Below are 115343 nucleotides of genomic sequence, written 5' to 3' on the forward strand. Positions count from 1 at the left end.
TGCGCGCGAAAAGGCCACCGTCGCCGTGCCGCTGCGCTGGGAAGAACTCGGCAAGATCAGCGGCCCGGACGCTTTCCCGATGGACAAGGCCCTGCAACGGGCCAAGCGTCAGCGTGCAGATCCGTGGGAATCGGTGCTGGCGTTGCAGCAATACTTGCCCACCGGCGACGACAACCACTAAGAGCAGCCAACAAGACGACTGCGCCGCCACCAAGCGGGCGCGGTCGATGCTCGGCGCCGGCATGTAACGCGTACATCGCGGGTCCTGCGCGCAGCCCGCACCGACCCGACGACTGCTCGCTTATGCGATCAGATACGCATCACGCACACAGCCTGACCAAGCACACCGACCATCTCGACAGGTCCTTGCCCGCGCACCGTCGCGGGACCTTACGCGGCATGGATGCCGCGTAAGAGCCTACAAGGACGTACTTGCGGCGTGTCCCGCGAGGGTGGGCGGGCAAGGGCCCTGCAGCCAAGTCGCAGACCACCCGCTCTCAGCCACCAACGCATCCCAAATCCCAAATCCCGAATCCCATCAAGGCGAGACCGCGTTCTCCCGCGTCACCCGGCTCAACGCATCGCTGCTGATCTCGGCAATTGAATGGGTGCCGGTCAGGGTCATCGCCACGCGCATCTCGCGCTCGATCAGGGTCAGCAGATTCTCCACGCCGGCCTGGCCGCCGGCCGCCAGCGCATAGACGAACGCGCGCCCCAGCAGCACCGCGTCGGCGCCCAGCGCCAGCATGCGCACCACGTCCAGGCCGCTGCGGATGCCCGAGTCGGCCAGGATCTTCAGCTGCCCCTTCACCGCATCGGCAATGGCCGGCAATGCGCGCGCGCTGGACAGCACGCCGTCGAGCTGGCGGCCGCCATGGTTGGACACCACGATGCCGTCGGCGCCGAAGCGCACCGCATCGCGCGCATCGTCCGGGTCCAGGATGCCCTTGATCACCATCGGCCCGGTCCAGAACTCGCGGATCCATTCCAGGTCTTTCCAGGCGATGGACGGGTCGAAGTTGGCGCCCAGCCAGCCGATATAGTCCTGCAGGCCGGTCGGGCTGCCGCGGTAGGTCGAGATATTGCCCAGATCGTGCGGGCGACCCAGCAGGCCCACGTCCCAGGCCCAGCGCGGATGCGTCACCGCCTGCAGCATGCGCCGCAGCGACGCGTTGGGCCCGCTCATGCCCGAGTGCGCATCGCGGTAGCGCGCGCCCGGCGTGGGCATGTCCACGGTGAACACCAGCGTGGTCACCCCGGCCGCCTTGGCGCGCTCCAGCGCGTTGCGCATGAAGCCGCGGTCCTTGAGCACGTACAGCTGGAACCACATCGGCCGCGTGATCGCCGGCGCCACTTCCTCGATCGGGCACACCGACACCGTGGACAACGTAAACGGGATCCCGCGCGCGGCCGCCGCGCGCGCGGCCTGCACTTCGCCTCGCCGCGCATACATGCCGGTCAGCCCGACCGGCGCCAACGCCACCGGCATCGCCAGCGTCTCGCCGAACAGCTCGGTGCCCAGGCTCAGGTCCGACATGTTGCGCAGCACCCGCTGGCGCAGCGCGATATCGGCCAGATCCGCGACATTGCGCCGCAAGGTGTGCTCGGCGTACGCCCCGCCATCGATGTAGTGGAACAGGAACGGCGGCAGGCGCGCCTGCGCGGCGGCACGGTAGTCGGAAGCGGCGGAAATGATCATCGAAGACGAACGGCAGCGGCGGGGTAGCCGCTGAGTGTAAGACCATCGGTGTGGCCGGTGGACCGCTGCGCAATCTGCAGGACGCAAGCCCGGCAAGGCCCAGCGCAGTGGTGCTGCGCCGCTGCCTTATCAACTCTTACCACACCAGCGGCAGCAGGCGCCGGCTCTGCGCGGCATAGGCCGGGTAGGCAACCGGAAACGCACGCTGCAACGCGGCCTCTTCGATACGGATGCGGTGCAGGAAGACCCAGGTCACCGGCACCACGATCGCCGCCACCGACAACCCATTGCCCATGCCCAGCGCCAGCCCGTAGAACGCCATCAGCGCGCCGGTATAGGACGGGTGACGCAGCCAGCGGTATGGGCCGCTGCGCACCAGCTGGTGATCGGGCTGGATGGTCACATCCACCGTGAACCAGCGCGCCAGCACCTGGATGGCCCACACGCGCAGCGCCAGCCCGCTGCCGATCAAGGCGCAGCCGGCCCATTGCAGCGGCGCGCCCCAACCCTGCGGCCAGTGCGCCAGGCCGCTGTAGGCCAGTGCCACCGCAACGGCCACCGCTGCAGACAACACGAGCCACAGGTGTTGCAGGGTGCCTTGATCGTGCGCGCCACCGTCGCCGGCACGGCGGCGGCGACTGAGCAGCAGTTCGTAGCCGCCCCATAACAGATTGAGCGCAAGAAACAGACTGGAAGCGGACATGGCGTGACTCCGTAGCGATGGGTGGGCTGGTGATGCCAGTGTGTGCACGCGCCGCATGGATCGCAGGGGCCGCAGGTCATCGATCGCACCTGCCGGAAGTCACTTTCTGCACGCGCACCATTGCCGAGTGGCCGCGCGGCCGTCAGCATCGCCGCATGCATTCTTCCCTGAGTCATCTCTCGCATCCGCTGCGGCTGGCCGGTGCGTTCACCATTGCGGCGGTGGCGTTGTCGTTCATGCCCGATGCGTCACCGCAGGGCGCCTGGCGCTGGGGCGTGCTGACCGGCTTCACCGCCTTGTTCCTGCTGCACACCGTGTTGCCGTCGCTGCATGCCTTGCGCACTGCCGCCACGCTGCTGCAGGCGGTCCTGGCCTTGCTGCTGGTGTGGATGGAGCCGCGTGCCGGCACCGCCCCGGTGCTGCTGGTCATGCTGGTCGCGCAGGCGGGCATGACCTGGCCGCCGGTGCGCGTGCTGTTGCTGGCGCTGGCATTGAACGCGGGCATGTATGCGCTGCTGGTGCAGGCCGGGTTCGAGCGCCCGTGGTTGATCGTCGGCATCTATGCCGGTTTCCAGGCCTTCGCCGCGCTGACCGCGCATTACGCGCGCAGCGCCGAGCGTGCACGCGATGCGCTGGCCTACGTCAATGCCGACCTGCTGGCCACCCGCGCGCTGCTGGCCGACAGCGCGCGCGATGCCGAGCGCCTGCGCCTGGCGCGCGAGCTGCACGACGTGGCCGGGCACAAGCTCACCGCCATGCGCATCAACCTGCGCCTGCTCGGTGCCGACCCGGTGCTGGCGCGGCGCGACGAGGTCGCGGTGGTGGAGCAGCTGTCGGCCGAGCTGCTGTCGGACATCCGCAACGTGGTGCAGTCGCTGCGCGACGATCAGGGCCTGGACCTGCAGACCGCCTTGCGCGCGCTGGCCGCACCGTTCCCGCGCCCGGCGCTGCGCCTGCAGATCGACCCGGCCGTGCGCATCACCGATGCCCGTGTGGCCGAGCTGCTGTTGCGGCTGGTGCAGGAGGCGCTGACCAACGCGGTGCGGCATGCCGACGCCAACGAGGTCGCGGTGCACCTGCAGTGCGCGGGCGCGCAGCTGCAGGTGGACATCTGCGACGATGGCCGCCGCGCCGAGCGCATCCGCGAAGGCAACGGCATCACCGGCATGCGCGAACGCCTGGCCGCCCTGCACGGGCAGCTTGAGCTTGGCCGCACGCCCACTGGCGGCATGCACCTGATGGCGAGGCTACCGGCATGAGTGCCCATCGCATCGCGCTGGCCGACGACCAGATCCTGGTCCGCGCCGGCCTGCGCGCGCTGTTGCAGCAACAGGGCGTGGAGGTGGTCTGCGAGGCCGACGACGGCCAGGGCCTGCTGGACGCGCTGGTCAGCACCACCGTGGACGTGGTGCTCAGCGACATCCGCATGCCCGGCGTGGACGGCATCCAGGCGCTGCAGCAACTGCGCGCCCGCGGCGACCGCACCCCCGTACTGCTGCTGACCACCTTCGACGACAGCGACCTGCTGCTGCGCGCCACCGAGGCCGGCGCGCAGGGCTTCCTGCTCAAGGACGCCGCCCCGGAAGACCTGCGCGAGGCGATCGAGCGGGTGGCCCACGGCGAGACCCTGCTGCAGCCGGTCAGCACCGACCCGGTACGGGCGCGCTACCAGTTCCGCGACCAGCAGCCCCCGCGCGAGACCTTCAGCGAGCGCGAGGTGGCGATCCTGCGCCTGCTGGCCGGCGGCTATTCCAACAAGGAGATCGCCCGGACCCTGTTCCTGGCCGAAGGCACGGTGAAGAACTACGTCTCCACCATCCTGGAAAAGCTCGGCACCCGCGACCGCACAAGGGCGGTGTTGAAGGCGATCACGTTGCGGGTGATTTGAGGGCGGGGATTGGGGAGTCGGGAGTGGGGATTGGTTAGAGCGGACTCAAGAAGCGGGAATCGGGAGTCGGGAGTCGGGAATCGCAGGAGCGGGGGTTGGGGTGAGGGTACGGGGGGCGAAGCCGCTCCTGGAATGAGATGGCACGAGGCTTCGCCCGTACCCTCATCCGCCCCTGCGGGGGACCTTCTCCCGCAGGGAGAAGGAAGAGCGGGCGGTCAGCCCGAATTGCTTGGCGCTTGCCCCTCGCTGGCCGAGTTTCGCTGCTGTCGGTGCTGTCGGTGCTGGCGTTGGCCCATTCCTCCCAGTCGAAGGGCGGTGGCTCTAGAGCGCTGCCACCGCCGCACGCGGGAACTGGCGCAACGCTTGGACACATCGCCACCATGGTGGATGACACGATCTCGCCAGGTTACATGGCATTGTTTCATAAGGGATTTCCCGGCTTCGGCAGGATTGGGTAGCAACCGTAAGGTTGCCGTCAGGTCGTGCGGGCGGCCAGGCGGGAAGGTCGTCCGGCGGCCACCGAGGTCGCTCGGGGACGCGCCGCGCTCCGGTCCGCTGCGGAGTCCGTCATGCCCCTGGTCCGGTATCTGTTCGTGTTGATCGTGGTGCTGTCCACCAGCGCCTGGGCGGCACCCACCCAGGCCGACTTGCCGATCGCCTGGGTCCAGGCCGCACTGCATACCCAGTCGCCAACCGAGCGCGACCTGCGCGTCGGCGTGGCGCCCTGCGACCTGACCGCGCAGGGCGCAGTGGCCCGGACTTGCGACAGCTTGTCCGCCCAAACCGATCAGGGGGATTGCGGCCCGGCCTGTCGGTCATGGGCAGGGCGCGGCGTTGGCAGCACCCATCGCATCGGCACCGGCACGCCCGGCGCGTGGTCTAGCCGCGGCCAGTTCAAGGTGGCTTTCAGCAACGGCTCCGAGCGCGATGACCGTCGCCACCCGGTGGCACCGCATTGCATTGCCGGCCTGGCGAACGCGCCGGCCGGCATCCAGCCGCGCGTGCGGGACTGCGTGGGGTAAGTAAGAACGTCGTCAGGCGACGCGGGCGACACCGCGGCGGGCCTGCCTGCCGCGATCTACGGTTGGCCGGAGCGCCCGGCAACGCGTACGCCAGCCAGCTCGCAGCGAGATATATCGCGACCGCCAGGAGTCTCCTCCGTGGCAACTGGTCCAGTGTGCAGGTCGACCTTAGGTATCTGCGGCAGTGGCTCGGCCATCGCTGGCCCAAGCCCCGCGCATGCGCACGCTGTGCCGCAGCAACACACCGCCTGGCGGCGAGCCGCCAGACGGTGGTCGACGCAGGGCTTACGGCCGGGGCGGGGTTTCCTGCGGGTTGATCTGCGGATCGTTGCCCACCTGGGGGTCACAGCTGAACCAGGTCTTCTTGTCCTTCCGGCTTTCGTCCTCGACGATGATGGTCAGGAAGATCAGGGTCGGGACGCTATTGGCATTGGTGACCTGCACGCTGCGGCCGTCGGGGCTGATCGTGGGTTGCCCGATCTGTTTCAAGGCATCGGAACTCAGCAGGCTCCTGATCTTGAAATGCCGGGGGACGACGTCTTCATCGAAGTAATAGTGCAGCGTCGATGCCTTGTCGTGCTTGTCCACAATCAGCAGGTCCGGGGCGAAGCTGTAGAAATACTCGCCGGCACCGGTGTTGCCGCCGAATCCCACCCGCGCCACCGTGAGCTTGATCTTGAAGTCCGTCATGAGCTGTCCTGTTCCTTGAAAAGCGGGGCATAGAGGGAGACGAATCCCGGGTGGCGGTAGCCCGCGTGATACAGCCATCCGAGCTGTTGCGTAACGGCGCTGCGCTGGCCCAGATGCACCTGTGCGCGAATCCATGGGTCCAGCAGGTTCTTGTCGCGGCTGTTGCCGATGTCCTTGCCCAACACCGCCACCGCGCGCTGCCACGCCGCGCGTGCGCCGGCTGCGTCGCCGGCGGCGGCCTGTTGTTCGCCCTGCCAGACCAGCGCCTGGGCCAGCGCGGCCAGGCCGAGCAGATCGTCGGGCCTGGCGCGGTGCAGGGCATCCAGTTGCGCAACGATCGGCGCCAGGCCATTGGCGTGGTTGCCCGCGCGCGTGCGCTGCACGCGCTCAAGGCGCAGCGCGATGATGGCGTCCAGCCACTGCCACTCCGGCAGCGGTTGCGCCTGTGTCAGCAACCCGGCCATGGTCTGGCGGGCGCGCTCGAGGTGCCGCACCGCCAGTTCGGGCTGCCCGTCCAGCGCGGCCATCCAGCCGATCTGGGCGTCGGCATGCGCCAGATCGCGGCGCCAGGCGACATTGTCCGGCTGCAAGGCCACCAGCGCCTGCAGCATGCGCAGGCTGTCCTGCGCATCGGTCTGCGCCTGGTGCAGCTGGCCGCGCGCCAGCGCCAGGTTGGAGACGCGGATCAGTGAGCCGGCCAGACGCCTGCGCCAGGCATGCGCGTCGGGATCGTGGTCGACCAGCACACGCAGCATGGCGATCTGCTCGCGGTAACCCTGCTCGGCGGGGGCCAGCGAGCCCTGCATTTCCTGCGTCAGGCTCAGCCAGGACAGGCTGTCCACCAGCTCGTAGCGCAGCGCCGCGTTGTCCGGTGTGCGCGCCAGCAACTGGCGCTTGAGGGCGATCGAGCGTGCAAACAAGCCGATCGCCGCACCTGTCCGGCCTTGCTCCTTGGCCAGTGTGCCGAGGTTGTTGAGGGCGTAGGACAGTTCCAGTTGCCAGTACGGATCCTGCGGCGCGGCGCGCACCAGCTGTTCGCAGGCGGCCAGGTATTGCGACCAGTAGCGTTGTGCCACGGGCAACTGCTTGCTCCGGTAGGCAAGATCGCCCAGCCAATACGCGGTCTGCCCGGTTTCGGCGTGCGCCTCCAGGGACTCCGGCGCACGCGCACGCGCCTGCTCGGCAGTGGCGGCGGCACGCGTGAATGCCGCCTGCGCCTCGTCCAGCTTGCCCTGGTTCATCAGCACCTCGCCGGTGGTGCGCAACGCACGGGCGTGGTTGATCAGATCGCCTGTCTGCATGCTCGCGCTGGGCAGGTCTTCCAGATAGCGCAGCGCGCGGCTGCCTACGCTGTCGAGCAGCTTGAGGTTGCCCACCGTGCGCAACTGCTCGGCCAGGTCGCCCAGCATGTAGCTCACCAGTTGCTGGGCCTGGTCGCGCCGTTGTTCGGCCACCTGCTGCGCTTGCCGCGCCTGCCAGCCCAGCAGCATCGAGGCGCTCGCCAGCACCACCAGCAAGGTCGCCGCCGCTGCATACAGGCCGCGGCGGCGGCGTTGCGAGCGCTCGCAGGCATGCAGGAACGCGTGATCCAGCGCGTCCAGATCCTGCGGCATGCGCCGCGCCGCCTCGCGCGCTTCGCTCAACGGGCGCCCGCTGTTGAGCAGGTGATCGCTGCGCCGGCCTTCGGCAGCCCAGCGCTGTGCGGCCAGCTGCAACCGCTTGCGCGCCTGCAGCAGACGGCGGTTTTCGTGGATCCACTCGGCCGCGCGCGGCCATTGCCGCAGCAAGGCTTCGTGCGCGACCGCAAACCCCGGCTCGCCGGCCACCAGCTCGCTGACGAACAGGCGCGCCTGCACGAAGGCATCCACCAGCACGCGCGCTGCGCCATGCGCCGGCAGCGCCGACCACAGCGCACGCCGCGCGGTCACCGCATCGCTGTCGGGATGGATCACGCTCAGCAAGCTCAGCACCTCGCCCAATGCCGCCTGTGCGGCAGCCGGCAGGGCACGGAAGGTGTGTTCGGCATGGTGCGCCAATGCGCCTTCCAGCCCGCCCAATGCGCGGTAGGCGGCAAAGGTCAGCAGGCCATCGTCGCTGCGTTGCGCGTGCAAGGCATGCAGCAGATGCTGCAGCAACGGCAGGGCATCGGGCTGGCGCGCGGTGGCATCGCGCAGCACATCGTCCAGCCGGCTGGCGCTGTCGCGGTCCTCTTCGAAACGCAGCCCGGCCATGGCCGCCGGCACGCGGATGATCTGGCCGATCTCGCCATCGCGCGGCGCCAGCAGATCCACATGCCCGTCGCCGCGTTTGAGTTCGACGATCTGCGGCAAGGCGTCGATCAGGCGCGGGTAGAAATCGCTGCGGGTGAGCATCAGCACCGCCACCTGCGCGCTGCTGCACAGTGCCTGCAAGGCCGCGGCCAGTGCGGCGCGGTCGGCATCGGTGATCCCGGGCGTGGCCACCAGCGCTTCTGCGTGATCGATCACCAGCAGCAGATGGCGCTGGGTCTGTGCGCTGTCGCGCGCTGGTGGGCGTTGACGCATCGCCTCGCCAATGGCCGCATGCAGCGGGGCAGGGCGCTGCAGCCACTCGGGCAACGCCGCCATCTGCGCCGGCGAAAACACCGCCCGCCCGCCGGCCGCCCAGTCGCCGAGTGCGCGCGCCAGCGTATCGAGCACATCGCCGCCACGACATTGCGCCAGGTTGCAATACGCCACCGCAATGGCTTCCAGGCCATCCAGCCCGCCGGGCTGCGCCAGCAACGGCACCACGCCGGCGCGCAGCAACGAGGTCTTGCCGCAGCCGCTGGCACCGCTCACCAGCACCAGCCCGCGCTGGCTGTGCAATTGCGCGCGCATCGCGCCCAGCACCTGCGCAATCGCATGGCTGCGGCCGAAGAAGACCTCGGCGTGTGCGGGATCGAACGCCTGCAGCCCCACGTACGGGCTGCCGTGTCCCCACACCTGCGTGCCCATCACCGCACCGCGATAATCGTCGGGAAACACCACCTTGGGCAGCAGCCGGTACCCGCGCTTGCGGATGGTTTCGATGTAGCGTGGTTGGCGGCTGTCGTCGCCCAGCTTGCGGCGCAGTTGGGCGATGGTCTTGTGCACCGGGTTGTCGCCGTAGAAGCTGCCGTGCCACACCTCGATCAGCAACTGCTCGGCGCTGACCACCTCGCCGGCCCGTTCGGCCAGCGCGATCAGCACTTCCATCATGCGCGGTTCCAGCGCGATGGTCTGGCCGTCGTCGATCAGCGCAAGCCGTTCCGGCTCGACCAGCAAGGGCCCAAGCCGAAACCGCGGGACGGAGCCCAGCTGCGTGACGCGCTCGCTTCGAAGAGACATTCGCTCGGATACCGGTCGCACGGTGGGAGGAGCCTCGACGATCGCCATCAGGCGCGGCCAGGCACGGCACGGCAGGCGCAAAAGTAGCACAGGCGCTGACGCAGGAAATCGATGGTGATCGCCGTTCGTTCGCGTCCGTGCGCGGAAGATGCATGCCCGGTCGTGCGGCATGCCTGGCGCTGCAAGCGGGCTTCACGCAGCGCCATACAGCGGCGTGTGGTGCGCCTCAGGCTGTTTCGCCAGCAGGCCAGCGATTAAGATGCCGCCAGCATCTTGCTGACCAGGAGTCCACGTTGATCATCCATCCCAAAGTGCGCGGCTTCATCTGCACCACCACGCATCCGCTTGGCTGCGAGCGCAATGTGCTCGAGCAGATCGCGGCCACGCGCGCGCGCGGCGTCCGCAACGACGGCCCGAAGAAGGTGCTGGTGATCGGCGCATCCAGCGGCTACGGCCTGGCCTCGCGCATCACCGCCGCGTTCGGCTTCGGTGCCGACACGCTGGGCGTGTTCTTCGAAAAACCCGGCAGCCCCAGCAAGGCCGGCACCGCCGGCTGGTACAACTCCGCCGCGTTCGACAAGCACGCCAAGGCCGCGGGCCTGTACAGCAAGTCGATCAACGGCGATGCGTTTTCCGATGCCGCACGCGAGAAGGTCATCGAGCTGATCAAGACCGAGATGGGCGGGCAGGTCGACCTGGTGGTGTATTCGCTGGCCTCGCCGGTGCGCAAGCTGCCGGGCACGGGTGAAGTGAAGCGCTCGGCGCTCAAGCCGATCGGCAACACCTACACCGCCACCGCCATCGACACCAACAAGGACACCATCATCCAGGCCTCGATCGAGCCGGCCAGCGCGCAGGAGATCGAAGACACCGTCACCGTGATGGGCGGGCAGGACTGGGAGCTGTGGATCGACGCGCTGGAAGGCGCCGGTGTGCTCGCCGACGGCGCGCGCAGCGTGGCCTTCAGCTATATCGGCACCGAGATCACCTGGCCGATCTACTGGCACGGCGCGCTGGGCAAGGCCAAGGTCGATCTGGACCACACCGCGCAGCGGTTGAACGCGCGCCTGGCCAAGCGCGGCGGCAGCGCCAACGTGGCGGTGCTCAAGTCGGTGGTCACCCAGGCCAGCGCCGCAATCCCGGTGATGCCGCTGTATATCTCCATGGTCTACAAGATCATGAAGGAAAAGGGCCTGCACGAAGGCACCATCGAGCAGCTCGACCGCCTGTTCCGCGAGCGCCTGTACCGCGAAGACGGCCAGCCCGCCGAGGTGGACGCCGAAAACCGCCTGCGCCTGGACGACTGGGAACTGCGCGACGACGTGCAGGACGCCTGCAAGGCGCTGTGGCCGCAGGTCACCACCGAGAACCTGTTCCAGCTCACCGACTACGCCGGCTACAAGCACGAGTTCCTCAAGCTGTTCGGCTTCGAACGCGACGATGTGGATTACGACGCCGATGTGGAGACGGATGTGAAGTTCGACTGCATCGAGCTGGGCTGAGAGCAGGGATTCGGGAATCGGGATTTGGGATTTGGGATTTGCAAGCGCGGTGGGTGACTGCACCGCTGATCTTCGGCGGATCCAAATGCATTGCGAAGGACAATCGGCAATCGATGCCGGTTGCCCTCGCTGTTACGAATCCCCACTCGCCAATCCCAAATCCCCGCCCCCAATGGACAAACTGATCGCCTTTCTGGTGCTGGCCGTTGTAGTCAGCGTGGCCTGTGCCGTGTTGCTGCGCTTCGTCAGGTTGCACTGGTCATTGAAGGCGATCGCCAATCTGTTGATCACCACGGCCGTCGTCTGCGCCGTGGTGATGCGGGACGGCTCTGCACCGCCCTGGAACCACGCCTTGCTGATCACGCTGTTCTTCAGCGTCCCGGCGTCGCTGTGTGTGGTGCTGCTGAGCGCAGGCTTCAAATGGATCACCAACAAACGCCGCAGCCGTGCGCCCGCCTGAAACGCGTGAGCGCAGCGAACAACACCTAGCAAGCACCTGCCCGCTGCCCACGGGCGCATCAGCCCTCAGCGCACCGCGCTCCGTTAGCAACAAGCCTGGACAGAGCGCCGAAAACCAGCGCTCTTAAGCTCTTACGATTCCCCAATCCCGATTCCCAGCGCGTCAGCGCCGCACATCAAACCGCGCATCGCCCACGCAGGCCTGCACATCGGCCACCGACAGCGGATTGAAATCGCCGGGAATCGAGTGCTTCAGGCAGCCGGCCGCCAGGCCGAAGCGCACCGTGTCGTCCAGCGACCAGCCTTCGATCAGGCCGTGCAGTACGCCGGCGGCAAACGCGTCGCCGCCGCCGATGCGGTCGATGATCGGGCTCAGTTCCTCGCTGGGCGCGCGCGCCACCGCGCCACTGCGCGGCACCAGCAGTGCGCCCAGGCTGTGGTGGTCCACGTTATGCGCCACGCGCTGCGTGCAGGCCATTAGCTGCAGCTGCGGGAATGCGGCAAAGGCCTGCTGCGCGGCCGCTTCCACGCGTGCTTCCAGCGTGTCCTGCGGGAACTCGCCGCCCAGCACCACGCCGATGTCGCGGTAGTCGGCAAACACCACGTCCGCACAGGCGAACAGCTGGTGCAGGATGCCGCGCGCATCGCCCTGCCAGCGTTGCCATAGCTTGGGCCGGTAATTGCCGTCGAACGAGACCTTGACCCCGACCGCACGCGCCGCGCGTGCCGCCGCCAGCGTGGCCTGCGCCACGTCCGCACCCAGTGCCGGGCTGACCCCGGACAGATGCAGCCACTGCACCCCGTCCAGCAGGGCCGGCCAGTCGTAGGCGTCGGCCGGGGCCAGCGCAAACGCCGAGTCGGCGCGGTCGTAGACCACTTCGCTGGGGCGGTGGATCGCGCCGGTGGTCAGGAAGTACAGCCCCATGCGCCCATCCACCCGCCGCACATGCCGCGTGTCCACGTCGTGGCGGCGCAACTCGCCCAGCACCGCCGCACCCAGCGGGTTGTCCGCCACCGTGCTGACCATGGCCACGTCATGGCCGAAATGCGCCAGCGACACGCCGACATTGGCCTCGGCCCCACCGCAATGCACGTCCAGCCGCGGCTGCTGCAGCAGCAGCTCGTGACCAGGCGCCCCCAGGCGCAGCAACAACTCTCCAAAGCACAGGATACGGGCACGACTCATGCGGCAATTACCTCGGCTGTGTGGTGCGTCACGGTGTGGGGGAACCGTCGCGCGTCAGGATGACCATCGGTGTCATTCTAGCCGGCGCCAAACGCGCCGGGCGAGGCCCATGATGCGACGCGCAGTGACCGCTTGCACCCCTTTTGGGCAAATTTGGTGACGTTTTCTGCTGCGCTGCAAGATGTTACGGGAGGATTCAGCTGGTAACGTCGTTTTGACCAGCGGTGTCATTGCCGCTCACAACCAGACTTTCATGTTGTTCATGGACCCTTGGGAGGGGAGGACATGCAATTTCGGACCACCAGCCGGAAGACACCGGTTACCTTGCTGGCGTTGTCGATCGGCCTTGCGCTGAGCGGCCACCTGGCAGCACAAGAAACCACCCAAGCGCCCGCAGAACCGGCCGTCGACCTGGACACCGTCACGGTGACCGGCTATCGCGCCTCGGTGGAAAAGGCCCTGGACATCAAGCGCGGCGAAGCCGGCGTGGTCGATGCGATTGTCGCCGAGGACATCGGCAAGTTCCCCGACCTCAACCTGGCCGAGTCGCTGCAGCGCATCCCCGGCGTGGTGATCACCCGTGAGGCCGGCGAAGGCCGCGCCATCTCGGTGCGTGGCCTGGGCCCGGAGTTCACCCGGGTGCGCATCAACGGCATGGAAGCGCTCACCACCGTCGGTGCCGGCGACCAGAGCGGCGGCACCAACCGCGGCCGCGGCTTCGACTTCAACGTGTTCGCCTCGGACCTGTTCTCGCAGCTGATCGCGCGCAAGACCGCCTCGGCCGATGTGGAAGAAGGCTCGCTCGGCGCCACCGTCGACCTGCGCACCGCGCGCCCGTTCGACTACAACGGCTTCACCTTCGCCGCCAGCGGCCAGGCTGCCTACAACGCCATGGCCGAGAAGGCCAACCCGCGCGTGGCCGCGCTGATCGCCAACACCTGGGCCGACAACACCTTCGGTGCCCTGCTGTCGGTGGCCTACACCGAGCGCGAGGTGCTGGAAGAAGGCGCCAACACCGGCCGCTGGGCCAACGGCCCCAGCAACGGCAACTTCAGCGCCGCCTCGCCGTACGCCGCGGCGCGCTCGGCCGATGTCTACCACCCGCGCTTCCCGCGCTACACCCAGCAGATCCACGACCAGGAACGCCTGGGCGTCACCGGCTCGCTGCAGTGGAAGCCCACCGACCGCACCACGCTGTCGCTGGATGCGCTGTATTCCAAGATCGACGCCAAGCGCGACGAGCACTACATCGAAGCGATCTCCTTCAGCCGCAACCGCGACGGGCTCACCCCGCGCCGGCCGGAGCGCGACGGCAAGCCGGGCACCATCGTGCGCAACGGCGAGATCCGCAACAACGCGCTGGTCTATGGCGAGTTCGACAATGTCGATATCCGCTCGGAAAACCGCCACGACGAGTGGAACACCAAGTTCACCCAGGTCAGCCTGGACCTGGAGCACCGCTTCAACGACGACTTCAGCATCAATGCCCGGGTCGGCACCTCGCGCTCTGCGCACGAGAACCCGGTGCAGACCACCATCATCATGGACAAGTACGACGTCGACGGGTACAGCTACGACTACCGTGGCAACAGCCGCGCGCCGGTGCTGAACTACGGCATCGACCCGACCAACCCCGCCGGTTGGGAACTGGCCGAAATCCGCCTGCGTCCGCAGTCGGTGGACAACGACTTCGACACCGGCCAGATCGACTTCAACTGGAACATCAGCCCCGGCTTCCGCCTCAAGGGCGGCGTGCTGGCCAAGAACTACAGCTTCAGCACGGTCGAGCTGCGCCGCGCCAACGAGCTGTCCGTGCCCACCTTCGCCAACGGCAGCACCATCGTGCCGGCCGACCTGACCGAACAGGCCGGGCTCAAGGGCATCAGCGGCAGCCCGTCCAGCTGGGTGGTGCCCAACCTGGATGCGGTGGCCGACCTGTTCGGCATCTACAGCAACAGCGGCACCTTCGCCGTGGCGCCGCGCGTCAACAACAGCCGCAGCGTCGAGGAAAAGGACCGCGGCGTGTGGTTGATGGGCGAGTTCTCCACCGACCTGGGCTCCATCCCGCTGTCGGGTAACTTCGGCGTGCGCTATGTGCGCACCGAGCAGGAGTCCACCGGCTATGCGCTGATCAACAACGCACCGGCGCTGACCACCGTGGGCCGCAAGTACAACAACACGCTGCCCTCGTTCAACCTGGTCGCCGAGCTGGCTCCGGACCTGCTGCTGCGCCTGGGCGCGGCCAAGGTCATGAGCCGCCCCGGCCTGGGCAGCCTCACCCCCGGCGTGACCGTGGCGGTGGCCGGTGGTGCGCGCACCGTGGCCGGCGGCAACCCGGACCTGGACCCGATCGAAGCCACCAATGTCGACCTCGGCCTGGAGTGGTACTTCAACGAAGGCGCCATGCTCGGTGTCGGCCTGTTCTACAAGGACATCGAGAGCTTCATCCAGACCGCGCGCGAAGTGCGTCCGTACTCCAGCAGCGGCCTGCCGGCCTCGTTGCTGGAGGGCACCGGCGCCACCGTCAACGACGACTTCGCCTTCAGCATCCCGCTCAATACCCCGGGCGGCGAATTGAAGGGCGTGGAAGCCAACTACACCCAGCCCTTCACCTTCCTGCCGGGCAAGTGGGCCAACCTGGGCGTGCAGCTCAACTACACCTGGGTCGATTCGCAGATCCAGTACCTGGCCAGCAGCGGCGCACCGGTGATGAAGAACGACCTGCTCGGGCTGTCGCGCTCGTCGTGGAATGCCACGCTGTTCTACGAAGGCGACTCCTTCGCTGGGCGCGTGTCGGCCACCAACCGCGACGACTACCTCACCCAGGCACCGGGTGCGGAAACCGGCTTCAACGTCGACGGCGTGCACGGCATGACCGGCACCACCATCCTCGATGCCTCGCTGCGCTACAAGATCAGCAAGCAGCTGGAGCTGAGCCTGGAAGGCATCAACCTCACCAACGAAGCCTCCGACGAATGGGTGTCCTCGCCGCGGACCGGCCAGCTGCCGCTGCAGTACGCCGAAACCGGCCGCCAGTACCTGCTGGGCCTGCGCTACAAGTTCTGACCCGCTGTCTGCCCGCTGCGCACACGCGCAGCGGGCCCCGATTCGACGCCTGATCGCTGCGCATGCGTTGCCGTTGCTGCACGCATGCAACGCGGTGGGCGTGATGTTGGAAGCGTCAGGCACCACGCAGCGGACAGTCGCCTGACGACTGCGCAGCGGTGCTGTCGGTCGCTCATGTCGACGCCGGTGGCCCGTGGGGAGGCTGAGCGCGTCATTGCAGCCAGTGCCATTGGAGTGAGTGCATCATGCAAGCCCGTTTGCGTCGTCCCGCCGCCGAGGCAGGCGTCCGCCTGTCCGCCGCACGTCTGTCGGTGGCCATCGTCCTGGCCTTGCACGGTGTGAGCGCTGCCGCGCAAACCGTCGGCCCGCCGGCCACGCCCACCGATGCGGTCGACCTGGACCGCGTGCAGGTCAAGGCCACCTACCGCGAAAGCCTGCAGCAATCGCTGGATGCCAAGCGCTACAGCGTGGAGCAGGTGGATGCCATCTATGCCGAAGACATCGGCAAGTTTCCCGATCTGAACCTGGCCGAATCGATGCAGCGCATCGCCGGTGTCTCCATCGACCGCGAGGGCGGCGAGGGCAAGCAGATCTCCGTGCGCGGCCTGGGCTCTGACTTCACCCGCGTGCGCATCAACGGGCTGGAAGCGCTGGCCACCGCCGGCAGCGGCAGCGATGGCGTCAACCGCAGCCGCGGTTTCGACTTCAATACCTTTGCCTCCGAACTCTTCAGCCGCGTCACCATCAGCAAGACCCAGTCGGCGCAGATGGACGAAGGCTCATTGGGTGCCACGGTCGACCTGCGCGGCTCGCGCCCGTTCGACTTCGACGGCTTCGAAGCGGCCGCGTCCACGCAATACGGCTACAACGATCTCTCGCGCGAAAAGGACCCGCGCTTTTCCGGCCTGATCAGTAACATCTGGGCCGATGGCCGCGTCGGCGCGCTGATGTCGGTGTCCTACAGCGAGCGCCACCTGCGCGAGGAAGGCTACAACCCGGTGCGCTGGGAACACGGCAACTACCGCAACTCCAACCAGAGCACCGCCACCAACAACGGCACCTACGGGTTCTGTTCGCCGGTGGGCTACAACCCGCAGACCCCGCGCAACCCGCTGGCCAACGAAACCCCTGCCGGGGTCGGCTCGCAGGCCAACCAGGACCGCAACAACGGCTGGGGCAGCTACGGCATCAGCGCCACCAACTGCGGCACCGGCATCGCGCGCCCAGCCAACACGCCGGAGAACATCCAGGCCTACGAAACCGCCACCAACGCCTGGATTCCGCGCTACCCGCGCTATATCCGCACCGACCACGAGATCAAGCGCCTGGGCGTCACCGGCGCGCTGCAATTCAAGGTCAGCGACGACACCCTGCTGAACTTCGACATGCTGTATTCCAAGCTGGACAAGGACCAGCGCGAAGACTCGGTCGGCGCCAACCTGCACCGCACCGCCAACTTCGGTGGCAAGACCCAGATCGCCGTGCGCGAGGCGCAGGTGGACGACCAGAACCGCCTCACCTACGGCGTGTTCGACAACGTCGACTTCCGCACCGAATCCAGCAACATCGAAGAATCCACCGAGTTCAAGCAGTTCAGCCTGGACCTGCAGCACCGCTTCAACGACCAGGTGCGCGTGAATGCATTGGTCGGCCACTCGACCTCGGACTACGAACGCCCCGAGTTTTCGATGGTGAGTTTCGACAACACCAACCTGGACGGCTTCGTGCTGGACCGGCGCGGTGGCGGCGATTACCCCAGCATGAGTTTCCCGTTCGATGCGGGCAACCCGAATAACTGGCAGTGGTTGGGCTACGGCGCAGTACCGGTCAACAGCAACGGCACCGCGCGCGGCACCAACATCAGCGAGGTGCGGCTCAACCCGCAGTCGGTGGGCAATACCTTCGACACCGCCAAGGTGGATCTGGAATTCAACATCAGCCCCACCTTCACCTTCCGCACCGGGCTGGCCTACAAGAACTACGACATGGACACGTCGGAGTCGCGCAACATCTCCTACGGGCGACTGGCGCAGGCATTGCCGGCCGGTGTGGGCGTGGGTGACCTGAGCACCAACCTGGACGGCTTCGGCCGCAGCTTGAACGGCAGCTTCCCCACCACCTGGGTGATTCCGGATTTCCAGAAGGTCGCCGACCTGCTCAACATCAATTGCGACTGCGACACCGGCGTGCCCGGCGGCGACTACCGCCTGGCCGATGTCGGCCACTTCGGCTCGTCCAACAACAATTTCGCCGTCAACGAAAAGAGCCTGGGCACCTACCTGCAGCTGGATTTCAACACCGACCTGTGGGGCCGCGCGCTGCGCGGCAACCTGGGCGTGCGCTACGTGCAGACGCAGATCGCCGCCAGCGGTTATGCGCCGTGCACGGCCACCGCGGCCGGCGCGGTTTCGCCCAACTGCCAGTCGTTCTTCGGCGTGGCCAGCGCTACCGCCGCAGCCGGCGAGCGCCTGCTGGTGCCCACCACCGTCAACCACAACTACCGCGACATCCTGCCCTCGTTGAACCTGTCCTGGGATGTCAGCGACGAGGTGGTGCTGCGCTTCGGCGCGGCCAAGACCATGGCGCGCCCCACGCTGGCGTACCTGTCGCCCAGCGTCAGCGGCGGCCCCACCCAGTATTTCGACGACGGGCGCTTTTTCTCGATCAACCTGGGCAACCCCAAGCTCGACCCGTTCCGCTCCACCAACTACGACCTCAGCGCCGAGTGGTATTTCCGCGAAGGCTCGCTGCTATCGGCGGCGGTGTTCTACAAGGACATCGACAGCTACGTGCAGCGCACCCGCGTGCTCAGCACCTGGGAAGCGATGGGTTACTCGCTGGACCTGCTCCCCGCAGGCTTCACGCCGGACACCATCTTCAACGTGCAGAGCTACTTCAACACGCCCGGCGGCCCGCTCAAGGGCTTCGAGCTGACTTACCAGCAGGCGTTCGACTTCTTGCCCGGCTTCTGGCGCAACTTTGGCGTGCAGCTCAACTACACCCAGGTGGATTCCAAGATCAATTACCTGTTCAGTACCGCCGGCAGCAGCAATACCAGCATCACCACCACCGCCACCGAGCGCGACCTGCTCAACCTCTCGCCGCAGTCCTACAACGCCACCGTCTATTACGACGACGGCCGCTTCAGTGCGCGCGTGTCCACCAGTTATCGCGATGGCTACATCAACAACATCCTCGCCCAGGAAGACGTCTACGACCTGGATGGCAAGCGCCTGGCCACGGCCGACGTGACCGGCAAATACAGCGTGGAAAACGTGGATTTCAACATGTCCTACAAGCTCAACGACCAGCTGTCGCTGACCTTCGAGGCCATCAACCTGCTCGACACCCCCGACCGCCGCTACGTCGATTCCACGCTGGAACTGCCCGACAAGTACACCGTCACCGGGCGCCAGTACTACATCGGCGCGCGCTACAAGTTCTGACCAGGAGAGCGACATGCAAGTGCATCGCAGAACCGTCTTACGTCAGTTGGCCGCCACCGCGTTGGTGGCCGTGGCAGGCCTGTGCAGCAACGCCGCCATTGCCGCCGACCCGGTCTACACCGTGGCCAAGCAGGGCAGCGCCGGCTACCGCACCGTGCAGGCCGCCATCGATGCGGCCGTGCAGGGCGGCAAACGCGCGCACATCAACATCGGCGCCGGCACCTACCAGGAACTGATCGTGGTGCCGTCCAACGCACCGGCGCTCAAGCTCACCGGCGCCGGCGCCACCCAGACCATCATCACCTACGACAACTACGCCTCACGCATCAATCCGGCCACCGGCACCGAGTACGGCACCTCCGGCTCGTCCAGCGTCATCATCGCCGGCAACGACTTCACTGCCGAGCAACTGAGCTTCGGCAATCACGCCGGCCCGGTCGGGCAGGCGGTGGCGGTGCGTGTGGATGGCGATCGCGCCGCGTTCCGCAACGTGCGTTTCCTCGGCTACCAGGACACGCTGTACCTGCGCGGCGCCAAGCTGTCGTATTTCCTCGACTGCTATGTCGAAGGCACCGTGGACTTCGTGTTCGGTGCCGGCACCGCGCTGTTCGAGAACGTGCAGCTGCACTCGCTGGGCGATGGCTATCTCACGGCCGCCTCCACCCCGCAGGAAAGCGCGCGTGGCTTCGTGTTCCGCAATGCGCGCGTCACCGCTGCCAGCGGCGTGAGCCGCGTGTTCCTGGGCCGGCCGTGGCGGCCGTATGCCAGCGTCAGCTTCATCGGCAGCCAGCTCGGTGCGCACATCCTGCCCGAGGGCTGGAACAACTGGGGCAACGCCGCCAACGAGGCCACCGCCCGCTACAGCGAATACCAGAGCAGCGGCACCGGCGCCAACCCGTCGCGCCGCGTGAAGTGGTCGCGCCAGCTCACTGCTGCGCAAGCCGCCGCGCTGGACCGCAACACCATTCTCGGCACCTGGAGGCCGTTCTGATGCGCAAGCTCACCACCTTCGCCCTCGCCACTGCGCTGCTGCTGGCACCGCTGTCCGCACTGGCCGACAAGATCGCCGACAACATGCTGTTGCTGCAGACCGCCTCCGGCGGCTGGTCCAAGCAGTACAAGGGCGTCGCCGTCGACTACAACCGCACCTTCACCGCTGCGGAAATCGCCGAGCTGCAGCAACCCGGGCGCAAGGACGACGCCACCATCGACAACAAGGCCACCACCTACGAGATCGGCTACCTCTCCACGCTCTACAAGACCGACAAGAACGCCAAGTACGTGGCCGCCGCCAAGCGCGGCGTGGACTATCTGCTCACCGCGCAATACGCCAACGGCGGCTGGCCGCAGTTCTACCCGGACCTGTCGTCCTACCATCACCAGATCACCTATAACGACGATGCGATGGTGCGCGTGCTCAACCTGCTGCAGGACATCAGCGAGGGCAAGGGCGACACCGGCGCGCTGCTGCGTGCCAGCCATGGTGCACGCGCCCGCCAGGCGGTGACCAAGGGGCTGGAATGCGTGCTCGCCACCCAGGTCAAGATCGGCGGCACGCTCACCATCTGGGGCGCGCAGTACGACGAGGTCACGCTCAAGCCGGCCAAGGCGCGTGCGTATGAGCTGGCCTCGCTGGCCTCCAGCGAGTCGGTCAGCATCGTGCGCTTTCTGATGCGCCAACCCACCCCGTCCGCACAGATCAAGGCATCGGTCGAGGCCGCTGCACGCTGGTTCGACACCCACCGCATGCGCGATCTGGCCACCAAGAAGATCGACGACCCCACCCAGGAAACCGGCCAGGACGTGATCCTCGTCGCGCAACCGGGTGCGTCACTATGGGCACGCTTCTACGACCTGCAGAATCAACGCCCGCTCTACGCCAACCGCGACGGCAAGGCCTTGACCGAGTACATGCAGGTGCCCAACGAGCGCCGCGTCGGTTATGCCTGGCACGGCACCTGGCCGGACAAGCTGTTGAAGGACGACATTCCCAAGTGGCGTACCGCCAACGGTCTGTAAGTGCGTCGTCGCCACCGCGTGCAAGCGCGCGGTGGCTGTTTTACGTTTTGGAATTGACGAGGTGAGCGTGTCGAAGTTCTTGTTGGGAATGCTGTGCCTGATCGCGCTGCCGGTGAGCGCGGCCACCACCACCGCGCCGGAGCTGTTGTTCCGGGTGTCGGCCGACCGCGACCTGCAGGCCGATCTGGCCCGCGGCGACGGCGTGCCCAACTTCCGCGACAAGATTACGCTGGTGCCCACCGGCAAGCGCGGCAACGCCATCGAATGGGCCGACGACGGCGTGCTGTCGTGGAATGCGCCCGGCAACCTCTACACCCAGCGCGGCACGCTGAGCTTCTTCTGGCGCGCGCGCTATCCCGTGGGCGAAGCGCCGTTCGTGATCTTCCGCGTCGGCTATGCCGACCACACTAGCTGGGACATGGCCTGGCTGCGCATCGACTGGAACGGCCATGGCTTCGATGCCTTCGTCACCGACGCCAACCTCGCGCGCACCCGCGTCTCCTTCAAGCTCGACAACGCCCCGGCCGCCAGCGACTGGACCCACATCGCGTTTGCCTGGGACGAAACCCGCGGCGTGCGCCTGTACGTGGACGGTAAGGAAGCCGCACGCGTGGACTGCGGTGCGCCCTGCGCCAACGGCGGCGCACTCGACTTCGACGCCGCGCTGGACCAGTTCGGCCTGGCCGGCCGCGTGATGTCGCCGCACCAGGTGCAGAGCCGCTACAACTTTTTGCGCGGCAGCGACTTCGACGAGATCCGCATCTACGACCGCATGCTCGACGCCAGCGCTGCCGCCGCGCTCGCACGCCTGCAGGAGCCCGCCACCGCCGAAGCACCCACCGGCAACGCGCAACACGCCGCCTTCCTGCACCGCTACGGCTGGGACAACGGCCACGCACCGCCGCTGCTGGATGCGCCGGTCACCGGCATCCGCAAGGTGGAGTTCGCCGATGCGCGCGACCTCAAGCAATGGATGTGGAAGGCCACCGACGGCATCGCCGAAACCACATGGCCCGGCGTCTACAACCGCTCGCGCCTGCCCGGGCGCGACGACTACTTCCAGCTGCCGGACTGGAACACCTACGTCGAAGGCGGCAAGGCGCTGGACCTCACCCTGCCGGACGAGCCGGTCAACCGCATCGAGCTACGCGGTGCTGCCTACGGCCAGGCCACTTATGCCGCGCCCAACGCACAGGCGCAGCCACTGTTCGCACGCAGCCAGGGCGTCGTACGCAGCGTGGACCAGTTCCCCGAGCGCCGCGGCGGCACCCTGCGCTTTGCCAACACCGCGCAGGAAACCCCCATCCAGGAAATCTGGGCCTACAACGTGCAGCCGGGCGCCGTACCCAAAGGCAGCGCGCAACTCAGCTACACCGTGCGCAGCGACATCCAGCCCGACTACGACAACCTCGCCCCCTTGCGCGATGCCATCGCCGGCCGCTACCCGCCAGGCGAGCGGCAGACCGTGATCGCGCTGCCCACCAAGGCACCGGCGCGCAAGCGCCCCAGCGACAAGGCCGCAGCAAGCGCGCAGCAACCCATCGTGCACATCCTGGTGCCCTCCAGCCTGGGCAACCCGCCACCGGACCAGGCGCTGATGCGCAGCTGGTCCTACGGCTGGGAGAACATGCACGACGGCCTGGACGGCATCGCCATCACCCTGCCGGCGCTCAACCTGCCGGCCACCCACAACGGCAGCATCCCGCTCAACATCCGCATCAAGGATCCCATCTGGCCCGCGCGCGACATGATCGATGTCTCGGTCGCGGTCACCCCCGGCCAGGCCCGTACGCTGTGGCTTGACCTGCGCGACAGAATCCTGAGCAACGACAGCCTGATGCTCAGCATCGCCGCCGCCGCGCCCGGCTTCGATGCCAACGCACTCGACGGCACCCAGCTGCAGCTGGTGTTCAAGCCGCGTGCCGAGGCCATCACCGAGCACGTCGCCGACCGCTTCAACCAGGTCAAGGACAACTGGGGCTTTCTGGTGGAAGAGCACACCACCTCCAAGCGCCAGCTGCTCTACAAGCGCCTGGACGCCGACATCACCGACCTGCTGCGCGTCGACCCGGACCACGCCCTCGGCCGCCAGTACTGGAACGACATCAGCTACGCCAACCAGGGCACGCTGCCGGTGGACATGCCCACCGTACCCAAGGGCGTGCCCGCCTGGGCGTTCTGGCAGCTGCAGGATCTCAGCGCCACCCGCCGCTATATCCGCTGGTGGATCGAGCAGCGCCAGGTGGCCTACGGCGATTTCGGCGGCGGCATCTCCGACGACTCGGACCTGGTGCAGCAATGGCCCGGCGTCGCCCTGATGGGCGTGGACCCGGACATGCTCAACGCCTCCATGCTGGCGCTGTCCGATGCCAACTACCGCAACGGCATGTTCACCAACGGCCTGTCCACCATCGAAACCGACGAGCTGCATTCGTATGAAGAGGGCATCAACCTCAACAGCGCCCTGCTGTACCTCAACTGGGGCGACCCGCGCACTGTCGAGCGGCTGATGCAAACGGTCAAAGCCTTCGACACCATCATCCAGGTCAACCCGCAAGGCCACCTATTGTTTGCCAGCAACTGGTTCGGCGGCCGCAAGGTCTACCGCGAGCCCAACTGGCAATGGCAAAAGCCGTACTCTTTCCCCATCGTGCACCCGGCCATCCTGCTGGGCGGCTATAACGCCGACCCCAACAGCCGCCGCATCGTCACCGGGTTAGCGGATGGCTATCTCGCCCACGCCTACACCAACGCCAAGGGCAACTGGGCCCTACCCAACGAGATCAACTGGCAAACCGGTAAAACCCGCGGCGGCGAACTGTTCGAAGGCAGCGGCGGCGCCGACACCTTGCACACCTTCTGGGCCGCCTACCGCTTCACCGGCGAGCAGCGCTATCTCAAGCCGATCGACTACCGCGTCGCCAATAGCGGCCCCAATGGCCTCTCCCTGCTCAACGAGAACTTCCTCGACGTCATGGGCAAGCGCAGCGACTGGAGCGGCAAGCTCATCGATGCCGCAAACAAGGACGACGGCAGCGCCCCGGACTTCCCGCATCACGTGGCCTGGGAGCAAACCGGCAATATCGAGTATCTCGCCGCCATTTACCGCAGCGAGGCGCGGGAGAAACTGCAGAACTTTTACATGAACACCGAAGGCCACTGGTGGAGCGACCGCGTGGAATCCCCCACGGTCAACCTGCAACGCGCACGCCTTGGCGGCGTGGCGCTCAAGCGCAACCAGACCTACCCCGGCCACACCGTGAGCTGGCGCTTCGCCGATCCAGAAGCGGCGACACAGGTCGCCATCGCCATCCCCGCACCCCGGCAAGACCGCTTCACCGTCATCGCCTACAACACCTCCAGTAAAACCCAGCGCGCCAGCATGACCGGCTGGAACGTCGCCCCGGGCCAGTGGCGCATCACCCAGGGCGTGAGCAAAGGCAATGACGGCAAGCTCGACAGTGCAGCCAAAACGCAAGAGGTCGCTTTCGAAAAAAGCGCGGCCATCGACATCGACTTCCCCGCAGGCCGCACCACTGTCCTGCAGCTCGAACGCATCGCCGCCACCACCCCGGTCGAACTGCGCCCGGATCTGGGGATTGGCCATGGCGATGTGCGGGTGACTGCGGACGCTATCGAGGTCACCGTGCACAGCCTCGGGCATGCCGATGCACCGGCCGGGTTTGTGGTGTTGGAGGATGGGCGGGGGAAGGAGCTGGCGCGGGGGGCGTTTCCGGCGTTGGAAGCTCCGCAGGATTTGGTGCCGAGAACAGCGGTGGTGCGGTTGGCTGTGCAGAGTGGTAGCGTTGGGAAGGGCGTGCTGCTGCGTCTGGTGACGGAAGGTAATATTGCTGAGGTAACTCAGCGCAACAATGCACTAGGAAGCCTGCGCCCAGTGCGGGGATCGGTCTCGAACCTGACAGTACAGGACGAACCCTCAAAGATGATGCCTAACTAGCTCGCTTCGCGACTCACCATAAATTAGGTATTAGGACTCACATGATCGAACTTCCCGCGCAAGCTCTCGTTGCTTTGGCAACAATAACAGCCACCTTAATTACATCGCTCATTGGATTAGTGAGCCTGACGCTGAACAAGGAGCTGAAGGTTTCAGAAATGAGGCGAGACTGGATTGAATCACTGCGGACCGAGCTTTCTGAGTATTTTCAGGCAATGCGTCATCTGGCTAGAGCGTCAGATGAGCTTGCGACTAGCGAGCCGGGCAAAACCGGGTTCAAACGCACCAAGCTCGAGGAGGCAATTATCACGGGAAATCTGTCTTTTTATAAGATTCAATTGCGCCTAAACTCGACTAAGCCACTACATTCAAATTTGCTAAAATCGCTAGGCGACATTGAAAATTGCTATTCGAACTGGCCGGATTCAATTGATGGGTGTGGCGAGGAAATTATTAAGAAAATAACCGATTCAAACTCCTGCGCAAGAGACCTCATTGATCAAGAGTGGAAGCGAGTAAAAATAGGTGAGCCGGCTTACAACAGACTTCGCCGTTGGATAGTTCCTGGGTCTCTGCTCATCATCGCGATCTTCATCGTTGCCGCCTTGTTCGTAAGCTATAAGTGAGCTTTAACAATTTATTGAAGCCGAACTCGCTTCGCGGGGGCGAACTAACTAACGCGTTATGCGTCAGATGGAGAGATTGATGTCCGAAATTCAGATTGAGATCGATAAGCCAGTAGAAGAGATGGATGACTCCTATACGGATGAAGACTTGTTCAAGATCTCGTCGTGGGGTGCAGACCTCTCGTTTCGAGAGCTTATAGCCCGATACGACGACAATGAGCTTGTCAAGCCTGAGCTACAAAGACACTACGTTTGGGACCGAGTAGAAGCATCGCGATTCATCGATTCTGTACTTCTTGGACTGCCAGTTCCCAGCATCTTTCTTGCAAAAACAAAAGATGAAAAACTGTTAATTATTGACGGCTATCAACGACTAATGACTGTGCGCGACTTCGTTAAGGGTGTATTTTCTGACGACAACTCTCAGTTTAGCCTCTCGAATAGCAAGAAGATTCATGATCGCTGGAGGGGAAAATCGTTTGCGCAGCTAGACGAGCAAGACAAGCGCAAGATCAGGAATACCACAATTCATGCAATCATCTTCATGCAGCAGCATCCGAGCTCTGATGACACAAGCCTTTATCAGATATTCGAGAGAATAAACACAAGCGGGCGCTCGCTGTTGCCGCAAGAAATAAGGAACTGTGTTTATCAGGGTCCGCTCAATACGCTTCTGATTTCGCTAAACGAGGACAGGGCGTGGCGCGACCTGCTAGGTAATCCCAGGCGTGACAGTCGGATGAGAGATCTGGAGCTCATCCTCAGATTTTTTGCGCTTTCTGATGAATATATACTTGAGAGTCAAAGTGCTCCTTATAATATATCGCTCAAGAAGTATCTAAACGAGTACATGGGATCCCACAACACCGATGGTGACGTCATTACGCTGCGATCCAAGTTCGAGAAGACGATAGCCTTCGTGCATCGGATATTCGGTGTTACTGCATTCCACAATGTTTCTCCTAGCGATCCAACACGATTGTTGTCTAATCTGAGCTCGACGGTATTCGACTCAGTCATGGTCGGCTCTTGGTTGTTGATGACAGAGGGTGGCGACACAAGTAAGTCGGCCGAATACTATTCGGCTGCTAAGCTCAAGAAGCTTGCCGATCCAGGGTTTCAGGAAATTCTTTCCCATGAAACTATGCGTAGTGCAAATATTCGCCGTCGCGCATTTGAAATGCGCGACGCGCTTATGAGTGCTTGAGGATGAACAATCTGGAGGTGATGAGCCTACTGCAAGAGTGTCGCGATGAACTCCACGCGATTCAAGCATTGCTAACCGGCATCGGTGACGCGGCTCGTCCTGCCTCGTATGTCAAGAAGTACGCTGTTATTAGGGCAGCGGGAAGCATTGAGGCCGGCTTCAAGCAAATAATCGCTGATAGGGTCGACCGGGACAGTCACGCGCAATTGAAGAACTTTGTCGCCAGAAAAATTCGTAATTCAAGCTGCAATCCAAATCTAGACATGATCCAGGTAATGCTGTCCGAGTTCGACGAAGGTTGGCGGTTACGATTCGATGAAAAAATCGCGCTTGCGGACAAACCTGTTCTGAAGGGAGCGCTTACGGATCTAGTAAAGGCGCGCAATAGTTTTGCTCACGGTGGCGCTGCGGAGCTTCCCATCGCTAAGACGACAGAATGTTTTGAGCATGGATGTACTGTGCTTCTCCTGTTAGACCAAACCGTACATGAGGTCGCAGACGGTGGCGCATAAAAGGAAGGCTGGGTCGGGTTAAATTTTAAATTGATCCCGTTTCAAAAAGAAATAGAGTCAGGTTAACTTGATAAGTCAACCTAACCCCGTTCCCCGCTGCTGCAAAGCGGCACAGTTTAAAAATTAGGCGTTAGACCTATTCATGACAAAGACTAGCCGCTACTTGAATGACGCGAAAAGTCATATTAGCTTGGCTGCTCCAGCGATTGCCAAAGGAGCCACGAGCGATCAGCGCTTTCAAGCTGTCGTGCTGGTCGCGATCGGGATCGAGAAGCTGCTCAAGCACATCATTGCTGAGGTGAATCCCGCGCTCATCCTAAAGTCGCAGGACTTCGATAGCGTCGTACTTCACTGTCATCGGGAAGCAATCACTGCTACAGATAGGGTTGCTGACATAGAGAAGAAGGCATCTTCAGACGTCATAACACTTAAGGCGTCGATCCAGCGCGCTTCACTCTTCAGCAGAGGCGTCAAAGACAACGCACAGTTCATCCACACTCTGGCTGATTTTCGAGACATTGCTCTGCATCGTTCTTGCGAAGAGCTCGATGCGGTTAGGGTTGACCGTCTCCTTCTCCGTGATCTGTACAACGTGATTCGCGACATATCGGCCGATCTGTCTTTATCCGCAAAAGATTTCCTTGGAGAGCATTCCACTCGTCTCGAAGCTCTGAGCGAGGAGCTAATTGCGCATGACAACTTTCAGGCCGGTATGGAAGCGCTCTTGGCGCGCCACAGAAAGATCTGGGATGAGAAATCCAAAGATGCAAGAGCCGTGTCATACGCAGAGAAGGCGACCATCGCCTACCTAACCAAGCGGAGCGAGACCACAGACTGTCCATGCCCAGCCTGTGGAAACTTGGCAGTTGCCACGCTTGAACCCGACTATGATTATGACTATGACCCAGATGACGGCACTAACTTTGGGTACATCTCAGGCATCTACGTTACTGATCTCCAGTGTTTGTACTGCTCACTCAAAATCGACGAGTACGATCAACTTAAGTATGTTGACGCCGATGCGCTGTTAGAAGCAGGTCACGAATGAGTACGTATAAAAATTAGCTTAAGCCGAAGCCTCCACGTCGCAGAAAGGAACAGTGTTAAGCTCACTCAAGAAGTCAACACGACCCCGTTGCTACTCTAACAATCATGCAACCCGACGCCGCTTCGCGGCGCGGTTTAATTCAAGCCTTGTCCAAGGAGAAGATCATTTATGTCACAGCAGATCAAATTCACTCGCAGATAGAAGCTGCGGTTTCTGCCCTAGAGAAGCTTTCGGTAAAAGAACGCGAGCAAAAGCCTCATCAGCAATTCGGTGAGAACTACAATAACCTCCTGTCGTTAGCTAAGGAGGCAATGCCAAGCATTGATGCGCGTCGCTGGACACCCGAGGTAGTAATTCACAAGCCAGCAATGGGTGTTTCCACAACGAATGCTACATATGTCGAGATACATAGCTACTTCAAGCAATTGCTTGCAATATTATCCGATAGCATTGAGCCGATCGGTGCATTCACTATTGGCTAGCAACTCATCCAAGCCGATGCTGCCTTGCGGCGCGGCATAATTCAGGCGTTAGCACTCGAATGGACCCTCGCAGACACGCATTTCCCGATAGCTGGCCGGCTCCGACCGAGTACCTCACCGAGCTCGGTCGCATGACCGCACTTTGGAGTGGCCTCGAAGCTTCAACGACAGTCGCCTATAGTAAACTAGCAGGCTATGACGAATTGTTAGACATGCGAGCAGTGATTGTTACTGCACACATGACTTTCCAACAGAGAGTCGATGCAATCATTTCTCTCTGCGAACATCTGGCGCCCTCGTATCCACACCTTGCCGATTTTGATATTACCCAGAAGCTACTTAAAGCGGCTCAAAAATCCAGGAACAAGTTCTCGCACAATGGGATTACCTATGATGAGGCCACGGGAGCAGTTTCCGTTTCCTATGCGACTGCGAGAGGCAGTCTTAAGCTTCATACCGAGCAGATTCACTTGGCAGACATAAAAGAAGCGAGCGCAAAGATTCACGAGGCAATCGCCTCATTGCACTCTCTCGTGACAGGGGTTCGGCGCGCCCCAATTTGGGATCGCGCCTAACGGAGAAACGAGGTCAGGTTCACTTCTCGAGATAAGTCGGCTAGATAGTGGCTCAGGGATATCTTCCGCGGGCCGCATCGGGAGGGGAGGCACTCTCAGAAGCTTATCTGCGCTCTGCCACCCCAAGCAGTTGACATCCCAACAAACCCGCAGCAATCTCTACACCAAGGAGCGTAGAAACTCCTCACAGAGCGGTACCCACCTCCGTCAAACCGGTGGGTTTTTTGTGCCTGCAGCGTCTTGCGGGTGCAACCGACGCGATGCCTGCGTCGGGAGGGCGGCTAATACAACACCCTTCGGGGAAATACGCCCGCCGGCTCTGTGCGGTTTCTAACCTCCCGACATCCCGTCGCCACCCGGCGGCGGGGCCTGTTCGTCAAGGAGGGCTTTGCCATGCGTCGATCCACGTCCCGTCCCACATCAGCACGCAAGCGTGCCACGGAGCCACCACCCACCGAGATCGGCTGGCACTCGCTCGACCCCTCGATCCCGCCGCGGCCCTACCTCGAGCGCACCCCCATCCCCGAGCCCCGCCCCGATCCCACCAAGCCGCGCCGCCCAGGCCACCCGCGTGCCCCGCAACACTGCACCGTCGGCTATGGCTACTACCCCGACAGCCACCAACGCATCCCCACGCTGCGCCTGCGCGGCCGCTGGTTGGAACAACTCGGCTTCACCATCGGCAGCAAGCTCCACATCCGCATGCGCAACGGCGAGCTGGTCGTCAGCGTGGCACCTACGGACTAACCAGGTGCGCAGCGTACGCGCAGCACGCACCCGCACGCCCCGCGCCAATCGCCACACCGTGCGCGCGCCCCGCTCACCGCGCAGAGGAGGACACAGATGGAGCACCCCGCCGTCGTCTTGCATCTCATGTTGGACCAACGCGACCAGCTCGACCGCCTGCTACGCAGCCTCATCGCTCATGGCGACGTGATCGCCATGAGCAAACCAGAGTGCCTGGAGGCGCAGACGCTGCCCACGCTGGGTCAAGCCATCTTCGATGCCGCCAACGCCGTGCGCGCAATCCTTGATCGGCGAATGGAGCACCGCTATGGCGACCCATAAAAGCACCGTGCGATAACCTGCGAGCCTGGAATCGGAATTCGATAAGGCACGTGACCGTGCTGCGGGTCGGGCGGTGGTTACGCAGGCGTGGGGCGATTGACTGCGGTGAACGACTCGGCGAGGATCGCGCTATACCGCGCTTAAGCGGTCTGATAGCAGCTAGGCGCGTATGGCAACGATCTCAGTGGTTGGGTGGCGATTAGATGATGTTCAATGGCGAGCTGAAGGCGTGCATGCCGCTGCTGAGTTCTCACGCCGCCTTCGGCGAGGGATAAGTGCGTCGCCAGCGCAGCGCCGGAAAATCGAAAGGTCAGTACTCGCGCGCGAGCATGTTGAGATCCATGACATATCTGTAGATCACGTTCAACCGATGATGCATGTACTTGAGGCTTTGGGCGCAGAGATCTTGGTGGACATGGGCACAGGTGGTCAATGGCACCGGCAACGTCCCTAGCAGTTGACTTAATCCAAAGCCGCTTAGTGGAACGGCTCAGTTTAGAAAGCAGAAAGCGGGGGGCGGCATCGTTTCGCGTGGCGAGCACATAGGCTCAGATTGAAGGGGGGCAATTTAATTTTATAGAGAGTAAATGGAACGCGAGGCTAGCTGTTCCTGATGTCAGGTTTTAATTATAAATAATTACTTGGGGGGGGTATGTACTTTAGAAGTAGGTTCGTAAAAATTTCAATAATAACTTTTGGACTTGTCGGGTGCGCTCATCTTCAGCCTGACCAGATGTACAGTGGTGATCATCCTTTGAGCGACACGGCAGTTTTTTCCGCACTTGACGATTCATCAGGTGCTTCTGTGTGTCTGGTATCAACGATTCAAGCAGTAGACCAGAATAAGACATCGCGCATGACGTTTCCTGTCTGGGTTCGAGTAAGACCAGGGCCACACTCATTTTTAATACACTGCACCACAGGTTTTGCAGGAGGTTATCAGTCTATAATATCCTATCGCGTAGAACTATTAGTTAAGATGGCTGATATGAGGCCGCGTCACATCTACGTTGCTCGATATAAGCCAACTAAGGATGGCGTAAGGATAGTGGTCGATGATCTGGGTGAGCGCTCGAACTACTCATTGACTGTAGGCAGTAGTTTAAACAGAAAAACGGTAAAGCCAAGTTTTGAAAATAATTGATCGGCATCAGACGTGAAAAATTAAGAACGAGAGGCCGAGATCATTTAATCAACCTGACTAGGGTGTGTGCTGTTGTTCTGAAGCTGGAACGTCGAGATCACCAATGAAGTAAACTGGCCTTGTAGTGTTTCCTGGCCAATATTATCCGGGGAAATACGCCCGCCGACTCTTAGCGGTTTCTAACCTCCCGACATCCCGTCGCCAGCCGGCGGCGGGGCCTGTTCGTCAAGGAGGGCTTTGCCATGCGTCGACCCACGTCCAGTCCCAAGCCAGTGCGCAAGCGCGCCACGGTGCCGCCACCCACCGAGATCGGCTGGCACTCGCTCGATCCCTCGATCCCGCCGCGGCCCTACCTCGAGCGCACCCCCCCATCCCCGAGCCCCGCCCCGATCCCAACAAGCCGCGCCGCGCAGGCCACCCGCGTGCCCCGCAACACTGCACCGTCGGCTACGGCTACTACCCCGACAGCCACCAACTCATCCCCACACTGCGCCTACGCGGCCGCTGGCTGGAACAACTGGGCTTCACCATCGGCAGCAAACTCAACATAAGCATGCGCAACGGCGAGCTGGTCGTCACCGTGGCGGACGATGGCGAGAAAGCGCCAGACAAGGCAGCCAACAATTGACCGTAGGCACCGACTCGACGAGCATCATGCTGACGCCGGCCGCGCACCAGCACGCGTAGCGCTGTGCTGGTCGCTCACTGGCGATCCGAGCGTCTTGTGTTTTGCACGTGGGATTTCGCCGGCAAGGTAGATATCAAAGAGCTTTGCAATACGGCACATCCCGTTAGCCGTCAGTGCTAGCAGGACTGCTTTGCCGGTAAGTAGATCAGAAAACTTAGAAAATTTGATGGGAATGGAAACCATGAGCTCGGAAATTTACCAAAAGACAAACGCGGCGCGTGACGAGTTGTTTGGATCTCTGGGAAAGGTCGATCCTGATGTCATCGCGCATGTTGTAAACCCGGCCTTTATGGGCGGGCCCAGTTGGCCTGCACTGAGGCAGGCATTCAGCGTCATCCGCACAAGCGACAGCATTAGGGTGGCAAGCAACGGTCTTTCAGACCCGTTCGATGATGTTGAAGAACCGAACAACGGCTATAGGCTGGAAATCATCGCGGAGACAAAAGAGAAGTTGACTGGCGACATTGCAGGGTCATGGCTTTTCAAGTTGGTCTACGCACTCTCCCAGCAAGCCGCATACAGCGGGCAGATCGCCGATTTTATCGAAAGACACGGCGTCATCACGATGGAGCTTTTCGCTCAAGATTGCGGCTTGGAGGACTTCCAGAACGAACACGGCATGGTGGGCGTCATGATTGGGGTTGAGCACCCTGAGCTCCCGAAGAAGATCCAATTTCCCGCGGAGGACGTGTTCCTGGCAGCTGTGCAGATCTTGAAGCCTGACGAGCTGGCCTACGTCGCCGAGAAGCGTGCAGAAGGGCGCAACCATTTACACAGCCTGATGAAGTCGTCGGGCCAGTACCATTTCGTCAGCCCCGGCCGTGGGTCATTGCTGGAACATGGCGAAAAGCCGAGCAAGAAGGCTTGGTGGAATTACTTTGGGAAGGCTTAGTGGGCACGCGCCGAGCTAATCCATAATGTTTTCGGTCATGATCGCCTTATGTCGCGTGTGGGACTCCAAGCGCGAGCCTGACAGCATCACCAAGTTCCTGGCCGCGCATGCGTCAACTCAGAAGTAGGCCTGGTAGTTCGTCCAAGCCGACGCCGCTTCGCGGTACGGGTTAATTCAGACATTGGAGTCCAATGGGAGCACTAGAGTATTCCGTAGCAACACTCCGATTCTTTGGAGACGATCTGGTGCCTGACGAGATCAGCGCGTTGCTTTTGGGCAGCCCAACGGCCTCCAGGCATAAGGGGCAAGAACTTAAGTTGAAGAACGGCGCAGTGCGCATTGCCAAGACTGGCAGCTGGAGACTGACTTCAACGCAACGCGAGCCTGAGGATCTCGAGGCACAGATTTTCGAAATCCTGAACCAGCTCACCCAAGACTTGACCGTGTGGGAACACTTGAGCAATCGCTATCAGCCTGACCTGTTCTGCGGCATCTTCATGGCTGGGAGGAATGACGGTTTAGCGCTTTCCGCTAAAGCCCTGTTGGCGCTTGGACAAAGAGGTATTTCCTTAGAATTGGATATCTATGACCCAACCCGCTAAAGATCCAATGTCGCGTCAGAAAATTCATTCAAGGCAAACCTGCTTTGGCAGCGGCTGAACTCAAACGCCAGATGGCCTAATGTGCCGCCACCCACCCACGTGCCCTGCAACACCGCACCGTCGGCCAGGGCTATTACCTCACCAGCCACCAACGCATCCCCACCCTGCGCCTACGCGGCCGCTGGCTGGAACAACTTGGCTCCACCATCGGCAGTAAGCTCTCTACCTGCCTGTGCAACGCGATCTGGTCGTCAGCGTTGCTAATCTCAGCGACAAGGCGACAGACCCCAAGGGAGACCGCAATTGACGGCGGTCCATGCCTCGCACACCATCACGTGACACAAAAAGACGGTTGGGTCATGCTGAAAGCGCTCCTATTGTTTTTGATCTTTTGCTCCAGTGACGCCCTCGCGCACGGTAGTCAGACACCCATTCCCAAGGCTGCGGCTCAACTAGTCACTGCGGTACATGACGCCGCGGTCTCTGAAAGGCCCCAGTCCCTACGCAAGTTCATGGCGTCCGACTTTGTTTCAAGCTTTGGTGGTGATGGCGGGCCCGATGAGGCCATTGATCTCTGGGGTCAAGATCGGTCCTACCTCAAGCAACTGGAGCAGGTCACAGTGGGCAAGTGCGCGCTCACGTCGCCCGGTTATCTGGAATGCCCTGCACAAGCTGGCGCTAACCACCGCGCTGGCTTCAAGCTTACAAAGGGCGGCTGGCGCTTTTTCTCATTCGTCGCCGGTGACTGACGCGCAGCATAGGGCTTGGAAATCGACGAGTCGACCCGTAGAAAAGTTTGATAGGAAGGGGAGCCATGAGCTCAGCAATCTGCTAAGAATGGGGTCAGGCTCATAAACCTGATCAATTAATCCACTCGGCCTTCTCGACATGAAATTCGTCTACATTCTTTGCATGCTGATCGCCGGTTTCTTGCTCGGCGCCGGTGGATTGATACGCTGGGGCGCGTTTCTTGTCGCGCCCGAGAAGCGGCCGTTTCGTTCGACTTGGGACCGGAGGGGATTTTTCATGGTGGCAGCCGGCATCGCCGGGATGATCGTAAGTACAGCAATCTACGAGGCTTCTCGCTGATCTATGCAAGGGTGTTAGGCTGGCGCAGCCATCAAGGGCTTTGCCCATGACGTTGCAGAGCAAACACCGGAGTTATCTTGCGCGCAAGTAGTGATCTGGGTGAGTTACCTGCGGACTGGGCTCCAGAGCCACTTGGTCCAAGGGCAGATGTCCTGGCTGCAATCGGAAGTTGCGTGCCCGCTGAGGATGCCAGTTTGGGACTAAATTTCCGAGTCGAGGAACCTGAGGATAGCGAGGAGCCGCGGACCGTATCCGTATCAGCCGCCTGGGGTCAAAGAGAGTCTGCAATTTGCAGGCTGTGCAATTTGCTTGGCGCGCGGTTCTACGATGCCTCGGCTGGGGATTTCATAGATTTAGCGCAGAACGAGTGAGGTTCACTTAAAAATCAACTGGCCCTGTTTTCCATCCCATATCTTCGCTCTTCGCATCCAGAAGCGTTGTAGAGTGGAGTCTATCAATCCACTCAAGCTGTACCCGCTTCACGGGAAGGCTTGATCAAACGTTAGGCCTAAGCGGGGCACTCCGATGAAACTTGCAGCACTCCTGGCCATTGCTCTAGCGAGCACCTTGCTTGCGGCTCCGCTAGCGCATGGCGGGAAACTCAGGCTTAAGACAGATCAAGTCGTAGACCTGACACGATTCCTTGAGGAGAAGCCGCTTGACGAAAGCGCGCCGGCCATTCGCTCGCTCCTCATAGATTGGGAAAAGAAGAGCAAGGATGTAGTCGATTACGTTTGCCCAGGCGTACTTACACCAATTCTAGCGACCGATGTTCCCAACTCCGCAGAGCTATTGGTACAGTTCATTTTTGGAAGCGCCGCGCACCAAATTGGCAACCCAAGCGACAAGGGGAAGGTCGTGCCCGGACAAGTCGCTGGTATGCGCAGCATGCTCAAGGCTTATAGAGCGTTTCTTGTGGCGGATCCGGCGGCACGGATCCCGAGACTAGACGAGCTAACTCAGATGAATGCTGCAGGAACATTGCCCGAGTATCTTGAGCCAATCGTAGTGAAAGAATGCGGCCAAGGTTCTTGAGGCTTAGTCCAATCATTCAAGCCGAAGCCGCTCACGGCGCAGCTCAACTTAGGCGTTAGGCTCACCAGCATGTCTCGCATCGCTAGATACAGAACGGGTTATTTGCTCGTACTTGGCGCGCTAAGCGCGCTGACATATACCGTGGTCCACGCTGCAGGCGGCTCCAGTGCTGCATTACTTACGGTTGGCTTCCTCCTCCTTGTGCCTGGCAGACTTCAGGGCTTGCTGCTGCGGCCTCTGTTTCGAGGGCAGCGCGCACTTGCTGAAGGCAAGCCTGAGGAGGCGGCCGTCCAGTTCCATCACCAGCTCACTCAGCTCCAAGCACAGCCATGGCGGCGTCTCGCGCTCTGGCTAGGCTGGTCTACTTATACTCCAAGCCTCGCTGCCATGGTGACCAACAACCTCGGAGTAGCTTACGCGGCGCTGGGTGAGCTTGAGCAGGCGCAGGCTGCCTGGAAACATGCATTGGCACTAGATCATCTGTACCCGGTTCCGTATGCCAACTTGGCTGCCGCAGCTGCCGCCCGTGGCGCTTCCGATGAGGTGCACTCGCTATTGTGCCAAGCACGGAAGCTTGGCTACAGCGGCGGCCCTTTGGATCAGGCCACGCACCGAATGCAGCGATTACTAGCCGCCGTGGAGTCTCGCGGGCCTGCGTTGTGAGGCTCTACAGTTCATTTATGTCGACGCCGCCTTGCGGCGCGGCTCTTCTGTTATCGCTCCAGCGTGCTTTGCTTGGTGAGGCCCATCCACAGCTTAGACAAGCGTCGATTGAGGCTGATCCCGGGACAGGCGTTGTTCGTTTGCGATTTGAGTACGACGGAGAGCCTTCCAAGGCTGCGCTCGACAGCAGCGCATGCGCTGCGACGGAAGTGATTGCTGACTTCCCGGCGCCGTGGAATTTAGATGATCAGCATGTTTCCGTGGCATATCCACACAAGCTTTCGGCGTTGGCCCATATTGCCTACCGTCGTTGGGAGCCTGAGCATGCTGCCTAGCGGCTAGTCTGTGTCCCGCAATCCGGCGGCGTAAAGCAATTCATTCAAGTCGGCACCATTTCGGTGCACGGCGCACTTCGAATCATGGTGTGGTCAGAATGCATGCATGGTCCAGCATTGAAGAGTGGGCGCATGCATACATCCGCGTTCATGAGGCCGAGGCTTCACTGGATGATTCGCACCCGGACTATCTGGCTGCCTATGAGTTCATGGTGGAGCTGGTCGGTGAAAATGCAGAGCAATGTTGGGCCGGCATTCTTGAGGTAGTTCGGCGCCGGCCAACAGAGCGTGTGCTTGGTATGGTCGCCGCCGGGCTGGTCGAAGACTTGCTCGATGGCTCCGGTGCAGTATTCATTGAGCGCATCGAGGCGCAGGCAGGCACCGATCCCGTCTTTCGCAAGATGCTCCATGGCGCCTGGGAGAGCGGCACGCCAGAGGTCTGGTCGCGGCTCGTGGCAGCTCGTGGGGAGTTCGCAGATGCTGGCTGACACTTCATCGATGCCGGGCGACCAAGAACGGTGTCAGCTTCATTTATAAGGCTAAGCTGACCTTGTTTCGCAGTGGCGCTGAGTCCGTGTTGACCTGTACCCCCAGGTCGTTGCTTGCTGACAATACGTTCAAGCCAAACCCGCCGCCGCGGAGGTCCTCGCGCAGCTGCTGACGCAGCGGGCAAGTGGGATTGCCGAGTGCCACCGCACAGTCAGGGCTGCCTGTTACTGGCCTTGGCCTGATCTCAAGCTAGGCTGAAGACGCTCGCTTCTCCATCCCTCGTGTCGTACGCCACCAATGCCTCCTGAAACGCATCAGCGCTGCCAACGAGGTCACCGTCACTGCTCCAGATGGCAGACCGGCCCGCTCCTACGAAGGTATCGGCGGGGCCTACACAGTTCGCCATCAAGACAGTCATGGAATGCGTTTTTGCAATCGTCGGATAATGACTGTAGGCCGATGTCACGCCCCTTTCCGATTTGGCCACGCTTGCCAGATACACGCCAGCACCTGACGCTGCAGCTTGTTCTGCATGGCTTGCCTGCAGTGACTCGTAGCAAATGGCAGGCGCTAACACCTGACCTGCGTGTCTGAGCACAAGCTGCTCGGTACCTGCGGTGAAGAACGGTAACTCGTCGGGGTGTAACTGCTGTTTGGAGTAGCTTGTGCGCTCCAGCCCCGGTTGGAAGCAGAGCATGCTGATTTCGGTGCCTTTTGCTCTTTTCGTGGGCGCGCCAACGGCGATGAGCATGCCGTACCGGTCACTTGCCACCTGAAACGGATCAAAGCGCTGATCAGCCGGCTGCACCGCCAGCGCCTGCGCCAACCCGGGTTCGTAACCGGTGAGGGACAGCTCGGGAAAGACCAGCACATCCGCACCCCTGCTCGCCGCCAGGCGAATGACATCGAGGTGCTTACCGATGTTCTCTTCGATTTGGCCAGGCGTCGAAAGGATTTGCGCAGCTGTCAGCTTCATTGCCTGTCTCGTGTCCACGTGTTGAGGTTTGAGCGTAGCGGATTCCGAAAGGCGGGTAACCAGAGTGCGCTTGAAAGCCCGGATATGCTGCTCGAACGCCTACACTTTCGAAAGCGAGACGTCTTGCCTGGATGCCTATCTTCAGCGCCGGTCAGGAGGATAGGTTGACCGGATGGTTACCGGTCGTCTCCAGCGTGCTTGGTTATAGATCAGGGTGCGCCGCACTGAAGCAGGGACTCATTTGTTTAGCACCTTGGTTGTCCATATCTGGTCGTAGTCGGCATTGTGTGCCTTGGTGAATCCGTTGGCATCGCTGCGTCCATCGTCGACTTTCTGGCCATCCTTGTAGATCACGTAATGGCGCCCGCCGGCAGCCTGGTCGCCGTGGTAATGCAGCTGCATCCGGTACACCAGCCTGCTCTCTTCTACTGCTGGCGTCGCCTGTTGATGTTCACCGTTGCTGGCCATTGGCTTTATCTGTAACAGCGGTGTCGTCTGCTGCGGATGGGCCATCACCCAGCGCATGAAATTGGTCTGGTCCTGCGCTGACGCTTGCCCGGACGCTGGCCAGATGTAGAGAAACGTCGCTGGCGTATTGGGTGCTGTACTGACGGCCGGCATGTGCCACTCATAGACCTGGTGCGTACCGTCGGCTGTCGTCATCTCGAGCAGGCGGGCACTGCCTTGCGATGGATTGCGGTCGGCGCCCGATAGTTCACTGATCGGCGCCAGGCCGGAGCCCGGTACGGCGCCCGCCAGTGCCACTAGCAGGTCGCGCTGGTTTGTCACTTCCTGTTCGTTCAACGACAGCGAGCGCAGGTAGCGCGAACGCAGACTGAAACGGTAGCGCATTTCCTGCAGGGTGAATTCCCCTTCGACCCTGGAGGCTTCGTGCCAGTCGTGTCCGGGTGCCAGATTGACGGTACCGTGCATGACGCAAAACCCCTGCTGGGATTGTGCCGCTGGCGGGAAGGGCGATGCGCTGTTGGTGATCGAGGCCAGGATTTCCTTGGTGCGCCGTTCGGTGATGTCCTGCAGGCGGCTGATCGCCGTCTTCTGGAAACGAAAGGTGGTGCCGTCGCGATGGGCGAAGCCGGTGACCTGTACGACATTCGGGTCGAGCGGCAACGTGTCTTCCGCGTGTGCGACGATGACCCTGCCATCATCCTGTGCCAGCGTTTCCACCGGCTTGATCAGTTGGCGCACCTTGCCATCGCTGGCCGATGCTTGTGCGCTCAGCAGGCGCTGCGCATAGCTGGCCGCGTCTTCGCGGTAGGTATCGATGTCGCCCCAATAAAACTGCGCGGAACTCCCCAGAAAGTGCAGGGGCACATCGGTCGTCACGGCAAGACGCCCGATGCAGTAACTGGTGTTGACGGGATTGTCCGCCGACGGCGGCAACGATTTGTTGGTGGTGTTGGTTGTGCTGCAAGCAGCAAGCAACGCCACAGCAGCAAGCAGCGGCGCGCGCATCAAACGCGTGGCGGAACGTCTCAACGCAATTCCTTCAAAACAGCAATCGGCAATGATAGATGACGCCGGTCTACGTGGTGCGTCACCCCTGACAAGGTCTTCTGGCGCGTCCTGCTGCTATCAGCATCCACCGTACCGCTGCGGGATCGAGCGAGCCGAACCCGTTCTGGTCGTTGCGGGCCACCGTAAACCGCACTGCACCGCTTGGCATCGGCTTTTATGTCGCGCGGTAGTCGATGGTGTGCCTGCCTCCGTTGCGCCTGCCACTGCAGGCGTGCGGCGCACCGGAGTGGCTAGGCTTGCGATTACTTCTTTCGGTACACCCCGCCGAAGGAAACGTTCATTCCGCCGCATTCCAGGTTGTCGTCGGCCAGCAGCATGTCGCCCAGCAATTGCAGGCGCACCTTGCAGGTGTCCTCGTTGACTTCGACGCGGTTGCCTTCTGGATAGCCGCGCGCGGTGACCGAGCCCGTGTGCGGACCGCCCGACGTCTGTTCCGGGTCGGGAAAGGCGCTGGGCCAGTACGCATCGCCGTTGACGGTGATGCTGCCGTCTGCGTTGGTGGTCAATTGCAGCGTGTTGTCGCCGTCGTGCCAGTAGCCGTTCCACGCCTGCGGTGTGGGCGTGGCCGCGCTTGGCTGCATCTGCAGGCTCGACTGTGCGACCCAGCCAGCATTGCCGCCTCCCTTGTTGGGATAGAGCACGCAGACGTAGGCATTGCGGCGCTGCGCCGTCAGGACGATATCGTTCTTGACCACGTAGGCGCGTCCCTGGCATGCGGCCCCGCCCGTGTCCGGGCAGCCATCGGTGTCCTTGAGCAGGTACAGGCGCGGCGGGATGACCTTGCCGAGTGAGAATGCCACCGGCGCACTGGTGAACAACCCATTGCGGCAGGTGGCATCGTCGTCGGCAGGCGCGGCGTGGACCAGCGGCGAAACGCCCAACAGGGCAAGCATCCAGGCCTTGTGCATGGCTATCACTCCAAATGTGGCGCGGTAGTGTGCGGCAAACCAGGCCGTCTTTCAGCAGGAAAGTGCCACCACACGCCACGCATGCCACAGCTGCGCTGACCACGTCGAGGTCCGCGCCCGCGCGCAGGAGCGGGCCGCCGATTGCGGCGCGGTGACGCGTGTGGTGCGGTGTTGTGCATTCGCCTCCGGGAGATGCGTATGTCTGAATCACGCAGTGGACGTGTATGAGCCTTCTTCACCTGGGCAGGCAGATGCTGCTGTCTCCAATCGAGAGGGAGTGGAGCATGAAACAGTCACTGTTGGTCCTGTCCATCGTCGCGGCGCTGGCGCTCGCTGGCTGCAAGCCGAATGCCGACAAGGAGGCCGCAGCGCCTGCCGCGTCCACCGAGCCGACGCCGAGCGGTGGCGCGGCGACCCCGACCACGCCGCCTGTCGGCGAAGCCAGCCCGGCGCCTGAAGGCACGGCACGCGCGAGTTCCGGAGACGACATCGCCCTTGGCTTGCTCGGGGCGGTGGACAAGCACGAGATCGCCGCAGCGAAGCAGGCGCAGGACAAGAAGGTCACCGGCGCGGTGCTGGACTACGCGAAGATGATGGAGAAAGAGCACACCGAGAACCTGGAAAAGACCACGGCGCTGGGGACGCTGGCCGAAACCCCGGACGTCAAGAAGCTGGAGAGCAAGGGCGAGCAGGACCTGTCCACGCTGGGGCAGAAGTCCGGCAAGGACTACGCGGCGGCCTACATCGATGCAATGATCGCCGGGCACAAGGACGCGCTGCAGCTGATCGAGACGCAGATGATGACGGTGGCGTCGACCGAGGCGGTCAAGCAGCACCTGACCGAGACCAAGACGCATGTCGAGCAGCACCTGGCGAAGGCGGAAGCCATCAAGACGGCGATGTGAGCGTGGGCGTGGCAGATCGCCGGTCTGCCACGCCTGGCCTGCAAGCGGCGAGTGAGCGTGACGTCGCCATCTTGAGCTCTAGGGACCTGCGCGGACGTCGATCAAACGTTCTCTGGCGATGCGTTCGAGCCCACGTCGCGTTGCCGTAAACGCGATGGCAATCGACTTTCTGCTCAGCGGCAACGATCGAAGGTTCTGACGCGCGTTTGCTCCGCAATGATCAGGCGGTCTTCCATCTGGCTCAGGATGAAGACTGCAGGAACGTCCTTCTTCGGCGCGTCGGCAGACGCGGTGATGATGCGCCATGTCCATGGTGTGCGTGCCAGCAGCGTGACCGCATTGGACCAAAGGTCTTCGCCCTTGCCGGTCATGTGATCCCAGCCGAACTGGATGAGGTGCTTGGGGTCCGCTGTCTCGGCGTCGCGGCAGGCGATCCCTGCGGTGACCCAGGCGCCTCGCAGTTGCTCGGGAAAATGCGCCTTGGGGACGTGTGGTTCATAGCTGCCAGCGCCGGTAAGGCGCGTCAACGCGCCTGGCTTCCAGGTGTACGTCCAGCTGTAGCGGCCGGGGACGGGACAGCGCTGCGACCCGTCCGGATTGGGTTGTTCCCGTTTGCAGATTGGCGAGTTCTCCTGCACGACGAACACGACCTCGATGCGATTGCCTTGGACTGCAAGCGTCATCACTTCGCCAGGAATCTGCTCGCTGGCGTCTGGCGTGTAACCGGTCTTGCGTGCCCTGGTTTCCCATTGGTCGAGCGGAGCGCTGACGTTGGGTGCCTTCCCGCGTGGGTGCTTGCGCAATACATCGATGCTGTTGGGGCAGTCGGAAGTGGAACCCGAGCAATACGAAGAACTCAGATAGACGATCTCATCGACTCCATCCTTGTCCAGGTCGACGACCTGGACGAAGCCGGCGTAGTCCTCCTTGACGATGTCGTCGTTGACGCTGACGTCTTGCCAAAGCCCTACGATCTCTCCGGCACGGCTCGGGCTTAGCCTCTGATCCTTTGCCGTTGCAACTGTGGCGGTGGTCAGCAGTGCCGCCATGACGTAGCTGCGCATCCTTGCTCTCCCTGCGTGTTGAGGCCATAGCCTACAACCCTTGGGAGTTGGTCAGCGCTGCCTGAGCCCTCACCACTGCCGCGCTTGTTTGATTTTCGTCAATTCCACCGACACATGAAATTCGCAGTGGGGGTGCTTGACTGCATCGGTCAAGAATCGTTGCGGAGTTGCGCATGAGTGCAGTCACGGTAGAAAGGGTCGACCAGGCCTTGAGTAGGCAGGGGTCGATCCGGACGGGAGTTGGACTGGTGCGTCGTGACCGAGCGCCGGTGGATCTGCGGGGTGGGTCGGCCCGCGTCGTTTCCTTCGTCACGGTGCGTGCGCGCGCCGTGGTCTGCTGAGGGGGCGCCATGCGGATCTGTGTTCTCAATGAGGCCACCGGCGAGCAGGCCGGGCTGGAGCAGCGCTGCAAATCGGCGCGTGAGGCCGGCTTTGACCATGTGGTGCTCGCGCCGCCATTTGCACGCGACGCCGAAGGCCGGCTGAGCGAGGTCGCCACCACCGGCGACGAAGACGCGCAGCGGCTGCGCGAGGTGGTGCAGGCCGCGCACCGGGCCGGCGTGAAGCTGCTGCTCGATGTGCGCCTGGATGAAGTGGGCGGTGCCAGCGCCGTGGTGCGCGACAACCCGCAATGGTTCCGGGCACGCAGCACGGCGGTGCCGGACCCGCGCCAGCCGCGCGCCACGCCGGAAGTGGCCGAGGCACGCTTTACCTATGCGCAGGAAGGTGCGGCGCTGGTGGAGTGGTGGAGCGCGCGCTTGCTGGACTGGGCCTCGCAGGGCGTGGCCGGCTTCCGCCTGTTGCAGCCGCAGCAGGTGCCGGCGCAACGCTGGCGCGAGTTGATCGCCCGCGTGCATGCGCAGGCACCGGAGGTGGTGTTTGCGGCGTGGACGCCGGGCCTGGGCATCGAGGCCTTGCAGCAGCTGGCCGGTGCCGGGTTCGATGTGGCGTTCTCCTCGCTCGCATGGTGGGACGGCCGCGGCAGCTGGTTCTTCGACGAAGACACGGCGCTGCGCGCGTTGGCGTCGCAGGTTGTCGCAGTGGTGGGCGCGCCCGATGGCAAACGTGCCGCCACTGCCGGGCAGCACTGGCAACTGGCCCAGGCACTGGGAGGGGCGTGGCTGCTGGACGAGACGCAGCTGGAGACAGTGCCCTTGTCGATCAGGGCCCGCGATGGCGTACCGCCCAGCAATGCCGGCTTGCGGTTGCGTCCGCTGTTGCGCGAGGGCACCGGCCTGACGGCGGTGGCGATCGAGCCGCTGGGTGGCTTGCCGTCGCTGCTGTTGATCAATGGCGATGCCGATCATGTGGTGCCGGTCCCGGCGCCGGATCTGCTGCGCCTGCTCGGCGATGCCGAAGCACTGGTGGGCGAGGACGGCAGCACGCTGTCCGGCGCGACGCTGGAAGCATTGGAGCCGGGCGAGGTGCGGGTCTATCGCAGCGTGCCGGCCCGGCACGTGCTGGCGGTGCCGCGCATGCGCCCGCGCCCGCAGACCGCGGCCGCCTGGCCGCGCGTGTGCATCGAGTCGGTGACCCCGTCGGTCGATAACGGCCGCTTCCCGGTCAAGCGCACCGTGGGCGACCGCATCTGCGTGGAAGCCGATGCGTTCTGCGATGGGCACGACCGCATCGCGGTGGCGGTGCTGTGGCGCCCGGCCGATGCCAAGACCTGGGCCAGCGCGCCGATGCGTGCGTTGGGCAACGATCGCTGGCGTGCGGAGTTCCCGCTGGAGCGCATCGGCACCTATGAGTTCCGGGTGGAAGGCTGGCGCGATGTGTTCGCCACCTTGCATGCGGATCTGGAAAAGAAGCGTGCCGCCAACACGGTGCTGCCGGTGGACGTGCAGGAAGCGGTGGCCGTGGTGCAGGCCGCGCATGCGCGTAGCAGCGGTGCCTTGGCCGAGCGCCTGCAGGCCGTCCTCACCCGCATCGGCGCGCAGAGCGAGCCGCTGCAGCAGCTGGCGATCGTGCTGGAGCCGGACACCGCGCAGGCGATGGCAGCGGCCGACGACAAGCCGTTCCGCTCCGAGACGCCGGTGACCTTCCGGGTGGAATCCGAGCGGCGCGCGGCGCATTTCGCCAGCTGGTACGAATTGTTCCCGCGCTCGCAAAGCGGCGATCCGCAACAACACGGCACCTTCGACGATGTGATCAAGCGGCTGGCGCATATCCGCGCGATGAACTTCGACGTGCTGTACATGCCGCCGATCCACCCGATCGGCGCGAAGAACCGCAAGGGCCGCAACAACTCGGTCACTGCGGTCGATGGCGAGCCGGGCAGCCCGTATGCGATCGGCGCGGCCGATGGCGGCCACACCGAGGTGCATGCCGAGCTCGGCGGGCTTGAGGGCTTCCGCCGCTTGATCCAGGCCGCACGTGCGCATGGGCTGGAAGTGGCGCTGGACTTCGCCATCCAGTGCGCGCCGGATCACCCGTGGTTGAAGGATCACAAGGACTGGTTCACCTGGCGCGCGGATGGTTCGATTCCGTATGCGGAGAACCCGCCGAAGAAATACCAGGACATCGTCAACGTCGACTTCTATGCCAGCGGTGCGGTGCCGGATCTGTGGAACACCTTGCGCGATGCGGTGCTTTTCTGGGTCAACGAGGGCGTGACGCTGTTCCGCGTCGACAACCCGCATACCAAACCGTTCCCGTTCTGGGAGTGGTTGATTGCCGATATCCGCGGGCGACGGCCGGATGTGGTGTTCCTGTCGGAGGCCTTTACCCGGCCGAAGATGATGTACCGCCTGGCCAAGTGCGGTTTCTCGCAGTCCTATACCTACTTCACCTGGCGCAACCACAAGCACGAGCTGCAGGAGTATGTGGAAGAGTTGAACCAGGGCGTGCCGCGCGAATGCTTCCGCCCGCACTTCTTCGTCAACACGCCGGACATCAATCCGCTGTTCCTGCAGACCAGTGGGCGCAACGGGCATCTGATCCGCGCCGCGCTGGCGACCACGCTGTCAGGACTATGGGGCATGTACCAGGGCTTCGAACTGTGCGAGGCCACGCCATTGGCGCCGGGCAAGGAAGAGTACCTGGACTCGGAAAAGTTCCAGCTGCGCGCCTGGCCTGAGCGTGCACCCGGCGACATCGTCGATGAGATCACCCGCTTCAATCAGCTGCGCCGCATGCACCCGGAGCTGCAGTCGCACCTGGGCACGCGCTTCTACCAGGCGCACAACGATCAGGTGCTGTACTTCGGCAAGTTCCTGGATGCCGGCTACCTGTCGCGCAGCCGCAGCATGGTGTTGGTGGCGATCAACCTGGACCCCAACGCTGCGCAGGATGCCGCAATCGAAGTGCCATTGTGGGAGTTGGGCCTGCCCGATCACGCCAGCGTGGCGGTGGACGACCTGTGGGACGGCCATCGCTTCACATGGCAGGGAAAACAGCAACACATCCGTTTAGAGGCGACGCGGCCGTTCGCGTTATGGCGCATCCGCGCAGGAGAGGTCGCATGAATGCAGTCCCATCGTTACAAGCCGACGCGGAACAGTCCGCGGTGGTTGCAGACCAGCTTTGGTACAAGGACGCGATCATCTATCAGGTGCACGTCAAGTCGTTCTTCGACTCCAACGACGATGGCATCGGCGATTTCCCGGGGCTGATTTCCAAGCTGGATTACATCGCCGAACTCGGCGTGGACACCATCTGGCTGCTGCCGTTTTACCCCAGCCCGCGCCGCGACGACGGCTACGACATCGCCGAATACATGGCGGTGCATCCGGACTACGGCAGCATCGAAGACTTCGAGCAGCTGGTGGCGCAGGCGCATGCACGCGGCATCCGCATCGTCACCGAGCTGGTGATCAACCACACTTCCGATCAGCACCCGTGGTTCCAGCGCGCACGCACTGCGCCGGCCGGATCGCCGGAGCGCGACTTCTATGTGTGGTCGGACACCGACCAGGAATACGAAGGCACGCGGATCATTTTCTGCGATACCGAAAAATCCAACTGGACCTGGGATCCGGTGGCCGGGCAGTACTTCTGGCACCGCTTCTATTCGCACCAGCCGGACCTGAACTTCGACAACCCTGCGGTGCTGGAAGCGGTGCTGGAAGTGATGCGCTTCTGGCTGGACCGCGGTGTGGACGGCCTGCGTCTGGATGCGGTGCCGTACCTGATCGAGCGCTCCGGCACCTCCAACGAGAACCTGCCGGAAACCCACGCGATCCTGCGCAAGATCCGCGCCACGCTGGATGCCGAATACCCGGACCGCATGCTGCTGGCCGAGGCCAATATGTGGCCGGAAGACACCCAGCAGTACTTCGGCCAGAACGCCGACGAATGCCATATGGCGTTCCACTTCCCGCTGATGCCGCGCATGTACATGGCGATCGCACGCGAAGACCGCTTCCCGATCACCGACATCATGCGCCAGACCCCGGAGATTCCGGAGAGCTGCCAGTGGGCGATCTTCCTGCGCAACCACGATGAGTTGACGCTGGAAATGGTCACCGACTCGGAGCGCGATTACCTGTGGCAGACCTATGCCGCCGACCGCCGCGCACGCATCAATCTGGGCATCCGGCGCCGATTGGCGCCGCTGCTGGAGCGCGACCGCCGCCGCATCGAGTTGATGACCTCCCTGTTGCTGACCATGCCCGGCACGCCGGTGCTGTACTACGGCGACGAGATCGGCATGGGCGACAACATCCATCTGGGCGACCGCGATGGCGTGCGCACGCCGATGCAGTGGTCGATTGACCGCAATGGCGGCTTCTCGCGCGCCGACCCGGCGCAGCTGGTGCTGCCGCCGGTGATGGACCCGCTGTACGGCTTCCAGGCAGTGAATGTGGAAGCGCAGATCCGCGACCAGCATTCGCTGCTGACCTGGACCCGCCGCGTGCTCAGCGTGCGCAAGCGCTACCAGGCCTTCGGCCGCGGCAGCCTGCGCTTTCTGTATCCGGGCAACCGCCGCATGCTGGCCTATCTGCGGTGCTACCAGGACGAGACGGTGCTGTGCGTGGCCAACCTGTCGCATACGCTGCAGGCGGTGGAGCTGGACCTGTCCGAGTTCGAGGGCCGCGTGCCGGTGGACATCATCGGCGGCGGCAGTTTCCCGCCGGTCGGGCGGTTGACCTATCTGCTCACGGTGCCGCCGTTCGGCTTCTACGCATTCCAGCTGGTCAGCGAAGGCACCTTGCCGGATTGGCATGTGCCCAGCCCGGTGCCGTTGCCGGACTACCGCACGCTGGTGTTGCGCAGCGACACCGACGAGAGCAATGCGCTGCTGCCGCATCTGCCCACGCTGGAAGCGGAGATCCTGCCGGCCTGGTTGTCGGCACGGCGCTGGTTCTCGGCCAAGGACCAGGCACTCAAGCACGTGCGCATCTCGCGCCGTACGCCGCTGCCGGGCGCCGAGCCAATGAGCCTGCTGGAGCTGGAAGTGGAGCTGGAAGACGGCCACCACGAGAGCTACATGCTGCCGGTCGGCATCGTGTGGGAGCGCGACCAGCCCAGCACCCTGGCCGAGCAGCTTGCGCTGGCACGGGTGCGCCAGGGCCGCGAGGTGGGTTACCTCACCGATGCCTTCGCGCTCAAGCCGATGGTGCGCGGGGTGATCGACGCCTTGCGCGACAACGCCGCGCTGGAGTTCTGCGATGGCGACGATGCCTCGCAGCAGGGACAGGTGCGCTTCGAGGCGACACCGGCGCTGGCCACGCTGGAAATACCGCAGGATCCGGAGATCCGCTGGCTGTCGGCCGAGCAGAGCAATAGTTCGCTGGTGGTGGCCGACAAGGCGGTGTTCAAGCTGTTGCGGCACGTGGCCAACGGTGCCAACCCGGAAATCGAGATCGGCCGTCGCCTGACCGAGATGGGCTATGCCAACGCGGCGCCCTTGCTGGGCAGCGTCAGCCGCATCGATGCGCAGGGCACCATCACCACGATCGCGCTGCTGCAGGGCTTCATCCGCAACCAGGGCGATGCCTGGCGCTGGACGCTGGACCATCTGGCACGCAGCTTCGACGAGTACGCCACCGCGCAGACCGACGAATCGCGTGCCGAAGCCATCGCCGGCTACGACGCCTTCGCCGCGGTGGTCGGCAAGCGCCTGGCCGAGTTGCACGAGGCCTTGTCGCGCGACACCGACGACGCCGACTTCGCCCCGCAGCGCATCGACCTGCCCACCGCCAACGATGTGGTGGCTGGCGTCGCACGCCAGGTCGAAGAGATGTGGGACACCGTCAATGCACGCCTGGCCGGCAGCGACGATGCGATCGAACGCGAAGCGCTGCAGGCAGTGCTGGCCGAGCGCCCGCAGCTGGATGCCTTGCTCGCCCAGGCACCGAGCGTGCTGGCCGACTCCTTGCTGACCCGCGTGCACGGCGACTTCCACCTGGGCCAGATCCTGGTGGCGTTCGACGATGTGGTGCTGATCGACTTCGAAGGCGAGCCGGCCAAGCCGCTGTCCGAGCGACGCGCCAAGGCCAGCCCGTTGCGCGATGTGGCCGGCTTCCTGCGCTCGCTCGATTACGCCAGCGAAGTGTCGGCACGTGGCGAGGAAGGCACTGCTGCCCGTGCGGGCGTGGGCGTGGACACGCATCTGGACGAGTTCCTGGTGCAGTTCCGCCGCCGCTCCACACAGGCGTTTCTGGACGCGTACCATGCCGTGCTCGACGCCAGTACGCACCCGTGGATCGCACCGGCAGCGTTCAACGCAGCCACCTTGCTGTTCCTGGTGGAGAAGGCCTGTTACGAGGTGCGTTACGAGGCTGCCAACCGCCCCGGCTGGCTGATGGTGCCGATCGAGGGCTTGCGACGCATCCTGCACCGCGCGCGCGCTGGTGCGGGAGACACATGATGAGTGGAGTGATGACAGCAGTGACCAATCGATGGGATCCCGGCGCAACCCGCGCCCTGGCCGAGGCACGCCATGGCGACGCATTCGCCATCCTGGGCGCGCACCCGACCGACAGCGGTCGGCTGCTGCGCACCTATCAACCGGGTGCCAACTACGTCAATGCCGTGCTCGACGATGGCAACGTCATCGCGCTGGAGGCAGGCCCGGAGCCGGGCCTGTTCGCCGGCGCATTGCCGGCGCAGGGCGGCTACCGCCTGCGCATCGGCTGGCCCGGCGGCGAGCAGGATACCGCCGACCCGTATGCGTTCGGCCCGCAGCTCAGCGACTTCGACCTGCATCTGATCAGCGAAGGCCATCATCTGCAGTTGGCCGATGCACTCGGCGCCAATGCGATCGAAGTCGATGGCGTACGCGGCACGCGCTTTGCGGTGTGGGCACCCAATGCCACGCGCGTGGCGGTGGTGGGCGACTTCAACAGTTGGGACGCGCGCCGGCATCCGATGCGGCTGCGGCATCAGTCCGGCGTGTGGGAGCTGTTCGTGCCCGACGTCGGCCCCGGTGCGCATTACAAGTACCAGCTGCGCGGCCCGCATGGGAACGAGTTGCCGGCCAAGGCCGACCCGGTGGCGCGGCGTGCCGAGCTGGCGCCGGGTACCGCCTCGATCGTGGCCGACCCCACCCCGCATCAGTGGAGCGATGACGGCTGGATGGCCACGCGTGCGCGCCGCCAGGCGCACGACGCACCGATGAGCATCTACGAGATCCATGCCGGCTCCTGGTTGCGCGAGGAAGGCGTGGACCTGGACTGGGATGGCCTGGCCGACCGCTTGATTCCGTACGTGGCCGATATGGGCTTCACCCATGTCGAGCTGATGCCGGTGACTGAGCATCCGTTCGGCGGCTCGTGGGGCTACCAGCCGCTGGGCCTGTTCGCGCCGACCGCGCGCTTCGGCTCGCCGGATGGCTTTGCCCGCTTCGTCGATCGCTGCCACCGCGAAGGCATTGGCGTGATCGTCGACTGGGTGCCGGCGCATTTCCCCACCGACGCCCACGGCCTGGCGCATTTCGACGGCACCGCGCTGTACGAGCATGCCGACCCGCGCGAAGGCTTCCACCGCGACTGGAACACGCTGATCTACAACCACGGGCGGCGCGAGGTGTCCGGGTTCCTGATCGCCAGTGCGCTGGAGTTCCTGCAGCGCTTCCACGTCGACGGCCTGCGCGTGGATGCGGTGGCCTCGATGCTGTACCGCGACTACAGCCGCAATGCCGGCGAGTGGGTGCCCAACATCCATGGCGGGCGCGAGAACTACGAGACCATCGCCTTCCTGCGCCGGCTCAACGAGGTGGTGCGCGAGCACACCCCGGGTGCGGTGATGATTGCCGAGGAATCCACCGCGTTCCCCGGCGTCACTGCCGATGTGGCGCACGGCGGCCTGGGCTTCCACTACAAGTGGAACATGGGCTGGATGCACGACACCCTGCATTACGCCGCGCTGGATCCGATCTACCGCCGTTACCACCATGGCGAGCTGACCTTCAGCATGGTCTACGCGTATTCGGAGCGCTTCGTGCTGCCGATCTCGCACGACGAAGTGGTGCACGGCAAGGGCTCGTTGCTCGGCCGCATGCCGGGCGACGACTGGCAGCGCTTTGCCAACCTGCGCGCCTACCTGGGTTACATGTTCACCCACCCTGGGCGCAAGTTGCTGTTCATGGGCTGCGAATTCGGCCAGCCCACCGAGTGGAACCACGACGGCGGCATCCCCTGGCATCTGCTGGATGACCCGCGCCATCGCGGCGTGCAGACCCTGGTGCGCGATCTGAATCGGCTGTATGTCGAATACCCCGCGCTGCACGCGCAGGACGATGACCCGGCCGGGTTTGCGTGGGTGGTCGGCGATGACGCGGCCAATAGCGTGGTGGCGTTCCTGCGCAAGGCAAAGCGCGGCGATGCGCCGGTGCTGGTGGTGATCAACTTCACCCCGATCGTGCAGCACGGCTACCGCATCGGCGTGCCGCAAGGCGGCCAGTGGCGTGAGGTGTTCAATAGCGATGCCGGCATCTACGGCGGCGCGAACCTGGGCAATGGCGGTGTGGTGAGCGCCGAGCAGCAGTCCATGCACGGCCATGCGCAATCCCTGCCGCTGTTGCTGCCGCCGCTGGGCGTCATCGTGCTGACGCCGCAGGGCTGATGCAGCACACACAGCGCCGGACCGCTGGTCCGGCGCTGTAGCACCTGTTAGATTGCGCGCCGTAGAGCGGCCAACACCTCGCTGCGCGCGCCCCACCGGGCGGTGCAGCCGGGGTGCCACCCGCTACGTAGGCGGCCCGGAGAGGGCTGCCGGGCACAGCCGCCGCCATGCCTTCCGTCGACCGTGTGTACGGGAGTGTTGTGCGTGGGCGTTTTGATGGCTGTGGTTTCTTCGATGGTTGAGCCGTTTATCCATGGTGTGCGCATCGCTGGATGCGCGCATGCACTGGTGCGGCCTGCACGTTCTCCGTGTGTCGGCGCGCAATGTGGCGGCATGTGGCCAGCGCAGCTCGGTGTGTTGCCGTTCTCCGCTTCGGCGCAGGCGCAGGCATGAGCGGTTTGATGACCTGGTGTTATCTGCTCGGCGCTGCGGCGTCGGCGCTGGCGTTCTATCTGGCAACACGGCATCAACGCCTGTGGCCGCAGCGCCGGCTGTCCGCACGCGCGCTACGCATCGGCGCCAGCGCATTACTGCTGCTATCGCTGGGCTGCGCCATGCAGGCCTTGGGCACCTGGGCCGGCATCTTCGCCGCAGTGACGGCGCTGATGCTGGTGGCGGTGGCGCTGCCCTATCTGGATGCCTGGCGGCAGGCGCGCACGCAACGCAGGCAGGTGCGCCATGTGGGCTAGGTGGCTGGCCGCAGTGGTGCTGGGCCTGCCGCTGGCGGTCGGCGTGGTCGGCCTGTGCGCCCTGTTGCTGCCGGGGCCGCAGCAGAGTTACACGCTGGCATGGCTGCTGCTGATGTTTCCGGCCTGGGTGGGTGCGATGGCGCTGCCGTTCGTGTTCCGTCGCGCATCGCGCGCCTGGGCCGTGCTCGGCGGGCTGACGCTGCTGTGCTACCTCGCGCTTGCAGGCATCAAGGCATTGGGCTGGACGGAGTTGGGCGCATGAAAGCATCGACCTTGCGCGCGTTTCTGTCGGTCCACAGCTGGATGGGTCTGTTGGCGGGCATGGCCTTGTTCATCGCCTTCTACGCCGGCGCCATCACCGTGTTCACTCATGAATTGAGCGGCTGGCAGGCCACGCCGCCTGTCACACAGCGTGCGCCGGCAGATCCTGTCGCCGCCGCGCAGACCTTGCTGGATACGGTGATCGCCCGGCATCCGCAGGTGGCCGACTCCTTCCTGGTGTTGCTGCCCGGCGAGCACGGGCCGACTCCGCGGCTGTACTGGTATGGGCCCCAGGCCGAGGCCAGTGGCGGCATGCGGCAGTATCAACAGGCCGCCGATGGCCGCCTGCTGGAATTGCCGCAGCGCGTGGGCTTTGCCGACTTCCTCTACGACCTGCACTTCACCGCCGGTCTGCCACGCGTGTTCGGCACCTATCTGTTCGGTGTGGTGAGCGTGCTGTACGGGCTGGCATTGCTCAGCGGGGTGGTGTTGTACGCGCCGGTGTTCTTCAAGGACCTGTTCGCGTTGCGGCCGGGGCATAACCTCAAGCGCCTGTGGCAGGACGCGCACAATGTGGTCGGCATGTTGTCGCTGCCGTTCCATGTGATCTTTGCCTGGTCCGGCGCGGTGTTGTGCCTGGGCGTGCTGTTGCTGGCGCCGTTCCAGTTCCTGGTGTTCGACGGCAAATTGATGCAGATCCTGGCACCGGAGTTCGAACTCACCCCGCATGTGCAAGCAGCCAGGCGTGCGGCACCGGTGTTGCCGGTTGCAGTGCTGCTGGACAAGGCGCGCGCAGCCAGCCCGGGCTTGGTACCGGAGAGCATCGGGTTCCATGATGCAGGCGATGCCAATGCACGCGCGGAAGTGTATGGCCACAACGATCAGCGCCGCCTCAACACACTCGGTGGCGTGGCATTGGATGCGGCAACCGGCCAGGTCCTGCGCGTGCTCGAACCAAGGACGATGTCGCCAGGCACCGCTGCATTGCGCGGGCTGCAAGGGCTGCACTTCGGCAATTTCGGGCATGCGCCGGTGCAGTGGCTGTATTTCCTGCTCGGGTTGGGTGGTGCGTTCCTGTTCTACAGCGGCAACCTGTTGTGGATCGAAACACGCCGCAAGCGTCGGCTGGTGAATCAACCGCGCCGCACCCACGCGATGGCACGCCTGACCATCGGCGTTTGCCTGGGCAGCGTCGCCGGTATCTCGGCCTTGTTCATCGCCGCACGCCTGCTTGCGCAAGGACAGGAGCGTTATGTCTATTACGCGGTCTTTGCGGCCGTGCTGGTGTGGGCGCTGATCCGCCCCACCGCACGTGGTGCGTACGAGGCGTTGCTGGCCTGTGCTGTCCTCACGGCGCTGATTCCGCTGGCCAGCTGTGTTTCCGCGCGTGGCATGGTGCTGCCGTGGCAGGACGCAACGGTGCTGGTCGTGGACCTGATCTCCCTGGTGTTGGCATGGGCGTACTGGCAATTGGCGCGTGCGAGCAGGCGGCGCGGGCTGCAGGGCGATCCCAACAGCGTCTGGGCGTGGAAGCGCGCGCAGCGCGCTGAGTCGACGCACTGACGTGATTGATGCCTGGCACGCTACGGTGTGCCGGGCATCAGCTGCGGCGGAGCACTTGTCGCTGACCATGCGGCTGGCCCGACAACCTGGCCCGTTGACGCGACGGCATCGCCGGGCAGTGCATCCTGATCGCCCGCCACCTTCACCCACACCCGATGACGGCTGCCGTCTTACGCATTGGCCTGATCTCCGACACGCACGGCGTGCTGCGGCCCGAGGCCGTGGCTGCGTTGCAGGGCTGCGCGGCGATCATCCATGCCGGCGATGTGGGCAAGCCGGAGATCCTCGCCGCGCTGCAGGCGCTGGCACCGTTGCATGCGATCGCCGGCAATATCGACAACAAGCCATGGGCAGCGCAGCTTCCGCAAACGCTGGATCTGCTGATCGCAGGCGTGCGCATCCATGTGTTGCACGATCTGAAAACGCTGGCAGCGGATGTTGCTGCCGATGTGATCATCAGCGGGCATTCGCACAAGCCGTCGATACACACGCACGACGGTGTGCTGTACATCAATCCGGGCAGCGCCGGTCCGCGTCGCTTCAGCTTGCCGATCAGTGTGGGCACGCTGTGGCTGGGCGATGGCCCGCCGCGTGCGCAGCTGCAGCTGCTGGAAATACGCTGACGGAAGTTGGATCCGTGCAACAGAGACGTGTGCAGGGATCTGGAGCGGCCAGCAAAAAACGACTGCACAGCCGTCATGCGTGCGCGGTCGCTGCTCGGAATCGGCATGTGCCACGCGTGCACTGCGCTTCTGAGCGCGCCGTCCGCACCCACCTGAAGATCGCTACGTTTTGTTGGCCGCTTTTAGACAATGCCGTGCGCTGAAATGCATCGGCCGGGCATGCAGGCCACCGCCGCATGCACTGAGCATGCGGTGCATGCGATGACCAGCAGCAGCGACCGCTACTAACCTGTGCTGACGTGCCTGCTTGTGGAGTCGCACATGAGTCGTTCGTTGCCTGCATGTGTAGGCCTGTGGTCCCTGCGCTGACCTTGTCTGCACGCAGGCGGGACCATCCTTGTGCATCGAGTCGCCGCAAGGATTTCCCCCATGAATACCCGTCGCCAGTTCCTTTCCGCCGCCGCTGCCGGCACCGCGGCATTGGCCGCCGCCCCGTTGTTGGCACAGACTTCCGCACCGGGCAGCGTGATGCCCACGCGCGGCAAGGCCGCCGCATCCGCATTGCCGACCAATCCCGCAAGCAAGGGCGCACGCTATCGGCCCTCGAGTCGACTGGGCTTTGGTGGCGTGGCGATCGGCAATGGCTTTGCACCCACCAGCGATGCGCAAAGCGAAGCGACCCTGGCTGCGGCGTGGGAGTCGGGCGTGCGGTATTTCGATACCTCACCGTGGTACGGCCTGGGCCTGTCCGAGCGCCGTACCGGTCACCATCTGCACAATCACACCGCAGACGATTATGTGTTGTCGACCAAGGTCGGGCGCCTGCTCACCGCCACCGACAAACCGCCGAAGACGATGTGGCAGCAGCCGTCGCCCTTCGATTATCGCTACGACTACAGCGCCTCCGGCGTGCGTCGCTCGATCGAAGACAGCCTGCAGCGGTTGGGCGTGTCGCAGATCGATATCGCCTACATCCACGATCTGTCGCCGGAGAACGAGAAAGACCTGGGCATGCCGTGGGAGCAGCGTTTTGCCGAAGCGGTGAAAGGGGCGATGCCCGAGCTGACCAAGATGCGCAAGGAGGGCCTGATCAAGGCGTGGGGCTTTGGCGTCAATCGCCCTGAGCCGGCCCTGCGTGCGATCGAGGAGGCCGATCCGGATATCTTCCTGCTGGCCTGCCAGTACTCGCTGCTCGACCACGCGCAGGCGCTGCACGACACCTTCCCGAAGATCGCAAAGCATGGCGCGTCGGTAGTGGTCGGTGCGCCGCTGCTGGCGGGCTATCTGGCCGGGCGCGAGCGTTATCTCTACGACGGCACCGTGCCGGAATGGGCGCCGACCAAGCGCCAGAAAGCACTCGCCATCTGCGAGCGCCACGGCGTGGATCTGCGCACAGTGTCGCTGCAGTTTGCCGCCGCGCCGAAGGTGGTGTCCGCGGTGATTCCGGGTGCGCGCACGGCCGAGCAGGCGCTTGCGAATGCGGCCTCGATGCGCGTGGCGATTCCGGCAGCGGTATGGGAAGAGCTCAAGCGCGAGCAGGTGATCGAAGCGGATGCACCGGTGCCTGTTGTGGGCTGAGGCTCACGCGTGGTGGGTGCATCGCAAACGCCTGCGCTTGCGATGCACAACGTCACGCCCCAGGCATCACCTCACCCATCACGGAATCAACAGCGGCCGCAACGCAGGCACTTGCCTGGCCAGTTCGTCGGCGACAATCGACGCGAACAGATCGGCACCCTCGACACCCAGATGGGTGTAATCGAATGCCAGCTTGGCCTGGCCCATCGGCTCGGCACTGGCGTTGTCCTGTGCACGCGCAGTGGCGACAGCAGGCGTGGCGGGCGTCGATGTGGTCTGCGCCGGGGTCTTGCCGATGGTGGTGCCCGATTGCGCGGCTAGCACCTGCTCCGGATCGGCCGGCCGCTGCGCCAGGCGCATTGCCAGCACCGGGCCCATGCCTTGCACCAGGGCGCGGCTGCGCGCATGCAGGTCGATCAACGGCACCTGCAATTCCTGCGCGAGCGTGCGCGTGGCCTCGGCCCAGGGCGCCAGATCGTCCAGCAACTGACCGCGCGCGAACTGCCGCCGCGTCAATGGCGTGACCAGCACCGGAATCGCACCGGCAGCACGCGCTTCGTCTACATAGCGGCGCAGGTTGGCGGGGAACTCGGTCGCCAGGTCGGTGGAACGCCCCGGCTTGCCCGGTTGATCGTTGTGGCCGAACTGGATCAGCACATACACCTGGCGATACCCGCCACTGCGCAGTTCGTGCAGCGCGATGTCCCACGAACCTTCGGCGCGGTAGTTGGACGTGCTGCGGCCGCCGCGCGCCAGATTGAGGCAGCTCAGAAATGAGGTCACATGCTGTGCGCAAAAGCTCGGTCCCCAGCCGCCCTGCACGGCGGTAGTGGAGTCGCCGACCAGCACGATCTTGCTGGCCGCAAGCGCAGGCGCAGCGGCGGTGGGGGCCGATGCCTTGGATGCGCGCGGCGTACCGACCTGCGCGGAAGCGGCCGCATCGGCACACGTCAGGCAGGCAGCGGCCAGCGCTGTCAGCAGCATCGGTGCAATAAAGAAATACTTACGCATGCATCACCTCGAAAACCACTGAACCACGGCTGCGCGCTCGCCGGAATAGGGGGCGGCCAGCGCTGCGGAATTGGCGTGTCCTGCGCAGACCTGCCGGTCTGGAACGTTCGTACCCGTGTGGCGGCTGGACACCACGTGCTGATCGCCTCGCCGGAACGAAAGCGCTCAGAACGTACCGCGCTGGATGAAGGGCGCCTGCTGGTAGAGCTGCCGTTCGCCACCGCGCGGGTCGTTGTCCATCCGGCTCGGCACATCGAACAACAACGTGTCGCGGTGCTGCAGCGAGTACTGGCGCCAGCGTGGCAGGCCGCGATGATTCGGGTCGCCATGGCGTGCGAAGGCGAGCAGCGCCTCGCTCATCTGCTCGGCCATGCGCTGCGCAGCGGCGCCGTCGCCGGTGCGCGAGCCAGGCTGCGCAATGGTGTCGAACACCAGCGGGATGTCCAGCGTGTGGAAGGCGCCGAACTTGCCGCCGTCCAGCGGCGAGCCCCAGTCCAGCTGATACACCCAGGTCGGCGCACCCTGGCGCGCGCGCGCCTCGGCCTCCTCGACCGCGCCGCGCCACGAGCGGCCCGCCGTGGTCGCGGCAAAGAACACGTCCGATGGCGAGTACTGCGGATACAGCCGGCGATATTCGGCAATCACCACCTGCGGCAGCAGGTCGACGTACTGCTGGCTTTCCAGCCTGGCCGGCAGCTCGTCCCAGCTCAACGCAAAGTTCTTCGGGTCGTTGCCGAGAAACGCGCGCGTCTCGTCGCGGGTATTGCCGATCACCAGCGGAATCCTGGCCGATTGCAGTGGCGCAGTCGGCCAGAACGGATGCACCGGCACATTGCGTGCATCCAGCACCGGGCCGAAGTACAGCGCGCTGTTTTCCACCCGCGAGGGGTCGCGCAGCTGCGCGGCAGCCAGCAGCTGCGCAACCGGCAGCGTGCGGATGCGAGCAAGCTCGCCGGGCGCGAGTTTCAAGGCATCCAGCAGCAACTGCGCACGCTGCGTGGCCGCACGCGGGCCGGCCACGGTGACCTGCTGCCCGCTCATGGTCCAGGCGCGGTGGAACAGGCCGCGCGCGGCCGGCATCGCCATCAGGGTGGCGATCTTGGCGCCGCCGCCGGACTGGCCGAACACGGTGACATTGCCGGCATCGCCGCCGAATTCGCCCGCGTGCTGGCGCACCCACTGCAGTGCCTGGATCAGGTCCAGCTGCCCGGCATTGCCGGAGTCGGCAAAGCCGGCATCGCCCAGCTGCGCCAGCGACAGGTAGCCGAACAGGTTGAGCCGGTGATTGACGGTGATCACCACCACATCGCCGCGTTTGCACAGGCGCACGCCGTCGTACAACGGGTCGCTGCCGGAGCCGGTGGTGTAGCCGCCGCCGTGGATATAGAACAGGATCGGGCGCTTGCCGCCATCGCGCAGGCCCGGCGTCCATACGTTGAGGAACAGGCAGTCCTCGCTGGTGGGTTCGCTGGCCTTGAGCTGCGGCGCAGCCGCCGCGTAGGCGCTGGCATCGCGCACGTCCTGCCATGGATTTTCCGGCACGGCTGCCTGGAAGCGCCGCGCGGCGGTGTCGCCGCCGTACGGGATGCCCTTGAACACGCAGATGCCCTGGTCGCGATGACCGCGCAAGGCGCCGCCACGCACGCGTGCCAGCGGCGCGCTGGCCTCGCGCGGCGGTGGGGGTGCGGCGGCGCCAGCAAAGCCGGGGAACGCTGCGGCGGCAGTGGCGAGCAGGCCGCCACGCAGCAGCGTGCGTCGGCGCGCGTCGGGCGTGGACGGCGCTGTCATCGCGCCACGTCCTGCGCCGGTCCCGATGCAGCTGCCGGCGGCTGTGCCTTGGTGACATGCGCGATCCAGGCCTGCGCCAGCTGCGGCCATGCGGCCACGGTCAGGCCGCTGCCGCTGGCGGTGCCGAAGCCATGGCCGCCCTGCGGGAAGACGTGCAGCTCGCTCGGCACGCCGGCGCGCAGCAGCGCGTCGTGCATCAGCAGGCTGTTGCGCACCGACACCACGGTGTCGTCCTGCGCATGCAGCAGAAAGCTGGGCGGGGTATGCGCATCCACATGCAGTTGTGGCGAATACGCACGCACCTGCGCATCGGCTGGACTGCTGCCGAGCAGGCGCTCGCGCGAGCCCGGGTGCGCGTTGGCGCTGTCCATGTCGATGACCGGGTAGATCAGCAGCGCAAAATCCGGCCGCGCGCTCAGTGCATCGGCCGCATCCACCTTGGGGTAGACCTGCGCGGCGTAGCGGGTGGCCAGGCTGGCGGCGACATGGCCGCCGGCCGAGAACCCCATCACCCCGACCCGCTGGGGGTCGATGCCGTAGCGGGCAGCGTTGGCGCGGATCAGCCGCAACGCGCGCTGTGCATCGGCCAGCGGCACGTCGGCGCCGTTCGGGTGGCCTTCGCCGGGCAAGCGGTAACGCAGCACGAACAGGGTAATGCCGGCCTGGTCGACGAAGCTGGGCACCAGTGCGCTGCCTTCGTTGTCGAGCACGATGCGCTGGTAGCCGCCGCCGGGGGTGACCAGCAGGGCGGTGCCGTTCGGCCGCTTGGGCCGGTAGACCACCAGGTACGGCGTGCTGATCTGCTGGATGTAGCGATCGGGCAGGGCCGGGTCGCTGCTGCGTTGGACGATGCGCTGTGGCTGCGTCAGCGGCTTGTCCCCCGGTGCCATCCCGTTGGGCCATAGCAGGATCCGGCTGGCCTGCTCGGCTGCGGTATCGGCGCCGGGCACCTCGGCCGCCAGCACTGGCCCGGCCAGCAGCGCTCCCACCATCACCACCGTCATGCACCGGCGCATGACGCTCGAAAACGCGGCAAACACACGCGTCTGGCTTGTCTGTTCCATCCACCCCTCCCAGGGTTGCTTCGTTGCTGCGGCCAGTTTTGCCGCACTGCACATTGCCAATGACACCGGTTTACCATATACAGCACACCGTGCCACTGTCGATTGGCAGTGCAACAAAAACACCTATCAGGGAGACACCCTTGAGCAATGACGCCGCCACCCCACCATCCTCCACATCCTCGCTGTCGCAGATCGCCCAGCGCTTTGTGGAGGCACGCCGTGCAGGGGCATCGCTGCCGGACTTTCCAGGGCAGATCCCCGACGATCTGCTCACCGCCTACCAGGTGCAGGATATCGCCATCAGCCAGTGGGACGACCAGGTGGTCGGCTGGAAGGTGGGCTACATCGCCGCCGAGCGCCGCGACGCATCGGGCGACGAGCGCCTGCTGGGCCCGATCTTCTCGCACAAGCTCTGGAATGCTACCGGTGGAACAACCGAATTCCAGATCTACGAAGGCGGCTTCGGTGCGGTGGAGGCCGAGTACGTGCTGCGCCTGGACGCGGACGCGCCGGCCGAGCAGACCCACTTCACTCCTGACCAGGCGGCGCAGCTGCCGGCCACGCTGTTCATCGGCGTGGAAATCGCCAGCAGCCCGCTGGCGACCATCAACAAGCTGGGCCCGCGCGTGGTGATCTCCGACTTCGGCAACAACAACGGCCTGATCCTGGGCCCGGAAGTGACCGATTGGCTGGCGCGCGACGAATCTGCGCTGACCGCCGAAACCCTGATTGACGACCAGCTGGTCGGCACCGGCGGGGCCACCACGCTGCCGGGCGGCTTGCGCGCGGCCTACGCATTTGCGCTCAGTCGTTCGGCCCTGCGCGGGCGTCCGCTCAAGCGCGGTGATCTCATCGCCACGGGCAATGCCACCGGTATCCATGACATCGAAGTGGGACAGCATGCCCTGATTCGCTTCGCCGGCATCGGCGACATTTCCTGTACGGCTGTGTCCGCCAAGTAACGCCGGACCCAGTGACCAGACGCTTGGGAGGGCGCCAATGATCACACGCAGACATTTCCTCGGTGCCGGGCTCGGTGCCGCCGCGGCCGGCCCCTGGCTGGGCGCGGGTGCCACCACGCCGATTCCCGGCGGGCAGTTGCTGACCGCCACCGACGTGCATGTCGGCGACTACCCCACCGTGGAGGCGGTGCGGTGGTTCGGCAAGCAGCTGGAGCAACGCAGCAACGGCCGGCTCAAGCTGCGCCAGTACCACTCCGGCCAGCTGGGCCGCGAATCCGAGGCGATCGACATGGCGCGCTTTGGCGCCATCGACATCACCCGGGTGTATTCGGGCGCGTTGAACAACACCTTTCCGCTGACCCAGGCGCTGTGCCTGCCGTACGTGTTCGACTCGGTGCCGCATCTGCGCCGCGCCATCGACGGCCATGTCGGCGACAGCGTGCTGCGCAGCTTCGAGCAGCGCGACCTGGTGGGCCTGGCGATCTACGATTCCGGTGCGCGTTGCTTCTACAACACCAAGCACCCGCTGCATCGCCCGGAAGATCTCAAGGGCCTGAAACTGCGCGTGGCCTCGTCGGACATCTTCCTCAAGCTGATGCGCATGCTGGGTGCCAATCCCACCCCGATGTCGCTGGGCGAGACGTTCTCGGCGATGGAAACGCACATGATCGACGGTGCGGAAAACAACATGCGCAGCTTCCAGTCCAGCCGGCATTTCGAAGCCGCGCATTACTGGTCGCAGAGCGAGCATTCCTATGCGCCGGACATCCTGGTGATGTCGCGGCAGAGTTTCGAATCGCTGCGTCCGGACGATCGCGCTCTGGTGGTGGAACTGGCACGCGCCTCGGTACCGGTGATGCGCAATCTGTGGGATGCCTCGGAGACCGTGGCGCGCAAGCAGGTGATCGATTACGGCGTCAAGCTCAATCAGGTCGACATGCCGGCGTTCCGCGCCGCCGCCGCACCGCTGCTGGCCGAATACCGCAAGCAGCCGGAGATCGAAGCGCTGTACCGCCGCATCCGCGATTTTGCATAGAGGTGACCCGATGACCGAACCCGAGACCGTCGCCGTCCCGGTCGCGCCGTTGCAGCGCGCGCTGGACCGCGTTTCCGATACCGCCGTTGGCGTGGCATCCATCGCGCTGCTGGGCCTGGTGGTCGTGCAGGGCTGGCAGGTGTTCACCCGCTACGTGCTCAACGACTCGCCCAGCTGGACCGAGCCGGTGACGCTGCTGTTGCTCAGCACCGCCCTGAGCCTGGGCGCGGCCGCCGGCGTGCATACCAACCGCCACTTCGGCTTCTACCTGCTGGGCGAACACGTGCCGCCGCTGGTGCGCAGGGTGTTCGACCTGATCCGCCCGTTGATGATCATGTCCATCGGTGCGGTGCTGGCGTGGTGGAGCGCGGCGCTGCTGCTCGATGGCCTGGATATCAAGATGGCCGGCGCGCAGATGCCGCAGAGCATCAACTACCTGCCGCTGTCGATCGGCGGTGCGCTGATGGTGATCTTTGCCTTGTACAAGCTGTGGCGTGTGCTACGCCCGATCCAGGCCGGAGGAGTGCGCTGATGGGCATTGCGATGTTGTTGGGAACCTTCGTGGTGCTGCTGCTGATCGGCGTGCCGGTGGCGTATGCGCTGGGCGCGGCCGCACTGGCCACGCTGCTGTATCTGGACCTGCCCACGGTGGTGCTGGTGCAGCAGATTTCCGCCGGCAGCGGCTCGGCCTCGTTGATCGCCATCCCGTTGTTTATCTTCGCCGGCGAGCTGATGCTGCGCGGCGGTATCTCCGAACGCCTGATCGCGCTGGCCTCCTCGCTGGTGGGGCGCGTGCGTGGCGGCCTGGGCCAGGTCAGCGTGCTGTCGTCGCTGTTCTTCGGCGGCGTATCCGGTTCGGCGATCGCCGACGTTTCGGCGGTCGGCGGCACCATGATCCCGCAGATGATCAAGCGCGGTTACGACCGCGACTACGCGGTCAACGTGAGCATGACCGCCGCGCTGGTGGCGTTGCTGGTGCCGCCCTCGCACAACCTGATCCTGTTCTCGGCCGCGGCCGGTGGCGGGCTGTCGATCGCCGACCTGTTCGCGGCCGGTATCTTCCCGGCGCTGTTGATGACCGCGGCGATGATGGTCACCGGCTATGCGGTGGCGCGTCATCGCGGCTACGGCACCGAGCCGTTCCCCGGCTGGCGCGCAGTGGCGCTGCGCCTGATCGGCGCGTTGCCGGGCCTGGGCCTGGTGGCGTTGATCTTCATCGGTATCCGTGCCGGCATTTTCACCGCGGTGGAGAGCGCGGCGATCGCGGTGGTGTACGCCTTGATCGTCACCGCGCTGCTGTATCGGCAGCTGCGGTGGGCCGAGTTCTTCGCCGCGGTGACGCACGCGGCGCGCACCACCGGCGTGATCCTGTTCGTGATCGCCACCGCGGCGGTGTTCGGCTGGTTGCTGGCCTACCTGCAGGTGCCGGCGGCGGCGGTGAAGTTCCTGCAGGCCATCGCCGACAGCAAGAACACGGTGCTGCTGATGATCGTGGTGATGCTGTTGCTGCTGGGCATGTTCATGGACCTGGCGCCGAAGATCCTGATCTGCACGCCGATCTTCCTGCCGGTGGTCAAGGCCTACGGCATCGACCCGATCCATTTCGGTCTGGTGATGGTGCTGGCCGGCGGCATCGGCCTGATCACCCCGCCGATCGGCTCGGTGCTGTTCATCGGCACCTCGATCGGGCAGATCACCATCGCCCAGAGCATGCGCACCATCTGGCCGTTCTGGCTGGCGGCCCTGGGCGTGCTGCTGATCGTGGCGTTCTTCCCCGAACTGTCGCTGTGGTTGCCACGCGCGCTGCGCGCGTAAGTGCCCGCGATCCCGACTGCGTCCGTCAGGTGGGCGTGGTCGATGCGTGGCAGCGGCCTGCACGGCGCGTGCGATGCGATGTCCGCGCGCCGCGCCTCGCCCGACAAACGCCTGGCGACGTTACCGGCGCGCTGCCCGGCGTTGCTGCTGGCAGGTAGTTCCGCCCTCATCCAGGCGGCCGACGCTCCAGGCGCTGGCCGTCGTATCGCCCCGCCGAGCGGGGACTAGGAGCAAGCATGCGTGTGCGTATCGCTTCAACCCGTTTGCGTTGGCTGCTGGCCGGCGGCCTGCTGCTGTGTGCCGGGCTCGCTGCCGCGGCCGACTGGAAGCGCGGCATCGAGCACCAGCGCATCGCCGACCAGGGCGACGGCACCTTCCTCAACCCGGTGCTGGCCGGCGATCACCCCGACCCGTCGGTACTCAAGGACGGGCAGGACTACTACCTCACGCTGTCCTCGTTCGATGCCTACCCGGGCCTACCGATCTGGCATTCGCGCGATCTGGTCAACTGGCAGCCGCTGGGCCATGCCATCACCCAGAACGTCGGCGCGATCTGGGCGCCGGACCTGATCAAGCACGGCAAGCGCTATTACATCTACTTCCCGGCGCGCCGTGGCGACCAGGGCGAGCGCAGCAACTTCGTGGTCTGGGCCGACGACATCAAGGGCCCGTGGAGCGCGCCGATCGACATCGGCCTGGGCAAGTACATCGACCCGGGCCACGCAGTGGGCGAGGACGGCAAGCGCTATCTGTTCCTGAGCGGTGGCGATTACGTGCAGCTCTCCGATGACGGCCTGAAAGTGGTCGGCACGCCCAAGCACGTCTACGACGGCTGGAAATACCCGGAAAGCTGGGACGTGGAAGGCTACGCGCAGGAAGGCCCCAAGATCACCCGCCACAACGGCTGGTACTACATGACCACCGCCGTCGGCGGCACCGCCGGCCCGCCGACCGGACACATGGTGATCACCGCGCGTTCGCGCTCGATCCACGGCCCCTGGCAGAACGCGCCCAACAACCCGATCACCCGTACCAGGAGCGCTGACGAGCCGTGGTGGTCGCGCGGCCATGCCACCCTGGTGGAAGGCACCGACCAGCGCTGGTGGATGCTCTACCACGGCTACGAACACGGCTACTGGACCCTGGGCCGGCAGGCCTTGCTGGACCCGATCGAGTGGACCCCGGACGGCTGGTTCGTCGCCAAGGGTGGCGACCTGGGCACGCCGCTGAAAAAGCCCAGCGGGCAGGCCTTGCCGCATGGGCTGGCGCTGTCGGACGACTTCCGCGCCAGCACGCTGGGCCCGCAGTGGGCGTTCTTCAACCCGGCCGCCGACGAGGCCAAGCGGCTGCAGGTCGGCGATGGCGTGTTGCGCCTGCAGGGCAAGGGCAGCGCCCCGCGCAACGCCTCGCCGCTGACGGTGATCGCCACCGACCAGGCCTACCAGTTCGAGGTGCAGATGACCGTGGCACCGGGCGGGCAGGGCGGGGCGCTGCTGTTCTACAGCGACAAGCTCTATGCCGGCGTGGGCAGCAATGGCGAGAACTTCGTCATGCACCGCTACGGCGAGGAACGCCCCGGCACGCTGGCCCCCAGTGCGACCGGTGGCACCTTGTGGCTGCGGGTCACCAACAACCGCCACATCGTCACCATCCATAGCAGCACCGACGGCACCACCTGGACCAAGTACCCGGTGCAGATGGAAGTGTCCGGCTACCACCACAACGTGGCCGGCAAGTTCCTGGCCTTGAAGCCGGCGCTGTATGCCGCCGGGCAGGGCCAGGTGGAGTTCCGCAACTTCCGCTACCGCGCCCTGGACTGACCGTTCTGCATCGCCGGGCATGCCGCGGCACTGCCGGCTGCGGCGTGTCCTGCACGGCGGGTTCGGGGTGGCGGCAGGCTTCGCTCAGGTCTGCCGGCCGTCTGGCCGGTAGAATCCAATCAACTTCACTGGTTGACCGCTATGCCCGCCCGCAAGATGCCTGAAGAGGGAATGCCCGGCCTGCCGAAGGGCAAGGTAGCCACGATCAACGACATCGCGCGGATGTCGGGCGTGTCCAAGAAGACCGTGTCGCGGATCATCAACAACTCGCCGCTGGTGCGGCAGGACACCCGCGAGAAGGTCGAGGCGCTGATGCGCGAGGTCGGCTACGCGCCCGACCCGCTCGCGCGCGGGCTGGCGTTCCGGCGCTCGTTCCTGATCGGCATGGTCTACGACAACCCCACCGCGCAGTACATCGTGGACATGCAGTACGGCGCGCTGGACGCGCTGCGCGGCTCCAGCTTCGAGCTGGTGGTGCACCCCTGCGACAGCCGCAGCCCCGGCTACATCGAAGGCGTGCGCCGCTTCGCCCAGGCGCAGAAGCTGCATGGCGTGATCCTGGTGCCGCGCGCCTCCGAGGACCAGGCGCTGGCCGACATGCTGGCCGAGATCGGCTGCCGCTACACCCGCATCGCCTCGGTGGCGCTGGACACCACCTCGCAGACGGTGATCACCCACGACCGCGACGGCGCCGCCGAGGCCGCCGATTACCTGCTCTCGCTCGGCCACCGCGACATCGCCCTGGTCACCGGCCCCAGCGCCTACCGTTCCTCGATCGAGCGCACCTCCGGCTTTGCCGACGCGCTGACCCGGCGCGGTATCGAACTACCGCCCGAGCGCATCGTCGAAGCCGGCTACACCTTCGAATCGGGCGTGGCCGCGGCCGAAAAGCTGCTGCTGGGCAAGAAGCGCCCCACCGCCATCTTCACCGGTAACGACGAAATGGCCGCCGGTATCTACAAGGTCGCGCTGCGCGCCGGCATCAGCATCCCGCGCCAGCTGTCGGTGATCGGCTACGACGACAGCTCGCTGGCCTCGCGCCTGTGGCCGCCGCTGACCTCGGTGCGCCGCCACACCCGCGACACCGGCCGCACCGCCGCGGCGATGCTGATCCAGCCCGACAACGCCCCGCAACTGCCCACCGCCAGCGTGCGCCCGCACCTGATCGTGCGCGACTCCTGCCAACCGCCGGAAGATTGAGCGAGGTCAAAGCCCAGGCAAGGGGACGCCAGGCGAGCAACAAAGCCCCTCTCCCGTCGGGGCGAGAAGCCACGGCTTGCGCGCCATGGGCGCGCGTGCCTTGGAGCGCCCGCGCCGCCAGCGCGGGGCGGGGCGCGGGGCGGGGCGGGGGTTGGGGCGGCAGACAGCCATCTGAGAAAGCTCAGCCATGAGCTGAGGGCACATAAGCCTCCACCCGACCAATCAAGCCCCGCATCCAACACCGCGCGCAGCCTCGTCCCCTCATCCGGCGCTACGCGCCACCTTCTCCCGAGGGGAGAAGGAATTCCCACGCTGCCACGCCGCCATGCGGCTATCGTGCACTGCGCAATGACACCGGTTAACCAGAGTCGGTAGAATGGCCCGGTGCAAGCCAATCCCCCCGCGCTTGGCACCGGAGATCGCGCATGTCCCTGTACTGCAAGACCCACTACGCCACCCATCCCGACGCCATCAAGGGCGCCAGCAACGACGACCTGCGCGAGCTCTATCTGCTCGATGGCCTGTTCGTCGACGATGCGGTCACGCTCAAATACACCCACTACGAGCGCTTCGTGCTCGGTGGCGCAGCACCACTCGGCACCACGCTGGAACTGCCCAGGCAGACCGAACCGGCGTCTGCCGCCGGCCATCCGTTCCTGGAGCGCCGCGAGCTGGGCATCCTCAATGTCGGCGCCGGCACCGGCAGCGTGACCGTGGACGGCACCGTCTACACGCTCGGGCCGAAGGACGGCCTGTACGTGGCGATGGGCAGCACCGATGTCAGCTTCGCTTCTGACGATGCCGCCAACCCGGCCAGGTTCTATCTGGCCTCGACACCGGCGCATGCGCGTTTCGAGACCAAGCAACTGTCGATCAAGGATGCCGTGGCGCTGGAGCGCGGCGCGCTGGAAACCAGCAACGAGCGCACCATCTACCAGTACATCGTGCCGAGCACCTGCCAGTCCTCGCAGCTGTTGCTGGGCCTGACCGTGCTCAAGCCGGGCAGCGTCTGGAACACCATGCCGCCGCATCTGCACGACCGCCGCAGCGAGGTGTATTTCTACTTCGATCTCGGCGCCAACGACCGCGTCTATCACTTCATGGGCGAGCCGGACGCGCAGCGCCACATCGTGATCCAGAACAACGAAGCGGTGGTGTCGCCGCCGTGGTCCATCCACATGGGCGCCGGCACCAGCAATTACGCCTTCATCTGGGCGATGGGCGGCGAAAACCTGGATTACACCGACATGCACGTGCTGGACATCTGCCAGCTCAAGTAAGGCCATGCGTGCCGGCCAGCACCGCACTTACCGCGTCGATGCGCTCGCGCCATCAACGCGCCAGTTCCACCCCATGCCAGCGGCCGCGCATCGCGCGGACGCACGCACTCATCCAACGTGGCACACCCAGCAGGAGCGATAAGGTAATGAGCAATCCGTTCAGTCTCGAAGGCAAGGTCGCACTGGTCACCGGTGCCAACACGGGCTTGGGCCAGGGCATCGCGCTGGCACTGGCGCAGGCCGGTGCCGACATCGCCGCTGCCGGCATCCAGGCGCCGACCGAGACCGAGGAACTGGTCAAGGGACTGGGCCGCCGCTTCGTAGCCATCCAGGCCAACCTGATCAGCGTCGAACCGGTCGAGCGCATCCTCAAGGAAACGCTGGACGGCCTGGGTCGCCTGGACATCCTGGTCAACAACGCCGGCCTGATCCGCCGCACCGACGCGGTGGATTTCAGCGAGCAGGATTGGGACGACGTGATGAACGTCAATCTGAAATCGGCCTTCTTCATGGCGCAGGCCGCCGGCCGCCACTTCATCGCCCAGGGCAGCGGCAAGATCATCAACATCGCCTCGATGCTGTCGTTCCAGGGGGGCATCCGCGTGCCGTCCTACACCGCCAGCAAGTCCGGCATCGCCGGCATCACCCGCCTGCTGGCCAACGAATGGGCGAGCAAGGGCGTGACCACCAATGCCATCGCGCCCGGCTACATGGCCACCGACAACACCGCCCAGCTGCGAGCCGACCAGGACCGCAACAAGGCCATCCTGGACCGCATCCCGGCCGCGCGCTGGGGCGTGCCGGCCGACCTCGGTGGCACCGCGGTGTTCCTGGCCAGCAGCGCCTCGGACTACGTCAACGGCGCCATCATCCCGGTCGACGGCGGCTGGCTGGCACGCTGAGTCAAACCCACCCGGTCCCTTCTTCCTCCGGGAAAAGGTGCCCGCAGGGCGGATGAGGGCCGGCAGGCACGTACATGACCAGACGCGTGCCGCAACTCCGACAAGACCTTCAGCACCTGATCGCTCACCGACAAGGCACCTGAAAAGCGAAGCAAGACCGCATCCAGGCGCGCACACCAATCAACTCCACAGTCGACACAACTTCCCCAAACCAATCGGAGCATCCCCATGAAAATCGCACTCATGAATGAGTTCAGTCAGGCCGGCAAGAACCCGGTGATCCTGCAGCAGCTCAACGACGTCGCCGGCGAGCAGGGCCACAGCGTCTTCAACGTCGGCATGGACGGCGACAACGACCACCGCCTGACCTACATCCACCTGGGCATCGTCGCCAGCCTGCTGCTGAACTCCAAGGCCGTGGACTTCGTCGTCGCCGGCTGCGGCACCGGCCAGGGCGCGATGATGTCGCTCAATGCGCATCCGGGCGTGTTCTGCGGCTATTGCATCGAGCCGACCGACGCCTACCTGTTCGCCCAGGTCAACAACGGCAACGCGCTGTCGCTGGCATTCGCCAAGGGCTACGGCTGGGGCGCGGAAATCAACGTGCGCTACATCTTCGAAAAGGCCTTCAGCGGCGAGCGCGGCATGGGCTACCCGGCCGAGCGTCGCGAATCGCAGGCCGCCAATGCCGGCATCCTGACCCATGTCAAGCAGGCCACCGCTAAGTCCTACCTCGACGGCCTGCGCGCCATCGACCCGGAGCTGATCAAGCAGGCCGTGGGCGGCGAGCGTTTCCAGCAGTGCTTCTTCGACAATGCGCAGGACGCCGAGATCCGCAACTTCGTCGCCGGCGTGCTGGGCAAGCCCGAAGCCGCCGCCGCAGCAGCATAACGGCCTAAAGCCCTCCTCCCGCGGGGTGAGAGGGCACTGTTCGCGCGCCACTGGCGCGCGTGCCTTGGAGCCCGCGCTGCCGGCGCGGGCCGGGGCGCGGAGCGGGGAAGTGAGGCCGCGGCCTGCCCTGAAAGGGGAGGCTTGAAAGGCTTGAGACGACAGTACGGCCGTCCAACATTTCCTGTGCCGCCGCACCCTCATCCGCCCTTCGGGCACCTTCTCCCGATGGGAGAAGGAACAGCGTCGCGCACTCAGCATTTTTACCGGAGCCCACCATGCGTCTGCTGCTGTTCGCATTGCTGCTGCTCTGCGCAAATGGCGCCCGCGCCGACCCACACCGCATCTTCATCGCCGGCGATTCCACCGCCGCCGAATACGGTGCCGAACGTGCGCCGCAGGCAGGCTGGGGCCAGATGCTGCAGGAGTGGTTCGACCCGGCGCAATGGCAGGTGCGCAACCACGCCAAGGGCGGCCGCAGCACCCGCAGTTTCATCGCCGAAGGGCGCCTGGACGCCATCGCCAAGGACCTCCGTGCCGGCGACGTGCTGCTGATCCAGTTCGGCCACAACGACGCCAAACACGAAGATCCAACCCGCTACACCGACCCGCAGGGCGACTATCAGCAGTTCCTGCGCCGCTATATCATCGCCGCGCGCGACAAGGGCGCCACGCCGATCCTGATCACGCCGGCCGCCCGTCTGCTCTACGACTTCGGCGCGCTGCTCGACACCCACGGCCGCTACACCCTGGCCATGCAGCAACTCGCCGCGCAGGAACACGTGGGCCTGATCGATCTCAACGCCAGTTCCAGCGACTGGATCCGCGCCCTCGGCGAACAGGCGGCCAGGCCGTACTTCCTGTTCGTTCCCGAACAAGGCAAAGCCGACGGCACCCACTTCAGCCGCGCCGGCGCCACTGCCGTGGCGTGCCTGGTCGTGCATGGCTGGATGCAGCTGCAACCCGCTCTCACGCCACAGCTGCGCCGCGATGCCGATTGCGGCGCCGCTCCCGACACCGCCATCCAACGCGCGGCGCAGGCGCATCCCTCGTTGGTGGTGCACGAACGCGATCTCGCACGCCCGCAACCCGGCCCGCACGGCGGCGCCGGGCCGACCATGGCGTATCCGTTCTTCGCCGACGCACCGCAGTTGCCGTTCGTGCTGCGCAAGCGCGTGCTGCACAAGGGCGCCGGCATCGGCCTGCATCTGCACGACAAGGACGAGATCTATTACATCGTCAGCGGGCGCGGGCTGTACGCGCTGGATGGCAAGCAGTACCAGGTCACTGCCGGCGATGCGCTGCTGACGCGCCCGGGCAGCACCCATGCCTTGCAGCAGACCGGCGATGAGCCACTGGTGCTGCTATTGGCCTATCTCGCCAAGCCGGCAGGCTGAGATAGGCCCGGTGCGTCGGTAGCGCGTTGCGGGTGTGGACGATGCGCGATGCCGGCTGTGAGCCATGCGCGTCATTGCACGCGTGCTTACGCCTTGTCGACCCCGTAGTGGGTCAGGCCCAGCCGGGCCAGTTCGCCGGAGCGGCGGTAGTAGACCTCTTCCCAGCCATCCACGCGCTGGCGATCGGTCTCGCTCATCGCGTCGAGAATGTCTTCGATGCTGAGCAGGTTGGGGTCTTCTTCCAGGCGTTCGAATACCGTGCCCAGGCCTTCGATCGCCTGGCGCGCCTGCACCGCGCCCATCGCGCCCAGCCCCTGCAATGCGTCACGCCGGGTAGCGGCGTCCCAGCGGTCGAAGTAGCGTGCATAGCCGCTCTCGCTCATGTCCGCATCCAGCCGCGCCAATGCCACCAGTTCGCGCTCGCCCGGTGACAAGGCATCCATGCGTCCGCGCAGCGCGGTCAGTTTGGTTTGCGCGCGTGCGCTGCGTCGGCGCCACAGCAAATCGGGCATGTTGAGCAGCCCCTCATCCGTGGGCGGCGCCACCGCCGGCCAGTTCACCCCGAAGCCGTCGTCGGTGAGCTGCCATTGCGCGCGTTGCGGCGGCGTTGCCTTCAACAACAGCCGCTGCGCCTTGATCGGCTCGTCGATACGGATGCCGTTGGCCAGGGTGAACAGCAGGCGGGTGTCGTCCAGCTCCAAGCGCCGGATGCGAAGCTGCGTCAGGTCCATTGAGCGAAGGCGGTATGGGGAGGTTTGACCATAGTCTGCGTCGGCGATGGTGTCGAGTCGGTGCGGCCTCACACGTCGCCGTCTGTACTCCAGCCTTCGCCGCTGCCGCGCTGGATGACCCGATCCGTGTCCAGCACCTCGCCGGCCGGCACCTGCGCCTGCTGCGCAAGATCGGCATAGATCGGGGTGAAATCCGGCGCGGTGGCGCTCATCAACTGCGCAAAGCTGTCGATGACGAAGTAGGTCTTCTGGAAGCTGTCGATGCGGTAGCGCGTGCGCATGATGCGTTGCAGGTCGAAGCCGATCCGGTTGGGCGCCAGCGATTCCAGCGAATGCAGCGATTCGCCCTTCGACGACACGATGCCGGCACCAAAGATGCGCAGCCCCTGCGGTGTGGCGATCAGGCCGAATTCCACCGTGTACCAGTACAGGCGGGTGAGGTTCTGCAGCGCGTCCGCGCCGATGCCGTGCGCCTTGACCCCGCCACGGCCATAGGCCTGCATGAAGTCGGCAAACAGCGGATTCATCAGCAGCGGCACGTGCCCGAACAGGTCATGGAACAGGTCCGGTTCGGCGATGTAGTCGATCTGATCGGGGCGGCGGATCCACCACGTCACCGGGAAGCGCTGGTTGGCCAGATGCTCGAAGAAATCCAGCTCCGGCAGCAGGCCCTGCACGCCGACCAGGGTCCAGCCAGTGGCCGCCTGCAGCACCGCATTGAGCGCATCGAAACGCGGAATGTGGGTCTCGCCCATGCCCATCGCATCCTGCGCCTGCAGGAACTCGTCGCAGGCGCGGTCGACCAGCAGCGCGCGCTGGCGGCGATACAGGGTGCCCCAGGTGGCATGGTCGTCGGCGCTGTAGCCATCCCACGGCTGCTCGACCACGGCGGTGGTGTAGACCGGCACATAGCCCTTGTCGGTGAGCTGATTCTCGACGCGTTGCGGTGCGATGTTCATGCGGCGGCGGTTCCCGATGATCAGCGCTCACCTTAGCCGGATGGTCGCGCAACGGGATTGCGAATCTTGCGTGTCCGATGCTTCCGGGCGCAAGATTCGTGCGTCATCCTCTGCTGCTGCGCAACATATGGACCAGCCAATCGCCCTGGACCGCACCGATCTACGCCTGCTCGCCCTGCTGCAGACGCAGGGCCGCAGCAGCAATGCGGAGCTGGCGGTGCAGGTCAATCTGTCGGCCTCGGCCTGCCTGCGCCGCACCCAGCGGCTGGAGGCGGCCGGCATCATCGCCGGCTACGGCGCACGCCTGGATGCCAAGGCGCTGGGGCTGGGGCTGCAGGCCTTCGTGCGCGTGCAGCTGGAGCAGCACGGCCAGGCCGATATCGAACATTTTGCCGACGGCGTGCGCGGCTGGGACGAGGTGGTGGCCTGCTGGGCGCTCACCGGCGACATGGATTACCTGCTGCAGGTGCAGGTGCGCGACCTGGAGCATTTCTCGCGCTTCCTGCTCGACCGCCTGCTCAATGCGACCGGCGTGTCCGACGTCAATTCCAGCTTCGTGCTGCGCACGGTGAAGGCACCGGAAGGCCTGCCGCTCTCGCATCTGGGCTGATCCGGCGGGCTGCGAGGCAGGCACGCGTGCACTGTGACTTGCCTCTCAAACGATAACGATTTACATTTGCGTAACATCCGGCTGCGCCCGGCATGTCTTCTCGTCGATCCGCCAGCCCGACAGGGCCAGCCAGCTCGTCGCCCGAGTGGGACGCGCCGCGCATGCCTGCGTTTTTTGCCCGGTGACGCCGCGCGTCCCGCACCGATCGACGAGAACCCTCCAATGCCCGCGATTTCCGCCCCCCTGGCCACGTTGTCCGCTGCCTTGCTATGCGCGTTGGCGCTGACGCCCAGCGCTGCCCGTGCCGACAATGCCGCCGCCGATGCACGCGATGCCAAGACGCTGGACCAGGTCAACGTCAACGGTGCGGTGAGCCGCGCGCAGCCGGCCACCACCACACGCCTGCCGCTGACCTTGCAGGAAACGCCGCAGTCGGTGAGCGTGATCGGGCTGCAGCGGCTGGAAGAGCAATCGCTGTTCAGCATCGACGATGTGATGCGCAACGTCACCGGCGTCAACGTGTCGTTCTACGACACCCAGCGCCCGCTGTATTTCGCGCGCGGCTTCCAGATCACCGACTTCCAGGTCGATGGCCTGCCTACCTACAGCGGTGCGACCAACCAGGAATACGACACGGTCTTCTACGACCGCATCGAGGTGATCCGCGGCGCCAACGGCCTGCTCACCGGCGCCGGCATTCCCTCGGCCACGGTCAACCTGCTGCGCAAGCGCCCGGGCAAGGACTTCGATGCCTCGTTCGCAGTCAGTGCCGGCACCTGGGATTTCCGCCGCATGCAGGCCGACGTCAATGCGCCGCTGACCGAAGACGGGCGCTGGCGCAGCCGCGTGGTCGCGGCCTGGCAGGACCGCGATTACTACTACGACCGTTACCACGACAACAAGATGTCGGGCATGACGGTGCTGGAAGGCGACCTGACCGACAGCACCACGCTCACCGTCGGCTATCAGCGCCAGGACAACACCCCCGTCGGCTCGACCTGGGGCACGGTGCCGTTCTTCGCCGCCGACGGTTCGCCGGCCAACCTGCCGCGCTCGACCAACATGGCGCCCAAGTGGAGCCGCTGGCAGCGCGAGACCAGCACCGCCTTCGCCAACCTCGAACAACGCTTCGGCGAGGATTGGCTGCTGCGCGTCAACTACGCGCATACCAAGGGCGATGTGCAGAGCCTGCGCGTTTACGGCACCGGCTATCCGGCCGCCGATGGCAGCGGCATCTTTCTGCGCACCGGCGCCGGCGAAACCAGCGACGCGCGCGATGGCGTGGACGTGTACCTGTCCGGCGGTTTCTCGTTGTTCGGCCGCCAGCACGATGTGGTGGTCGGCGGCAGCTGGCAGGATCTGCAGTCGACCTCCTACGGCGTCGCGCAGACCTATCCCGATGACTGGGCGAGCTGCCCTAACGACTTTGGCCCGCCCGAGCGCTGTTATTTCATCCCCAATATCCGCAACTGGGATGGCGATATTTCCGAAGTGACCTATGCGCGGACCGGCCGCCGCAGCGAAGCGCGCACCACGCAGCGCGGCGTGTATGCCTCCACCCGGTTGCGTCTGGCCGACCCGCTGTCGCTGATCGCCGGTGCACGCCTGAGCTCCTGGGAAACCCGCACCCAGGCCTTCAATGCCAGCGGCGCCTACACCGGCACCAGCGGCCGGTACGAGGTGAGCGACGAAGTCACCCCGTATGTGGGACTGGTCTACGACATCGTGCCGGATGTGTCGCTCTACGCCAGCTATACCGAGATCTTCAACCCGCAGAATTACCGCGACAAGGACAACAACCTGCTCGCCCCGGTGGAAGGTTCCAACCTGGAAGCCGGCATCAAGGCGCAGTTGTTCGACGGCCGTGCGATGGCCACCGCCGCCGTGTTCGAGGCCAAGCAGGACAACTTCGCCGTGCGCGACATGACCCAGCCGGAATCCTCGCTGCCGGACGGCAATTCGGCCTACATCGGTATCAACGGCACCAAGAGCCGGGGCTGGGAAATGGATTTCAACGGCGAACTCCTGCCCGGCTGGACCGTCAATGCCGGCTTTACCCACGTCAAGGTGACGCGCCCTCCCACCGATGCGATCTACGCCAACCTGCCCGAGGATTACCTGCAGCTGTCCACGCAGCTGCGCCTGCCCGGCGCCTGGGAGCGCCTGAGCATCGGCGGCGGCGTCAGCTGGCAGAGCGCGGTGCGCGGCTTCAATATCCAGCGCCCCACCGGCGACGGCACCGGCGCCACCACGCCGGTGACCGTGGTGCAGAACCCGTATGCACTGGTGCACTTCAACGCCAACTACCTCATCAGCGAGCAATGGACCGCCACGCTGGCGGTACGCAACGCCTTCGACAAGACCTACTGGGCCAACCTGGATTACCAGAACTACGGCGAGCCGCGGTTTGTCAGCCTGTCGTTGCGTTGGCGCTATTGAGGCGTTGCCGATGAAGCGGATGCGTTACCGGTAAGGCATCGCGGCCAGGGCCGCTCCTACAGGAGTGGTGCTGGCCGCGCCGACATAGCCGATACACCCGCCCCTGGTAGGAGCGGACCCGGCCGCGACCCCATCCCGCCTCAGCGCACCTGAAAAAAATGCCCCGCCGTCGTAGGAGCGGCCCAGGCCGCGCCCCCCTCCGCGACACATCTCAGCGCAGCCGAAAAGAACGCCGCCCCGGCCGCGACCTCGTCCGGCACACCCTCGGTGCATCAACACAAGGCATCCAACAACGCAGTCGCCCTACGCATCGGCTTTAAAAATGCGCGTGTCTCGGAACAGGCGCCCACGCCCGCTCAGCTCCGCATGACCTCGCGCGGCACCCGCATCAGCTGCACATCGCCTCGCACCGCCTTTGCCTCACGGCGCCACGCAGGCCTCGTCCTTGCCGCGCAGTTTCTGCCAGCGCGAGCGCTCTTGCAGGCAGCGCCGATACGCTTCCGCCTTGGCGGCGGCAGCCTGCTCGGCGGCAGTGCGGGTGGCGCTGCTGCGCTGCGCCTGCAACTGCGCGATCTTGGCGCGGATCTGCGGCATCGCCGCCATCGCCGCACGCTCGCCTTCCAGGATGGCCGCGCCACGCTGGTTGAAATCGGCCGAGCCGATGTCGTTGACCTTGGGGCGGATCACCACATCGGCACGCTTGAGTTCCGCCTCGCCCAGGCGCTGGCCCATGATCGAGATCGATTGGTTGACGGTGCCGAGCAGATCGCCGGGATTCTTGCCGCTGGCCTTGCTGGAGATATCCACCGCCACCACGAATTCCGCACCGAGCTGGCGCGCCGCATCCACCGGCACCGGGCTGACCACGCCGCCGTCCACATAGTGGTATTGGCCGATGGTCACCGGCTCGAACACGCCGGGAATGCTGCTGGATGCGCGCACCGCCTGGCCGGCATTGCCGCGCACGAACACGGTGCGTTCGCCGTCTTCCAGCCGCGTGGCGACCGCCGCGAACGGCTTGCGCAACTTGTCGATCGGCTTGCCGCCGAGCTGTTCGTTGACGTAGTCCTGCAGCTTCTGGCCCTGCACCAGGCCGCCGGAGAAGATCCGCACATCGCGGATGCTGGTCTGGTCGAGCGCGACGGCCTTTTCCTGCATCTGGAACGCATCCATGCCGCTGGCATACAGCGCCCCGACCACGCTGCCGGCGCTGGTGCCCGACACCACCACCGGCGCAAAACCGTTGGCCTCGAGCATCTTGATCACGCCGATATGCGCAAAGCCCTTGGCCGCGCCGCCACCGAGCGCCACGCCGATCTTGACCGGTTTGACCGCGCCGGCAGACGGTGCCTGCACCACCGGCGCCGGTGCTGCCGGGCGCGGCTCGCCACCGCAGGCCGAGAGCAGACCGAGCATGGACAACAGGGCAAGCGAGCGTGGGCGGCGGAGCGCAGTCATGGCGAAAACGTCGATGGGAAAGGCGAGGGAGAATACACGCGTGCCGTCACGGTGGCGCTGATGGTAGGCGTGCGTGGAGATTGTTCAGAACGGCATCGTTTGCAGGCGTTGCACTGCCTTGTCCCGGCAAGAAGGGCGAGCCGGTTCGTTCGGGCGATGACCGCAGCCACCTGCACGGGCCGGGGGCGCGGAGCGGGGGGGAGGGTAAGGAGCGAGGCCACATGGGATCGCAGCAGGCTTCGCCGGTCCCCTCATCCGGCGCGACGCGCCACCGTCTCCCGGCAGGAGAAGGGTGCCCGCACACCCGCCTGCCGCGTCACCCCATCAAAATCGGTTGTCGCCATCCAGCAACCTTCCCAGGCCGCCCAGCACCGAGCCCTCGCCGCGTTGCTGGCCGCCGGCCTGTGGGGCGGCCTGCAGCATGCGGCCGGCCATGCGCGAGAACGGCAGCGATTGCAGCCACACCTTGCCGGGGCCGGTGAGGGTGGCCAGGAAGACGCCTTCGCCGCCGAAGAACATGCTCTTCAGCCCGGCGACGCGGCGCACGTCCATGTCCACACCGGCGTGGTAGGCGACCACGCAGCCGGTGTCCACATCGATGCGTTCGCCAGGGCCGAGTTCGCGTTCCACCACGGTGCCGCCGGCATGCACGAAGACCCAGCCGTCGCCTTCGAGCTTCTGCATGATGAAGCCCTCGCCGCCGAACAGGCCGGTGAGGATCTTGCGTTGAAACGCGATCCCCAGCGACACGCCGCGCGCGCCGGCCAGGAAGCTGTCCTTCTGGCAGATCAGTTGCCCGCCATGCTCGGACAGGCGCAGCGCCAGCACCGTGCCCGGATAGGGCGCGGCGAATGCGACCCTGGCCTTGCCGCTGCCGGCATGGGTGAACACGGTGGTGAACATGCTCTCGCCGGTGACCACGCGTTTGCCGGCCGACAGCAGCTTGCCCATCAGCCCGCCGCCGCCGCTCTGGCCGGCATGCGAGCCGTCGCCGAACACGGTGTCCATCTGCACCGCGGCGTCCTTGTACATCAGCGCGCCGGCCTCGGCGATGGCGCTTTCGCCCGGGTCCAGCTCGACCTCGACGAACTGCATGTCGTTGCCGACGATGCGGTAGTCGATCTCGTCGGCGCGCCCGGCCGCGCCGGTCAGCGGCGGCGGCAGGCCGCTGCCGCCCTGCAGCTCGGCCAGCTGGCGGGCCGGCGTCCAGCCATCGAGTCCGTCGCGCCAGGCCAGCGCGTCGGGCTGGCGCTGGGCATGCGCGCGGGCGCTGGCATCGTCGAGCGGGCCGATGCGATCGGCCTGTCCGGGAACATGGAAATACCACTGGGCCATCGGGACGACTCCTGTCTGTGCGTGCGCCGAGTCTAAGCGCAGCCGCGGTGACGGCGTCCCGTGTCCAAGGTCATGCCCGGAAGGTACGGTTGGGCGCGGTTGTGGGCTGTAAGGAGCGCGTCGCTGCCGGCTGTCGTCGCGCAGCTTGCGCAGGGTCCCCGGCCTGCGCGCACGGCAGGGGGGGGGCGCTTACTCGCCCACCGTCGCCCAATAGCGCTCGCCGTCGCGCTGCACCCGCACCGGGCCACCAAACACGTCCGACAGGCTGGCGTCGGTGAGCAGCGCATCGCGCGGACCATCGGCCACGACGGTGCCGGCACGCAGCAGGATCACCCGCGCGATCTCCGGCACGATTTCCTCGATGTGATGGGTCACCAGGATCAGGGTGATGCCTTGCCGGGCCAGGTGACGCATGGTGTCGAGCAGGTGCTGTCGCGCCACCAGGTCCAGGCCGGTGGACGGCTCGTCCAGTAGCAGCGCCTGCGGGCGGTTGACCAGTGCGCGCGCGATCAGCACGCGGCGGGTCTCGCCGGCCGACAGTTCGGCAAATTGCCGGTCCAGCAACGGCAGCGCGCGCGCCAGGGCCAAGGCCTCCCGTGCCCGCGCGCGCATGTCGTCGCTGATCTCGCGATGCGGTGGCACCACATAGCTGGCGAAGAAACCGGACAGCACCGCGCTTTCCACATCCAGCCCCGGCATGTCGGCCAGGTTGACGCTGAGGTCGCCAGTGACGATACCCAGCTGCGAGCGCAAGCGATCCACCTGCCAGCGCACCTGCCCGAGCACTTTCACCGCGGCCTGGCCGTCGGCGCGCACCAGCGGATACAGCTCGCGGGTGATCAGCTTGATGAAGGAGGATTTGCCGCAGCCATTGGGGCCGAGGATGGCGGTGTGCTGCCCCAGCGCGATGCGCAGGCTGAGCGCATGCAGCACGCGTACCTGGCCGCGCATCACGCTGGCCTGGTCGAGCTCGATCAACGGGATGGCGTTGGCAACAGCAGCAGGATCGGTGGACATTTCGGCAGTAACCGTCATACGGGTGACATCAGGCGCAGTGGGGAAGGGGAGCGTGTGAACCGCTTTAGAAATGTAGGGCGCACCCTACGCATCCGGAGGGTGAAGTTTGCCGCCATCGCCCCCATCATGTCTCCATCGACCCAACCCGATGGCGCCGCTGTGGAAATGCCGATGTTGTCCGACCCGATCATCGACCTTCTGACTTCCGGCGTGGCCGGGCTGGGCGTATGGGGCATGCTGGCGGTGCTGCTGGTGTTCACCCAGCTCACCATCTTCGCAGTGACCTTGTACCTGCATCGCAGCCAGGCCCATCGCGGTGTGGACTTCCATCCGGTGGTGGCGCACTTCTTCCGCTTCTGGACCTGGCTGACCACCTCGATGATCACCCGCGAATGGGTGGCAATCCATCGCAAGCATCACGCCAAGGTCGAGACCGAGGAAGACCCGCACAGCCCGCAGACCAAGGGCATCAGCCAGGTGTTCTGGCGTGGCGTGGAGCTGTACCGCGAAGCGCGTGCGCAGCGTGCCGACATCGAGCAATACGGCAAGGGCGCGCCCACCGACTGGATCGAGCGGCATCTGTACACCCCGCATGCCAATGCCGGCCCGATCGCGTTGCTGGTGATCAACGCGGTGCTGTTCGGTTTGCCCGGCATCGCGCTGTGGGCGATCCAGATGGCGTGGATTCCGTTCTGGGCCGCCGGCGTGGTCAACGGCCTGGGCCACTGGTGGGGCTATCGCAATTTCGAGTCGGCCGACACCTCCACCAACCTGACGCCGTGGGCGCTGTGGATCGGTGGCGAAGAACTGCACAACAACCATCATGCGTTCCCGAGCTCGGCGCGGTTTTCGATGCGGCGCTGGGAGCTGGATATCGGCTGGGTCGCCATCCGCGGGCTGCAGGCGATCGGCCTGGCCAAGGTGCTGCGGGTGGCACCGTCGCTGGACATCCGCCCCAACATCGCCGTGCCCGATGCCGACACGCTCAAGGCCCTGCTCTCGCATCGCTTCCAGGCGATGACCGATTACCAGCGCAATGTGTTCACCCCGGCGCTACGCGAAGAGGCCGCGGCCACCGGCGCCAAGTTGCGGCAGCTGTTGCCGCGGCGGCTGCGCAAGGGCCTGGTCGATGACGGGCGGTGGCTCAAGCCCGATGCGCGCGCGCAACTGCAGCACTGGGTGGCCGAGCGCCCGCGCATGCGCACGCTGGTCGAGTACCGCGCACGCCTGACTGCAGTGCTGGAGGCGCGCAGCCACGATGCGTCCGAACGGCTCAAGCACCTGCAGCAGTGGTGTCACGAAGCCGAAGCCAGCGGCAATGCCGCCTTGCAGGCCTATGCGGCGCGGTTGAAGGGTTATGCGCTGAGTGGGTCGTAATCGTCGGGGCACGCGTGCTGCTGTGCGTGTGCGTGGATCGTATGGCTTGATCGCGCGCGGCCTGCTGCTGGCGGGTGTTGTGTGCGCTCCGGCTTTTCTTGCGCAAGCGCAGGCCCAGGTGCAGGACAGCCAGCAGTATCTGCAACGCATGGATACCGATGGCGATGGCCGGGTCAGCCGCGATGAATATCTGGCCTGGATGAGCTATGCCTTCGAGCAGCGCGACCTGGACCATGACGGCGTGCTGCAGGGCGATGAGCTACCTGGCCGGCGCGGCAAGCCGATCACCCGCGCCGCGCATCGCGCCACGCTGATCGAGCGCTTCGCGCGGCAGGATGCCAACGGCGACGGCTACCTGAGCGCGCGCGAGTTGCTGGCGCCGCCGCGCTGATGCGTACCTTCGCGCGCGTCTGACGCTGCGTTCGGCAAGCTCGAGCGCATGTTCACTCTCGACCAGGTCAGCCGGCGCTACGGCCAGGCCATTGCCCTCGACTCCGTCTCCCTGCAGTTCGCCAGCGGCATCACCACCGCCTTGATCGGCCCCAGCGGCGCCGGCAAGTCCACCGTGTTGCGGATGCTGGTGGGGCTGGAGTGGCCGGACAGCGGCACGGTCGCCTTCGATGGCGCGCCGCTGCAACGCGCCGGCCTGCAGGCGCAGCGCCAGCGCATCGGTTATGTGATTCAAGAGGGCGGGCTGTTCCCGCATCTGGATGCACGCAGCAACGTGGTGTTGCTGGCGCAGACGCTGGGCTGGACGCGGCAGCGCATCGACCAACGCCTGCAGACCCTGTGCGCGCTCTGCCAGTTGCCGCCGGAGTTGCTGGCGCGTTATCCGGCCGAGCTGTCCGGCGGTCAACGCCAGCGCGTGGGCTTGATCCGTGCGCTGATGCTGGATCCACCGGCCCTGCTGCTGGACGAGCCACTGGGCGCGCTCGACCCGATCGTGCGTTACGACCTGCAGGCGCAGATGCGCGCGCTGTTCGCCCAGCTCGGCAAGACCGTGGTGCTGGTGACCCACGACGTTGCCGAAGCCGCCTACCTGGCCGACACCCTGGTGCTGATGCGGGCCGGCCAGGTGGTGCAGCAGGGCAGTGCGCGCAGCCTGCTGGAACAGCCGGCCGATCCGTTCGTGCAGCGCTTTCTCACTGCGCAGCGCAGCATCGGCGACGCCGCATGATCGCGCGCGTGCTGCTCGCCGTGGCACTGCTGATCGCAAGCGTCGGTGCGCAGGCCGCGCAGGTGACGATCGGCTCGAAGAACTTCACCGAGGCCGTGCTGCTGGGCGAGATCGCCACCGCCGCCGGGCAGCGCGACGGCGTGGACGTGCAACACCGCGCGCAGCTCGGTGGCACGCGCATCCTGTGGCGCGCGCTGGAGACCGGGCAGATCGATGCGTACGCCGAATACACCGGCACGCTGGCGCAGGAACTGCTGCAGCTGCCCAAGGCCAGCCAGGCCGAACTGCGCGCCGCACTGGACGCGCGTGGGCTGGCGATGACCGACTCGCTCGGCTTCCAGAACACCTATGCCTTCGGCATGCGCGTCGAGCGCGCGCAGGCGCTTGGCATCGCATCGATGTCGGATCTGGCACGGCATCCATCGCTCAAGATCGGGCTGAGCAACGAATTCATGCAGCGCGCCGATGGCTGGCCGGGCGTGCGCGCCGCCTATGCACTGCCGCAGACCGCAACCGGGCTGGATCACGATCTGGCCTATCGCGCGCTGCAGAGCGGGGCGATCGAGGTCACCGATCTGTATAGCACCGATGCGGAAATTCCGTATTACCGGCTGCAGGTGCTGCGCGACGACCGCCATTACTTTCCCGATTACCAGGCGGTGTTCCTGTATCGCAAGGACCTGGCGCAGCGCTCGCCGGCGATGCTCAAGGCATTGCAGGGGCTGCAGGGGCGCATCGACGAGGCGACCATGCAGCGGCTCAACGCACAGGTGAAGCTGGAGCGTCAGTCCGAGGCGGCGGTGGCTGCGCAGTGGCTGGGCGTTGCGCCGGCATCGGCAGCCGACTCGCGTGTGGCGCGTCTGCTGCGGCATACGCGCGAGCATCTGGCCCTGGTCGGCATCTCGTTGGGCTTTGCCTTGCTGATCGCGTTGCCGCTGGGCGTGCTGGCGGCCCGGCGGCCGCGGCTCGGGCAGGTGGCGCTGTCGTTGACCGGCGTGCTGCAGACCTTGCCGTCGCTGGCGGTGTTCGTCTTCATGATTCCCTTGTTCGGCATCGGCGCCAAACCGGCGATTGCCGCGTTGTTTCTCTACAGCCTGCTGCCGATCGTGCGCAACACGCATGCCGGGCTGACCTCGATCCCGCGCGAGTTGCGCCAGACCGCCGAGGCGATCGGGCTGCCGGCATGGACGCGCCTGTGGCGGGTGGAACTGCCGCTGGCGCGTCGCACCATCGTGGCCGGCATCCAGACCGCGGCGGTGATCAACGTGGGCACCGCCACGCTGGGCGCGTTGATCGGCGCAGGCGGCTACGGCCAGCCGATCCTCACCGGCATCCGCCTGGACGATATCGGCCTGATCCTGGAAGGCGCGATTCCTGCGGCGGTGCTCGCGCTGATCGTGCAGGCGCTGTTCGAAGGCCTGGAGCGCTGGGTCACCCCGCGTGGGCTGCGCATCCGCCAGCGCGGCTGAGCCCGACGGTTACGCGGTTGGCAGCGCTGCGATCAGGGCTGAGAGCGCATCCTCGGTGACATTGAGGTGCGGTGCGATACGTAGACGTCCGTGTCGGCGTGTGCAGATCGCCCCGCGTGCGCCGAACGCCGTCGCCACCGCATCCAGCTGATTGGCTGGCGGCTGCAACGCGGTTAGATGCGCCGCGTGGGCGGGCGTGCACCAACTGCCCAGGCCGCGTGCCTGCAGCGCCGCGTTCCAGCGCGCGGTGAGCGTACCCAGTGCCTGCGCAATGCGCGCCGGTTGCCAGGCAGCGACCTGCTGCAAGGCCACCGTCGCCATCGCGATCCGCAATGGATCGGCAACGCCGCCGGCATCGAACCGGCGCGCACCGCTGCGATAGGACGGCGCCTGGGCCACCGGAAACTCCCAGCTGCTGCCGGCATCGCGGCCGATCCAGTGTTCCTCGATCGGCACCCCCTGCGCCCGCCATTGCGGGGCCACCCACAGCCAGGCCAGCCCCATCGGCCCCAGCAGCCATTTGTGGCCGACGCTGACCACGAAGTCCGGCCGCCAGCGCGGCAGGTCGGTCGGCAGCACGCCCAGGCTCTGGCTAAGATCCAGCACCAGCGCTGCGCCGCGTGCGTGCACCGCGGCGCTGATGCGGTCCAGATCGAGCTGTCGTCCATCCAGCCAGTACGCCTGCGGCAAGGTGACGATGCGCAAGGCCGGTGTCTGGGCGATGGCCTGCAGCACCGCCGCGGTCAAGGCATCGCCACCGGCCGTGGACACCGCCACGATGTGCGCGCCCACCTCGGCACAGCGGCGTTGCCAGATCAGCAGGTTCGAGGGGAACTGGCCTTCCAGCAGCAGCACCGCCTCGCCGCGTTGCAGCGGCAGGTTGCGTGCGGCAGTCGCCAGGCCGTGCGCGGCCGAGGGCAGCATTGCCACGCCGTCGGCATCGTCGTCGAACAGGCCTGCAGCGAGCATGCGCAAACGCTCGATGTCCTGCAGCCAGGCATCGAACGGCAGCTGCCACGGGGTGGCCAGCGCATCCACCGCCTGATGCGCGACCGCTTGCACCGCGCGCAGCAGCGGGCCGCGCGAGGCGGCATCCAGATAGGTGATGTCGGCAGGTAACGCAAATGCCTGCTGGTGGTGTTCCCATTCGACGGGCGCGGGGAGCAGGCTGGACAGAGAAAAAGAAGACATGGCGACAGCTTACCGCTGGCTGCCACGCTGCCGACACGGCGCGTTCACAGGCGCTCCTCAAGCATATGGCGATGTCTGCACTCTCATCTCTGCTGGGCCACCACCAGCAACAGCAGCTGACGCTGCTGGAACGCTACGCGCAGACCCGCGCGCTGAGCGATCGCCTCGCCGCACCCTTGAGCGCTGAAGACGCGATGGTGCAGAGTATGCCCGACGCCAGCCCCAGCAAATGGCATCTGGCGCACACCACCTGGTTTTTCGAACGCTTCGTGCTGCAGGCCGATCCGGCCTACCGTGTGTTCGACCCGGCCTGGGATTTTCTGTTCAACAGCTACTACCAGAGTGTGGGCCCGATGCACGCGCGCGCGCGTCGCGGGGTGTTGTCGCGGCCGTCGTTGCAGCAGGTGCGCGACTACCGTGCCGCAGTCGATGCGCAGATGCAGCAGCGCCTGCGTGATGGAGTGTTGGATGCGCAGGCTTGCACCATCGTGCAACTCGGCATCCAGCACGAGCAGCAGCACCAGGAATTGCTGTTGACCGATATCAAGCACGCGCTGTGGAGCAATCCGCTGCAGCCGGCGTACCGCGATGCGCCGGCACCGCCTGCGGCCGTCGCCAGCACGCTGCGCTGGCAGGCACGCGACGAACAGATCGTGGAGATCGGCGCAGCGGCATGGCCGCAGGCCGACACCTTCGCCTACGACAACGAGTCGCCGCGTCATCGCGTGCTGGTCGGTGCGCATGCGTTGGCGCATCGGGTGGTCAGCAACGCCGAGTTCCAGGAGTTCATCGACGCCGGTGGCTACCGCAGCGCCGGTGCCTGGCTCAGCGATGGCTGGGCGATGGTGCAGGCGCAAGGCTGGCAGCACCCGCTGTATTGGGACGCGGACGGACGCGAATTCACCCTGGATGGCTGGCGCCCGCGCGATGCGCATGCGCCGGTATGCCACCTGAGCCTGTTCGAAGCCGATGCGTTCGCGCGCTGGGCCGGCGCGCGCCTGCCCACCGAAGCCGAGTGGGAACAGGCCGCCACCGGTGTGCCGGTGCAGGGCAATTTCGTCGATAGCGACGCCTTGCATCCGCGCGGCGCCGACGCGGTGGATACCGGCCTGCAGCAGTTGTTCGGCGATGTCTGGGAATGGACCGGCAGCGCCTACCTGCCGTATCCCGGCTTTGCGCCGTGGCCCGGGTCGCTGGGCGAATACAACGGCAAATTCATGAATGCGCAATGGGTGCTGCGCGGTGGCAGCTGTGCCACGCCGGCTAGCCACGTCCGCGCCAGTTACCGCAACTTTTTTCCCTCCGATGCGCGTTGGCAGTTTGCCGGCGTGCGCCTTGCCAAGGATCTGCCTTGAACGCTGCCGCCCATGCCATGCAACGCGCGCACGCCGCGCTGACCGACCTGCGCCCGCAACCGGACGACATCACCGCCGACGCGCTGGCCGGGCTGTCGCAAACGCCCAAGACGCTGCCGTCGAAGTATTTCTACGATGCGCACGGCTCGCAGTTGTTCGAGGCGATCACCCGGCAGCCGGAGTACTACCTCACCGGCACCGAACTGGCCTTGCTGGAGGCCAGCATGGCCTCGATCGCGCAGGCGATCGGCGCTGGCGTGCACGTGGTCGAATACGGCAGCGGCAGCGGGCGCAAGACCGAATTGCTGCTGCAGGGCCTGCGCGATGTGGTGGCCTACACGCCGCTGGAAATCTCGCGCACCGCCTTGCTTGAGAGCACCGCGCGGCTGGCGCAGCAGTTCCCGCAGATCCAGATGCTGCCGGTATGCACCGACTTCACCAAGCCGCTGCAGCTGCCGCAGGCGCAGCGCCCGGCGCGCCGGCATCTGGTGTTCTTCCCCGGTTCGACGTTGGGCAATTTCACCGATGATGCCGCCGTCGAGTTGCTCGATGCGATGCGCCAGACCATGGGCAGCGACGGGTGCGCCCTGATCGGCATCGATCTGGACAAGGATGCCGGACTGATCGAGGCCGCCTACAACGATGCGGCCGGCGTCACTGCCGAGTTCACCCTGAATCTGCTGGCGCGGCTCAACCGCGAGATCGGCAGCGACTTCGATCTGGACGGCTTCCGCCACCACGCGGTGTATGCGCGCGAACGCGGCCGCATCGAGACCTTCCTGATCAGCCAGCGCGCCCAGCGCGTGCAGGTGGGCGGCAAGGCATTCGAATTTGCCGAAGGCGAGGCGATGCAGGTCGAATACAGCTACAAGTACACCGACGCGCGCTTTGCCGAACTTGCCGCCGCTGCGGGGCTGAAGGTCACCCACGGCTGGAACGATGCCAAGGACTGGTTCGGCCTGCGCGTGTTGCGCCCGCTCTGAGTTCTGGCCTCTGGCGTGCAACGGATCGACGATGCGCAGATCGTTGCGACCATCCGCGCGCTGCTAACGCGCCGGCGGCCGGAGCAATCGATCTGCCCGTCCGAGGTCGCCCGCGCGCTCAGCGATGACGAAGCGCGCTGGCGCGCGCTGATGCCGCAGATCCGCAGCGTTGCCGCCGATCTGGCCGGCAGCGACGTGGTGCAGATCAGCCAACGTGGCGACGTGGTCGATGTGCGAACTGTGCGCGGGCCGGGCCGCCTGAAACGCGGTCTGCATTTCGAATGACGGGTGGGCGCTGCATGCGCAACACCGCTCGCGTGCGCGGCGGTGACACCTTGCCGAATCGATGACGGCGCCGGCAGCCCATCACCCCAGCCCGCACTGACCGCCGTCATGCGGCAAACGTGATCAGTCGACGCAGCAGCGGCCGTTGCGCGGCGTCTGTGCCACCACCCACCAGCCTGTCACTGCCGCACTACCGGCAACACCTCATCGGGTCGGCGCGCAACGCGTTGATCCTGCAACGCTGATCCGCATACCTACGCCGCCTGCACCACATGCAGGGCCTTGGGATTGCGCCACTGCACCAGCAGCGCCGCTTCGCGTGCCTTGGCTTCTTCCAGATGCGCGTGCTTGATATGCCCGTAGCCGCGGATATGTTCGGGAATGCTGGCGATCTGCGCGGCCAGGCCGACGTTGTCGGCATCCAGCCGTTGCAGCAGCGTGTCCACTGTTGCCACGTAGTCGGCAATCAGCTGACGCTCGCCACGCCGTTCGGCGCTGTAGCCGAACACATCCAGCTTGCCGCCGCGCAGGAACTTCAGCCGCGCCAGCAGCTTGAAGGCAGTGAATATCCACGGCCCGTATTCGCGCTTGATCGCGTGGCCGTGCGCATCCTTCCTGGCCAGCAGCGGTGGTGCCAGGTGGAAGCGCAGCGTGTAGTCGCCGTCGAACTGCTGCTGCAGCCGGCGCTGGAAGTCGCCGCGCGTATACAGCCGCGCCACCTCGTATTCGTCCTTGTAGGCCATCAGCTTGAAGAAGTAACGCGCCACCGCCTCGCTCAACGCGCTGCTGCCGGGCGCCTGTTGCGCTTCGTGCGTGCGTACGCGCTCGACCAGGCTGCGATAGCGCTGTGCGTAGGCGGCATCCTGGTAGTCGGTCAGAAACGCCACGCGCCGCGCGATGGCTTCGTCCAGCGACTGCGCCAGCTGCTCGTCGTCGAGCGGATGCGTGGGCGCATCGACATCGCCATGCAGCGTGTTGCCGTCGCTCTGCGCCAGCGCATGCGGTGCGGTCTGCCCGCCAAGATCGTGTTCTTCCCAGCTGCCCGGTGCGCGCGCTGGCGGCGTATCGCCCTGTGCATGCGCACGCTCGCCACCCTTGCGCAGTCCTGCGGCCTGCTGCACCGCCGGCAGGTCGATCGCGGCCAGGCGCCCCCACGCAAACGCCTGCTGGTTCATCGCCACCGCCGCGCCATTGAGCTCGATGGCGCGCATCAGCGCCGCATGCGACAACGGCACCAGCCCGTGTTGCCAGGCATAGCCGAGCACGAACAGGTTGCTGGCGATCGCATCGCCCAGCAGCGCGGTCGCCAGTTGCGTGGCATCCAGCAACAGCGGCTCCTGGCCGCCCAATGCGGTGCGCACGCCGGCAATGATCTCGGCGGCGGGGAACTGCAGATCCGGCTGGGTGGTGAAGTTGCCCGGCATCGCTTCGTAGGTGTTGAGCACCACCTGGGTGCGGCCGTCGCGCACCTTGGACAGGGCCCAATAATCGTTGACCACCACCATGTCGCAGCCCAGCACCAGATCCGCTTCGCCGGCCGCGATGCGCACCGCGTGGATATCGGCCGGCCGGCGCGCGATGCGGATATGCGTGGTCACCGCGCCACCCTTCTGCGCCAGGCCGGTCTGGTCCAGCACCGTGGCGCCCTTGCCTTCCAGGTGCCCGGCCATGCCGAGCAATGCGCCGATGGTCACCACGCCGGTACCGCCGACGCCGGTGATGAGGATGTTCCAGGGCTGTTGCAGCGTGGTGCGTTGCGGCGGCGCGGGCAGGTTGCCCAGCAAGGCGCTGGCATCGCGCTGTTTGCCCTTGCGCGGCGCACCGCCATGCACGGTGACAAAGCTCGGGCAAAAGCCCGACACGCAGGAATAATCCTTGTTGCAATTGGATTGGTCGATCTGCCGCTTGCGGCCGAATTCGGTCTCCTTGGGCAGCACCGACACGCAGAAACTCTTTTCGCCGCAATCGCCGCAGCCTTCGCACACCAGCGAATTGATCATGACGCGCTTGGGCGGGTCGACCAGCTTGCCGCGCTTGCGGCGGCGGCGCTTTTCGGTCGCGCAGGTCTGGTCGTAGATCAGGATCGACACGCCCTTGACCGTGCGCAACTGCTGCTGCACCGCATCCAGTTCGCTGCGATCGTGGAACGCCACCTCGCTGGGGAAGCGCTCGCGCCGGCGCGTCCATTTGCCGATGTCGTCGCTGACCACCGCGATGGTGTGGATGCCTTCGGCGCGCAGCTGCTGCGCGATGTCCGGCACGGTGAGCGTGCCGTCCACCGGCTGGCCGCCGGTCATCGCCACCGCATCGTTGTAGAGGATCTTGTAGGTGATGTTGACGCCGCTGGCGACCGACTGCCGGATTGCCAGCGAGCCGCTGTGGAAATAGGTGCCGTCGCCCAGGTTCTGGAACACGTGCGGCGTTTCGGTGAACGGCGCCTGCCCCGACCAGGTCACGCCTTCGCCGCCCATATGGGTGAAGGTGTCGGTGGAGCGGTTCATCCAGGTCACCATGTAATGGCAACCGATGCCGCCCAGCGCACGCGAGCCTTCCGGCACCGCGGTGGAGGTGTTGTGCGGGCAGCCGGAGCAGTAATGCGGCACGCGCGGGAACAGCGCGCGCGGCAAGGCCATTTCGGCCTCCTTGCTGTCCATCCAGCGCAGCCGCTGTTCGATCGACTCGGTCATCGCGCTGGACGGCAGTGCAAAGCGCTGGATGCGCTTGCCGATCACCGCGGCGATCGTGGCCGGGGTCAACTCGCCGGTGGACGGCAGGATCCATTCGCCCTGCTCGTCGTACTTGCCGACGATGCTCGGCCGTGCACCGGCGCTGGCCGGCCAGTTGTAGAACAGCTCCTTCATCTGGCGCTCGATGAAGGCCTTTTTCTCTTCCACCACCACGATATCGTCGAGCCCGCGCGCGAACGCGCTGATGCCCACCGGCTCCAGCGGCCAGGTCATGCCGACCTTGTACACGCGGATGCCGATCTGCGCGCAGGCCTGCGCATCCAGGCCCAGGTATTCCAGCGCCTGCAACACGTCCAGATAGCTCTTGCCGGTGGTGACGATGCCCAGCCGCGCATGTGGCGAATCCAGCACCAGCTTGTCGATCTGGTTGGCCCGTGCGAAGGCCTGTGCGGCGGCGATCGCATAGCGGTGCAGGCGCATTTCCTGGTCCACCGGCGGGTCCGGCCAGCGGATGCTCAGGCCGCCCGCCGGTAGCGCAAAGTCCTCCGGCAACACGATGCTGCGTGCGAACGGATCCACATCCACCGAGGCCGACGACTCCACCGTCTCGGCAATGGTCTTGAAGCCGACCCAGCGCCCGGTATAGCGGCTCATCGCCCAGCCGAGCAGGCCCATGTCCAGGATGTCCTGCACCCCGGCCGGGTTGAGGATCGGCATCATCGCGCTGACGAATTCTTCTTCCGAACCGTGCGGCAGGGTGGAGCTGCGGCAGGCATGGTCGTCGGCGGCCAGTGCCAGCACGCCGCCATACGGCGAGGTGCCGGCGGCGTTGCCGTGCTTGAACACATCGCCGCTGCGGTCCACGCCCGGGCCCTTGCCGTACCACATGCCGTAGACGCCCTGCACCTTGGCACCGGGGAACAGGTTGGTCTGTTGGGTGCCCCAGACCATGGTGGCGGCCAGGTCTTCGTTGAGGCCGGGGGTGAAGGTCACCCTGGCCGCGTCCAGATGCTTGCGCGCACGCCACAGCTCCAGGTCGAAACCGCCCAGCGGGCTGCCGCGATAGCCGCTGATGAAGCCGGCAGTCGCAAGGCCGGCGGCGTCATCGCGCAGGCGCTGCATCAACGGCAGCCGCACCAGCGCCTGCACGCCGGACAGGTAGATGCGCCCGTCGGCACGCGTGTACTTGTGCTCCAGCGTGTAATCCGCATCCACCTGGCCGAGCTCCGGCGTGTTGGCAGAGTCGGGAGAAGAGAGTGCAGCAGTACTGGTCATGGCGTGCCCGGAAAGGGTGGCTGGGACCCGGTGCGTGTCATCTGAAACCAATGACCTGCCCGACGGATTCCAAAACGGCGGTGCAAAGTGTAACAGTCGCTCTTCACGCGCCCGTTGCATGCGGATGCACAGCCGTCGCGCTGCGGTTACGATGGGGACGGGAAGGGTCGTTTGCTGTCAGGGGATAAAGCCAGTGAAAAGGAAATACGCATGGGCCGCGATGTTGGCCTTGCTCGGGGGCGTGTGGTCGATGGCGCAGGCGCAGAACCTGCCCAAGCCCAAGGAGTTCTATTTCGACGAAGATCGCGGCACCACCAAGGCCGTGGTCGCGGTACAGGGGCAGGGCGATGCGGTGGTCGACCGCCTGGCGGCGATGGTGCAGCGTGACGCCCGCGCGGCCGAGCCGCGCGCGCAGCTGGCATCGCTGGCCTATGCCGGGGGACGCACGCAGTTGGGCGACGAGCTCTACCAGGGTGCCCTGGGGCTGGTCTCCAACGGCAGCCAGCAATACCGTGCCATCACCTGGAACTACGGCTGGGATCTGTTGCGCGCCGACCAGCCCGACAAGGCCTTGCAGCAGTGGGCCGGCCTGGCCAACGGCCGCCCGGCCGCGCCGGCCTGGTTGCCGACGACCGCGGCGCTGGCGCTATGGCGCAGCGGGCGTAAGCAGGAAGCGGTCGAGTGGTATGCCGCCGCAGTGCGCACCTGGCCGGATCGCTGGAGCAGCACCGCCAGCTACGCCACCTTGCTGCCGGATTGGCGCGAGGCCGAACGCGCCAGCCTGGCCGAGGTCTTTGCGGCATGGCAGGCGAACCCGCCGGCGTTTCCGTAACTCGGCGGCGAGCGCGCTGCAGAAAGCCCCGTAGCGCGCTGCTGTACATCACGTCGCACGGCGTTTGTGGCCGGCGCCGGCTGGCCATCGCGACTTGCGATTGGCCTGTGCGGATGGATCACATGTAAAGCGGTTGATCTGCGGCTTGGCTGCAGGGCCCTTGCCCGCCCACCATCGCGGGACACGCCGCAAGTACGTCCTTGTAGGCTCTTACGCGGCATCCATGCCGCGTAAGGTCCCGCGACGGTGAGCGGGCAAGGACCTGTCGAGATGGTCGGTCTTTTGAAGCAGCCGCCCGTGCGATAGCTCAATCGTAGAACGGTTGATCTGCGGCTGGGCTGCAGGGCCCTTGCCCGCCCGCCATCGCAGGACACGCCGCAAGTACGTCCGTGTAGGCTCTTACGCGGCATCCATGCCGCGTAAGGTCCCGCGACGGTGAGCGGGCAAGGACCCGTCGAGATGGTCGGTGTGCACGGTCAAGAGCGGTGCGCGATGTGCATCGCTGGAGAATGATGGGCCGGCTCAATGGCTCAGTGGCCGATGCATGTTTAGCAAGCAGCTTTTTTCGACCACCGCGCCCTCGACGGACTAGCTTTGGCAACATCCCGGAAGCGGCAAGCCTCGACATGCCTGTCGCCAGGCGTTGAGCGACCGATCTGCGCCACGCGTAGGCATGCTTGCCGATCTGGCCCGTCGCCGATCCAGGCACGACGCTCACTATGCGATGCTGATTGCTGCTTTCCCACGGACCTGACCACGCCATGGCGGTGGATGCATTTGCGTTGATTCTGGCGATGTTGGGGCTTGGCCTGCTGTTCGCGCGCTTGCGGGTGCTGCCGGACAACAGCGCCGATGTACTCAATCGCATCGTGCTGTACATCTGCCTGCCAGCCTCGGTGCTCACCTATGTGCCGCGGTTGCACCTGGATGCCTCGCTGGGTGGAGTGATCGCCACGCCGTGGTTGCTGACCGCAATCATCGTGCCGCTGCTGTGGGGCTGCAGCCGCCTGTTCCGGTTCAAGCGCGAGGAACACGCCGCGCTGCTGATGTGCGTGGTGTTCACCAACTCCAGCTTCATCGGCTTTCCGATGGTGCGCGCGTTGATCGGCGATCACGCCCTGCCGTATGCGGTGGTCTACGACCAGTTCGGCACCTTCGTGCTGTTATCGACGTTCGGGCTGTATGTGCTGGCCCGCTACAGCGGCGACACTCCGCCGACCGCAAAGCTGATCCTGTTACGCGTGCTGCGCTTCCCGCCGCTATGGGCATTGCTGTTTGCATTGACGATGATGCCGGAACAGCCGCCGACCTGGATTGGCGCGGGCTTGAAGAGCCTGGCCGACGCGATGCTGCCGCTGGTGATGCTGGCGGTGGGCTTTTCGCTGCAGTTGCGCCTGCCTGCGGACGAACTCAAACCCTTGGCCGTGGGCTTGGCCTTCAAGTTGGCAGTGATGCCGATCCTGGCGTTGCCGCTGTCGTTGGCGCTCGGCTTGCATGGCGCGATGCTGCAGACCAACGTGCTCGAATCGGCCATGCCCACCATGATCACCGCCGCCGCGCTGGCCATCACGCATCGGCTGGCGCCGCGCCTGGCCGCAGCGATGGTCGGCTACAGCATCCTGCTGTCGCTGCTGACCCTGCCTGCATGGGCCTGGTTGTTGGCACGCCTGGTGGCTTGATAGGGCCTGGTCCGTATGAAATGCTGGCCCGCAACACTGCGCGCCCACATGGACAGGAGCAATACATGCACGGATATCGCTTGATCACCACGGCGCTGCTATGGCTTAGCAGCGTCTGCGCGGCACATTCGGCCATGGCGGCAGCGCCTGCGAGCACAGCGGCTGCGGCCAACGATCCGCTGGTGGATCAATGGGCACGCCAGGTCGGCCAGACCATGCAGGCACGCCTGCGCAGCATGGCGTCCAGCGGCGAGCCCAGGCAGCTGTATCTGGCCGGTCTGTTGTGGGTCGATGCCGAGGACGACGCGGCGTCGGCCGCAGACGGAGGCTATGCCCCCATCCAGCGGGTCTGGCTGCAGCGTGCCCTGGACGCGCGGCCGCGCGACCCGTTGGTGGCACGCATGGAAGCCGCCGGTTGCGCACCTGCGTTGCGCTGTGACCCAGGCGCTGCGCTGGCTTTCCTGGAGCAGGCCGATGCCGGCAACGCCAGTGTGCATCTGCGTGCCTATACGGCTGCGCAGCGCCGCGGCGACCAGGCGGCTGCCGAGCGCGCCTGGCAGGCGGCCGTGCAGTCCGATCATTTCGACAGCGGTGCGCTGGCATTCGGCAAGGCCCTGCATGCCAGCTACGACAGCGTGCAATGGCCATCGCTGGCCTCGGTCAGCCTGCGCGCGCAACTCGACGCGCAAGGCATGCCTTCCACTGGCGCGGACATGGCGGCGATGTTCGTGATGGGTGCCTGGTCTGCACATGCACTTCCCGCGCTGGGCGATCTGATGCGGCGTTGCAGCCCCACCGGTGTCACGGCCGCGTTACGCGACGAGTGCATGGCCGTGCTGAACAACGTGGCCAATGACGAGTCCACCTTGGCCACCGCCATGATCGGCAGCAGAGGCATGGCGGCACTGAGCAGCGGCGCCGATGCCACGCGCTGGCAGGCGCGGGTGCGGGAACTGCAGTGGCTACAGCAGCAGGAGCAGCTCCGCGCGTCCACCGTCGATGGCATGTCCGACAAGCTGGAGGCCGTCCTGACGCAGGGCGAAGTGCCGGCGTTGCGTGCGCGGTTACAGCGTCAAGGCCTTGCAGTGCAGCCGCCAGCGGGTTGGCAGCCGGGCGCACCGGGCCACCAGACCCGCTGATCCGCTTGGCCGGCGCATGTCGCCTCGGCCATTCGCCAGCGGACGATGCTGCAGTGCGAGAGCGATCGACGGTGGACGTTTAACGCCTTTCGACTACTTCCTCACTTCGTCGCGGTGTACGCTGCCGGCTTGCTCCCGGAAGCGAGGCGTGCATGAAGACAGTCCTGGTGGCCGGCTCCAAAGGCGGCGTCGGCAAGACCACGATCGCCACCAATCTGGCCGCCCATGCGGCCTTGCAGGGCCAGCGCACCGTGCTGGCGGACGCCGATCCGCAAGGCTCGTCCACGCGCTGGGCGCAGCGTCGCGCCAGCCTGGAAAGTGCGGTGTTGCCGATCGACGCCACCCGCCGGCGCAACTGGCAGGCCGCGGTGCCCGATGGCACCGACCAACTGGTTATCGATGCCCCGGCCGGTGCGATGGCCGATGACCTGAGCGGCTTCCTCGACCACGTCGATGCCATCGTGGTGCCGGTCCTGTCCTCGGCGCTGGATATCGAAGCGGTGGTCGGCTTCCTCAACACGCTGGCCAAGGTGCCGCGCGTGCATCAGCGCAAATTGCCGGTGGGCCTGGTGCTCAACCGCGCCCGTCCCTGGACCCAAACCTCGCAGCAAGCTGCCGAGATGATCGGCGCCTGGCCCTATCCCCTGGTAACCCAGCTGCGCGACACCCAGGCCTATGTGGTGATGGCCGGGTTGGGGCGCAGCCTGTTCGATTACCGCTCGGCGCAGGTGCGCGACCATCAACAGGACTGGGAGCCGCTGTTCAAGTGGCTCAAGAAGTCCTAGACCGGAGTGTTTTCATGCGCGAACTGATACTGCTGCGACACGCCCACGCCGAGCCGGCCGATACCGGCCAGGCCGATCTGGATCGCCCGCTGTCCCCGCACGGCATCGCCGAGGCCGAATCTGCCGGCCGCTGGCTGCGCGAGCAGCGCCTGGTGCCCGACCGCGTGCTGTGCTCGCCGGCGCGACGTGCGCGTGAGACGCTGGAAGCGGTGCTGGAACTCACCGGCTACATCGAACAACGCCTGGACGAGCGGATCTACGACGCCACGCCGGGCACCCTGGCCAGCCTGGTGGACGAACACCGCGATGCCGAGCGCCTGCTGCTGGTCGGCCACAACCCGGGCCTGGAACGGCTGGCCGCCTTGATGCACAGCGGCCAGACCGGCGACTACCGCGGCATGCCGACCGCCGCGATCGCCCTGCTGGCATTGCCGCTGGATGCGGCCATCGAACCGGGCATCGCCCGCCTGACCGCCTTCTGGTGGCCTTGATCCGTGTCATCGTCGTTGCGCTGGTTTGCCTGGCTCGCGCTCTGGGTCGCTCTTCCCTGCATGGCGCAGCAGAAGCTGCATTCCATCGATCCGGTGCAATCGCGCTTCGGGTTCGAGATCAGGACGCGCTTCGGCATGAAGATCGAGGGGTTCTTCCCGCGTTTTCGGGGTGAATTGGCGGAATTGCCTGACGGGCGCCAGCAGGTGCGTTTCCGTCTGGACGCCACGCAGGTGGAAATTCCCGGCAAGGACCGCTACACGGCGTGGATGCGCGGCGAGGATTTTTTCGACGTCGCGCAGTATCCGGTGGTGGAATTCGAGTCGTTTCCCTATACCGCGGAGGTGGTGAAGAAGGGCGGCGACATCACCGGCAACCTGACCATTCGCGGAATCACCCACATCGAGACCCTGCATGTGGTGCCGGCTGAATGCGCGCGGCCGGGCTATGATTGCGATGTAATCAGTCGAGGTACGGTCCTGCGTGGACGTTACGGAATGAATGCGTGGCAGATGGCCCTGGGCGACAGGGTGACGTTCATTCTGCGTGGGCGGTTGCAGGAGGCGCGGCGCCCGTGAGGTTCCTGTTGAGGGTGCTTGTGCTGGCAACGCTGTTGCTCGGCACCGGATGCGCCGGCCTGTCGCAAATCGAACGCAACCGTGCCGCCGGGGTGGCGGCCGCTGCCCGCAGCACCGTGGTCAGCTGCACGCAGGCCAATCGTTGCGCCCAGCTCTCGCCATTGCGCGCGCTGGGTGGCGAGGCGATCACCGCCTCCACGCCGGCCGCGCCGCGGCATTACGCCACCATCGTCGATCACGGCGAAGAATCGCTGGTGGCGCGGCTCAACCTGATCCGCAGCGCTACCCGCAGCATCGACCTGCAGACCTACATCTTCGACAAGGACGACAGCGCGCGGATGGTGCTGGATGCGTTGACCGATGCGGCGCAGCGCGGGGTCAAGGTGCGCATCCTGATCGATCAGCTTTCGGCGATCGCCGATCTGCAGATTCTCGGTGCGCTGGCCAGCACCCACGAAAACCTGCAGCTGCGCATCTACAACCCGACCTTCGGCAAGGTCAAGCTCAATTACTTCGACTATGCCGGCAGCGTGGTGTGCTGTTTCCGTCGCTTCAACCAGCGCATGCACAACAAGCTGCTGGTGGTGGACGACGTGCTCGGCGTGGTCGGCGGCCGCAATTACCAGGACGACTATTACGACTGGGACAGCGAGTACAACTTCCGCGACCGCGACGTGATCCTGGCCGGGCCGGAAGTACGCGCGATGGCCGCCAATTTCGATGCGTTCTGGCGCGCGCGCCGCAGCGTGCCGGCCGAGCGTCTGAACGATGTCGGGCGCCTGCTGCTGGAGCAGGGCGCGCCCAAGATGCCACCGGCCACGTTCCGCCGCCCCGATCGGGTGGAGCGGGTCGATCAGGAGGCGCGCGATCCGCAGTTCGTGCGCGATGCGTTCGTGACCCCGGCCATGCCGGTGCAGCGCGTGCTGTACGTGGCCGATCTGCCGCAGAAGCATCGCAAGGAGCACGCCGCCAAGGCGGTGTCCACCGCGCCGGAACTGGACGGCCTGATTGCCGGCGCGCAGCAGGAAGTGCTGCTGCAGACCCCGTATCTGGTGCTGTCCGACGAGGCGCAGGCGATCTTCCGCGCATTGCGCCAGCGCCCGCAGCCGCCGCGGATCGTGGTGTCGACCAATAGCCTGGCCGCCACCGACAACCCGATCGTGTATGCGCTGTCGTACAAGTTCAAACGCCGCAACATGCGCGAGCTGGGCTTCAACGTCTATGAATTCAAGCCGTTCCCGCTCAACGCGCCGGTGGAGTACGCCAACCTGGTGCCCGATCCGCTCAACCCCGCGGCGGCCGAGTCGGCCGAAGACGATGGTCGGGTCAACCGGGTGATCGGCGGCAGTGCGGCCGGCAACGCCATGCGTGGCAGTGGTGGCGGTGGTACGGCCGGCACTGCGATCCGCGGCAGCGGGGGTGGCGCAGGCCGTGCGCCCGGCGGCAGCGAGGTCGATCGGCGCGTGCTGCGCACCGAGACACGGCCCTCGTTCCTGGGCACGCGCGCGGTCAACAAGCCGCTGCCGGTGACCCGTGCCGGTGCGCGCATGGGCCTGCATGCCAAGTCGTTGGTGGTGGACCGCCGCATCGGCGTGATCGGCACGCACAACTTCGATCCGCGCAGCGAGAACTACAACACCGAAGCGGCGGTGGTGATCGACGATGCGCGCTTTGCGCAGGCGCTGGCGGCCAGCATCGAGCGCGACATGGCGCCGGAAAACGCCTGGACCGTCGCCCCGCGCGAAAAGCCGCCGGTGCTGAGCGGATTGAATTACAGCGTGGGCAAGGTGTCCGAAGCCTTGCCGGTGCTGGATTTCTGGCCCTGGCGCTATGCCACCAATTACGAGTTCCAGCCGGGGCCGGGTTGCCCGTTCCCGCTCAAGCGCCAGGACCCGCAGTTCCGGCAGTGCTATGTGGCGGTAGGCGATTTCCCCGAGGTCAACGTCGGCCCGAAGTGGCTGCTGGTGCGGATGCTGACCGCCTTCGGTGCGGGATTGGTGCCGATCCTCTGATCGCAGCGGTGCCGGCCCGGGGCCGGCATCGAGACGGCGCGTGGCAACCGGTGCATCGTGGAGTGACGCACCGCTGCAATGGCGCGGTGCGCTGCGGTAGGTAAATGGGCGGCTCGCCACACACCGCCATCCGCCGAAGTCACCATCGCGGCCTGGCGTGCAGCACCAGCCAAAGGCAGTTGCATCAGATCCCAGCGCCGCAGATGCTGTCCCGATTCCCGATTCCCGATTCCCGATTCCCGATTCCCGATTCCCGATTCCCGATTCCCCCAATCCCCAATCCCCAATCCCCAGCCTATGACCTTCCGTGAACCCGTCGACCTGGCCGCCCTCAACGCCTCCAGCCGTGACACCTTGATTGAACATCTGGGCATCGTGTTCACCGCCGCCGGCGACGACTGGTTGAGCGCCACCATGCCGGTGGATGCGCGCACCAAGCAGCCATACGGCCTGCTGCACGGCGGTGCGTCGGTGGTGCTGGCCGAAACCCTGGGCAGCAGCGCCGGCAACCTGTGCGTGGATATGACCGCGCAGATTTGCGTTGGGCTGGAGATCAATGCCAATCACCTGCGCGCCGCCACCGATGGCCTGGTCACCGGCACCGCGCGTGCGGTGCATGTGGGGCGCAGCACCCAGGTCTGGGACATCACCATCGAAAATCCGGCCGGCAAGCGCGTCTGCGTCTCGCGGCTGACCCTGGCCGTGGTCCCGCGCAGCAATGGCTGAGCACGCCGTGCAAGTGCATGGGTGGAACAGCGCCACCCGCGGCGGGCACTGCGCGCAGGCCACGCTGCTGTCACAATAGTTGCGCTTCCTTCCCCTGGTACCGGTCCGGTTCCGTCAATGAGCGAGTCATCCCTGGACGCCACGCGCGACGCTGGCAGCGTGCTGCGTTGGTTCCGGTACCTGTATCGGGTGCCGTTGTTGCTGGTGCATCTGAGCATCTGCCTGCCGATCACCATGCTGTGCGTGGTGGCGCCGCCGCTGGCGCGCATCCGCACCGGGCGCGACGACACCCTGGACGAGCTGATGATCCGTTGGTGGCAGGGCAACCTGATGCGCATCTTCGGCTTCCGCCTGCGGCGCTTCGGCACCCCGCTGCCGGGCGCGACCCTGTTCGTGGCCAACCACGTCAGCTGGGTCGACATCTCGATGCTGCACAGCCAGCGCGTGATGGGCTTTGTGGCCAAGCGCGAGATCGCCGGCTGGCCGCTGGTCGGCTGGCTGGCGACCAAGGGCCAGACCATCTTCCATCAGCGCGGCAATACCGAATCGCTGGGCGGGGTGCTGCAGGAAATGCTGCTGCGCCTGCGCAGCGGCAAGCCGGTGGGCGTGTTCCCCGAAGGCCGCACCCGTGGCGGTACCGAAGTCGGCCCGTTCCACGCACGCATCTTCCAGGCCGCGGTCGAGGCCGGCGTGCCGGTGCAGCCGGTGGCACTGCGCTACGGCGAGCGCGGCAATGCGCAGGCAGTGGTGGCGTTCGGCGAGCGCGAGAGTTTCTTCGCCAATATCGTGCGTCTGCTCGGCGAGCCGTCGCGGCTGGCCGAGGTGCATTTTCTCGAGCCGATCCGCGCGCTGGATATCGAAGGACGCCGCCGCCTGGCCGATACCTCGCGGCAACGCATCATTGCGGCAATGGAGTCCTGAGCCGACGATGCAAGCGCTCATCACCCCTGCGGCCTGCACCCCCTTGTCTGGCCCGATGAGCGCATGAACGCCTCCGACTATCTGCCGCCGCGCTGGCTGCGCAATCCGCATGTGCAATCGGTGCTGGGCAGCAGCGCCTTGCGCCGGCTCCGTAGCCGCCAGTTGCTGGCCGCCAGCGGCGCGGTCACCAGCGAACACATTCTCGACGGCGGCGACGGCGTGCGCCTGCAGGGCTGGATGAGCATCCCGCCCGGCGATGCCCCAGTGCGCGGCACGGTGCTGCTGCTGCACGGCTGGGAAGGCAGCGCTGACTCCAATTACATGCGACTGACAGCCGCGCGCCTGCTCGGCCTGGGCTATCAGGTGTTCCGGCTGAATTTCCGCGACCACGGCGGCACGCACCACCTCAACGTGGACCTGTTCCACTCCGATCGCATCGAGGAAGTGGTCAACGCGGCGGGCGATCTGTGGCGGCGGTTTCCCGCGCCGCAGTTGCTGGCGGCGGGCTATTCGCTGGGCGGCAATTTCGCATTGCGGCTGGCGCTGCGGGCACCGGCGGCCGGGCTGCCGCTGGCGCGCGTGGCGGCGGTGTGCCCGTTGCTGGATCCGGCGGCGACCATGCTGCAGCTGGAGAAGGGCCCGCAGTTCTACGATTGGTATTTCCGCCGCAAGTGGCGCGAGTCGCTGCTGCGCAAGCGCAAGCTGTTCCCCGACCAGCACGGCTACGACGACGCCACGCTGGCGCTGGACATGCGCGGGCTGATGGCCTGGCTGGCCGAGCAGCACACCGGGCATGGCTCGCTGGAAGCGTATTTCGACAGTTATTCGATCGCCGGCGAGCGCCTGGCCGGCCTGCAGGTGCCGGTGGACATCCTGATGGCCGAAGACGACCCGGTCATTCCGTTCGAGGATTTCGCCGCCTGGCAGCTGCCGGCGCATGCACAGCTGGAAATCGCGCGCTGGGGCGGCCACTGCGGCTTTCTGGAAAATGCCCGCGGCGATGGTTTCGCCGAACGCTGGGTGGCCGAGCGGCTGGCGGCGCAGGGGTAGGTCGGCGGCACCCCGCGCATCGTTACAATAGGCGTTTGTCCTGGACACGCCCTCCGCCATGCAAGACGCCATTCTTCAAGCCCTGCGCCGCAACGCGGCCGACGATGCGGTGGCGCTGGCCCGCGAGTGGGTGCTCACCGCGCCCGAAAACGCCGCCACGCATCGCTGGCTGGGCCTGGCCCTGCAGCAGCAGGGTCAACCGGCGCTGGCGCTGGCCAGCATCGAAACCGCGCTGACGCTGACGCCGGAAGATGCCGACCTGCATCTGCTGCGCGCCGGCCTGCTGCTGGCGATGCGCGAGCTGTCGGCAGCGGACGACGCGTTGTCGCGCACCACCGCGCTCGACCCCAACCAGTTCAACGCCTACGTGATGCAGGCGCATCTGGCGGTGGCGCGCGGCGATCTGGACGAGGCGCAGCGGCTGAGCCGCACTGCCGCGCGTCTGGCGCCCGAGCACCCACAGTTGCTGGCCGTCGATGGCGTGGTGGAACTGCGCCGCGGCCAGGGCGAGCGCGCGCTGTCGCTGCTGACCCGCGCCGCCGAGCAACTGCCCGACGACCCGCGGGTGATGTTCGCGCTGGGCTTTGCGTATCTGCAGAAGGAGCATTTCGCGTTTGCCGAGCGCGCCTTCGAGCGCGTGGTCGAGCTCAATCCACCGGGTACGGCGCTGCGCGCCTTCATCGCTCAGCTGGCCCAGCGCCAGGGCCGCCTGGACGATGCGCTGGCCGCGATGCAGGGTGTGTTCGCCCAGCCCGGCGGCGATCTCCCGGCCATGCGCCGGCTCGCCGGCGAGATGGAGTTGCAGGCCGGCCGCCCCGACCAGGCCGCCGCGCACCTGCGCCTGGCGCTGGCGCACTGGCCGGCCGACCGCCGCACCTTGCATGCCTTGCTGACCGCCTGGGAGCGGCTGGGCGCGGTGGACGATGCGCGCGACACCCTGGACGCGGCGCTGGCCACCTCGGCCAATGCGCACGACCTGTGGCTGGCGCGGCTGGCGGTGGAGCCGGTCGGCGGGCCGCAGGCGCAGGCGGTGATCGAGCGCTGGCTGCTGGCCATGCCCGAGCATCTGCCGGCACTGGAAGCGCTGATGCGCGTGCACGACATGCAGGGCCACGCCGAACAGGCGGAAATGGTGGCGCGCCAGATCGTGGCGGTGGAGCCGGGCCGCCTCAGCGGCGAGCAGCGCATCGTCGAGGCGCTGCTGGAGCGCGACCCGCCGGCGGCGATCGCCTGCGTGCAATCGCTGATCGACTCGCTGCCCGAGCCACAGCAGACCGTGCTGCGGCCGTGGCTGGGCAATGTGCAGGACCGCGCCGGCCAGCCCGAGGCGGCCGTGGCGACCTGGATGCAGTTCCAGCGCGAACAGGCCCAGCACCGCCTGCCGTTGCCACCACAGGCCGCCAAGCAGCCGATGCAGTGGCCGGAGCTGGGGACCATTCCCGAGAGCGTGACGGCACGGCCGCTGTTCGTATGGGGCACGCCGGGCTCGCATGTCGAACGCCTGGTCGCGGTGATGGGCGCGGCCACCCCGCTGGTGCGCGACGACCGTTATGGCAGCACGCCGCCGTCCGATGCGCTGCAGAGCTACCGCACTGTCGAGCAGCTGGCGTCCGGCGAGCTGGCGCCGATGGCGCTGGTGGAAGGCTGGAAGGCGCAGCTGCCGCGGCGCGGTATCGACGACGGCAACGTCATCGACTGGCTGCTGTGGTGGGACAACACCCTGCTGACCGCGCTGCGCCCGCACCTGCCCGAAGGCCGGCTGGCGATCGCGCTGCGCGACCCGCGCGACATGCTGCTGGACTGGCTGTCGGCCGGCGCGCCGGCACCGCTGGCCGTGCAATCGCCACAGCAGGCCGCCGACTGGCTGTTGACGGCGCTGGAACAGCTCGCCGTGCTGCACGAGCGCGATCTGTATCCGCACCGGATCATCCGCCTGGACGGCATCGAGAGCGACCCGCAAGGCATTTCCACCGCGCTGGAACAGGCGTTCGGCCTGCGCTTTCCGCTGGTCGAACCGCGCGGCCCGGCCCGCCTGGCCGCGGGTCGCTGGCGCAACTACCGCAATGTACTGGGCGCGCAATTCGATCTGCTCACGCTGATCGCGGTGCGCTTCGGTTACCCGCAGGACTGAGCACCGCTCAGCACGGCTGCGCTCACTGCCAGGTGAGCGCGGCCGGCGCCCGGGGCGGCCTTCGGCGGCGCAGCTCGCACCACCTCGTAGGAGCGGACCCGGCCGCGACGAGGCGTTACCGATGGACGCGGCCACCGACGATGCGTCGCCACCGAATGATGCGGCTTTACCGATACCGCCGCGTCGCGGCCGGGTCCGCTCCTACGCTCGGTGCGGATTGGTCGGCGAACGAATGTGGCGCTCCCGGCCCGGTGGGCGCGGCCGGCGCCTGGGGCGGCCTTCGGCGGCGCAGCCCGCACCACCTCGTAGGAGCGGACCCGGCCGCGACAAGGCGTTACCGATGAACGCGGCCACCGACGATGCGTCGCCACCGAATGATGTGGCGTTACCGATAACGCCCCGTCGCGGCCGGGTCCGCTCCTACGAATCTGTGCAGGTTGGTCGGCGAACGAATGTGGCGCTCACTGTCGGTGGGCGCGGCCGACGCCCGGGGCGGCCTTCGGCGGCGCAGCCCGCACCACCTCGTAGGAGCGGCCCCGGCCGCGACGAGGCGTTACCGATGAACACGGCCACCGACGATGCGTTGCCACCGAATGATGTGGCTTTACCGATAACGCCCCGTCGCGGCCAGGTCCGCTCCTACGAATCGGGGCAGATTGGCCGGCTGAATATGGCGCTCCCTGCTACGCGCACGCGGGCGCTGCAGTGTCCACTTTGCCGATGCATGATCACGCGGCCACGGCGTTCGCTGGCGTGGTGAACCGGCCGCGATAAACCCGGCCGGGCGCACCAGAGGGTTCCATGGCGATGGCTTCCTCTGCGGCGCGGACCCAGGCACCCTGGTCGGCCTCATTGCCCCGGAGACTCCTGCATGCGCCTGACCAGCAACAGCATCGAAAACGGCAAGCCCATCGCGGTGGAATTTGCCGCCGGAACGCCCGAGGGCTTTGCGCCTAACCGCAACCCGCATCTGGCCTGGAGCGAGGTGCCGCCCGGCACGCGCTCGTTCGCGCTGCTGTGCCTGGATCCGGATGTGCCGACCGTGCCGGAAACCGTGGGCCGCGACGATGTGCAGATCCCGGTCGATCAGCCACGCACCGATTTTGTGCATTGGGCCATGGCCGACATCCCCGCCGACGTGCATGAGATCGCCGCAGGCAGCTGCAGCGACGGTTTCGTGCCCAAGGGCAAGCAGCAGCCGGCCGGCCCGGCCGGTGCGCGCCAGGGCCTGAACTCGTATACCGAATGGTTTGCCGGCAATGCCGACATGGCCGGCAATTATCTGGGCTACGACGGCCCGTACCCGCCGTTCAATGACCTGCGGGTGCACCGCTATTTCTTCCGCGTGTTTGCGCTGGACGTGGCGCAGCTCAGCCTGCCCGAGACCTTCACCGCAGCCGATGTGCTGGCGGCGATCCAGGGCCACGTGCTGGCCGAGGCGGCGTTGCATGGCACCTACACGCTGAATCCGGCGCTGCGCTGACGGCAACGAACGGTCCTGCGCCACCGGTCAGGTCGGCGCGGGGCCGGTTGTGGCCAACGGCGACCTTGGTGCGTGCTGCGTCAATCGCACGATCGCCGCCACACCGGGTCAACCGTTGGCTTCGATCATCTGCTCGAGCACGTACACCGGCGCGCCATCCGTGCCTGCAGCGGCCGGGTAGCGGGTGACCCGCAGCAGGGTGCGGATGCCGGCCTCGTGCTCGAAGCCTTCGATCTTGCCCTCGAAGGCTTGCCAGGTCTGGGTGACAGGCTGCCCTGCCGCATCCTGTTCGCGCAGTTGCAGGCATTGGCGCGCCGGGTCGGACCCACATGCCACGGTGTCGGCCGCCACTTCGATCAGCAGCGTCTGGCCGCGGCCGCCGTAGCGGGTGTCGGCCGTGGCGACACCGCCGAACACCAGCCGGGTGCCGTCGCTGCGGGTCAGGGTCAGCTGCGGCGAGGCCTGCGCGGTGTTCAGCGCCACCGCGAAGCGGCCGGACAGCAACTCGCTGGCAGCGCGCTCCTGGGCCATCCGCCGCGGTTGCGCGCACAGGCGTTTGCTCGACACCACCCGGCCGATCTGCAAATGCGCCTGCGCCACGCTGTAGTCGGCGCCCAATGCGTTGCAGGTCTGGCTGACCTGGATGCGGTGATCGCTGAAATCCAGCTGCAAGGGCGGTGTGCCGGCGACGAACAGGCTGCGCAAGGCAGTGCCGTGCGCATCGCTGGCCTGCTGCAGCTGCCAGTGTTGCGCCCGCAACGTGGCCTGCAGTGGCGCGTTGTCGGCGGCGATTGAGCTGGTCGCGGCCGGCTCGGCGGCAGCGGCGTCGGCGCTGGATCCGGGCGCCTGCGGCGGCGTGCTCGACCCGCAGGCCGTCACGCCCGCTGCCAGCAGTGCAGGGGCAAACAACACGGCACGCATGCGGCGGCTCCCGGTGATCGATATGTCAGTGATACCGCCACCGCGCGGCCAGGGCAATGACGCAAGTCACTGCCCGGCCATGTGCCTCGCATGCCGCGCCGGCTCAGCCGGCACGACACGCGACCGCGTGGCCGTTTCAGGCCAGCGCCGGCAGCCACAGCAGCAGGGCGGCGCCCAGCACGATGCGGTAGACCGCAAATACGGTGAAGCGGTGCTTCTTGATGTAGCCCAGCAGCCACTTCACCACCACAAAACCAGTGATGGTCGCCGCCACGAAGGCCACCGCCACATCGGCCCAGTTCTCGCTGCCGAAGCCACCTTCCTTGTACATCTCCAGCAGGGCATACCCGCTGGCCGCGAACATGGTCGGGATGCCCACCATGAACACGAAATCCGCCGCCGCCGAGCGCTTGCTCAGGCCCAGCAGCATGGCCAGGAAGATCGCCGAGGCCGAGCGCGAGGTGCCGGGGAACACACCGGCGACGACCTGTGCCAGACCGACCGCGATGGCCACTTTCCAGGTCACCACGTCGCGCTCGGGCAGTTTGCCGGCGAAGTGCTCGGCCACCAGCATCCACAGCCCGCCGATCAGCAACGCCCAGGCCACCGGGTGCACGGTTTCCGGCAGCTGCCAGCCGGCCTTGCGCACGATCAGCCCGACCACCGCGGTAACCAGGAAGGCCACGCCGATCTTCAGCACGTAGTCGCGGTTGTCGCGCTGGCCCAGGCCGGTGGCCAGGGTCCACAGCTTCTGCCGCAGCGCCAGGCAGATCGCCAGGATCGCGCCGGCCTGGATGACGATGTTGAAGAAGTCAGAACGGCGTCCGAGCCATTGTTCGGCGATCAGCAGGTGGCCGGTGCTGGAGATCGGCAGGAATTCGGTGAGGCCTTCGAGAATGCCCAACAGCAGGGCGGAAATCAGATCGGACATCGGACTGGAGAGGGGATGGGGGAGGCGTCAGGATAGTGCATTGCGGCATGCACCATATCGGTGCACCATGCGATTGCTTAGCACCTAAAAGGTGCTAGCTAGACGTGAGCGGCCTCAAGCGATGCAAGCAAAATCAAGGACTTGTGAAGATCCGGCGCTTGGCATGGTCCCTGCTGTAGTTCCGCTCACGAGCCACTTAACTCCTGCAGAGGTTTCTTCCGATGTCCGTGGAAAATGTTGAAAAGCTGATCAAGGACAACAAGGTCGAGTTTGTCGACCTGCGCTTCGTCGATATGCGTGGTGTACAGCAGCACATCACCTTCCCGGCCAACATCATCGAGCCGGCGCTGTTCGAAGAAGGCAAGATGTTCGACGGCAGCTCGATCGCGGGTTGGAAGGGCATCAACGAGTCGGACATGGTCCTGCTCCCGGACGCCGGCACTGCGTATCTGGATCCGTTCTTCGCCGATCCGACCATCGTGCTGACCTGCGACATCCTCGATCCGGCCACCATGCAGAGCTATGAGCGCGACCCGCGCGGCATCGCCAAGCGTGCCGAGGCCTACCTGAAGTCCTCCGGCACCGCCGACCAGGCGTTCTTCGGCCCGGAGCCGGAATTCTTCATCTTCGATTCGGTGCGCTTTGCCAACGACATGGGCCACACCTTCTTCCAGGTCGGCTCGGAAGAGGCTGCCTGGAACACCGGCGCCAAGTACGACGGCGGCAACAGCGGCTACCGTCCTGGCGTGAAGGGTGGCTACTTCCCGGTTCCGCCGACCGACACGCTGCACGACCTGCGCGCGGAAATGATCAAGACGCTGGAACAGGTCGGCATCGAGACCGAGGTGCACCACCACGAAGTGGCCACCGCTGGCCAGTGCGAGATCGGCACCAAGTTCAGCTCGCTGGTGCAGAAGGCCGACGAACTGCTGACGATGAAGTACATCATCAAGAACGTTGCCTACCGCAACGGCAAGACCGCGACCTTCATGCCCAAGCCCATCGTGGGCGACAACGGCTCGGGCATGCACGTGCACCAGTCGCTGACCAAGGGCGGCGTCAACCTGTTCTCCGGCGACGGCTACGGCGGCCTGTCGCAGATGGCGCTGTGGTACATCGGCGGCATCTTCAAGCACGCACGTGCGATCAACGCCTTCTCCAACTCCGGCACCAACAGCTACAAGCGCCTGGTCCCGGGCTTCGAGGCGCCGGTGATGCTGGCCTATTCGGCCCGCAACCGTTCGGCCTCGTGCCGCATTCCGTGGGTCACCAACCCGAAGGCGCGCCGCATCGAGATGCGCTTCCCCGATCCGTTGCAGTCCGGCTACCTGACCTTCACCGCGCTGATGATGGCCGGCCTGGACGGCATCAAGAACCAGATCGACCCGGGCGCGCCGAGCGACAAGGACCTGTACGACCTGCCGCCGGAAGAAGAGAAGCTGATCCCGCAGGTCTGCTCCAGCCTGGATCAGGCGCTGGAAGCGCTGGACAAGGACCGCGAGTTCCTCAAGGCCGGCGGCGTGATGAGCGACGACTTCATCGACGGTTACATCGCGCTGAAGATGCAGGAAGTGACCAAGTTCCGTGCTGCGACCCACCCGTTGGAGTACCAGCTGTACTACGGCAACTGAGTTCCACCGCGGTGATGGCGGAGGCTCCCCCTCCCACCTCCGCCATCGCCGCACATGTTTGATCGCTCCACGGCACCGGCCGGGGAGCGAAGGGGTATTGAGAGAGCACACAGTTCGCGACGCGCGGGCCTGACCTCTCCCACGGGGCGGATGCATCTGCATCGGCCGAGGTCTGCGTAATCGCGAACGCGCGGATGCCGGGGTTGGCATCCAGGTGAATGACACCGCCGGGCGGCGCAATGCCGGCCGGTCTTTTCCACCATTCGGGGTATGCGCATGAAATTGATCACCGCCATCATCCGGCCGTTCAAGCTCGACGAGGTCCGCGAGGCCCTGTCCGCAGCAGGCGTGTCGGGCATCACCGTGACCGAGGTCAAGGGTTTCGGGCGCCAGAAAGGCCACACCGAGCTGTACCGCGGCGCCGAGTACGTCGTCGATTTCCTGCCCAAGATCAAGATCGAGACGGTGGTGACCGACGACCGGCTGGACGCAGTGGTCGAGGCGATCCAGAACGCCGCCGGCACCGGCAAGATCGGCGACGGCAAGATCTTCGTGACCGCGATCGAGCAAGTCGTGCGCATCCGCACCGGCGAGATCGGCGCCGATGCGCTCTGAGTCCCCCACCCCCGGAGTTCTTATGAAGACAGCCCTTTTTGCCGGGTGGAAAGCCCGGTTCTACAGTGTCTGCATGCTGATGCTGTTCAGCGCGCTGGTGGTGGGCGGCATGGGCAGCGCGCACGCGCAGTCCACCCCGCAGGTCACCCCGCTGCCGACCGAACCGGTCACCACCGAACCGCTGCCGTCGGCGCAGCCGCCCGCCGCACCGGTGGCCGCCGCCGAAGCCGCGCCGGTGGTGGAGAAGGGCGATGTCGCCTGGATGCTGACCTCCACGCTGCTGGTGCTGCTGATGGTGGTGCCGGGCCTGGCGTTGTTCTACGGCGGCATGGTGCGCGCCAAGAACGTGCTGTCGGTGCTGATCCAGGTCGCGGTGGTGTTCTCGCTGCTGACCATCCTGTGGGTGGTGTACGGCTACAGCCTGGCGTTCTCCGGCGAAGGCCCGTGGATCGGCAATCTGGACAAGGCGCTGCTCAAGGGCGTGACCATCGAGACGCTGGCAGCCACCTTCACCAAGGGCGTGAGCCTGCCGGAATACGTGTTCGTGGCGTTCCAGGCGACCTTTGCCGGCATCACCGGCGCGCTGATCGTCGGCGCCTTTGCCGAACGCGCCAAGTTCGCCGCGGTGCTGCTGTTCTCGGTGATCTGGTTCACCTTCGGCTACCTGCCGCTGGCGCACATGGTCTGGGCCACCGGCGGATACCTGTTCGGCCTGGGCGCGCTGGATTTTGCCGGCGGCACCGTGGTGCACATCAATGCCGGTATCGCCGGCCTGGTCGGCGCCTACTTCGTCGGCAAGCGGGCCGGCCTGGGCCGTGAGGCGATCAAGCCGCACAACGTGACCCTGACCTTCGTCGGTGCCTCGCTGCTGTGGGTGGGCTGGTTCGGCTTCAACGCCGGCTCCAACCTGGAAGCCAATGCCGGTGCGGCGCTGGCCTTCCTCAACACCTTGCTGGCCACCGCGGCCGCCATCCTGGGCTGGTCGCTGACTGAGAAGATCATCAAGGGCAAGTCGTCGGCGCTGGGTGTGGCTTCGGGCATGGTCGCCGGCCTGGTCGGCATCACCCCGGCCTGCGGCACCGTGGGTCCGTTCGGTGCGATCGTCATCGGCCTGGCCGCCGGCGTGCTGTGCGTGTGGGGCGTCACCGGCCTGAAGCGCCTGCTGGGCGCCGACGACAGCCTGGACGTGTTCGGCGTGCATGGCCTGGGCGGCATCATCGGCGCCATCCTGACCGGCGTGTTCTCGGCGGCCTCGCTGGGCGGCCAGAAGGGCGGCGATTACGACATCGTGCATCAGGTCGGCATCCAGGCGCTGGGCGTGGGCATCACCCTGGTGTGGATCGGCGTGGTGTCGGTGGTGGGCTTCCTGGTCGCCAAGCTGGTGTTCGGCCTGCGCGTCACCGAAGAAGCCGAGCGCGAGGGCCTGGATATCACCTCGCACGGCGAAGCGGCATACGAGTCCTGAGCATGCACACCCGCGGCCACGCTGCCGCGGGTGGCGCAACGACCCGGCCGGGACAGCCGTGCCGGGTCCGTTTTCCCCGTTGCCCGACTGGGCGCGGACCAACTGCCGAGGTGCCTGCATGACCAGCCCCACGCCTGTGACTGTCGGCGCGGATGCCCGCTGGATCGGTGCGACCTGCTGCCATCCGGCCCCGATTCCTTGCCTGCATGCTTCGTTCTGCGCGCCATATGCGCAGGCCGATCGTGCTTGCACTAAATTGGTGCAATGCTGATGTCGTCCATTCTCCCGTCGCTGGACAGCCTGGGCACACCGGTGGCCTGGGCCGACCGCGAGGGCCGCGTGCTGGGCGTCAATCCGGCCTTCGCGCGCTGGCTCGGGGTCAGTGCGCGGCGTCTGGTCGATCAACCGCTGGCCGCGCTGGAAGTGCAGGGCGATGCGCTGGCCCGTTTCCTGCTCAACGACGAGCGCGACGTGCTGCGCCTGCATCGGCTGGCATTGGGCCTGCCCAATGACGCGCCGCGCTTTGCCGAAGGCTGGCTGTCGCGGCTGGACGACGGCGGCTGGCTGCTGGAAACCCATCCGGTCGACGAATTCCCCGCGCTGGATCCCACCCACGCGCTGCCCAATGCCTTGAGCGCCGCGCTCAAGGGGCTGGCGCACGAACTGCGCAATCCGTTGGCCGGGCTCAAGGGCGCGGCGCAGTTGCTGGCGCGGCGCTCGGCCGGGCGCGACGAGGACGAGCGCGAGCTGATCGAGTTGATCGGCACCGAGATCGAACGCCTCAATACCTTGCTCGAACGCCTGCTCTCGCCCACGCCGGCGCGCCCGCACGACCGCCTCAACATCCACGTCGTGCTCGAGCGTGTGCTGCGCCTGGCCGAGGCCGAGGGCGGCTGGTCGGTGCAGGTGCAGCGCGATTACGACCCCAGCATTCCCGACATCCTCGGCGATGGCGACCGCCTGACCCAGGCGGTGTGGAATCTGGTGCGCAATGCGTTCCAGGCCGGCGCCACGCGGGTGACCCTGCGCACCCGCGTCGAGCACGGCCAGCGCATCCGCGACCGCGTGCATGCGATGTCGCTGCGGCTGGAGATCATCGACGACGGCGGCGGTGTGCCGGAGGAACTGGCCGAGCACCTGTTCCTGCCGCTGGTCAGTGGCCGCGCCGAAGGCAGCGGCCTGGGTCTGGCGCTGGCCCAGCAGGTCTCGCGCGAACACCACGGCACGCTGACCTACCGCTCGCGGCCGGGACATACCGTTTTCACTCTGCTGTTGCCCGAGCTGGCCGGCGATCACGACAAGGAGCATCTGCATGGCTGAGGCCGCCGCCGCATCCCACCACATCTGGGTGGTCGACGACGACCGTTCGGTCCGCTTCGTGCTGTCCACCGCCTTGCGCGATGCCGGCTACGCCGTGGATGGCTTCGAGAGCGCCGCCGCCGCACTGCAGGCACTGGCCATGCGGCCCACCCCGGATCTGCTGTTCACCGACGTGCGCATGCCCGGCGAAGACGGCCTGAGCCTGCTCGACAAGCTCAAGTCCAGGCACCCGCAACTGCCGGTGATCGTGATGTCGGCCTACACCGATGTGGCCAGTACCGCCGGCGCCTTCCGCGGCGGCGCGCACGAGTTCCTGTCCAAGCCCTTCGATCTGGACGATGCGGTGGCCTTGGCCGCACGCGCGCTGCCGGATGCCGATGCCGGTGTCGAGGAGATCATCGGGACGCCCTTTGCAGAAGGCTCGGCCTCGCTGATCGGCGACACCCCGGCGATGCAGGCGCTGTTCCGCGCGATCGGCCGGCTGGCGCAGGCACCGCTGTCGGTGCTGATCAACGGCGAGACCGGTACCGGCAAGGAACTGGTGGCGCGCGCACTGCATAACGAATCGCCGCGCGCGCGCAAGCCCTTCGTCGCGCTCAACACCGCCGCCATTCCCGCGGAACTGCTGGAAAGCGAGTTGTTCGGCCACGAAACTGGCGCCTTCACCGGCGCCACCAAACGCCACATCGGCCGCTTTGAACAGGCCGACGGCGGCACGCTGTTCCTGGACGAAATCGGCGACATGCCGCTGCCGCTGCAGACCCGTTTGCTGCGCGTGCTGGCCGAGAACGAATTCTTCCGCGTCGGCGGGCGCGAGTTGATCCGCGTCGATGTGCGCGTGATCGCCGCCACCCATCAGGACCTGGAGGCGCTGGTCGAACAAGGCCGCTTCCGTGCCGACCTGTTGCATCGCCTGGACGTGGTGCGCCTGCAATTGCCGCCGCTGCGCGAGCGCCGCGGCGACATCGCGCAGCTGGCCGAGAATTTCCTGGCCATGGCCGGGCGCAAGCTCGACATGCTGCCCAAGCGGCTGTCCTCGGCCGCGCTGGAACAACTCCGCCAATACGATTGGCCCGGCAACGTGCGCGAGCTGGAAAACGTCTGCTGGCGCCTGGCGGCCCTGGCCACTGCCGACATCATCGACGTGGTGGACGTGGAATCGGCACTGGCGCGCGGCGGCCGCCGCCAGCGTGCCGGCCGCGGTGACGGGCAATGGGACGAGATGCTCTCCAGCTGGGCTGCGCAACGCCTGAGCGAAGGCGCCCAGGGCCTGCACGCCGAAGCCCGCGAACGCCTGGACAAGACCCTGCTCGAAGCCGCCCTGCAACTCACCCAGGGCCGCCGTGCCGAAGCCGCCGCCCGATTGGGTCTGGGCCGCAACACCGTCACCCGCAAACTCGGTCCGGGCCGCAAACGCCGGTGATCTGAATCTAAGCCCCTCTCTCATGGGAGAGGGGTTGGGGTGAGGGTCGCTGTGGTGATGGAAGCGCTACTGCACGCGCATCTATTCCGCCGTGCCTCGATCGAGCTGAGGCTGCCGACACTGCCCGCGGCAAGCGTTGATCAGGGACGCGCCGCCGCGTCCTTGCGCTCGATGACGCCATCGCAGTTCTAACGTGCAGACGCCATCGTCCAAGCAGCTCACGACACGTGTACTCGGCGCTTCGCACACCATCCCAACAACCCACATCCCATCGACCCGCACCTCCAACAACCCGACCATCCACACCAACCCCGTAAACTCCTGTGCTGCCAGCGGCGCATTTCATGACATGTGAACATGCGCCCGCATAGGTTTCCAGCCTGATCAGGAGAACAGCTCGATGCGTTACCGGTCGTCCACGATCGTTGCCCTCACCGCGCTGGCGCTTGCCGCCTGCAGCAGCACGCCACCGCCTCCGCCACCACCGCCCCCGGCGGCGCGGGTGGTGCCCGTGCGTCCGGTCCAGCAGGCCGAAGCGGCGCTGGCATCGGCATCGGGCAGCCTGGTCAGCGGTCGGGTGGTGCTGGTCCCTGCGCTGCAAGGCATCCGTATCACCGGCACGGTCGGTGGCCTGCGCCCGGGCGGCGTGGCCGGTTTTCATGTGCACGAACGCGGCGATTGCAGCGCCGCCGACGCCAGCAGTGCCGGTGCGCATTTCAATCCGACCGGTGCGGCGCACGGACGTGCCGGCAACACTCCCCACCACGCTGGCGACATGGACAATCTGCGTGCCGATGCCGAAGGTGTCGCGCATCTGGACATGATCGTTGCCGGCATCACCCTGGGCGATGCCGCGCCCACCGACGTGGTCGGCAAGTCGCTGGTGGTGCATGCCGACGCCGACGACTATCGCAGCCAACCCAGCGGCAACGCCGGCGCACGTCTGGCCTGCGGCGTCATCCGCGTCACCCAGTGGCGCACACCCCCTTCGCAGCCCTGAGTCGGGGCACCCCTGGCTGCAGCTGCGGCCTTTCTACAGGAGTTTTCTCATGCGCATTCTTCCAACGACGTTGTTCCTGGCCACCGCGCTGGTGCTGACCGCGTGCAAGCGCGACGAACCCGCTCCGGCCGATCCTGCACCCGCACCGC

The 115343-nt window shown here is 65.7% G+C and carries 94 protein-coding genes, 1 other RNA gene and 1 pseudogene (2 of these 96 running past the window's edge); 75 read left to right on the plus strand and 21 right to left on the minus strand.

Features of this window, described 5'->3' with window-relative positions; genetic code table 11:
- Nucleotides 1–181, plus strand: the 3' end of a protein-coding gene (ligD, locus tag GGR73_RS15060) for a DNA ligase D (protein WP_184457675.1). Its footprint begins 2582 nt before the window's first position; the window shows 181 of its 2763 coding nt (coding positions 2583–2763); the start codon falls outside the window, past its left edge; the stop codon is at nucleotides 179–181.
- 357 nt (nucleotides 182–538) lie between these two features.
- Here ligD and lldD read toward each other — a convergent pair whose 3' ends face one another.
- Nucleotides 539–1699, minus strand: a complete 1161-nt coding sequence (lldD, locus tag GGR73_RS15065; RefSeq protein WP_046345257.1) for an FMN-dependent L-lactate dehydrogenase LldD — start codon at nucleotides 1697–1699, stop codon at nucleotides 539–541.
- Between the two features lie 136 nt (nucleotides 1700–1835).
- Nucleotides 1836–2402, minus strand: coding sequence for a PEMT/PEM2 family methyltransferase (locus GGR73_RS15070; protein ID WP_184457677.1), 567 nt, complete (start codon nucleotides 2400–2402; stop codon nucleotides 1836–1838).
- 59 nt (nucleotides 2403–2461) lie between these two features.
- On the opposite strand from GGR73_RS15070, the gene GGR73_RS15075 reads away from it, so the two are divergent.
- The 3 genes from GGR73_RS15075 to GGR73_RS15085 all read left to right on the plus strand — a co-directional run bounded on the left by GGR73_RS15075 (nucleotide 2462) and on the right by GGR73_RS15085 (nucleotide 5312).
- Nucleotides 2462–3661, plus strand: a complete 1200-nt coding sequence (locus GGR73_RS15075; protein ID WP_184457962.1) for a sensor histidine kinase — start codon at nucleotides 2462–2464, stop codon at nucleotides 3659–3661.
- The gene (locus tag GGR73_RS15080) at nucleotides 3658–4290 is read left to right on the plus strand and encodes a response regulator transcription factor (RefSeq protein ID WP_024939865.1); all 633 of its coding nucleotides are present in this window, start codon (nucleotides 3658–3660) and stop codon (nucleotides 4288–4290) included. The genes GGR73_RS15075 and GGR73_RS15080 overlap by 4 nt, the downstream gene beginning before the upstream one ends.
- 569 nt (nucleotides 4291–4859) lie before the next feature.
- Nucleotides 4860–5312 (plus strand): hypothetical protein, encoded by a 453-nt coding sequence (locus tag GGR73_RS15085; protein WP_456362986.1) that lies wholly within the window; start codon nucleotides 4860–4862, stop codon nucleotides 5310–5312.
- A 285-nt stretch (nucleotides 5313–5597) separates the two neighbouring features.
- Here the strand turns inward: GGR73_RS15085 and GGR73_RS15090 are convergent, their stop codons facing one another.
- The gene (locus tag GGR73_RS15090) at nucleotides 5598–6002 is read right to left on the minus strand and encodes a hypothetical protein (protein WP_024939867.1); all 405 of its coding nucleotides are present in this window, start codon (nucleotides 6000–6002) and stop codon (nucleotides 5598–5600) included.
- Entirely contained in the window at nucleotides 5999–9349 is a 3351-nt protein-coding gene (locus GGR73_RS15095) for an nSTAND1 domain-containing NTPase (protein WP_184457680.1), read from the minus strand. The genes GGR73_RS15090 and GGR73_RS15095 overlap by 4 nt, the downstream gene beginning before the upstream one ends.
- A gap of 293 nt (nucleotides 9350–9642) precedes the next feature.
- Here GGR73_RS15095 and fabV point away from each other — a divergent pair, with 293 nt between their 5' ends.
- Nucleotides 9643–10851, plus strand: coding sequence for an enoyl-ACP reductase FabV (gene fabV / locus GGR73_RS15100; RefSeq protein ID WP_047129881.1), 1209 nt, complete (start codon nucleotides 9643–9645; stop codon nucleotides 10849–10851).
- 172 nt (nucleotides 10852–11023) lie between these two features.
- Nucleotides 11024–11311: a hypothetical protein gene (locus tag GGR73_RS15105; protein WP_184457682.1), complete on the plus strand. Its 288-nt coding sequence runs from the start codon at nucleotides 11024–11026 to the stop codon at nucleotides 11309–11311.
- Between the two features lie 162 nt (nucleotides 11312–11473).
- Here the strand turns inward: GGR73_RS15105 and GGR73_RS15110 are convergent, their stop codons facing one another.
- Nucleotides 11474–12496, minus strand: a complete 1023-nt coding sequence (locus GGR73_RS15110; RefSeq protein ID WP_184457684.1) for a sugar kinase — start codon at nucleotides 12494–12496, stop codon at nucleotides 11474–11476.
- 285 nt (nucleotides 12497–12781) lie between these two features.
- Here GGR73_RS15110 and GGR73_RS15115 point away from each other — a divergent pair, with 285 nt between their 5' ends.
- From GGR73_RS15115 to GGR73_RS15220, 21 genes and pseudogenes are all read left to right on the plus strand, one after another.
- Entirely contained in the window at nucleotides 12782–15562 is a 2781-nt protein-coding gene (locus GGR73_RS15115; protein WP_184457686.1) for a TonB-dependent receptor, read from the plus strand.
- Nucleotides 15563–15807: 245 nt separating this feature from the next.
- Nucleotides 15808–19008 (plus strand): TonB-dependent receptor, encoded by a 3201-nt coding sequence (locus GGR73_RS15120; protein WP_184457689.1) that lies wholly within the window; start codon nucleotides 15808–15810, stop codon nucleotides 19006–19008.
- Between the two features lie 13 nt (nucleotides 19009–19021).
- The gene (locus GGR73_RS15125; protein ID WP_184457692.1) at nucleotides 19022–19999 is read left to right on the plus strand and encodes a pectinesterase family protein; all 978 of its coding nucleotides are present in this window, start codon (nucleotides 19022–19024) and stop codon (nucleotides 19997–19999) included.
- Entirely contained in the window at nucleotides 19999–21027 is a 1029-nt protein-coding gene (gene pelA, locus GGR73_RS15130) for a pectate lyase (RefSeq protein ID WP_115510144.1), read from the plus strand. The genes GGR73_RS15125 and pelA overlap by 1 nt, the downstream gene beginning before the upstream one ends.
- Before the next feature lie 88 nt (nucleotides 21028–21115).
- The gene (locus GGR73_RS15135; protein WP_456362995.1) at nucleotides 21116–24985 is read left to right on the plus strand and encodes a LamG-like jellyroll fold domain-containing protein; all 3870 of its coding nucleotides are present in this window, start codon (nucleotides 21116–21118) and stop codon (nucleotides 24983–24985) included.
- Between the two features lie 41 nt (nucleotides 24986–25026).
- Nucleotides 25027–25611, plus strand: coding sequence for a hypothetical protein (locus GGR73_RS15140; RefSeq protein ID WP_184457694.1), 585 nt, complete (start codon nucleotides 25027–25029; stop codon nucleotides 25609–25611).
- A gap of 79 nt (nucleotides 25612–25690) precedes the next feature.
- Nucleotides 25691–26818, plus strand: a complete 1128-nt coding sequence (locus GGR73_RS15145; RefSeq protein ID WP_184457696.1) for a DUF262 domain-containing protein — start codon at nucleotides 25691–25693, stop codon at nucleotides 26816–26818.
- A 2-nt stretch (nucleotides 26819–26820) separates the two neighbouring features.
- On the plus strand, nucleotides 26821–27330 hold the full coding sequence (locus GGR73_RS15150; protein ID WP_184457698.1) for a HEPN domain-containing protein: 510 nt from the start codon (nucleotides 26821–26823) through the stop codon (nucleotides 27328–27330).
- 142 nt (nucleotides 27331–27472) lie between these two features.
- Nucleotides 27473–28378 (plus strand): hypothetical protein, encoded by a 906-nt coding sequence (locus GGR73_RS15155; protein ID WP_184457699.1) that lies wholly within the window; start codon nucleotides 27473–27475, stop codon nucleotides 28376–28378.
- 104 nt (nucleotides 28379–28482) lie between these two features.
- Complete coding sequence (locus tag GGR73_RS15160; RefSeq protein ID WP_184457702.1) at nucleotides 28483–28860, plus strand: hypothetical protein; 378 nt, start codon at nucleotides 28483–28485, stop codon at nucleotides 28858–28860.
- A gap of 131 nt (nucleotides 28861–28991) precedes the next feature.
- Nucleotides 28992–29435, plus strand: a complete 444-nt coding sequence (locus tag GGR73_RS15165; RefSeq protein ID WP_184457704.1) for a hypothetical protein — start codon at nucleotides 28992–28994, stop codon at nucleotides 29433–29435.
- 393 nt (nucleotides 29436–29828) lie between these two features.
- On the plus strand, nucleotides 29829–30182 hold the full coding sequence (locus tag GGR73_RS15175) for a SymE family type I addiction module toxin (protein WP_184457964.1): 354 nt from the start codon (nucleotides 29829–29831) through the stop codon (nucleotides 30180–30182).
- A gap of 96 nt (nucleotides 30183–30278) precedes the next feature.
- Entirely contained in the window at nucleotides 30279–30503 is a 225-nt protein-coding gene (locus GGR73_RS15180) for a hypothetical protein (RefSeq protein WP_184457706.1), read from the plus strand.
- A gap of 1268 nt (nucleotides 30504–31771) precedes the next feature.
- Entirely contained in the window at nucleotides 31772–32275 is a 504-nt protein-coding gene (locus GGR73_RS15185; protein ID WP_456362987.1) for a SymE family type I addiction module toxin, read from the plus strand.
- Nucleotides 32276–32516: 241 nt separating this feature from the next.
- On the plus strand, nucleotides 32517–33227 hold the full coding sequence (locus GGR73_RS15190) for a hypothetical protein (protein WP_456362988.1): 711 nt from the start codon (nucleotides 32517–32519) through the stop codon (nucleotides 33225–33227).
- A gap of 191 nt (nucleotides 33228–33418) precedes the next feature.
- Nucleotides 33419–33829: a DUF4279 domain-containing protein gene (locus tag GGR73_RS15195; RefSeq protein ID WP_047129890.1), complete on the plus strand. Its 411-nt coding sequence runs from the start codon at nucleotides 33419–33421 to the stop codon at nucleotides 33827–33829.
- A 95-nt stretch (nucleotides 33830–33924) separates the two neighbouring features.
- Nucleotides 33925–34136: pseudogene (locus GGR73_RS20360) on the plus strand (SymE family type I addiction module toxin); the annotation flags it as partial.
- Between the two features lie 52 nt (nucleotides 34137–34188).
- Complete coding sequence (locus tag GGR73_RS15205) at nucleotides 34189–34578, plus strand: hypothetical protein (RefSeq protein ID WP_104574496.1); 390 nt, start codon at nucleotides 34189–34191, stop codon at nucleotides 34576–34578.
- 139 nt (nucleotides 34579–34717) lie between these two features.
- A complete protein-coding gene (locus GGR73_RS15210) occupies nucleotides 34718–34918 on the plus strand; it encodes a hypothetical protein (RefSeq protein WP_221229757.1) in 201 nt (66 codons plus the stop codon).
- A 525-nt stretch (nucleotides 34919–35443) separates the two neighbouring features.
- Nucleotides 35444–35953, plus strand: a complete 510-nt coding sequence (locus tag GGR73_RS15215) for a hypothetical protein (protein WP_184457708.1) — start codon at nucleotides 35444–35446, stop codon at nucleotides 35951–35953.
- A 1096-nt stretch (nucleotides 35954–37049) separates the two neighbouring features.
- Nucleotides 37050–37439 (plus strand): DUF6869 domain-containing protein, encoded by a 390-nt coding sequence (locus GGR73_RS15220; RefSeq protein WP_102255345.1) that lies wholly within the window; start codon nucleotides 37050–37052, stop codon nucleotides 37437–37439.
- Between the two features lie 245 nt (nucleotides 37440–37684).
- Here the strand turns inward: GGR73_RS15220 and GGR73_RS15225 are convergent, their stop codons facing one another.
- The 3 genes from GGR73_RS15225 to GGR73_RS15240 form a co-directional block, all read right to left on the minus strand.
- Nucleotides 37685–38416 (minus strand): carbon-nitrogen hydrolase family protein, encoded by a 732-nt coding sequence (locus GGR73_RS15225; protein ID WP_184457710.1) that lies wholly within the window; start codon nucleotides 38414–38416, stop codon nucleotides 37685–37687.
- Nucleotides 38417–38653: 237 nt separating this feature from the next.
- Entirely contained in the window at nucleotides 38654–39913 is a 1260-nt protein-coding gene (locus GGR73_RS20365) for a hypothetical protein (RefSeq protein WP_456362989.1), read from the minus strand.
- Between the two features lie 281 nt (nucleotides 39914–40194).
- Nucleotides 40195–40860, minus strand: coding sequence for a hypothetical protein (locus tag GGR73_RS15240; protein WP_184457712.1), 666 nt, complete (start codon nucleotides 40858–40860; stop codon nucleotides 40195–40197).
- A 284-nt stretch (nucleotides 40861–41144) separates the two neighbouring features.
- Between GGR73_RS15240 and GGR73_RS15245 the strand changes: the two genes are divergently transcribed.
- Nucleotides 41145–41765 (plus strand): DUF4142 domain-containing protein, encoded by a 621-nt coding sequence (locus GGR73_RS15245; protein WP_184457714.1) that lies wholly within the window; start codon nucleotides 41145–41147, stop codon nucleotides 41763–41765.
- Between the two features lie 173 nt (nucleotides 41766–41938).
- Here GGR73_RS15245 and GGR73_RS15250 read toward each other — a convergent pair whose 3' ends face one another.
- The gene (locus tag GGR73_RS15250) at nucleotides 41939–42829 is read right to left on the minus strand and encodes a hypothetical protein (protein ID WP_184457716.1); all 891 of its coding nucleotides are present in this window, start codon (nucleotides 42827–42829) and stop codon (nucleotides 41939–41941) included.
- Between the two features lie 350 nt (nucleotides 42830–43179).
- Here GGR73_RS15250 and GGR73_RS15255 point away from each other — a divergent pair, with 350 nt between their 5' ends.
- The 9 genes from GGR73_RS15255 (at nucleotide 43180) to GGR73_RS15295 (ending at nucleotide 56552) form a co-directional block, all read left to right on the plus strand.
- Nucleotides 43180–46296 carry a maltotransferase domain-containing protein gene (locus GGR73_RS15255; RefSeq protein WP_184457718.1) on the plus strand — a complete coding sequence of 1039 codons (3117 nt, stop codon included), beginning with the start codon at nucleotides 43180–43182 and terminating at the stop codon, nucleotides 46294–46296.
- On the plus strand, nucleotides 46293–49643 hold the full coding sequence (gene treS / locus GGR73_RS15260; RefSeq protein ID WP_054592003.1) for a maltose alpha-D-glucosyltransferase: 3351 nt from the start codon (nucleotides 46293–46295) through the stop codon (nucleotides 49641–49643). The genes GGR73_RS15255 and treS overlap by 4 nt, the downstream gene beginning before the upstream one ends.
- An 11-nt stretch (nucleotides 49644–49654) precedes the next feature.
- Nucleotides 49655–51838 carry a 1,4-alpha-glucan branching protein GlgB gene (gene glgB, locus GGR73_RS15265; RefSeq protein WP_049818224.1) on the plus strand — a complete coding sequence of 728 codons (2184 nt, stop codon included), beginning with the start codon at nucleotides 49655–49657 and terminating at the stop codon, nucleotides 51836–51838.
- A 389-nt stretch (nucleotides 51839–52227) separates the two neighbouring features.
- Nucleotides 52228–52527: a hypothetical protein gene (locus tag GGR73_RS15270; RefSeq protein ID WP_054592004.1), complete on the plus strand. Its 300-nt coding sequence runs from the start codon at nucleotides 52228–52230 to the stop codon at nucleotides 52525–52527.
- A complete protein-coding gene (locus GGR73_RS15275; protein ID WP_026064062.1) occupies nucleotides 52517–52789 on the plus strand; it encodes a hypothetical protein in 273 nt (90 codons plus the stop codon). The genes GGR73_RS15270 and GGR73_RS15275 overlap by 11 nt, the downstream gene beginning before the upstream one ends.
- Nucleotides 52786–54351 carry a PepSY-associated TM helix domain-containing protein gene (locus GGR73_RS15280; protein ID WP_184457720.1) on the plus strand — a complete coding sequence of 522 codons (1566 nt, stop codon included), beginning with the start codon at nucleotides 52786–52788 and terminating at the stop codon, nucleotides 54349–54351. Before GGR73_RS15275 ends, GGR73_RS15280 begins: the two co-directional genes overlap by 4 nt.
- 155 nt (nucleotides 54352–54506) lie before the next feature.
- Nucleotides 54507–54974 (plus strand): metallophosphoesterase family protein, encoded by a 468-nt coding sequence (locus GGR73_RS15285; protein WP_184457722.1) that lies wholly within the window; start codon nucleotides 54507–54509, stop codon nucleotides 54972–54974.
- A gap of 105 nt (nucleotides 54975–55079) precedes the next feature.
- A non-coding RNA gene (locus GGR73_RS15290) (sX9 sRNA) lies at nucleotides 55080–55152 on the plus strand.
- 251 nt (nucleotides 55153–55403) lie between these two features.
- Entirely contained in the window at nucleotides 55404–56552 is a 1149-nt protein-coding gene (locus tag GGR73_RS15295; protein ID WP_184457724.1) for an aldo/keto reductase, read from the plus strand.
- A 78-nt stretch (nucleotides 56553–56630) separates the two neighbouring features.
- Here GGR73_RS15295 and GGR73_RS15300 read toward each other — a convergent pair whose 3' ends face one another.
- The 3 genes from GGR73_RS15300 to GGR73_RS15310 all read right to left on the minus strand — a co-directional run bounded on the left by GGR73_RS15300 (nucleotide 56631) and on the right by GGR73_RS15310 (nucleotide 60415).
- Nucleotides 56631–57536, minus strand: coding sequence for a rhamnogalacturonan acetylesterase (locus GGR73_RS15300; RefSeq protein WP_456362996.1), 906 nt, complete (start codon nucleotides 57534–57536; stop codon nucleotides 56631–56633).
- A gap of 192 nt (nucleotides 57537–57728) precedes the next feature.
- A complete protein-coding gene (locus GGR73_RS15305; RefSeq protein WP_184457728.1) occupies nucleotides 57729–59351 on the minus strand; it encodes a carboxylesterase family protein in 1623 nt (540 codons plus the stop codon).
- Nucleotides 59348–60415: an alpha/beta hydrolase gene (locus GGR73_RS15310; RefSeq protein ID WP_184457730.1), complete on the minus strand. Its 1068-nt coding sequence runs from the start codon at nucleotides 60413–60415 to the stop codon at nucleotides 59348–59350. Before GGR73_RS15310 ends, GGR73_RS15305 begins: the two co-directional genes overlap by 4 nt.
- A gap of 140 nt (nucleotides 60416–60555) precedes the next feature.
- Here GGR73_RS15310 and GGR73_RS15315 point away from each other — a divergent pair, with 140 nt between their 5' ends.
- The 10 genes from GGR73_RS15315 (at nucleotide 60556) to GGR73_RS15360 (ending at nucleotide 71715) form a co-directional block, all read left to right on the plus strand.
- On the plus strand, nucleotides 60556–61377 hold the full coding sequence (locus tag GGR73_RS15315) for a 2-keto-4-pentenoate hydratase (RefSeq protein WP_184457732.1): 822 nt from the start codon (nucleotides 60556–60558) through the stop codon (nucleotides 61375–61377).
- Nucleotides 61378–61414: 37 nt separating this feature from the next.
- On the plus strand, nucleotides 61415–62413 hold the full coding sequence (locus GGR73_RS15320) for a TRAP transporter substrate-binding protein (protein WP_024939517.1): 999 nt from the start codon (nucleotides 61415–61417) through the stop codon (nucleotides 62411–62413).
- A 10-nt stretch (nucleotides 62414–62423) separates the two neighbouring features.
- Nucleotides 62424–62945, plus strand: coding sequence for a TRAP transporter small permease (locus GGR73_RS15325; RefSeq protein WP_016901233.1), 522 nt, complete (start codon nucleotides 62424–62426; stop codon nucleotides 62943–62945).
- Nucleotides 62945–64228, plus strand: a complete 1284-nt coding sequence (locus tag GGR73_RS15330) for a TRAP transporter large permease (protein ID WP_016901232.1) — start codon at nucleotides 62945–62947, stop codon at nucleotides 64226–64228. The genes GGR73_RS15325 and GGR73_RS15330 overlap by 1 nt, the downstream gene beginning before the upstream one ends.
- Nucleotides 64229–64464: 236 nt before the next feature.
- The gene (locus tag GGR73_RS15335; protein ID WP_053051811.1) at nucleotides 64465–66048 is read left to right on the plus strand and encodes a family 43 glycosylhydrolase; all 1584 of its coding nucleotides are present in this window, start codon (nucleotides 64465–64467) and stop codon (nucleotides 66046–66048) included.
- 141 nt (nucleotides 66049–66189) lie between these two features.
- Nucleotides 66190–67248: a LacI family DNA-binding transcriptional regulator gene (locus GGR73_RS15340; protein WP_024939515.1), complete on the plus strand. Its 1059-nt coding sequence runs from the start codon at nucleotides 66190–66192 to the stop codon at nucleotides 67246–67248.
- Between the two features lie 425 nt (nucleotides 67249–67673).
- Entirely contained in the window at nucleotides 67674–68528 is an 855-nt protein-coding gene (gene kduI / locus GGR73_RS15345) for a 5-dehydro-4-deoxy-D-glucuronate isomerase (RefSeq protein WP_102255330.1), read from the plus strand.
- 146 nt (nucleotides 68529–68674) lie between these two features.
- Nucleotides 68675–69430, plus strand: a complete 756-nt coding sequence (kduD, locus tag GGR73_RS15350; RefSeq protein ID WP_016901228.1) for a 2-dehydro-3-deoxy-D-gluconate 5-dehydrogenase KduD — start codon at nucleotides 68675–68677, stop codon at nucleotides 69428–69430.
- A 228-nt stretch (nucleotides 69431–69658) separates the two neighbouring features.
- On the plus strand, nucleotides 69659–70321 hold the full coding sequence (locus GGR73_RS15355; protein WP_184457734.1) for an RpiB/LacA/LacB family sugar-phosphate isomerase: 663 nt from the start codon (nucleotides 69659–69661) through the stop codon (nucleotides 70319–70321).
- Between the two features lie 275 nt (nucleotides 70322–70596).
- Nucleotides 70597–71715 carry a GDSL-type esterase/lipase family protein gene (locus GGR73_RS15360; protein ID WP_184432609.1) on the plus strand — a complete coding sequence of 373 codons (1119 nt, stop codon included), beginning with the start codon at nucleotides 70597–70599 and terminating at the stop codon, nucleotides 71713–71715.
- Nucleotides 71716–71801: 86 nt separating this feature from the next.
- Here GGR73_RS15360 and GGR73_RS15365 read toward each other — a convergent pair whose 3' ends face one another.
- A complete protein-coding gene (locus tag GGR73_RS15365) occupies nucleotides 71802–72446 on the minus strand; it encodes a DMP19 family protein (RefSeq protein ID WP_184432607.1) in 645 nt (214 codons plus the stop codon).
- A 68-nt stretch (nucleotides 72447–72514) separates the two neighbouring features.
- Nucleotides 72515–73405: a phenylalanine 4-monooxygenase gene (gene phhA, locus GGR73_RS15370; protein WP_039814301.1), complete on the minus strand. Its 891-nt coding sequence runs from the start codon at nucleotides 73403–73405 to the stop codon at nucleotides 72515–72517.
- A gap of 127 nt (nucleotides 73406–73532) precedes the next feature.
- Between phhA and GGR73_RS15375 the strand changes: the two genes are divergently transcribed.
- Together GGR73_RS15375 and GGR73_RS15380 are read left to right on the plus strand one after the other, a co-directional pair.
- Nucleotides 73533–74015: an Lrp/AsnC family transcriptional regulator gene (locus GGR73_RS15375; RefSeq protein WP_016901223.1), complete on the plus strand. Its 483-nt coding sequence runs from the start codon at nucleotides 73533–73535 to the stop codon at nucleotides 74013–74015.
- A gap of 222 nt (nucleotides 74016–74237) precedes the next feature.
- A complete protein-coding gene (locus tag GGR73_RS15380) occupies nucleotides 74238–76454 on the plus strand; it encodes a TonB-dependent siderophore receptor (RefSeq protein ID WP_184457736.1) in 2217 nt (738 codons plus the stop codon).
- Between the two features lie 420 nt (nucleotides 76455–76874).
- On the opposite strand, the gene GGR73_RS15385 is transcribed toward GGR73_RS15380, so the two are convergent.
- From GGR73_RS15385 to GGR73_RS15395, 3 genes are all read right to left on the minus strand, one after another.
- On the minus strand, nucleotides 76875–77912 hold the full coding sequence (locus GGR73_RS15385; protein WP_016901221.1) for a patatin-like phospholipase family protein: 1038 nt from the start codon (nucleotides 77910–77912) through the stop codon (nucleotides 76875–76877).
- Between the two features lie 324 nt (nucleotides 77913–78236).
- A complete protein-coding gene (locus GGR73_RS15390) occupies nucleotides 78237–79247 on the minus strand; it encodes a TIGR00266 family protein (protein ID WP_016901220.1) in 1011 nt (336 codons plus the stop codon).
- Between the two features lie 189 nt (nucleotides 79248–79436).
- A complete protein-coding gene (locus GGR73_RS15395) occupies nucleotides 79437–80282 on the minus strand; it encodes an ABC transporter ATP-binding protein (RefSeq protein WP_016901219.1) in 846 nt (281 codons plus the stop codon).
- 153 nt (nucleotides 80283–80435) lie between these two features.
- Here GGR73_RS15395 and GGR73_RS15400 point away from each other — a divergent pair, with 153 nt between their 5' ends.
- Genes GGR73_RS15400 through GGR73_RS15415 form a run of 4 tightly spaced genes read left to right on the plus strand, consistent with a single transcriptional unit; the run spans nucleotide 80436 to nucleotide 84287 of the window.
- Complete coding sequence (locus tag GGR73_RS15400; RefSeq protein ID WP_016901218.1) at nucleotides 80436–81641, plus strand: DesA family fatty acid desaturase; 1206 nt, start codon at nucleotides 80436–80438, stop codon at nucleotides 81639–81641.
- A gap of 46 nt (nucleotides 81642–81687) precedes the next feature.
- The gene (locus GGR73_RS15405) at nucleotides 81688–82032 is read left to right on the plus strand and encodes an EF-hand domain-containing protein (RefSeq protein ID WP_221234180.1); all 345 of its coding nucleotides are present in this window, start codon (nucleotides 81688–81690) and stop codon (nucleotides 82030–82032) included.
- A 48-nt stretch (nucleotides 82033–82080) separates the two neighbouring features.
- Nucleotides 82081–82818 (plus strand): ATP-binding cassette domain-containing protein, encoded by a 738-nt coding sequence (locus GGR73_RS15410; RefSeq protein ID WP_024939502.1) that lies wholly within the window; start codon nucleotides 82081–82083, stop codon nucleotides 82816–82818.
- Nucleotides 82815–84287, plus strand: coding sequence for an ABC transporter permease/substrate-binding protein (locus GGR73_RS15415; protein WP_184457741.1), 1473 nt, complete (start codon nucleotides 82815–82817; stop codon nucleotides 84285–84287). Before GGR73_RS15410 ends, GGR73_RS15415 begins: the two co-directional genes overlap by 4 nt.
- Before the next feature lie 9 nt (nucleotides 84288–84296).
- Here GGR73_RS15415 and GGR73_RS15420 read toward each other — a convergent pair whose 3' ends face one another.
- Complete coding sequence (locus tag GGR73_RS15420; protein ID WP_184457743.1) at nucleotides 84297–85478, minus strand: aminotransferase class V-fold PLP-dependent enzyme; 1182 nt, start codon at nucleotides 85476–85478, stop codon at nucleotides 84297–84299.
- Nucleotides 85479–85543: 65 nt separating this feature from the next.
- Here GGR73_RS15420 and egtB point away from each other — a divergent pair, with 65 nt between their 5' ends.
- The 3 genes from egtB to GGR73_RS15435 are packed head-to-tail and all read left to right on the plus strand — an operon-like array spanning nucleotide 85544 to nucleotide 88101.
- Nucleotides 85544–86833, plus strand: a complete 1290-nt coding sequence (egtB, locus tag GGR73_RS15425) for an ergothioneine biosynthesis protein EgtB (protein WP_184457745.1) — start codon at nucleotides 85544–85546, stop codon at nucleotides 86831–86833.
- Nucleotides 86830–87816: an L-histidine N(alpha)-methyltransferase gene (gene egtD, locus GGR73_RS15430; RefSeq protein ID WP_024939498.1), complete on the plus strand. Its 987-nt coding sequence runs from the start codon at nucleotides 86830–86832 to the stop codon at nucleotides 87814–87816. Before egtB ends, egtD begins: the two co-directional genes overlap by 4 nt.
- A gap of 15 nt (nucleotides 87817–87831) precedes the next feature.
- Nucleotides 87832–88101, plus strand: a complete 270-nt coding sequence (locus tag GGR73_RS15435) for a DUF3253 domain-containing protein (protein ID WP_184457747.1) — start codon at nucleotides 87832–87834, stop codon at nucleotides 88099–88101.
- Between the two features lie 254 nt (nucleotides 88102–88355).
- Here GGR73_RS15435 and GGR73_RS15440 read toward each other — a convergent pair whose 3' ends face one another.
- Complete coding sequence (locus GGR73_RS15440) at nucleotides 88356–92063, minus strand: indolepyruvate ferredoxin oxidoreductase family protein (RefSeq protein ID WP_184457749.1); 3708 nt, start codon at nucleotides 92061–92063, stop codon at nucleotides 88356–88358.
- 193 nt (nucleotides 92064–92256) lie between these two features.
- On the opposite strand from GGR73_RS15440, the gene GGR73_RS15445 reads away from it, so the two are divergent.
- The 12 genes from GGR73_RS15445 (at nucleotide 92257) to GGR73_RS15500 (ending at nucleotide 105888) form a co-directional block, all read left to right on the plus strand.
- The gene (locus GGR73_RS15445) at nucleotides 92257–92895 is read left to right on the plus strand and encodes a hypothetical protein (protein WP_046345310.1); all 639 of its coding nucleotides are present in this window, start codon (nucleotides 92257–92259) and stop codon (nucleotides 92893–92895) included.
- Nucleotides 92896–93656: 761 nt separating this feature from the next.
- Nucleotides 93657–94574: an AEC family transporter gene (locus GGR73_RS15450; protein ID WP_065033175.1), complete on the plus strand. Its 918-nt coding sequence runs from the start codon at nucleotides 93657–93659 to the stop codon at nucleotides 94572–94574.
- 65 nt (nucleotides 94575–94639) lie between these two features.
- On the plus strand, nucleotides 94640–95713 hold the full coding sequence (locus GGR73_RS15455) for a hypothetical protein (protein ID WP_184457751.1): 1074 nt from the start codon (nucleotides 94640–94642) through the stop codon (nucleotides 95711–95713).
- Nucleotides 95714–95865: 152 nt separating this feature from the next.
- Entirely contained in the window at nucleotides 95866–96498 is a 633-nt protein-coding gene (locus tag GGR73_RS15460) for a ParA family protein (RefSeq protein WP_016904235.1), read from the plus strand.
- 14 nt (nucleotides 96499–96512) lie between these two features.
- Entirely contained in the window at nucleotides 96513–96989 is a 477-nt protein-coding gene (locus GGR73_RS15465; protein WP_016904234.1) for a SixA phosphatase family protein, read from the plus strand.
- A 3-nt stretch (nucleotides 96990–96992) separates the two neighbouring features.
- Complete coding sequence (locus tag GGR73_RS15470) at nucleotides 96993–97565, plus strand: YceI family protein (protein ID WP_024939492.1); 573 nt, start codon at nucleotides 96993–96995, stop codon at nucleotides 97563–97565.
- The gene (locus GGR73_RS15475; RefSeq protein ID WP_104569304.1) at nucleotides 97562–99577 is read left to right on the plus strand and encodes a phospholipase D family protein; all 2016 of its coding nucleotides are present in this window, start codon (nucleotides 97562–97564) and stop codon (nucleotides 99575–99577) included. The genes GGR73_RS15470 and GGR73_RS15475 overlap by 4 nt, the downstream gene beginning before the upstream one ends.
- A gap of 297 nt (nucleotides 99578–99874) precedes the next feature.
- Complete coding sequence (locus GGR73_RS15480) at nucleotides 99875–100303, plus strand: hotdog fold thioesterase (RefSeq protein ID WP_184457752.1); 429 nt, start codon at nucleotides 99875–99877, stop codon at nucleotides 100301–100303.
- Between the two features lie 21 nt (nucleotides 100304–100324).
- Entirely contained in the window at nucleotides 100325–101224 is a 900-nt protein-coding gene (locus GGR73_RS15485) for a lysophospholipid acyltransferase family protein (protein ID WP_180969535.1), read from the plus strand.
- A gap of 63 nt (nucleotides 101225–101287) precedes the next feature.
- Entirely contained in the window at nucleotides 101288–102274 is a 987-nt protein-coding gene (locus GGR73_RS15490) for a YheT family hydrolase (protein ID WP_166771508.1), read from the plus strand.
- A gap of 58 nt (nucleotides 102275–102332) precedes the next feature.
- A complete protein-coding gene (locus GGR73_RS15495; RefSeq protein ID WP_184457754.1) occupies nucleotides 102333–104405 on the plus strand; it encodes a tetratricopeptide repeat protein in 2073 nt (690 codons plus the stop codon).
- Between the two features lie 871 nt (nucleotides 104406–105276).
- On the plus strand, nucleotides 105277–105888 hold the full coding sequence (locus GGR73_RS15500; RefSeq protein WP_005912167.1) for a YbhB/YbcL family Raf kinase inhibitor-like protein: 612 nt from the start codon (nucleotides 105277–105279) through the stop codon (nucleotides 105886–105888).
- Between the two features lie 108 nt (nucleotides 105889–105996).
- On the opposite strand, the gene GGR73_RS15505 is transcribed toward GGR73_RS15500, so the two are convergent.
- Both GGR73_RS15505 and GGR73_RS15510 read right to left on the minus strand, forming a co-directional pair.
- Nucleotides 105997–106809, minus strand: a complete 813-nt coding sequence (locus GGR73_RS15505) for an META domain-containing protein (RefSeq protein ID WP_184457756.1) — start codon at nucleotides 106807–106809, stop codon at nucleotides 105997–105999.
- Between the two features lie 136 nt (nucleotides 106810–106945).
- Nucleotides 106946–107740, minus strand: a complete 795-nt coding sequence (locus GGR73_RS15510; protein ID WP_047124532.1) for an undecaprenyl-diphosphate phosphatase — start codon at nucleotides 107738–107740, stop codon at nucleotides 106946–106948.
- A 221-nt stretch (nucleotides 107741–107961) separates the two neighbouring features.
- On the opposite strand from GGR73_RS15510, the gene glnA reads away from it, so the two are divergent.
- The 7 genes from glnA to GGR73_RS15545 all read left to right on the plus strand — a co-directional run.
- Entirely contained in the window at nucleotides 107962–109371 is a 1410-nt protein-coding gene (gene glnA / locus GGR73_RS15515) for a type I glutamate--ammonia ligase (RefSeq protein ID WP_016903411.1), read from the plus strand.
- 276 nt (nucleotides 109372–109647) lie between these two features.
- Nucleotides 109648–109986, plus strand: coding sequence for a P-II family nitrogen regulator (locus tag GGR73_RS15520; protein ID WP_002808480.1), 339 nt, complete (start codon nucleotides 109648–109650; stop codon nucleotides 109984–109986).
- A gap of 22 nt (nucleotides 109987–110008) precedes the next feature.
- Nucleotides 110009–111451, plus strand: a complete 1443-nt coding sequence (locus GGR73_RS15525) for an ammonium transporter (RefSeq protein WP_024940499.1) — start codon at nucleotides 110009–110011, stop codon at nucleotides 111449–111451.
- A gap of 264 nt (nucleotides 111452–111715) precedes the next feature.
- The gene (locus GGR73_RS15530; RefSeq protein WP_016903409.1) at nucleotides 111716–112771 is read left to right on the plus strand and encodes a two-component system sensor histidine kinase NtrB; all 1056 of its coding nucleotides are present in this window, start codon (nucleotides 111716–111718) and stop codon (nucleotides 112769–112771) included.
- Nucleotides 112764–114194, plus strand: coding sequence for a nitrogen regulation protein NR(I) (gene ntrC / locus GGR73_RS15535; protein ID WP_102255371.1), 1431 nt, complete (start codon nucleotides 112764–112766; stop codon nucleotides 114192–114194). The genes GGR73_RS15530 and ntrC overlap by 8 nt, the downstream gene beginning before the upstream one ends.
- Nucleotides 114195–114594: 400 nt before the next feature.
- Nucleotides 114595–115194, plus strand: coding sequence for a superoxide dismutase family protein (locus tag GGR73_RS15540; RefSeq protein WP_039516513.1), 600 nt, complete (start codon nucleotides 114595–114597; stop codon nucleotides 115192–115194).
- Nucleotides 115195–115243: 49 nt separating this feature from the next.
- Nucleotides 115244–115343, plus strand: partial view of a superoxide dismutase family protein gene (locus GGR73_RS15545; protein ID WP_024940497.1) — the 5' end (the start) only. Its footprint extends 548 nt past the window's final position; only the first 100 of its 648 coding nucleotides appear in the window; the start codon lies at nucleotides 115244–115246; the stop codon falls past the right edge of the window.

This window comes from Xanthomonas sp. F14 (genome assembly GCF_014199865.1).

Bases quoted from the DNA above. Each gene is read 5' to 3' on its own strand.
- lldD (WP_046345257.1), bottom strand. From the start codon at position 1,699: ATGATCATTTCCGCCGCTTCCGACTACCGTGCCGCCGCGCAGGCGCGC.
- GGR73_RS15070 (WP_184457677.1), bottom strand. From the start codon at position 2,402: ATGTCCGCTTCCAGTCTGTTTCTTGCGCTCAATCTGTTATGGGGCGGC.
- GGR73_RS15080 (WP_024939865.1), top strand. From the start codon at position 3,658: ATGAGTGCCCATCGCATCGCGCTGGCCGACGACCAGATCCTGGTCCGC.
- GGR73_RS15085 (WP_456362986.1), top strand. From the start codon at position 4,860: ATGCCCCTGGTCCGGTATCTGTTCGTGTTGATCGTGGTGCTGTCCACC.
- GGR73_RS15090 (WP_024939867.1), bottom strand. From the start codon at position 6,002: ATGACGGACTTCAAGATCAAGCTCACGGTGGCGCGGGTGGGATTCGGC.
- GGR73_RS15095 (WP_184457680.1), bottom strand. From the start codon at position 9,349: ATGTCTCTTCGAAGCGAGCGCGTCACGCAGCTGGGCTCCGTCCCGCGG.
- GGR73_RS15105 (WP_184457682.1), top strand. From the start codon at position 11,024: ATGGACAAACTGATCGCCTTTCTGGTGCTGGCCGTTGTAGTCAGCGTG.
- GGR73_RS15110 (WP_184457684.1), bottom strand. From the start codon at position 12,496: ATGAGTCGTGCCCGTATCCTGTGCTTTGGAGAGTTGTTGCTGCGCCTG.
- GGR73_RS15115 (WP_184457686.1), top strand. From the start codon at position 12,782: ATGCAATTTCGGACCACCAGCCGGAAGACACCGGTTACCTTGCTGGCG.
- GGR73_RS15120 (WP_184457689.1), top strand. From the start codon at position 15,808: ATGCAAGCCCGTTTGCGTCGTCCCGCCGCCGAGGCAGGCGTCCGCCTG.
- GGR73_RS15125 (WP_184457692.1), top strand. From the start codon at position 19,022: ATGCAAGTGCATCGCAGAACCGTCTTACGTCAGTTGGCCGCCACCGCG.
- pelA (WP_115510144.1), top strand. From the start codon at position 19,999: ATGCGCAAGCTCACCACCTTCGCCCTCGCCACTGCGCTGCTGCTGGCA.
- GGR73_RS15135 (WP_456362995.1), top strand. From the start codon at position 21,116: ATGCTGTGCCTGATCGCGCTGCCGGTGAGCGCGGCCACCACCACCGCG.
- GGR73_RS15140 (WP_184457694.1), top strand. From the start codon at position 25,027: ATGATCGAACTTCCCGCGCAAGCTCTCGTTGCTTTGGCAACAATAACA.
- GGR73_RS15145 (WP_184457696.1), top strand. From the start codon at position 25,691: ATGTCCGAAATTCAGATTGAGATCGATAAGCCAGTAGAAGAGATGGAT.
- GGR73_RS15150 (WP_184457698.1), top strand. From the start codon at position 26,821: ATGAACAATCTGGAGGTGATGAGCCTACTGCAAGAGTGTCGCGATGAA.
- GGR73_RS15155 (WP_184457699.1), top strand. From the start codon at position 27,473: ATGACAAAGACTAGCCGCTACTTGAATGACGCGAAAAGTCATATTAGC.
- GGR73_RS15160 (WP_184457702.1), top strand. From the start codon at position 28,483: ATGCAACCCGACGCCGCTTCGCGGCGCGGTTTAATTCAAGCCTTGTCC.
- GGR73_RS15165 (WP_184457704.1), top strand. From the start codon at position 28,992: ATGACCGCACTTTGGAGTGGCCTCGAAGCTTCAACGACAGTCGCCTAT.
- GGR73_RS15175 (WP_184457964.1), top strand. From the start codon at position 29,829: ATGCGTCGATCCACGTCCCGTCCCACATCAGCACGCAAGCGTGCCACG.
- GGR73_RS15180 (WP_184457706.1), top strand. From the start codon at position 30,279: ATGGAGCACCCCGCCGTCGTCTTGCATCTCATGTTGGACCAACGCGAC.
- GGR73_RS15190 (WP_456362988.1), top strand. From the start codon at position 32,517: ATGAGCTCGGAAATTTACCAAAAGACAAACGCGGCGCGTGACGAGTTG.
- GGR73_RS15195 (WP_047129890.1), top strand. From the start codon at position 33,419: ATGGGAGCACTAGAGTATTCCGTAGCAACACTCCGATTCTTTGGAGAC.
- GGR73_RS15205 (WP_104574496.1), top strand. From the start codon at position 34,189: ATGCTGAAAGCGCTCCTATTGTTTTTGATCTTTTGCTCCAGTGACGCC.
- GGR73_RS15210 (WP_221229757.1), top strand. From the start codon at position 34,718: ATGAAATTCGTCTACATTCTTTGCATGCTGATCGCCGGTTTCTTGCTC.
- GGR73_RS15215 (WP_184457708.1), top strand. From the start codon at position 35,444: ATGAAACTTGCAGCACTCCTGGCCATTGCTCTAGCGAGCACCTTGCTT.
- GGR73_RS15220 (WP_102255345.1), top strand. From the start codon at position 37,050: ATGCATGCATGGTCCAGCATTGAAGAGTGGGCGCATGCATACATCCGC.
- GGR73_RS15225 (WP_184457710.1), bottom strand. From the start codon at position 38,416: ATGAAGCTGACAGCTGCGCAAATCCTTTCGACGCCTGGCCAAATCGAA.
- GGR73_RS15240 (WP_184457712.1), bottom strand. From the start codon at position 40,860: ATGCACAAGGCCTGGATGCTTGCCCTGTTGGGCGTTTCGCCGCTGGTC.
- GGR73_RS15245 (WP_184457714.1), top strand. From the start codon at position 41,145: ATGAAACAGTCACTGTTGGTCCTGTCCATCGTCGCGGCGCTGGCGCTC.
- GGR73_RS15250 (WP_184457716.1), bottom strand. From the start codon at position 42,829: ATGCGCAGCTACGTCATGGCGGCACTGCTGACCACCGCCACAGTTGCA.
- GGR73_RS15255 (WP_184457718.1), top strand. From the start codon at position 43,180: ATGCGGATCTGTGTTCTCAATGAGGCCACCGGCGAGCAGGCCGGGCTG.
- treS (WP_054592003.1), top strand. From the start codon at position 46,293: ATGAATGCAGTCCCATCGTTACAAGCCGACGCGGAACAGTCCGCGGTG.
- glgB (WP_049818224.1), top strand. From the start codon at position 49,655: ATGACAGCAGTGACCAATCGATGGGATCCCGGCGCAACCCGCGCCCTG.
- GGR73_RS15270 (WP_054592004.1), top strand. From the start codon at position 52,228: ATGAGCGGTTTGATGACCTGGTGTTATCTGCTCGGCGCTGCGGCGTCG.
- GGR73_RS15275 (WP_026064062.1), top strand. From the start codon at position 52,517: ATGTGGGCTAGGTGGCTGGCCGCAGTGGTGCTGGGCCTGCCGCTGGCG.
- GGR73_RS15280 (WP_184457720.1), top strand. From the start codon at position 52,786: ATGAAAGCATCGACCTTGCGCGCGTTTCTGTCGGTCCACAGCTGGATG.
- GGR73_RS15285 (WP_184457722.1), top strand. From the start codon at position 54,507: ATGACGGCTGCCGTCTTACGCATTGGCCTGATCTCCGACACGCACGGC.
- GGR73_RS15295 (WP_184457724.1), top strand. From the start codon at position 55,404: ATGAATACCCGTCGCCAGTTCCTTTCCGCCGCCGCTGCCGGCACCGCG.
- GGR73_RS15300 (WP_456362996.1), bottom strand. From the start codon at position 57,536: ATGCTGCTGACAGCGCTGGCCGCTGCCTGCCTGACGTGTGCCGATGCG.
- GGR73_RS15305 (WP_184457728.1), bottom strand. From the start codon at position 59,351: ATGACAGCGCCGTCCACGCCCGACGCGCGCCGACGCACGCTGCTGCGT.
- GGR73_RS15310 (WP_184457730.1), bottom strand. From the start codon at position 60,415: ATGGAACAGACAAGCCAGACGCGTGTGTTTGCCGCGTTTTCGAGCGTC.
- GGR73_RS15320 (WP_024939517.1), top strand. From the start codon at position 61,415: ATGATCACACGCAGACATTTCCTCGGTGCCGGGCTCGGTGCCGCCGCG.
- GGR73_RS15325 (WP_016901233.1), top strand. From the start codon at position 62,424: ATGACCGAACCCGAGACCGTCGCCGTCCCGGTCGCGCCGTTGCAGCGC.
- GGR73_RS15330 (WP_016901232.1), top strand. From the start codon at position 62,945: ATGGGCATTGCGATGTTGTTGGGAACCTTCGTGGTGCTGCTGCTGATC.
- GGR73_RS15335 (WP_053051811.1), top strand. From the start codon at position 64,465: ATGCGTGTGCGTATCGCTTCAACCCGTTTGCGTTGGCTGCTGGCCGGC.
- GGR73_RS15340 (WP_024939515.1), top strand. From the start codon at position 66,190: ATGCCCGCCCGCAAGATGCCTGAAGAGGGAATGCCCGGCCTGCCGAAG.
- kduI (WP_102255330.1), top strand. From the start codon at position 67,674: ATGTCCCTGTACTGCAAGACCCACTACGCCACCCATCCCGACGCCATC.
- kduD (WP_016901228.1), top strand. From the start codon at position 68,675: ATGAGCAATCCGTTCAGTCTCGAAGGCAAGGTCGCACTGGTCACCGGT.
- GGR73_RS15355 (WP_184457734.1), top strand. From the start codon at position 69,659: ATGAAAATCGCACTCATGAATGAGTTCAGTCAGGCCGGCAAGAACCCG.
- GGR73_RS15360 (WP_184432609.1), top strand. From the start codon at position 70,597: ATGCGTCTGCTGCTGTTCGCATTGCTGCTGCTCTGCGCAAATGGCGCC.
- GGR73_RS15365 (WP_184432607.1), bottom strand. From the start codon at position 72,446: ATGGACCTGACGCAGCTTCGCATCCGGCGCTTGGAGCTGGACGACACC.
- phhA (WP_039814301.1), bottom strand. From the start codon at position 73,405: ATGAACATCGCACCGCAACGCGTCGAGAATCAGCTCACCGACAAGGGC.
- GGR73_RS15375 (WP_016901223.1), top strand. From the start codon at position 73,533: ATGGACCAGCCAATCGCCCTGGACCGCACCGATCTACGCCTGCTCGCC.
- GGR73_RS15380 (WP_184457736.1), top strand. From the start codon at position 74,238: ATGCCCGCGATTTCCGCCCCCCTGGCCACGTTGTCCGCTGCCTTGCTA.
- GGR73_RS15385 (WP_016901221.1), bottom strand. From the start codon at position 77,912: ATGACTGCGCTCCGCCGCCCACGCTCGCTTGCCCTGTTGTCCATGCTC.
- GGR73_RS15390 (WP_016901220.1), bottom strand. From the start codon at position 79,247: ATGGCCCAGTGGTATTTCCATGTTCCCGGACAGGCCGATCGCATCGGC.
- GGR73_RS15395 (WP_016901219.1), bottom strand. From the start codon at position 80,282: ATGACGGTTACTGCCGAAATGTCCACCGATCCTGCTGCTGTTGCCAAC.
- GGR73_RS15400 (WP_016901218.1), top strand. From the start codon at position 80,436: ATGTTGTCCGACCCGATCATCGACCTTCTGACTTCCGGCGTGGCCGGG.
- GGR73_RS15410 (WP_024939502.1), top strand. From the start codon at position 82,081: ATGTTCACTCTCGACCAGGTCAGCCGGCGCTACGGCCAGGCCATTGCC.
- GGR73_RS15415 (WP_184457741.1), top strand. From the start codon at position 82,815: ATGATCGCGCGCGTGCTGCTCGCCGTGGCACTGCTGATCGCAAGCGTC.
- GGR73_RS15420 (WP_184457743.1), bottom strand. From the start codon at position 85,478: ATGTCTTCTTTTTCTCTGTCCAGCCTGCTCCCCGCGCCCGTCGAATGG.
- egtB (WP_184457745.1), top strand. From the start codon at position 85,544: ATGGCGATGTCTGCACTCTCATCTCTGCTGGGCCACCACCAGCAACAG.
- GGR73_RS15440 (WP_184457749.1), bottom strand. From the start codon at position 92,063: ATGACCAGTACTGCTGCACTCTCTTCTCCCGACTCTGCCAACACGCCG.
- GGR73_RS15450 (WP_065033175.1), top strand. From the start codon at position 93,657: ATGGCGGTGGATGCATTTGCGTTGATTCTGGCGATGTTGGGGCTTGGC.
- GGR73_RS15455 (WP_184457751.1), top strand. From the start codon at position 94,640: ATGCACGGATATCGCTTGATCACCACGGCGCTGCTATGGCTTAGCAGC.
- GGR73_RS15460 (WP_016904235.1), top strand. From the start codon at position 95,866: ATGAAGACAGTCCTGGTGGCCGGCTCCAAAGGCGGCGTCGGCAAGACC.
- GGR73_RS15465 (WP_016904234.1), top strand. From the start codon at position 96,513: ATGCGCGAACTGATACTGCTGCGACACGCCCACGCCGAGCCGGCCGAT.
- GGR73_RS15480 (WP_184457752.1), top strand. From the start codon at position 99,875: ATGACCTTCCGTGAACCCGTCGACCTGGCCGCCCTCAACGCCTCCAGC.
- GGR73_RS15490 (WP_166771508.1), top strand. From the start codon at position 101,288: ATGAACGCCTCCGACTATCTGCCGCCGCGCTGGCTGCGCAATCCGCAT.
- GGR73_RS15495 (WP_184457754.1), top strand. From the start codon at position 102,333: ATGCAAGACGCCATTCTTCAAGCCCTGCGCCGCAACGCGGCCGACGAT.
- GGR73_RS15500 (WP_005912167.1), top strand. From the start codon at position 105,277: ATGCGCCTGACCAGCAACAGCATCGAAAACGGCAAGCCCATCGCGGTG.
- GGR73_RS15505 (WP_184457756.1), bottom strand. From the start codon at position 106,809: ATGCGTGCCGTGTTGTTTGCCCCTGCACTGCTGGCAGCGGGCGTGACG.
- GGR73_RS15510 (WP_047124532.1), bottom strand. From the start codon at position 107,740: ATGTCCGATCTGATTTCCGCCCTGCTGTTGGGCATTCTCGAAGGCCTC.
- glnA (WP_016903411.1), top strand. From the start codon at position 107,962: ATGTCCGTGGAAAATGTTGAAAAGCTGATCAAGGACAACAAGGTCGAG.
- GGR73_RS15520 (WP_002808480.1), top strand. From the start codon at position 109,648: ATGAAATTGATCACCGCCATCATCCGGCCGTTCAAGCTCGACGAGGTC.
- GGR73_RS15525 (WP_024940499.1), top strand. From the start codon at position 110,009: ATGAAGACAGCCCTTTTTGCCGGGTGGAAAGCCCGGTTCTACAGTGTC.
- GGR73_RS15530 (WP_016903409.1), top strand. From the start codon at position 111,716: ATGCTGATGTCGTCCATTCTCCCGTCGCTGGACAGCCTGGGCACACCG.
- ntrC (WP_102255371.1), top strand. From the start codon at position 112,764: ATGGCTGAGGCCGCCGCCGCATCCCACCACATCTGGGTGGTCGACGAC.
- GGR73_RS15540 (WP_039516513.1), top strand. From the start codon at position 114,595: ATGCGTTACCGGTCGTCCACGATCGTTGCCCTCACCGCGCTGGCGCTT.